The 111,692-nt window shown below is 62.9% G+C and carries 110 protein-coding genes, 3 tRNA genes and 1 pseudogene (1 of these 114 running past the window's edge); 50 read left to right on the top strand and 64 right to left on the bottom strand.

What is annotated here, in order from left to right:
- A protein-coding gene (gene pyk / locus ABIB57_RS19695; RefSeq protein WP_299722406.1) for a pyruvate kinase crosses the window boundary here: on the top strand, positions 1-87 show its 3' end. It extends 1,353 nt beyond the left edge of the window; the window shows 87 of its 1,440 coding nt (coding positions 1,354-1,440); its start codon lies beyond the left edge, outside the window; the stop codon is at positions 85-87.
- A 67-nt stretch (positions 88-154) separates the two neighbouring features.
- On the opposite strand, the gene ABIB57_RS19690 is transcribed toward pyk, so the two are convergent.
- The 3 genes from ABIB57_RS19690 to ykgO form a co-directional block, all read right to left on the bottom strand.
- On the bottom strand, positions 155-463 hold the full coding sequence (locus tag ABIB57_RS19690) for a TM2 domain-containing protein (protein WP_354042950.1): 309 nt from the start codon (positions 461-463) through the stop codon (positions 155-157).
- A gap of 68 nt (positions 464-531) precedes the next feature.
- The gene (locus ABIB57_RS19685; RefSeq protein WP_354042949.1) at positions 532-927 is read right to left on the bottom strand and encodes an SRPBCC family protein; all 396 of its coding nucleotides are present in this window, start codon (positions 925-927) and stop codon (positions 532-534) included.
- Positions 928-1,055: 128 nt separating this feature from the next.
- On the bottom strand, positions 1,056-1,181 hold the full coding sequence (ykgO, locus tag ABIB57_RS19680) for a type B 50S ribosomal protein L36 (protein ID WP_046136523.1): 126 nt from the start codon (positions 1,179-1,181) through the stop codon (positions 1,056-1,058).
- Between the two features lie 218 nt (positions 1,182-1,399).
- Here ykgO and ABIB57_RS19675 point away from each other — a divergent pair, with 218 nt between their 5' ends.
- A complete protein-coding gene (locus ABIB57_RS19675; protein WP_354042947.1) occupies positions 1,400-1,915 on the top strand; it encodes a response regulator in 516 nt (171 codons plus the stop codon).
- On the opposite strand, the gene ABIB57_RS19670 is transcribed toward ABIB57_RS19675, so the two are convergent.
- From ABIB57_RS19670 to ABIB57_RS19615, 12 genes and pseudogenes are all read right to left on the bottom strand, one after another.
- The gene (locus tag ABIB57_RS19670; protein ID WP_354042946.1) at positions 1,912-2,934 is read right to left on the bottom strand and encodes an ABC transporter ATP-binding protein; all 1,023 of its coding nucleotides are present in this window, start codon (positions 2,932-2,934) and stop codon (positions 1,912-1,914) included. The genes ABIB57_RS19675 and ABIB57_RS19670 overlap by 4 nt on opposite strands.
- Positions 2,931-3,914: an ABC transporter ATP-binding protein gene (locus ABIB57_RS19665; RefSeq protein ID WP_354042945.1), complete on the bottom strand. Its 984-nt coding sequence runs from the start codon at positions 3,912-3,914 to the stop codon at positions 2,931-2,933. Before ABIB57_RS19665 ends, ABIB57_RS19670 begins: the two co-directional genes overlap by 4 nt.
- Before the next feature lie 3 nt (positions 3,915-3,917).
- Positions 3,918-4,835 (bottom strand): ABC transporter permease, encoded by a 918-nt coding sequence (locus tag ABIB57_RS19660; protein ID WP_354042943.1) that lies wholly within the window; start codon positions 4,833-4,835, stop codon positions 3,918-3,920.
- Entirely contained in the window at positions 4,835-5,758 is a 924-nt protein-coding gene (locus ABIB57_RS19655) for an ABC transporter permease subunit (RefSeq protein ID WP_354042942.1), read from the bottom strand. The genes ABIB57_RS19660 and ABIB57_RS19655 overlap by 1 nt, the downstream gene beginning before the upstream one ends.
- Before the next feature lie 91 nt (positions 5,759-5,849).
- The gene (locus ABIB57_RS19650; protein WP_502914435.1) at positions 5,850-7,466 is read right to left on the bottom strand and encodes a peptide ABC transporter substrate-binding protein; all 1,617 of its coding nucleotides are present in this window, start codon (positions 7,464-7,466) and stop codon (positions 5,850-5,852) included.
- A gap of 183 nt (positions 7,467-7,649) precedes the next feature.
- Positions 7,650-7,787 (bottom strand): type II toxin-antitoxin system RelE/ParE family toxin, encoded by a 138-nt coding sequence (locus ABIB57_RS19645; protein ID WP_354043151.1) that lies wholly within the window; start codon positions 7,785-7,787, stop codon positions 7,650-7,652.
- 17 nt (positions 7,788-7,804) lie between these two features.
- Positions 7,805-7,927 (bottom strand): annotated as a pseudogene (locus tag ABIB57_RS19640) (hypothetical protein); the annotation flags it as partial.
- Positions 7,927-8,112, bottom strand: coding sequence for a type II toxin-antitoxin system RelB family antitoxin (gene relB, locus ABIB57_RS19635; protein WP_354042941.1), 186 nt, complete (start codon positions 8,110-8,112; stop codon positions 7,927-7,929). The gene relB and the pseudogene ABIB57_RS19640, both read right to left, overlap by 1 nt.
- 42 nt (positions 8,113-8,154) lie before the next feature.
- Complete coding sequence (locus tag ABIB57_RS19630; protein ID WP_354042940.1) at positions 8,155-8,325, bottom strand: hypothetical protein; 171 nt, start codon at positions 8,323-8,325, stop codon at positions 8,155-8,157.
- The gene (locus ABIB57_RS19625) at positions 8,322-9,605 is read right to left on the bottom strand and encodes an acetyl-CoA C-acetyltransferase (protein WP_354042939.1); all 1,284 of its coding nucleotides are present in this window, start codon (positions 9,603-9,605) and stop codon (positions 8,322-8,324) included. The genes ABIB57_RS19630 and ABIB57_RS19625 overlap by 4 nt, the downstream gene beginning before the upstream one ends.
- Positions 9,606-9,756: 151 nt before the next feature.
- On the bottom strand, positions 9,757-11,718 hold the full coding sequence (locus ABIB57_RS19620) for a 3-hydroxyacyl-CoA dehydrogenase NAD-binding domain-containing protein (protein ID WP_354042937.1): 1,962 nt from the start codon (positions 11,716-11,718) through the stop codon (positions 9,757-9,759).
- A gap of 182 nt (positions 11,719-11,900) precedes the next feature.
- Positions 11,901-14,372, bottom strand: coding sequence for an acyl-CoA dehydrogenase (locus ABIB57_RS19615; protein WP_354042936.1), 2,472 nt, complete (start codon positions 14,370-14,372; stop codon positions 11,901-11,903).
- A gap of 309 nt (positions 14,373-14,681) precedes the next feature.
- Here ABIB57_RS19615 and ABIB57_RS19610 point away from each other — a divergent pair, with 309 nt between their 5' ends.
- On the top strand, positions 14,682-16,403 hold the full coding sequence (locus tag ABIB57_RS19610; protein WP_354042934.1) for a long-chain-fatty-acid--CoA ligase: 1,722 nt from the start codon (positions 14,682-14,684) through the stop codon (positions 16,401-16,403).
- Positions 16,400-16,792, top strand: coding sequence for a MerR family DNA-binding protein (locus tag ABIB57_RS19605; RefSeq protein WP_299745732.1), 393 nt, complete (start codon positions 16,400-16,402; stop codon positions 16,790-16,792). Before ABIB57_RS19610 ends, ABIB57_RS19605 begins: the two co-directional genes overlap by 4 nt.
- Here ABIB57_RS19605 and ABIB57_RS19600 read toward each other — a convergent pair.
- From ABIB57_RS19600 to ABIB57_RS19590, 3 genes are read right to left on the bottom strand one after another with little or no spacing between them, the layout of a single operon-like run.
- Positions 16,789-17,094, bottom strand: a complete 306-nt coding sequence (locus ABIB57_RS19600) for a UvrB/UvrC motif-containing protein (protein ID WP_354042933.1) — start codon at positions 17,092-17,094, stop codon at positions 16,789-16,791. The genes ABIB57_RS19605 and ABIB57_RS19600 overlap by 4 nt on opposite strands.
- Positions 17,095-17,104: 10 nt before the next feature.
- Positions 17,105-18,682, bottom strand: coding sequence for a cisplatin damage response ATP-dependent DNA ligase (locus tag ABIB57_RS19595; protein ID WP_354042931.1), 1,578 nt, complete (start codon positions 18,680-18,682; stop codon positions 17,105-17,107).
- The gene (locus ABIB57_RS19590; protein ID WP_354042930.1) at positions 18,679-19,674 is read right to left on the bottom strand and encodes a ligase-associated DNA damage response exonuclease; all 996 of its coding nucleotides are present in this window, start codon (positions 19,672-19,674) and stop codon (positions 18,679-18,681) included. Before ABIB57_RS19590 ends, ABIB57_RS19595 begins: the two co-directional genes overlap by 4 nt.
- Before the next feature lie 83 nt (positions 19,675-19,757).
- On the opposite strand from ABIB57_RS19590, the gene ABIB57_RS19585 reads away from it, so the two are divergent.
- Positions 19,758-20,594, top strand: a complete 837-nt coding sequence (locus ABIB57_RS19585) for an aldo/keto reductase (RefSeq protein ID WP_354042929.1) — start codon at positions 19,758-19,760, stop codon at positions 20,592-20,594.
- Here the strand turns inward: ABIB57_RS19585 and ABIB57_RS19580 are convergent, their stop codons facing one another.
- The 4 genes from ABIB57_RS19580 to ABIB57_RS19565 all read right to left on the bottom strand — a co-directional run bounded on the left by ABIB57_RS19580 (position 20,595) and on the right by ABIB57_RS19565 (position 25,814).
- Positions 20,595-20,888, bottom strand: a complete 294-nt coding sequence (locus tag ABIB57_RS19580) for a putative quinol monooxygenase (RefSeq protein ID WP_354042928.1) — start codon at positions 20,886-20,888, stop codon at positions 20,595-20,597.
- A gap of 112 nt (positions 20,889-21,000) precedes the next feature.
- Positions 21,001-23,910 (bottom strand): insulinase family protein, encoded by a 2,910-nt coding sequence (locus ABIB57_RS19575; RefSeq protein WP_354042926.1) that lies wholly within the window; start codon positions 23,908-23,910, stop codon positions 21,001-21,003.
- 117 nt (positions 23,911-24,027) lie between these two features.
- Entirely contained in the window at positions 24,028-25,002 is a 975-nt protein-coding gene (locus tag ABIB57_RS19570) for an aldo/keto reductase (protein ID WP_354042925.1), read from the bottom strand.
- A 128-nt stretch (positions 25,003-25,130) separates the two neighbouring features.
- Positions 25,131-25,814 (bottom strand): GntR family transcriptional regulator, encoded by a 684-nt coding sequence (locus ABIB57_RS19565; RefSeq protein WP_354042924.1) that lies wholly within the window; start codon positions 25,812-25,814, stop codon positions 25,131-25,133.
- Positions 25,815-26,012: 198 nt separating this feature from the next.
- On the opposite strand from ABIB57_RS19565, the gene ABIB57_RS19560 reads away from it, so the two are divergent.
- Positions 26,013-27,293, top strand: coding sequence for a Gfo/Idh/MocA family protein (locus ABIB57_RS19560; RefSeq protein ID WP_354042922.1), 1,281 nt, complete (start codon positions 26,013-26,015; stop codon positions 27,291-27,293).
- Between the two features lie 172 nt (positions 27,294-27,465).
- Complete coding sequence (locus ABIB57_RS19555; protein WP_354042921.1) at positions 27,466-28,974, top strand: helicase HerA domain-containing protein; 1,509 nt, start codon at positions 27,466-27,468, stop codon at positions 28,972-28,974.
- Between the two features lie 130 nt (positions 28,975-29,104).
- Here the strand turns inward: ABIB57_RS19555 and ABIB57_RS19550 are convergent, their stop codons facing one another.
- Positions 29,105-29,974, bottom strand: coding sequence for an aldose 1-epimerase family protein (locus ABIB57_RS19550; RefSeq protein WP_354042919.1), 870 nt, complete (start codon positions 29,972-29,974; stop codon positions 29,105-29,107).
- 158 nt (positions 29,975-30,132) lie between these two features.
- Between ABIB57_RS19550 and hrpB the strand changes: the two genes are divergently transcribed.
- Positions 30,133-32,583 carry an ATP-dependent helicase HrpB gene (gene hrpB / locus ABIB57_RS19545; RefSeq protein WP_354042918.1) on the top strand — a complete coding sequence of 817 codons (2,451 nt, stop codon included), beginning with the start codon at positions 30,133-30,135 and terminating at the stop codon, positions 32,581-32,583.
- Positions 32,584-32,791: 208 nt separating this feature from the next.
- Here the strand turns inward: hrpB and msrB are convergent, their stop codons facing one another.
- Entirely contained in the window at positions 32,792-33,193 is a 402-nt protein-coding gene (msrB, locus tag ABIB57_RS19540; RefSeq protein WP_354042917.1) for a peptide-methionine (R)-S-oxide reductase MsrB, read from the bottom strand.
- Between the two features lie 174 nt (positions 33,194-33,367).
- Here msrB and ABIB57_RS19535 point away from each other — a divergent pair, with 174 nt between their 5' ends.
- Positions 33,368-34,198, top strand: a complete 831-nt coding sequence (locus tag ABIB57_RS19535; RefSeq protein ID WP_354042915.1) for a metallophosphoesterase — start codon at positions 33,368-33,370, stop codon at positions 34,196-34,198.
- A gap of 214 nt (positions 34,199-34,412) precedes the next feature.
- Here the strand turns inward: ABIB57_RS19535 and ABIB57_RS19530 are convergent.
- The 3 genes from ABIB57_RS19530 to cpdR all read right to left on the bottom strand — a co-directional run bounded on the left by ABIB57_RS19530 (position 34,413) and on the right by cpdR (position 35,065).
- A tRNA-Val gene (locus ABIB57_RS19530) sits at positions 34,413-34,487 on the bottom strand.
- A gap of 28 nt (positions 34,488-34,515) precedes the next feature.
- Positions 34,516-34,590: transfer RNA gene (locus ABIB57_RS19525), tRNA-Val, on the bottom strand.
- Between the two features lie 115 nt (positions 34,591-34,705).
- Entirely contained in the window at positions 34,706-35,065 is a 360-nt protein-coding gene (gene cpdR, locus ABIB57_RS19520) for a cell cycle two-component system response regulator CpdR (protein ID WP_284393747.1), read from the bottom strand.
- A gap of 226 nt (positions 35,066-35,291) precedes the next feature.
- Here cpdR and ABIB57_RS19515 point away from each other — a divergent pair, with 226 nt between their 5' ends.
- Both ABIB57_RS19515 and hisN read left to right on the top strand, forming a co-directional pair.
- On the top strand, positions 35,292-36,188 hold the full coding sequence (locus ABIB57_RS19515; protein WP_354042914.1) for an N-formylglutamate amidohydrolase: 897 nt from the start codon (positions 35,292-35,294) through the stop codon (positions 36,186-36,188).
- A gap of 265 nt (positions 36,189-36,453) precedes the next feature.
- The gene (hisN, locus tag ABIB57_RS19510; RefSeq protein WP_354042912.1) at positions 36,454-37,251 is read left to right on the top strand and encodes a histidinol-phosphatase; all 798 of its coding nucleotides are present in this window, start codon (positions 36,454-36,456) and stop codon (positions 37,249-37,251) included.
- Here hisN and ABIB57_RS19505 read toward each other — a convergent pair.
- The 4 genes from ABIB57_RS19505 to ABIB57_RS19490 form a co-directional block, all read right to left on the bottom strand.
- Positions 37,248-37,793: a TadE/TadG family type IV pilus assembly protein gene (locus ABIB57_RS19505; protein ID WP_354042911.1), complete on the bottom strand. Its 546-nt coding sequence runs from the start codon at positions 37,791-37,793 to the stop codon at positions 37,248-37,250. The genes hisN and ABIB57_RS19505 overlap by 4 nt on opposite strands.
- Positions 37,790-38,317, bottom strand: coding sequence for a TadE/TadG family type IV pilus assembly protein (locus ABIB57_RS19500; protein ID WP_354042910.1), 528 nt, complete (start codon positions 38,315-38,317; stop codon positions 37,790-37,792). The genes ABIB57_RS19505 and ABIB57_RS19500 overlap by 4 nt, the downstream gene beginning before the upstream one ends.
- A complete protein-coding gene (locus ABIB57_RS19495; RefSeq protein WP_354042908.1) occupies positions 38,314-39,603 on the bottom strand; it encodes a pilus assembly protein TadG-related protein in 1,290 nt (429 codons plus the stop codon). The genes ABIB57_RS19500 and ABIB57_RS19495 overlap by 4 nt, the downstream gene beginning before the upstream one ends.
- Before the next feature lie 164 nt (positions 39,604-39,767).
- Complete coding sequence (locus ABIB57_RS19490) at positions 39,768-40,739, bottom strand: alpha/beta hydrolase (RefSeq protein ID WP_354042907.1); 972 nt, start codon at positions 40,737-40,739, stop codon at positions 39,768-39,770.
- Positions 40,740-41,147: 408 nt separating this feature from the next.
- On the opposite strand from ABIB57_RS19490, the gene ABIB57_RS19485 reads away from it, so the two are divergent.
- From ABIB57_RS19485 to hpt, 9 genes are all read left to right on the top strand, one after another.
- On the top strand, positions 41,148-41,603 hold the full coding sequence (locus ABIB57_RS19485) for an Hsp20 family protein (protein WP_299745787.1): 456 nt from the start codon (positions 41,148-41,150) through the stop codon (positions 41,601-41,603).
- A 130-nt stretch (positions 41,604-41,733) separates the two neighbouring features.
- Complete coding sequence (gene dps / locus ABIB57_RS19480) at positions 41,734-42,207, top strand: DNA starvation/stationary phase protection protein Dps (RefSeq protein WP_354042905.1); 474 nt, start codon at positions 41,734-41,736, stop codon at positions 42,205-42,207.
- 65 nt (positions 42,208-42,272) lie between these two features.
- Complete coding sequence (locus tag ABIB57_RS19475) at positions 42,273-42,869, top strand: class I SAM-dependent methyltransferase (protein ID WP_354042904.1); 597 nt, start codon at positions 42,273-42,275, stop codon at positions 42,867-42,869.
- 448 nt (positions 42,870-43,317) lie between these two features.
- On the top strand, positions 43,318-48,057 hold the full coding sequence (gene gltB, locus ABIB57_RS19470; RefSeq protein ID WP_354042903.1) for a glutamate synthase large subunit: 4,740 nt from the start codon (positions 43,318-43,320) through the stop codon (positions 48,055-48,057).
- 11 nt (positions 48,058-48,068) lie between these two features.
- Positions 48,069-48,374 (top strand): hypothetical protein, encoded by a 306-nt coding sequence (locus tag ABIB57_RS19465; RefSeq protein ID WP_354042901.1) that lies wholly within the window; start codon positions 48,069-48,071, stop codon positions 48,372-48,374.
- A complete protein-coding gene (locus ABIB57_RS19460; RefSeq protein ID WP_354042900.1) occupies positions 48,375-48,983 on the top strand; it encodes a glutathione S-transferase family protein in 609 nt (202 codons plus the stop codon).
- Positions 48,984-48,985: 2 nt separating this feature from the next.
- Positions 48,986-49,270, top strand: coding sequence for a hypothetical protein (locus tag ABIB57_RS19455; RefSeq protein ID WP_354042899.1), 285 nt, complete (start codon positions 48,986-48,988; stop codon positions 49,268-49,270).
- Between the two features lies 1 nt (position 49,271).
- On the top strand, positions 49,272-50,699 hold the full coding sequence (locus tag ABIB57_RS19450) for a glutamate synthase subunit beta (protein WP_354042897.1): 1,428 nt from the start codon (positions 49,272-49,274) through the stop codon (positions 50,697-50,699).
- Between the two features lie 153 nt (positions 50,700-50,852).
- Positions 50,853-51,392: a hypoxanthine phosphoribosyltransferase gene (gene hpt / locus ABIB57_RS19445; protein ID WP_354042896.1), complete on the top strand. Its 540-nt coding sequence runs from the start codon at positions 50,853-50,855 to the stop codon at positions 51,390-51,392.
- Here hpt and ABIB57_RS19440 read toward each other — a convergent pair whose 3' ends face one another.
- The 3 genes from ABIB57_RS19440 to galE all read right to left on the bottom strand — a co-directional run bounded on the left by ABIB57_RS19440 (position 51,393) and on the right by galE (position 54,870).
- On the bottom strand, positions 51,393-52,556 hold the full coding sequence (locus ABIB57_RS19440; protein ID WP_354042895.1) for an SGNH/GDSL hydrolase family protein: 1,164 nt from the start codon (positions 52,554-52,556) through the stop codon (positions 51,393-51,395).
- Between the two features lie 92 nt (positions 52,557-52,648).
- The gene (locus ABIB57_RS19435; protein ID WP_354042893.1) at positions 52,649-53,860 is read right to left on the bottom strand and encodes a lytic murein transglycosylase; all 1,212 of its coding nucleotides are present in this window, start codon (positions 53,858-53,860) and stop codon (positions 52,649-52,651) included.
- Positions 53,861-53,883: 23 nt separating this feature from the next.
- On the bottom strand, positions 53,884-54,870 hold the full coding sequence (gene galE / locus ABIB57_RS19430) for a UDP-glucose 4-epimerase GalE (protein WP_354042892.1): 987 nt from the start codon (positions 54,868-54,870) through the stop codon (positions 53,884-53,886).
- 96 nt (positions 54,871-54,966) lie between these two features.
- On the opposite strand from galE, the gene galU reads away from it, so the two are divergent.
- Complete coding sequence (galU, locus tag ABIB57_RS19425) at positions 54,967-55,851, top strand: UTP--glucose-1-phosphate uridylyltransferase GalU (RefSeq protein WP_354042890.1); 885 nt, start codon at positions 54,967-54,969, stop codon at positions 55,849-55,851.
- Between the two features lie 270 nt (positions 55,852-56,121).
- On the opposite strand, the gene ABIB57_RS19420 is transcribed toward galU, so the two are convergent.
- Complete coding sequence (locus tag ABIB57_RS19420; RefSeq protein ID WP_354042889.1) at positions 56,122-57,420, bottom strand: outer membrane beta-barrel protein; 1,299 nt, start codon at positions 57,418-57,420, stop codon at positions 56,122-56,124.
- 227 nt (positions 57,421-57,647) lie between these two features.
- Between ABIB57_RS19420 and ABIB57_RS19415 the strand changes: the two genes are divergently transcribed.
- Together ABIB57_RS19415 and ABIB57_RS19410 are read left to right on the top strand one after the other, a co-directional pair.
- A complete protein-coding gene (locus ABIB57_RS19415) occupies positions 57,648-58,412 on the top strand; it encodes a MotA/TolQ/ExbB proton channel family protein (RefSeq protein ID WP_354042888.1) in 765 nt (254 codons plus the stop codon).
- A 3-nt stretch (positions 58,413-58,415) separates the two neighbouring features.
- Positions 58,416-59,279, top strand: coding sequence for an OmpA/MotB family protein (locus tag ABIB57_RS19410; RefSeq protein ID WP_354042887.1), 864 nt, complete (start codon positions 58,416-58,418; stop codon positions 59,277-59,279).
- 254 nt (positions 59,280-59,533) lie between these two features.
- On the opposite strand, the gene ABIB57_RS19405 is transcribed toward ABIB57_RS19410, so the two are convergent.
- Both ABIB57_RS19405 and ABIB57_RS19400 read right to left on the bottom strand, forming a co-directional pair.
- Positions 59,534-59,983 carry an NfeD family protein gene (locus ABIB57_RS19405; RefSeq protein WP_354042886.1) on the bottom strand — a complete coding sequence of 150 codons (450 nt, stop codon included), beginning with the start codon at positions 59,981-59,983 and terminating at the stop codon, positions 59,534-59,536.
- A gap of 12 nt (positions 59,984-59,995) precedes the next feature.
- Positions 59,996-60,985, bottom strand: coding sequence for an SPFH domain-containing protein (locus tag ABIB57_RS19400; protein ID WP_299722203.1), 990 nt, complete (start codon positions 60,983-60,985; stop codon positions 59,996-59,998).
- Between the two features lie 144 nt (positions 60,986-61,129).
- Here ABIB57_RS19400 and ku point away from each other — a divergent pair, with 144 nt between their 5' ends.
- Positions 61,130-61,987 (top strand): non-homologous end joining protein Ku, encoded by an 858-nt coding sequence (gene ku, locus ABIB57_RS19395; RefSeq protein WP_354042885.1) that lies wholly within the window; start codon positions 61,130-61,132, stop codon positions 61,985-61,987.
- 138 nt (positions 61,988-62,125) lie between these two features.
- Entirely contained in the window at positions 62,126-64,711 is a 2,586-nt protein-coding gene (gene ligD / locus ABIB57_RS19390) for a DNA ligase D (protein WP_354042884.1), read from the top strand.
- On the opposite strand, the gene modB is transcribed toward ligD, so the two are convergent.
- From modB to eda, 4 genes are all read right to left on the bottom strand, one after another.
- Positions 64,708-65,388, bottom strand: coding sequence for a molybdate ABC transporter permease subunit (gene modB, locus ABIB57_RS19385; RefSeq protein WP_354042883.1), 681 nt, complete (start codon positions 65,386-65,388; stop codon positions 64,708-64,710). The two genes, ligD and modB, sit on opposite strands and share 4 nt — an antisense overlap.
- A 13-nt stretch (positions 65,389-65,401) precedes the next feature.
- The gene (gene modA / locus ABIB57_RS19380; protein WP_354042882.1) at positions 65,402-66,136 is read right to left on the bottom strand and encodes a molybdate ABC transporter substrate-binding protein; all 735 of its coding nucleotides are present in this window, start codon (positions 66,134-66,136) and stop codon (positions 65,402-65,404) included.
- 66 nt (positions 66,137-66,202) lie between these two features.
- Positions 66,203-66,571, bottom strand: a complete 369-nt coding sequence (locus tag ABIB57_RS19375) for a winged helix-turn-helix domain-containing protein (RefSeq protein ID WP_354042880.1) — start codon at positions 66,569-66,571, stop codon at positions 66,203-66,205.
- A gap of 4 nt (positions 66,572-66,575) precedes the next feature.
- Positions 66,576-67,211: a bifunctional 4-hydroxy-2-oxoglutarate aldolase/2-dehydro-3-deoxy-phosphogluconate aldolase gene (gene eda / locus ABIB57_RS19370; protein WP_354042879.1), complete on the bottom strand. Its 636-nt coding sequence runs from the start codon at positions 67,209-67,211 to the stop codon at positions 66,576-66,578.
- 135 nt (positions 67,212-67,346) lie between these two features.
- Here eda and nadA point away from each other — a divergent pair, with 135 nt between their 5' ends.
- On the top strand, positions 67,347-68,414 hold the full coding sequence (gene nadA, locus ABIB57_RS19365) for a quinolinate synthase NadA (RefSeq protein ID WP_354042878.1): 1,068 nt from the start codon (positions 67,347-67,349) through the stop codon (positions 68,412-68,414).
- Here nadA and ABIB57_RS19360 read toward each other — a convergent pair.
- Entirely contained in the window at positions 68,411-68,854 is a 444-nt protein-coding gene (locus ABIB57_RS19360) for a hypothetical protein (protein WP_354042876.1), read from the bottom strand. The genes nadA and ABIB57_RS19360 overlap by 4 nt on opposite strands.
- Before the next feature lie 74 nt (positions 68,855-68,928).
- Between ABIB57_RS19360 and ABIB57_RS19355 the strand changes: the two genes are divergently transcribed.
- The 3 genes from ABIB57_RS19355 to ABIB57_RS19345 are packed head-to-tail and all read left to right on the top strand — an operon-like array spanning position 68,929 to position 71,134.
- A complete protein-coding gene (locus ABIB57_RS19355; RefSeq protein WP_354042875.1) occupies positions 68,929-70,518 on the top strand; it encodes an L-aspartate oxidase in 1,590 nt (529 codons plus the stop codon).
- A 54-nt stretch (positions 70,519-70,572) separates the two neighbouring features.
- Positions 70,573-70,845 carry a type II toxin-antitoxin system ParD family antitoxin gene (locus tag ABIB57_RS19350; RefSeq protein WP_354042873.1) on the top strand — a complete coding sequence of 91 codons (273 nt, stop codon included), beginning with the start codon at positions 70,573-70,575 and terminating at the stop codon, positions 70,843-70,845.
- On the top strand, positions 70,835-71,134 hold the full coding sequence (locus ABIB57_RS19345; protein ID WP_354042872.1) for a type II toxin-antitoxin system RelE/ParE family toxin: 300 nt from the start codon (positions 70,835-70,837) through the stop codon (positions 71,132-71,134). Before ABIB57_RS19350 ends, ABIB57_RS19345 begins: the two co-directional genes overlap by 11 nt.
- Before the next feature lie 12 nt (positions 71,135-71,146).
- On the opposite strand, the gene ABIB57_RS19340 is transcribed toward ABIB57_RS19345, so the two are convergent.
- Positions 71,147-72,124, bottom strand: coding sequence for a PfkB family carbohydrate kinase (locus tag ABIB57_RS19340; RefSeq protein WP_354042870.1), 978 nt, complete (start codon positions 72,122-72,124; stop codon positions 71,147-71,149).
- A 212-nt stretch (positions 72,125-72,336) separates the two neighbouring features.
- Between ABIB57_RS19340 and ABIB57_RS19335 the strand changes: the two genes are divergently transcribed.
- Genes ABIB57_RS19335 through ABIB57_RS19325 form a run of 3 tightly spaced genes read left to right on the top strand, consistent with a single transcriptional unit; the run spans position 72,337 to position 74,050 of the window.
- The gene (locus tag ABIB57_RS19335) at positions 72,337-72,729 is read left to right on the top strand and encodes a COG4315 family predicted lipoprotein (protein WP_354042869.1); all 393 of its coding nucleotides are present in this window, start codon (positions 72,337-72,339) and stop codon (positions 72,727-72,729) included.
- A 23-nt stretch (positions 72,730-72,752) separates the two neighbouring features.
- Positions 72,753-73,259: a sigma-70 family RNA polymerase sigma factor gene (locus ABIB57_RS19330; RefSeq protein ID WP_354042868.1), complete on the top strand. Its 507-nt coding sequence runs from the start codon at positions 72,753-72,755 to the stop codon at positions 73,257-73,259.
- Positions 73,256-74,050 (top strand): anti-sigma factor family protein, encoded by a 795-nt coding sequence (locus ABIB57_RS19325; protein ID WP_354042867.1) that lies wholly within the window; start codon positions 73,256-73,258, stop codon positions 74,048-74,050. The genes ABIB57_RS19330 and ABIB57_RS19325 overlap by 4 nt, the downstream gene beginning before the upstream one ends.
- Positions 74,051-74,195: 145 nt before the next feature.
- Here ABIB57_RS19325 and ABIB57_RS19320 read toward each other — a convergent pair whose 3' ends face one another.
- Entirely contained in the window at positions 74,196-75,383 is a 1,188-nt protein-coding gene (locus ABIB57_RS19320; protein WP_354042866.1) for an alpha-hydroxy acid oxidase, read from the bottom strand.
- Positions 75,384-76,338: 955 nt separating this feature from the next.
- Here ABIB57_RS19320 and ABIB57_RS19315 point away from each other — a divergent pair.
- Both ABIB57_RS19315 and ABIB57_RS19310 read left to right on the top strand, forming a co-directional pair.
- A complete protein-coding gene (locus tag ABIB57_RS19315) occupies positions 76,339-77,259 on the top strand; it encodes an SMP-30/gluconolactonase/LRE family protein (protein WP_354042864.1) in 921 nt (306 codons plus the stop codon).
- Between the two features lie 69 nt (positions 77,260-77,328).
- On the top strand, positions 77,329-78,414 hold the full coding sequence (locus tag ABIB57_RS19310) for a sensor histidine kinase (protein ID WP_354042863.1): 1,086 nt from the start codon (positions 77,329-77,331) through the stop codon (positions 78,412-78,414).
- An 8-nt stretch (positions 78,415-78,422) separates the two neighbouring features.
- Here the strand turns inward: ABIB57_RS19310 and rnk are convergent, their stop codons facing one another.
- The gene (rnk, locus tag ABIB57_RS19305; protein ID WP_354042861.1) at positions 78,423-78,821 is read right to left on the bottom strand and encodes a nucleoside diphosphate kinase regulator; all 399 of its coding nucleotides are present in this window, start codon (positions 78,819-78,821) and stop codon (positions 78,423-78,425) included.
- Between the two features lie 288 nt (positions 78,822-79,109).
- On the bottom strand, positions 79,110-80,660 hold the full coding sequence (locus ABIB57_RS19300) for a UxaA family hydrolase (RefSeq protein WP_502914433.1): 1,551 nt from the start codon (positions 80,658-80,660) through the stop codon (positions 79,110-79,112).
- Between the two features lie 136 nt (positions 80,661-80,796).
- Here ABIB57_RS19300 and ABIB57_RS19295 point away from each other — a divergent pair, with 136 nt between their 5' ends.
- The 3 genes from ABIB57_RS19295 to ABIB57_RS19285 all read left to right on the top strand — a co-directional run bounded on the left by ABIB57_RS19295 (position 80,797) and on the right by ABIB57_RS19285 (position 82,945).
- Positions 80,797-81,546, top strand: coding sequence for a GntR family transcriptional regulator (locus tag ABIB57_RS19295; RefSeq protein ID WP_354042860.1), 750 nt, complete (start codon positions 80,797-80,799; stop codon positions 81,544-81,546).
- Positions 81,547-81,569: 23 nt separating this feature from the next.
- Positions 81,570-82,001 carry an RbsD/FucU family protein gene (locus ABIB57_RS19290; protein ID WP_354042858.1) on the top strand — a complete coding sequence of 144 codons (432 nt, stop codon included), beginning with the start codon at positions 81,570-81,572 and terminating at the stop codon, positions 81,999-82,001.
- A gap of 92 nt (positions 82,002-82,093) precedes the next feature.
- Complete coding sequence (locus ABIB57_RS19285) at positions 82,094-82,945, top strand: fumarylacetoacetate hydrolase family protein (RefSeq protein WP_354042857.1); 852 nt, start codon at positions 82,094-82,096, stop codon at positions 82,943-82,945.
- A gap of 166 nt (positions 82,946-83,111) precedes the next feature.
- On the opposite strand, the gene ABIB57_RS19280 is transcribed toward ABIB57_RS19285, so the two are convergent.
- Positions 83,112-83,507: a RidA family protein gene (locus ABIB57_RS19280; RefSeq protein ID WP_354042856.1), complete on the bottom strand. Its 396-nt coding sequence runs from the start codon at positions 83,505-83,507 to the stop codon at positions 83,112-83,114.
- Positions 83,508-83,631: 124 nt separating this feature from the next.
- Here ABIB57_RS19280 and ABIB57_RS19275 point away from each other — a divergent pair, with 124 nt between their 5' ends.
- The 4 genes from ABIB57_RS19275 (at position 83,632) to ABIB57_RS19260 (ending at position 86,064) form a co-directional block, all read left to right on the top strand.
- On the top strand, positions 83,632-84,333 hold the full coding sequence (locus ABIB57_RS19275; protein ID WP_354042855.1) for a DedA family protein: 702 nt from the start codon (positions 83,632-83,634) through the stop codon (positions 84,331-84,333).
- Between the two features lie 26 nt (positions 84,334-84,359).
- Entirely contained in the window at positions 84,360-85,061 is a 702-nt protein-coding gene (locus tag ABIB57_RS19270) for a DedA family protein (RefSeq protein WP_354042854.1), read from the top strand.
- A 60-nt stretch (positions 85,062-85,121) separates the two neighbouring features.
- Positions 85,122-85,694: a tetratricopeptide repeat protein gene (locus ABIB57_RS19265; RefSeq protein WP_354042853.1), complete on the top strand. Its 573-nt coding sequence runs from the start codon at positions 85,122-85,124 to the stop codon at positions 85,692-85,694.
- Between the two features lie 73 nt (positions 85,695-85,767).
- Positions 85,768-86,064, top strand: a complete 297-nt coding sequence (locus ABIB57_RS19260) for a GNAT family N-acetyltransferase (protein WP_354042852.1) — start codon at positions 85,768-85,770, stop codon at positions 86,062-86,064.
- Here ABIB57_RS19260 and ABIB57_RS19255 read toward each other — a convergent pair.
- The 4 genes from ABIB57_RS19255 to ABIB57_RS19240 form a co-directional block, all read right to left on the bottom strand.
- Entirely contained in the window at positions 86,061-87,107 is a 1,047-nt protein-coding gene (locus ABIB57_RS19255) for a DUF3298 domain-containing protein (RefSeq protein WP_354042851.1), read from the bottom strand. The genes ABIB57_RS19260 and ABIB57_RS19255 overlap by 4 nt on opposite strands.
- A gap of 42 nt (positions 87,108-87,149) precedes the next feature.
- Positions 87,150-88,154: a lysozyme inhibitor LprI family protein gene (locus ABIB57_RS19250; protein WP_354042850.1), complete on the bottom strand. Its 1,005-nt coding sequence runs from the start codon at positions 88,152-88,154 to the stop codon at positions 87,150-87,152.
- Between the two features lie 67 nt (positions 88,155-88,221).
- Complete coding sequence (locus tag ABIB57_RS19245; RefSeq protein ID WP_354042849.1) at positions 88,222-89,940, bottom strand: GGDEF domain-containing protein; 1,719 nt, start codon at positions 89,938-89,940, stop codon at positions 88,222-88,224.
- A gap of 166 nt (positions 89,941-90,106) precedes the next feature.
- Complete coding sequence (locus tag ABIB57_RS19240; RefSeq protein WP_354042848.1) at positions 90,107-90,721, bottom strand: alpha/beta hydrolase; 615 nt, start codon at positions 90,719-90,721, stop codon at positions 90,107-90,109.
- Positions 90,722-90,869: 148 nt separating this feature from the next.
- Here ABIB57_RS19240 and ABIB57_RS19235 point away from each other — a divergent pair, with 148 nt between their 5' ends.
- Positions 90,870-92,264 carry an L-serine ammonia-lyase gene (locus ABIB57_RS19235; protein ID WP_354042847.1) on the top strand — a complete coding sequence of 465 codons (1,395 nt, stop codon included), beginning with the start codon at positions 90,870-90,872 and terminating at the stop codon, positions 92,262-92,264.
- On the opposite strand, the gene ABIB57_RS19230 is transcribed toward ABIB57_RS19235, so the two are convergent.
- From ABIB57_RS19230 to ABIB57_RS19210, 5 genes are all read right to left on the bottom strand, one after another.
- Positions 92,245-93,465: an O-antigen ligase family protein gene (locus tag ABIB57_RS19230; RefSeq protein WP_354042846.1), complete on the bottom strand. Its 1,221-nt coding sequence runs from the start codon at positions 93,463-93,465 to the stop codon at positions 92,245-92,247. The genes ABIB57_RS19235 and ABIB57_RS19230 overlap by 20 nt on opposite strands.
- Positions 93,466-93,471: 6 nt before the next feature.
- Complete coding sequence (locus tag ABIB57_RS19225; protein ID WP_354042845.1) at positions 93,472-94,224, bottom strand: 2-keto-4-pentenoate hydratase; 753 nt, start codon at positions 94,222-94,224, stop codon at positions 93,472-93,474.
- Between the two features lie 94 nt (positions 94,225-94,318).
- The gene (locus ABIB57_RS19220) at positions 94,319-94,999 is read right to left on the bottom strand and encodes a GntR family transcriptional regulator (protein WP_354042844.1); all 681 of its coding nucleotides are present in this window, start codon (positions 94,997-94,999) and stop codon (positions 94,319-94,321) included.
- Positions 94,999-96,012: an Ldh family oxidoreductase gene (locus tag ABIB57_RS19215; RefSeq protein ID WP_354042842.1), complete on the bottom strand. Its 1,014-nt coding sequence runs from the start codon at positions 96,010-96,012 to the stop codon at positions 94,999-95,001. The genes ABIB57_RS19220 and ABIB57_RS19215 overlap by 1 nt, the downstream gene beginning before the upstream one ends.
- Before the next feature lie 144 nt (positions 96,013-96,156).
- Positions 96,157-96,233, bottom strand: a tRNA-Met gene (locus ABIB57_RS19210).
- A gap of 257 nt (positions 96,234-96,490) precedes the next feature.
- On the opposite strand from ABIB57_RS19210, the gene ABIB57_RS19205 reads away from it, so the two are divergent.
- Complete coding sequence (locus ABIB57_RS19205; RefSeq protein ID WP_354042841.1) at positions 96,491-97,528, top strand: aldo/keto reductase; 1,038 nt, start codon at positions 96,491-96,493, stop codon at positions 97,526-97,528.
- 63 nt (positions 97,529-97,591) lie between these two features.
- On the top strand, positions 97,592-98,281 hold the full coding sequence (locus tag ABIB57_RS19200) for a DUF599 domain-containing protein (protein ID WP_354042840.1): 690 nt from the start codon (positions 97,592-97,594) through the stop codon (positions 98,279-98,281).
- 204 nt (positions 98,282-98,485) lie between these two features.
- Here ABIB57_RS19200 and ABIB57_RS19195 read toward each other — a convergent pair whose 3' ends face one another.
- Complete coding sequence (locus tag ABIB57_RS19195) at positions 98,486-99,748, bottom strand: SEL1-like repeat protein (protein ID WP_354042839.1); 1,263 nt, start codon at positions 99,746-99,748, stop codon at positions 98,486-98,488.
- 104 nt (positions 99,749-99,852) lie between these two features.
- Complete coding sequence (locus ABIB57_RS19190; protein WP_354042837.1) at positions 99,853-100,662, bottom strand: alpha/beta hydrolase; 810 nt, start codon at positions 100,660-100,662, stop codon at positions 99,853-99,855.
- A 208-nt stretch (positions 100,663-100,870) separates the two neighbouring features.
- Between ABIB57_RS19190 and ABIB57_RS19185 the strand changes: the two genes are divergently transcribed.
- The gene (locus ABIB57_RS19185; protein WP_299746625.1) at positions 100,871-101,182 is read left to right on the top strand and encodes a (2Fe-2S)-binding protein; all 312 of its coding nucleotides are present in this window, start codon (positions 100,871-100,873) and stop codon (positions 101,180-101,182) included.
- On the top strand, positions 101,148-101,633 hold the full coding sequence (bfr, locus tag ABIB57_RS19180; RefSeq protein ID WP_299727436.1) for a bacterioferritin: 486 nt from the start codon (positions 101,148-101,150) through the stop codon (positions 101,631-101,633). The genes ABIB57_RS19185 and bfr overlap by 35 nt, the downstream gene beginning before the upstream one ends.
- A gap of 144 nt (positions 101,634-101,777) precedes the next feature.
- Here the strand turns inward: bfr and ABIB57_RS19175 are convergent, their stop codons facing one another.
- On the bottom strand, positions 101,778-102,155 hold the full coding sequence (locus ABIB57_RS19175) for a VOC family protein (protein WP_354042836.1): 378 nt from the start codon (positions 102,153-102,155) through the stop codon (positions 101,778-101,780).
- 299 nt (positions 102,156-102,454) lie between these two features.
- Here ABIB57_RS19175 and ABIB57_RS19170 point away from each other — a divergent pair, with 299 nt between their 5' ends.
- Entirely contained in the window at positions 102,455-102,865 is a 411-nt protein-coding gene (locus ABIB57_RS19170; protein ID WP_354042835.1) for a VOC family protein, read from the top strand.
- Here the strand turns inward: ABIB57_RS19170 and ABIB57_RS19165 are convergent.
- The 4 genes from ABIB57_RS19165 to ABIB57_RS19150 form a co-directional block, all read right to left on the bottom strand.
- Positions 102,862-103,482: a nucleotidyltransferase family protein gene (locus ABIB57_RS19165; protein WP_354042834.1), complete on the bottom strand. Its 621-nt coding sequence runs from the start codon at positions 103,480-103,482 to the stop codon at positions 102,862-102,864. The two genes, ABIB57_RS19170 and ABIB57_RS19165, sit on opposite strands and share 4 nt — an antisense overlap.
- 35 nt (positions 103,483-103,517) lie before the next feature.
- Positions 103,518-104,519: an alpha/beta hydrolase gene (locus ABIB57_RS19160; protein ID WP_354042833.1), complete on the bottom strand. Its 1,002-nt coding sequence runs from the start codon at positions 104,517-104,519 to the stop codon at positions 103,518-103,520.
- A 355-nt stretch (positions 104,520-104,874) separates the two neighbouring features.
- On the bottom strand, positions 104,875-106,092 hold the full coding sequence (locus ABIB57_RS19155; RefSeq protein WP_354042831.1) for a lytic murein transglycosylase: 1,218 nt from the start codon (positions 106,090-106,092) through the stop codon (positions 104,875-104,877).
- A 198-nt stretch (positions 106,093-106,290) separates the two neighbouring features.
- Positions 106,291-108,462, bottom strand: coding sequence for a mechanosensitive ion channel domain-containing protein (locus ABIB57_RS19150; RefSeq protein WP_354042830.1), 2,172 nt, complete (start codon positions 108,460-108,462; stop codon positions 106,291-106,293).
- Positions 108,463-108,555: 93 nt separating this feature from the next.
- Here ABIB57_RS19150 and ABIB57_RS19145 point away from each other — a divergent pair, with 93 nt between their 5' ends.
- Positions 108,556-108,915, top strand: coding sequence for a hypothetical protein (locus ABIB57_RS19145; RefSeq protein ID WP_354042829.1), 360 nt, complete (start codon positions 108,556-108,558; stop codon positions 108,913-108,915).
- A gap of 150 nt (positions 108,916-109,065) precedes the next feature.
- Entirely contained in the window at positions 109,066-109,563 is a 498-nt protein-coding gene (locus ABIB57_RS19140) for a tetratricopeptide repeat protein (protein ID WP_354042827.1), read from the top strand.
- Here the strand turns inward: ABIB57_RS19140 and ABIB57_RS19135 are convergent.
- A complete protein-coding gene (locus tag ABIB57_RS19135; RefSeq protein ID WP_354043149.1) occupies positions 109,536-110,300 on the bottom strand; it encodes a carbon-nitrogen hydrolase family protein in 765 nt (254 codons plus the stop codon). The two genes, ABIB57_RS19140 and ABIB57_RS19135, sit on opposite strands and share 28 nt — an antisense overlap.
- Positions 110,301-110,630: 330 nt before the next feature.
- Here ABIB57_RS19135 and ABIB57_RS19130 point away from each other — a divergent pair, with 330 nt between their 5' ends.
- On the top strand, positions 110,631-111,287 hold the full coding sequence (locus tag ABIB57_RS19130) for an acyl-homoserine-lactone synthase (protein WP_354042826.1): 657 nt from the start codon (positions 110,631-110,633) through the stop codon (positions 111,285-111,287).
- Positions 111,288-111,692: the final 405 nt, after the last annotated feature.

Genomic DNA, 111,692 nt, shown 5'->3' with positions numbered 1-111,692 from the left:
ACCGCAGGCGTTCCCCTGGGCACCCCAGGCGCGACCAACATGCTGCGTATCGCCTTCGTGCGCCAGGACGGCGCCGGCTCAAGCTGACACGCTTCGCATCAGACAGCAAAAAGGCCCGCGCAAGCGGGCCTTTTCTTTTTAGAGGTAACCTGCTTTAGCGCCGCGACGAGAAAACGCGATCGGCAATACGGCTATTGCGACCCGCCACAATTCCGGGGATCAGCAGCGCGTCGATAAGCCACCACAGGCCGACGACGAACCACAGGAAGCTGAGGAACCCGAACGACACCAGCGTGAGCACCAGCGTCACCGCCGATAGCGCCAGCATCACAAAGCCACTGATAGTCCGGCCCAAATAGAACCGGTGCGCGCCCACATAGCCGAGGAAAAACCAGAGCAAATAGGCGACGAGCAGAGACTTCTTTTCGATATCGTATTGGGCCGAGGTCCGATCCATAGTCATGGCGTTTTCTCCGTTTGCTCGAAGATGGGACGAATTCGCCCGGGTTCAAGTCCTGCGGGTTTTGCCGCCTAGGCCTCCAGCACGCTCTTGAGCGTCAGGAAATCGGTGGTGATCCACTCGATCGTGGAATCGAATTCCGCGTCGCTCATACCGGCGCGCCGAAAAAAGGTGAACATCAGGTCGGTTCCCCCTTCATTGGCGACGACGCGCATTGGCGTGAACAGGGGCGTCTCGCCCGGCACGAACTGGGCGTGGTCGAGCACGCCGAATTCATTGGGCGGGGTGAACCGATAGTGCCGCAGGCCGCCCGGCGTCATGGCAGACCAATCGCCGCTCTCGAGCGGCACGAACGTCGCCTCGTCCACCGCGGCCCATTGCGAAAAATTGCGCGGATCGGCCAGGAAGCGGTACACCACCGCATAGGGGCGTTCGATTTGCAGCGTGATGGTGTGGGATCGGCGCATCTTGGGTTCCGCAACTGCACCAGCATCGCACAGTTCGCGACAAACAAAAGCCCGCTTGCGCGGGCTTTCAAATTCGTACCAAAAGCCCGCTTGCGCGGGCTTTCAAATTCGTACGGTACGAACCAAGCTTAGCCCTGGCGGGCCTTGTAGCGCTTGTCGACCTTGTTGATGATGTAAACGCGACCGCGACGGCGGACGAGCTTGTTCGCGCGGTGGCGAGTCATCAGCGCCTTCAGCGAGTTGCGGACTTTCATCGTATATCCTCGATTAAACAAAAGGGGCGCCTGAGCGCCCGAAGAATTGGCCGGAACATAGGGAAATCGTGGAGGTCTGTCAACGCGCCCGAGCGCGTTTTCCGCCATGCTCGACAAGTGTGGATTTGGGGCACCGCCAAGCCGGGCATTAACCCCGTGGATAGAATGCTAAGCTATTGTCTCATCACTTAAAATTAACCCACGGTCCGGCATTCGTCATGGCACAAGAGTCCATTCCCAACCATGGCGTACTGATCGCTGACCCCAGTGCGAACATGGTTTCCCTGATCGGTGGCATGCTGCGCGGCATCGGTCGGCGTGATTACCGCGAAGCCAATGACGCCCAGTCCGCCATGGACGAACTTGCCAACCGGCAATTCGACGTTCTCGTCATCGATGATGGGTTGGACGGCCTCGACGGTGTCGAACTGGTCCGCCAGTTGCGTGCCTCCGTCGATAGCCCGAACCGCTACGTGCCCGTGGTCATGATCTCTGCAGCCCCCGATGCCAGACGTATCGCCGAAGCCCGTGACGCCGGCGTCACCGAATTCCTGCGCAAACCCTTTGCCGCCGCCCATCTACAGTCGCGCCTGGTCTCCATCGCGGCCAATCCTCGCGGCTTCGTCGAGGCGGCAACCTACAAAGGCCCCGACCGGCGTCGCAAAACCGTCGCTATCGGCGACCAGGATCGGCGTGACGAGGCCCCGCTGATCCTGGTGCCCAAGGCGAGCTAAACCCCCAGCACCGCGTCCTCCGGGACGCCGATCTCGCGCCAACGGATGCAGGCCACCAGTCGTCCATTCTCGATGGTTTCGAGCGGGGGCCGTACTTCGGCACACCGTGGCTTGGCGAAGCGGCAGCGCGTGCGGAAGGTGCACCCCGACGGCGGGTTGATCGGCGAGGGGATTTCCCCTCGCAGCGCATCGATGTTGCGTTGTCGCGCCAGCTTTGGATCGGGGATCGGCACGGCCGTCAGCAGCGCCCGCGTATAGGGGTGGCGCGGCTCCTCGTAGATTTCGTCGCCGGTCGCCAGCTCGACGATACGGCCGAGATAGAGCACCAGAATGCGATCCGACACGTGCCGCACCACGCTCAGATTGTGCGAGATGAAGATCAGCGTCAGCCCGAACTCATCCTTGAGCTCACTGAGCAAGTTCAAAATCTGCGCCTGGATCGACACATCGAGCGCCGAGACCGGTTCATCGCAGACGATCAGCTTGGGCTCGGTGATCAGCGCGCGGGCAATGCCGATGCGCTGCGCCTGCCCGCCCGAGAATTCGTGCGGATAGCGGTTGATCATCTCGGGCAGGAGACCGACGGCCTCCATGGTCTTGAGCACGCGGGCGCGCCGCTCGTCCTTGTTGAGCTCCGGGCGCAGCGTGCGCAGCGGATCGGCAATGATCTCGCCCACCGTCATGCGCGGATTGAGCGAGGCCAGCGGGTCCTGGAAGATGATCTGCAGGTCGGCGCGATGCTTGCGCATCTCTTCGGCCGGCAGCTTGGTCAGGTCCTGGCCCAGCCACAGCACCTGACCCTCATCGGGCGCCAGCAATTGCAGGATGCAGCGGCCAAGCGTGGACTTGCCGCAGCCGCTTTCACCGACAATGCCCAGCGTCTCGCCCTTGCGGATGGTGAAGTTGATATCGCTGAGCGCGGTCAGCACCAACGGGCGGGCCAGGAAACCGCCGGAGATGGAAAAGGTCTTCTTGAGATCGCGGATTTCCAGCAGGTTGATCGGGGTCTGATCCATCATGCCACCTGCCCATAGGCCATCGGGCCTTCATAGAAACACGCCTTCTCCCGGCCGTCGCCGGCATCGCCCAGCGGCGGCCGCTCGACGAGGCATCGATCGAACGCGAACGCACAACGCGGATTGAACGAGCAGCCCTTGGGCAGATGCTCGAGGCTCGGCGGCAGGCCCTGGATCGGATCGAGCCGCGCCGCCCGCTTGGCGATATGCGGCGTCGAATGCAGCAGGCCCAGCGTATAGGGATGGCGCGGATCGTAGAACAGATCGTCGACGCCGCCCTTCTCCACGGCGCGGCCGCCATACATGACCATCATGCGGTCGGCAACGCCCGCGACGACACCCAGATCGTGTGTGATCAGCACCAGCGAGGTGCCAAAGTCGTCGGTCAGGGTCTTGAACAGGTCGAGCATCTGCGCCTGCACCGTCACGTCCAGCGCCGTGGTCGGCTCGTCCGCGATCAGGATTTTCGGCTGGCACAGCAGCGCCATGGCGATCATGACGCGCTGGCGCATCCCGCCCGAGAGCTGATGCGGATAGGCATTGGCGCGCTTTACAGGCTCGGGGATACCGACCCGCTCGAGCATCTCGACGGCCGACTTGGTTGCCTTGTCCCGATCGAACCCGCGATGCTTGACCAGCACTTCGCTGAGTTGCGTTTTGACCTTGAGGCTGGGATTGAGCGATGTCATCGGATCCTGGAAGATCATCGCGATATCCTTGCCGCGATAGCGATCCAACTGGTCCGGCGCCATGCCGATCAGGTTGACATCCCCCATCATGGCGCGACCACCGGTGCGCCCATTGCGCGCCAATAGGCCCATGATGGCGAGGAAGGCCTGGCTTTTGCCCGAGCCGCTTTCGCCCACCACGGCAAGGGTTTCGCCCTCGCCCAGGGTGAAATTCATCTCGCGCACGGCATGCACTTCGCTGTTATGCAGCGCGAAAGTCACCGACATGTCTTGGACGGAAAGTACTTGTTTCATGGCTCAGCGATCCTTTGGATCGAGGGCATCGCGCAGGCCATCCCCGATATAGGAAAAACATACCAGCATCAGCACCAGAAACAGTGCCGGGCCGAACAACATCCAGGGCAGAGCCTCTGCCACTGGTGCGCCGAAGGAAATCAGCGTGCCCAGCGAGGTCTGCGGCTCCTGCACGCCGAGGCCAAGATAACTCAGGAAACTCTCGGTTAGAATAATCTCGGGCACGGTCAGCGTGGCGTAGATCACCACGGGACCGGTCAGGTTGGGCACGATATGGCGGAAGATGATGGTGAATGGCTTGGCGCCGCCGGCTCGCGCCGCTTCGATGAACTCGCGTTCCTTGATCGACAGGGTCTGCCCGCGCACGATGCGCGCCATGGTCAGCCATTCCAGGCACCCGATGCCAACGAATAGCAGCACCGGTGAGCGCCCAAAGATCACCACGAGAATGATGACGAACAGGATATAGGGCAGCGCATACATGATATCGACGAACCGCATCATGGCGGCATCGATGCGGCCACCGAAGTAGCCGGCGATCGCCCCATAGGCGATGCCAATGACCACCGACACCACCGTGGCCACGCCCGCCACCGTGAGCGACATCTGCGTGCCCTGCAGGATGCGGGCGGCCATGTCGCGGCCATTCTGGTCGGTACCGAGGAAATGGCCCTTGGCAAAATCGGGTGGCTTGCGGATCGAGGTCCAATCGATCTTGTCATAGCTCCAGGGCAGGAAATATGGCCCGAAGATCGCGATCAGGATCACTGCCGCGAGGAGGAAAATCGAGACCACCGCCGCCTTATTGGCGAACAGGCGCCGCAACGCGTCCTGCGTCAGCGAGCGCCCCTTGGGGGCTTCTTGTTCGAGCGCAACCGCATAGGCGGTCAGCACCGTGTCTTTGCCCGTAATACCGGCCATCAGTTCAGCCTCACTTTTGGATCAAGCCAGGCATAAAGCACGTCGACGATGAGATTCAGGGCCAGGATGATGAAGACGTACAAAATGGTGGTGCCCAGCACGAGACCGTAGTCCCGATTGAGCGCCGCAGTGATGAAGTACTTGCCGATGCCGGGCAGCGCAAAAATCTGCTCCACTACGAGCGAACCGGTCAGAAGATAGCTAAGGCCAGGCCCCAGATAAGACACCACCGGCAACAGCGCCGGCTTGATCGCATGCCGCGTCAGGATCAGCGCCGCCCCCAGCCCCTTGGAGCGGGCGGTGCGGATATAATTGGTGCCCAGCACCTCTATCATCGAGCCACGCACCAGCCGCGCCACGCGCGCGCCATGCGGCATGGCCAAGATGATGATGGGCATCACCAAGTTGATATAACTGCCTGGGCGATAGCCCCCCACCGGCAGCCAGCCTAGATAGACCCCAAAAATCAGTTGAGCCAGATTGGCCATCAGGAAATTGGGAATAATCAGCGGGATCAGCACCACGAAAACCAGCAGGTAGTCTGGCCACCTGTTCTGGTTCACCGCCGCCAGCGCACCGGCAACCAGGCCCGCCAAAGTGCCGACGATGAAGGCCGTAAAGCCCAGCATCAGCGTGAACGGCAGGCCGATCGACAGCAGCCGCGAGACGGTAAAATCTTCCATCACCATGGATGGGCCGAAATCGCCGCGCAGCACCCCGCCGACGTAGATGAAGAACTGCGTCAGGATCGGCTGATCCAGATTATAATGGGCCCGCAGATTCTTGAGCACGTTGGCCGGCAGCGCACGTTCGCCGTCGAACGGGCCGCCCGGCGCCAAGCGCAGAATAAAAAAACACACCGTAATGGTGAGGAAAACTATCGGGATCGCCGACAGGACGCGACGAAACGCGTAGGAAATCATGAGGTGACCTTTCCCGTCATACGGCCGCCAGCAGCCGGAGGGAACAAGGCTGGATCGCGTGCGTCCACACGCGATCCAGCGGTTTGCAGGACTATTCCGACTTAGTCATCCAGCGGACACGATTGATGTCCTTGGCATTGTCTTCAAAGCCCGTGATCTTGGGCGAAACAACGTTCTTGGACACGTACCAGTAGATCGGAATGCTGGCGAAATCGTCCATCGCCAGGGCTTCTGCCTGATGCATCAGGCCAGCGCGCTTGACCAGATCGAGTTCGCTCGAGGCCTGGGTCATCAGCTCATCATATTTGGGGTTGGAATAACGACCATAGTTATTGCCCCAATTGACCACGCCGTCAGTGCCTTTGACGCCGGTCTTGAGCAGGTCGAGCGTATTGCTGGGATCGTTGTAGTCGAGCAACCAGCCGGCGCGGCCGACCTGGAAGTCGCCGGCGTTGAGCGCATCGTAGTGCACGGCGGTCTCGGCATTGAACAGTTCAACTTCGACGCCGATCTGCTTCCACATGTCGGAGATGGCGACGGCAATGCGCTGATGGTTGTCATTGGTATTGTAGCGTAGCTGCAGCTTCAGCGGCTTTTCCGGGGTATAACCGGCTGCGGCCATCAAGGCCTTGGCTTCTTCCACGCGCTGCTCATAGGGCTCGGTGGACCATGCCGGAGCGTAAGCTGCGCCATCGTAATTTCCGGTGCCGGGCGGTACCCAGCCATAGGCCGGCAGTTCGCCGGTGCCCAAAACGTCCGGTCCGATCACGTCGCGCATCACCGAAATCGACAGCGCCTTGCGGATGTTGACGTCGTTCAGCGGGGGCTTGGACTGGTTCATCACGTAGTAATAGACGCCCAGGAACGGGGCGACATGGGCCTGACCGGGATACTGGTCCTTGAGCAGCTGATACTGATCGGACGGGAAGTCAGTCAGAATATCGAGTTCGCCGGCGCGGTAGCGGTTGAGCGCGGCGGTCAGGTCTTCCGTGTTTTCGAACATGATCTCGTCGATCTTGAGATCAGCCGCACCGTAATAGGTGTCCGACTTGACAGCCTTGACGTAGGAGCCCGGGACCCATTCGGTGATATTATAGGGGCCATTGCCGACGATATTGCCGGGCTGCGTCCACTGGTCACCGAATTTTTCGATGATGTCCTTGCGGATCGGATAGGCCGTGTAATGCGTCAGCGCCTGCAGGAAATAAGGGGTTGAGGCCTCGAGCGTGATCTCGAGGGTCTTGTCATCGATGGCCTTGACGCCGAGTTGGCTGAAATCGGTGATTTCGCCGGCCGCGATCTTGGTCGAATTCTTGATCGGGAACTGCAGATAAGCGTATTCGGCAGCGGTCTTGGGATCGAACAGGCGCTGGAAGGCGTCGACGAAATTCTGCGCAGTCACGTCTACGCCATCAGACCACTTGGCATCGGCCCGCAGCTTGAAGGTATACACGGTGCCGTCATCGGAAATCGTCCAGGACTCGGCCTGGCCAGGAATCGGATCGGCTTTGATATCCTCGGCAACCAGGCCTTCGAGATATTCACCAACGATGCGATTTTCCCAATCGCCGGAAACCTTGTGCGGGTCCAGCGAACCGGGTTCGCCACCATTGCCTAGGTTGAGGGTAACGGCCGATGCCGACCCCACCATCATCAGCGCCAAGGCGCCTGCGGTCGCGACCGCTTTGAAAACCTGGGTGAATTTCATGCTCGTGCCATCTCCTGTGGACTATTTCCTGATGCTATTATGTGCCCCAGACTCTGCGGCCCGGATGCCCTCGTCTATGCCAGCGGATTTGACCCGCTGGTCAAGAAGATTGGACGGTATCCTGCCTTTTCGTCCACTGACAAGTAAAACCTTGACCTAAACGTCAACTGCTCAACGATTTTTTCAAGGGTATTCCTGGCGGGCGTGCAGGACGGAGACGATATCAATCTGATCGGTTAAGACTCGATAGACGACAATGTAATTTGGATGGACGACCAGTTCTCTGGTCCCACATCTTCCCGGCCCGGGCGTCCCAGATATGGATGCCGCGACAAGGGCAATACGGCGTCCTCAACGCGGGCGTGAAGTGCCGTGGCGGCACGCTCGTCGAATTGACCGATATAGCGGACTATGGCTTCAAGTTTTTCGAGGGACCTTTCGCTCCAGATAATTTGGAGCATCAGGCCGACTTCTTCGCGGCTTCCCGAATAGCTTTGCGAATCCTCGCCATCGCTTCGTCGTGTGGAACGCCAGGACGTTTGTCGGCGATCGACGCCCGAACTTGTTCCCTGAACCACTTGTCGTAGCTGTCGGCCTGTTCCTGGGTCTCGAATTCGGAAATGATCGGATCGAGCTTTTTAGTCATCGCGGACCTCCTGCCCCTAGCTTGGCACGATGGGGACCGCTGTCAAGCCGGCGGGCCGCCCATCATGCCCAGTTGCTGCCAGGCCACGATGCCGACCGCCACCGCGACCAGCACGACCCACGGCAGCCAGCCCGGCATTTTAGGCGGCACCTTGTTCGGCGGCTTTTCCGGCTTCTTCTCGATGCGCCGGAACTTTACGACATTATCACTCAAGCCGCGCTCTCCACCAATGCCGTCACACCCTGCCCGCCGGCGGTGCATACCGAAATCAGCGCGCGCTTGCCAGCACCCGTTGCCAGCAGCTTCGCCGTCAGCCCCAAAATACGCGCCCCGGTTGCGGCAAATGGATGGCCATAGGCTAGGCTGGAGCCCTTTACGTTGATCTTGGCCGGATCGATGGTGCCCATCACCTGGTCGCGCCCGAGCACATCTTTGCAATATTGCGGATCGTTCCACGCCGCCAGCGTGCACAGCACCTGCGCGGCGAACGCCTCGTGCAGCTCGAAATAATCGATATCGGCAAACGTTAGCTTCGCCCGCGCCAGCAATTCCGACACCGCGATCGTCGGCGCCATCAGCAGTCCCTCGCCATGGGCGAAGTCGTTGCCGGCGACGCGGCCCATGGTGAGATAGGCCAGCACCGGCAGGCCGCGCGCCTTGGCCCAGTCTTCGCTGGCTAACAGCACCGAGGATGCACCATCGGTCAGTGGCGTGGAATTGGCGGCCGTCAGAGTGCCATGGCCGGAGGTTTTGTCGAAGGCCGGCTTCATCGTCGCCATCTTTTCCAGCGTCGTATCGGCACGCACATTATTGTCGCGCACGAGGCCCGCGCATTGCACCAAGAGGTCATCGTGAAAACCCTCGTCATAGGCCTTGGCCGCATTCTGGTGGCTGCGATAGGCCAACTCGTCCTGCGCCTGGCGGGTAATGCCCCATTGCCGCGCCATCAGCTCGCAATGCTGACCCATTGACATGCCAGTGCGCGGCTCGTTGACCGACGGTGCCACCGGCGTCAGTTCGCCAAACGAAAACCCCTTGAACGTCTTGAACTTCTCCCCCGTCGTCCGCGCGCGCGACAATTCGATCATCCGGTGCTGAAATTTGGTGCCGAACACGATCGGACTATCGCTCACCGTATCCGAACCGGCGGCGATACCGCTTTCGATCTCGCCCGAGGCAATCTTGGCGCCGAGCACCAATGCCGCCTGCAAACTGGTGCCGCAGGCGATCTGAATCGTCGTTCCCGGCGTGCGTGGCGACAGCCCAGCGTCGAGGCTCGCCTCGCGCGCCAGATTGAAATCGCGGCTATGGCCGATGACGGCGCCCGCCATCACTTCGTCGATCTTTTCGCCCTTGAGGCCGTACTTGTCCGACAGCCCGCCCAGCACCGTGGACAGCATGGAAAGATTGGTCTCGTCCTGATAGGCGGTGTGCCCGCGCGCAAAGGGAATTCGCGCCGAGCCGATAATGGCAATCCTGCGAAGTTCGGTCATTTCGTTCCTCGAAATTGGTTCTCAAAGGCGTCAGGCCGAGGCGAGACGGGGGTTCGGCGAGCACCGGAGCGGAGCGTACGTTCGGTACGTGAGCACCGGAGAGCAGGCGAACGCCCGTCGCAGACCGGCATCACGTCTTTGGGGACCAATTTCAAGCTTTCCCATCTCTACGCGCGCGCATCGGCCCGCCGAGGAACGGCGCGAAGCCCGTTCCCATGATTACCCCGATATCGGCAAGGTCAGCGTTGGCGACGACGCCTTCGGCCACCACGATCTCGGTCATATCGATCAGCGGCTTGACCAGCTCGCGGCCCAGCGCCGCCATGTCGCGCCCCTCCGGCACCGGTCCCTTGACCGCCTTGCCGTCAACCCACTTGTAAAAGCCCTCGCCACTCTTGCGACCGAGCTTGTTGGCCGCCACCAGATCGGCGAATTGCGTATTGTCGCCTACCGCATGGCCCAGTTCCCTGGCCACCGACTTGCCGACATCCAGCCCCACCGTGTCCATCAGCTCGATGGGTCCCATCGGCATGCCGAAGGCCACGGCGGCCGCATCCAGTAATTCCTTGCTTTCGCCGCGTTGCACCCGCTCGACGGCGGCCAGCATGTAGGGCATCAGCACCCGGTTCACGAGGAACCCCGGCGCCGATTTGACCACCACCGGACTCTTGCCAATGGCCAGTGCGAAGGCCGCCCCCTTGCCGATCTCGGCATCGGTATTGAAGGTCGAACGAATGACCTCGACCAGCGGCAATTGCGCCACCGGATTGAAGAAATGCAGCCCGATCAGCCGCGCCGGATCCTTAAGCTTTTCGGCAATCCGCTCCAGCTCGATGGAGGAGGTGTTGGTGGCCAGGATCGCGCCCGGCTTGAGCTTGTCTTCCAGCCCGCCAAAAATGGCCTGCTTGACCTCGAGCTTTTCGACCACCGCCTCGATGATCACATCTGCCCGGCTGACGCCCTTGCCGGTGGGGTCGGCCTCGAGCCGCATCACCGCCGCGTCGACTTCGTATTTCTTGCGCAGGCGCTTCTTGAACAGCGCCTTGCCGCGATCCAGCGCCGGCTTGATGCGCTCCATATCCAGATCCTGCAGCGTCACGCTCATGCCGCGCAACGCGCACCAGGCCGCAATATCGCCGCCCATCACGCCAGCGCCGATCACATGCACCCGGGCGAACTTAGCGCCCTTGAGGCCCTGCTTCTTGAGGCTCTCCGACAAGAAGAACACCCGGCGCAGATTGGCCGCCGTATCGGTGCCCATCAGCGGCACGAAGGGCTCGATTTCGCGGCGGCTCATCGCCTGCCAGTCATTGCCGTGCTTTTCGAACAGGTCGATCAGCGCATAGGGCGCCGGATAATGTTCTTTTCGCGCTTTTTTAGCGACTTGCTCACGCATCTTGCCGGCGGCATAGCCGCGCAACGGCCCCATGCCCATGATGCGCTTGGTGAAGCCGGCAACACCCGACTTGCGCTTCTGCAGCACCGCCTTGCGGGCTTCCCAGCCCAGCATGTCGCGATGGCGCACCAGCTTGTCGACCAGCCCCATGCCCCGCGCCGCGCCGGCCTTGAGCATCCGCCCGGTCAGCATGATCCCCATCGCATCGATTGGCCCGGCCTGCCGGATCGAGCGGCCGGTGCCGCCGAAGCCGGGGAAAATCCCAAGCCCGACTTCAGGAAAGCCGATCCGCGTCTTGTCGTCATTGACGGCGATCCGGTAGTGGCAGGCCAGTGCCAGTTCAAGCCCACCGCCGAGGCAGAAGCCGTGGATGCCGGCGACCACCGGAATTTTCAAATTCTCGATCCGCTGGAACAGCGCATGCGTGCGTTTCAGCGCCTCCGGCAGCACCGAAAAATCGCTCATCGCGTCGAATTCGGACACATCGGCACCAGCGATGAAGCCGCTATCCTTGCCCGATAGCAGGATGACGCCGACCAACTGCTTGGCGTTCGCCAGTTCCTCGATCTGCGCCACCAGAGCCTCAAGCTCGGTGATGGCCTCGCGGCTGAGCGTATTGACCGGCGCGCCTTGCGTATTGATGGTCAGCCAGCCGAGCTGCTCCACATCGATCGCGAAGTGCCAGTGCTTGGTCCGCGTCACCTTAGGCTGAAACATCTTTGCTCCTCGACAATCATTGCGGTTTTAGCCGCTTATCTTCGACATCCACCGGCGGGCTCCTCCCCCTCCCGGGGGAGGCGGGGTGGGGGTATTAGCACCGACCGATATTGAGGCGACCAACCCCCGCCTTGATCCTCCCCTGTCAGGGGGAGGTGTCGACTGAATCACCAAGTCCAAATTTATTCCGCCGCCGCCTTGCGATGATGCTCTGCAGCCAGCTCCTCCGGCGCAAAATCATCCACCTTCACCACGCGATCGGTCGCCTCGTCGGCGGCCCGCATGATGCCGGCCTCATTGTCGTTGAGCACGCCCGCCGCTACGGCATCGGCAATCGCATCGCGATCCAACCGCCGCTCGAACACGCCCTTGCGCGCCGCCTTGGAGAACTTAGCCTCGATCTCCTCGGCCTCCGTCACCTTGATCAGCGCGTCTTCCAACACGCCGGTCACGTCATCGGGGTCCATTGACACATAGGTTCCCGTCGTCAGCCGATCGCGGAACGTGCCGGGCCGCAGCACGGCCCGCACGAAGCGGTAGTTGATCCGGTCGGTCGCGGGCTTGGCATGCCGCCCCAGCGGGAAGCAAAGGAAGCGCATCGCATTGGCCATCAGTCCATTGGGGAAATTGGCGAAAATCTCGCCAAAACTCTTCTCCATCGCCGCGATCCGGTCGGCCATGATCGCATCGACGACGATCTTGTCCTCGGCAATCCGCCCCTCCTCGTCATAGCGCTTGAGCGTGGCCGACATCAGGTAGAGATCGCCCAAAATATCGGCCATCCGCCCCGAGATCATCTGCTTGCGCTTCAGCGCGCCGCCCAGGAACACCGTGGTCCAATCCGCCACCAGCGCGAACACCTGGCTGTAGCGATGCAGTTGGCGATACCAGTGCGCCATTTCACCGTCATTGGGCGTCGAGGCAAAAGCGCCGCCGGACACGCCATGCAGGAAGGTCGCAAAAATGTTGCGCAGCATGAAGCTGGTATGGCCGCCAAACGCCTTGTCGAAGGCGTCGAGCCCGGCCTTTTTGTCGAGGTTCTGCACCGACTCGATTTCGCGATAGAGGAACGGATGCGCCCGCAGCACGCCCTGCGCGAAGGTCATCAGCGTGCGCGTCAAAATATTGGCGCCTTCCACGGTGATCGCCACCGGCGTAGCCATATAGGCGCCGAACAGATAATTGGTCGGTCCGTCCTGGATGGCGCGGCCACCATGAATGTCGAAAGCATCATCGAGGCTTTCGCGCATCGCCTCGGTGGCGCGGTACTTCAGCAGTGCCGAAATCACTGCCGGCCGCTGGCCTTCATCGACCATCGACGCCGTCAGCCGCCGCGCCGCTTCGAATGTGTAGGCGTTCTTGACCATCCGGCCCAGCGGCTCGGCCACGCCCTCCATGATGCCGACCGGGATGCCGAACTGTCGCCGCACCCGCGCATAGGCCGAGCTGACCCGCAGGCTCTGCTTGATCGAGATCGAGCCGATGGCCGGCAGCGAAATCGCCCGTCCGGTCGACAGGCACTCCATCAGCATGCGCCAACCCTGTCCGGCATAATCGGTGCCGCCGATCAGGAACTCCATCGGCACAAACACGTCGGTGCCCTTGGTCGGCCCATTCATAAAGGCCTGCCGCGATGGATAATGCCGGCGCCCGATTTCTACCCCGGGATGGGTTGACGGCACCAGTGCCAGCGTGATGCCGATCTTCTCGCCACGGCCCAGCAGGTTATCCGGATCGTGCATGATGAAGGCCAGGCCCACCAGCGTCGCCACTGGCGCCAACGTTATGTAGCGCTTGTCCCAGGATAGGCGCACGCCGAGCACTTCCTTGCCCTCGTGCATCCCCTTGGTGACGATACCGATATCGCGCATGCCACCCGCATCCGAGCCCGAATGTACCCCGGTCAGCGCGAAACATGGCACTTCCAGCCCCTTGGCCAGTCGATGCAGATACTTCGCCTTCTGCTCGGCTGTGCCGTATTTTTCCAGCAATTCGCCAGGCCCAAGCGAGTTGGGCACCATCACCGTAATGCCCGCGGCCACCGAGCGGCTCGACACTTTGGAGACGATCATCGACTGCGCCTGCGCGGTGAAGCCCAGCCCGCCATGCTCCTTGCCGATCAGCATGCCCAAAAAGCCATTGTCCTTGAGGAACTGCCAGACTTCCGGCGACAGGTCGCTGCGGTTATGGCGCGTATCCCAATCGTCGATCATCTTGCAGACGATATTGACGGGGCCATCCAAGAACGCCTGCTCTTCGGCGCTCAACGTCAGTGGCCGGATCGAAGTCAGCTTGGTCCAATCGGGGCGACCGGAAAACAGCTCGGCATCCCAGCCGACCGTGCCGGCATCCAGCGCTTCCTGTTCCGTGCGGCTCACCCGTGGCAGAATGGATTTGACCATGCCATAGACCGGCCGCGTCACCACGCTCTTGCGGATCGCCTCGACCGACAGCAACAGCAGAATAACCGCCGGCAGCAGCACCAGGATCAGCCCGCCGATATCGGTCGCGAACATCGCCCCCGCACCGGTGAAGTCCACCCGCGTCAGCAGCCCGATCACCAGCGCCGCCACGCCCCATTGCCACAGCGGCGACTGGCGCACCGCCAGAACCGCAGCCGCGACCAGACTGATCACGATAAGTGCGAGTGTCATGTCGTCCCCTCCTCGGCGCCGCATCCGTTGCCCCGGATGACGTCGCATTCCCCAAACCCAGGCGAAGAGCCGACTGACGCCAGCATAGTCACGCAAGGCCGCACCATCATAGCGCGATGTCTCTTAACGATTGACCGACAGTTTATTCTAATTGACGTTTACGTCAACCAACGATCCATAACGTCGTCATCGAAGAATGTCCGTCCAGAAGTTCGGGCATCTGTTTGACGCTAACGTAAAGCCGTGGGATAGTTCGCTCAATTCGATCCGCACCAAGCGGACGCCGGCAGCGCCCCTGGAGGATATCTGATGGATACCGCAATCGACACGTCCGTGCCGGCACCCATGCGGCCATGGATCGGCAGCTATCCTGACGGCATTCGCTGGGACGTATCGATCGATACCCGTCCTGTGCACGAACAGGTGCTGGCCGCCTGCGCCAAGGACCCCTTCGCCCCCGCCATGGACTTCCTCGGCGGTATCACCAGCTTCGGCGACCTGGCCCGCAAGATCATCGCTTTCGCCGGCGCCCTGCAACACCAGTTCGGCGTGACCAAGGGCAGCCGTGTCATGCTGATGCTGCCCAACACGCCGTTCTATCCCATCGCCTATTACGGCGTGCTGCGGGCCGGCGGCATCGTGGTCAATTGCAATCCGCTCTACACCATCAAGGAACTCAGCCACATCGCCGAAAACGCCGATGCGGAGGTGCTGATTACCCTCGATCTCAAGATGATCTTCGAAAAGGCCGAGGCCCTGGTCGAGCAGGGCCATGTCAAGTCGGTGGTGGTATGCCACTTTCCCGATGCCCTGCCACTGGTCAAGAAGGTCCTCTACTCCGTGGCCAAGCGCAAGGACCTGTCCCGCCCCAGCAGGTCGCGCATTGCCCGCAGCATCACCTATTTCGACGAGATGATCTCGCGCCACGAAACCCCCGACGCCGTGGTCATCGACGCCACCAAGGACATCGCCGTCCAGCAATATACCGGCGGCACCACCGGCGTTCCGCGCGGGGCCCTGCTGACCCACGCCAATATCGCGGCCAATATGAGCCAGATCGACAAATGGGGCGGCGGCATTTTTTATCCGCCCTCCAAGGTCGTCGCCGTCCTGCCGTTTTTCCATATCTTCGCCATGACGGTCTGCATGAACGTGCCGCTGTGCAATGGCACCCAGATCGTCATGCTGCCGCGCTTCGATCTCAAGGACCTGCTGGCGCTGCTGGTGCGCACCCGCGCCAATATCTTGCCCGCAGTGCCCACGCTGCTCACCGCCATCGCCCGCGCCGATAGCGCCACCAGCGACAGCCTCAGGAGCATCGAGGTTGCCATTTCCGGCGGCGCCGCACTGTCCGACGAAATCCGCGCCGAATACGTCAAGAAATCAAGCGCCCTCCTGGCCGAAGGCTATGGGCTAACCGAGGCCTCCCCGGTGGTCTGCTGCGCCGCCCTGCGCGTCCCATCCAAGCCCATGTCCATCGGCATGCCGTTGCCGGGCACCGATATCCGCTTCGTCGATCCGGACACCGGAAAAGTCGTCGGCATCGGTGAAAATGGCGAGTTGCAGGTCAAGGGCCCCCAGGTCATGGCCGGCTATTACAAGGACGAGGAAGCCTCGAAAACTGCCTTCCAGGATGGCTGGCTGCGCACCGGCGACGTCGGCCACATGGACGACGAAGGCTATGTGTTCCTCGTCGACCGCATAAAAGACCTCATCATTTCCTCCGGCTTCAAGATTTATCCGCGCATCATCGAGGAAGCGCTGATGACCCATCCGGCGGTCGATGAAACCAACGTCATCGGCGTGCCCGACAGCTATCGCGGCGAAGCGCCAATCGCCTTCGTCAAGCTCAAGCCCGGCCAGAGCGTCACCGAGGCCGATCTCAAGACCTTCCTCGCCAAGACCATCAGCAAAATCGAAATGCCACGCGAGTTCATCTTCAAGGACACGCTGCCCAAAACCCTGATCGGCAAGCTGTCCAAGAAGGAGCTGCGCACCGAATACCAGGCCATGAAGGCGGCCAAGCCATGAACCGCCTGGAGCCTGAAAACCGCGACCTTTTCGCCATTGCCGACCTTGCGCGCGAATTCGGCATCTCGACCCGTGCGCTGCGCTTCTACGAGGCAAAGGGCCTGCTCGCCCCCGAACGCGTCGGCGCCACCCGCATCTTCCGCCGCCGCGACCGCGCCCGGCTGATCCTGATCCTGCGCGGCAAACGCCTCGGCTTCTCGCTGCGCGATATTTCCGACTATCTCAGCCTCTACGACGCCGACCGCAACCAGCAGGTCCACCTCCTCGCTGGCATGGTCCAAGAGCGACTGACCTCGCTTGAGGGCCAGTTGGAGGATTTGCAAACCACCATCGCCGAACTGCGCGAGATCAAGAAGCTGGCCGACGAACGGATGGCCAAGGCGGGTTAGCGCCCGCCCCTTGGCTTCGTCCCCTTTGTCATGAAATCCGGCTTCTTCGGCTTGACCCAGCCCTTGGGCGGCTGCCGCACCGGCACATTGGTGCCCAGCCCCATGGCCCCCGGCGGCGGCTGGCTGACCGTGGTGGTGAACCCACCTTCGTCATCCACTTTCGGCACTTCAGGCATTTCGCCACGCAGATGGGCGATCTCGTCGCGCAACCGGGTGGCCAATTCAAAGTCCATCGCCTCCGCCGCTTGCGCCATCTGCTTTTCCAGCGCCACAAGGCGAAGATGGTTTGATCGTGATGACATGAAACCCCTCCTAACTGGCGGCCACGAACACGGCCATATCCTCCAGCGTGCCGGCCTCGCTCGCCGGCTTATCCCACCGTATCCGATTGATCCGCGGAAACCTTAGCGCCACCCCGGATTTGTGCCGCGCGCTCTGCTGCGCCGAGTCGAACGCTACCTCGAATACCAGTTCCTTTTTCACTTCCCGCACCGGCCCGAAACTCTGGATCGTATTGGCCCGCACCCACTTGTCCAAGAGCTTCAACTCCTCATCGGTGAACCCGAAATACGCCTTGCCGATCGGCACGATCTCATTGCCCTTCCACACGCCAAACGTGTAGTCCGAATAAAACGAACTGCGCTTGCCATGCCCGCGCTGCGCATACATCAGCACCGCATCCACGACGTTCGGGTCGCGTTTCCACTTGAACCAGAACCCCTTGGGCCGCCCCGGCACATAGGGCGAGGTCCGCAGCTTGACCATGACACCCTCGTGCCCATGCTCGTCCGCGCCCTGACGCCGCAACTTCGCCAGATCGTCCCAATCGCCGAACGGCAGCACTTCACTCAAATCCAGCCGCGTCTGCGGATTGGCCGCCATCCAGGCCTCCAGCCGCGCGCGCCTTTGCGTCCAGTCCAGCGGCCGCACATCCTCGCGCCCATCGAACAGCATGTCATAGACGCGGATAAACGCCGGGCTGTCCTTGAGGTGCTTCGCGCTCGCCACCTTTTTGTTCAGCCGCTGCTGGAGGTCATTGAAACTGCCTGGCTCGAAATCCTTGCCGACCAGCAATTCCCCATCCAGCACAGCCATGCCCTGCACATTCCCGACGATATCGGGAAATGCCGTCGCGATATCGTCGCCGGTCCGCGAAAACAGCGACACCGTGCCACCGCCAAGCACCAATTGCACGCGAATGCCGTCCCACTTCCACTCGGCCGAAAAATCCTTCGGATCGAGCTTGGCGAGGTCCTTCTCTTCATCGATCGGATTGGACAGCATCAGCGGATGAAACCGCGCCGACTGGTCGATATCGGGCCGCTCGGCCTTTCCGTCGAGCCAGGCGAACAGATCGAGATAAGGCAACTTCAGCCCGTGCCACACCTCCTCGATTTCTTGCAAATCCTTGCCACTCATCTCGGCCAAAGCCGTCTTGGCCAGCCGCGCCGAGAGCCCGATCCGCAATGCCCCGGTCGCCAGCTTCACCAGCGCCCACCGCTCATTGATCCCCGCCCGCGTCAGCAGCGCGGCGATCAGCTTGGGCAATTCGCTCTTGCTGGTCGTATTGAACAGCTCGATCAGGTCGGTCAGCGACGGCAGGTCGCTCTGCTCACCGTGATGCGGCCAGATCAGCGCAATGGTCTCGCCGAGGTCCCCCACATAATCATAACTCATCGCGAATAGCGTCGGATCGACCTCCGCCAGCACGATATCCTTGAGCAGCGCTGGTTTCACATTGCGAAACGTCAGCGCCCCGGTCAAAACCGCCAGCGCAAAACCGCGATCGGGGTCCGGTGTCTCCGCAAAATACTGGGTCAACGCCGTGATCTTGCGATTGCGCGACGGCGTCAGCGCCAGCAGTTCCAGCAATTGGGCAAAGCGCTTCACTCCTCGCCCTCCCCGCCATCGTCCTCGAACCCCTGGATATTGAGCGGCTCGGCGTTCAGGCCCTGCTGCTGGCACCAATAGACCAGCGCATCCTCGCGCCCATGCGTCACCCACACGGTTTCCGCCCTGGTCTCGCGAATTGTCTGCCCCAACTCGCCCCAATCGCAATGGTCCGAAATCACCAGCGGCAATTCTACCAGCGCCTGCCTGGCCCGCTGCTTGACGCTCATCCACCCGGATGCCTGGCACGTCACCGGATCGGGAAACCGCCGGCTCCAGCGATCGCGAATGGCTGATGGCGGCGCGATCACAATCTGCCCCGCAAACGCCGCCTTGGGCACATCCAGCGCTGGCCGCAAATCGCCGAGCGGCACGCCCATCCCTTCATAGAGCGCACAGAGCCGCAGCATCGCGCCATGCAGATAGATCGGCGCGTCATACCCGGCGTCCCGCAGCAGCGCGATGACCCGCTGCGCCTTGCCCAGCGCATAACACCCCACCAGATGCGCCCGGTCAGGATTGGCCGTGACCGAAGCCAGCAAGCGCCCAATCTCCACTTTTGGATGCGGATGCTGGAACACCGGCAGCCCGAACGTCGCCTCGGTCACCAGCAGGTCGCATTCGACCAGTTCGAACGTCTGCGCTGTCCGGTCCGGCAATCTTTTATAGTCGCCGGTCACCACGACGCGCTCGCCCTTGTGCTCCACCAGCACCTGCGCCGAGCCCAGAATGTGCCCGGCTGGATAGAGGGTGATCGTCACCTCATCGACCTGCAGCGGCACGCCGAAATCCAGCGGCTCGAACCTTTCCGCGCAATCCTCCCCATAACGCGTCTTCATGATGGCGATCGTGTCTGGCGTCGCCAGCACCGCACCATGCCCGCTACGCGCATGATCGGCATGCCCATGCGTCACGATCGCGCGCGCCTTGGGTGTCGATGGATCGATGAACGCGTCGATGGCGCGGATATGCAGATTTCGGTCCAGCAACATGGCGATTTTCATTTCCCGCTTGCGCAATGGAACGAGGCATAGTCGCATCAGGTTGCCCCCTCGACAATCAAGGTGAGCCGATCATGCGCGAAATTCCCACCACGCCCCTGCCCGATGGCACGCTAATTCCGGTCTTTGGCCTCGGCACCTGGAAAATGGGCGAACGCAGTTCCGATATTCCCGCCGAAATCGCCGCCCTGCGGGCAGGTCTCGATGAGGGCGTGACCCTGTTCGACACCGCCGAAATGTACGGCTCCGGTGGCGCCGAGCGCGTGCTGGGCGAGGCCATTGCGGGCCGCCGCGACGACACGTTCCTGGTCAGCAAGGTGTTGCCTTCCAATGCCGGGCGCGCCAAGGCCATCACCGCCTGCGAGGCGAGCCTGCGTCGGCTCAACACCGATCGACTGGATCTCTATCTTCTGCATTGGCGCGGCTCGGTGCCGCTGTCCGAAACCGTCCGCGCCTTCGACGACCTCGTCACCGCGGGCAAAATTCTGCGCTGGGGCGTTTCCAATTTTGACCCCGCCGACATGGTCGAGCTCGACGCCCTATCCAAGCGCTGCGCCGCCAACCAAGTGCTCTACAACCTCACCCGCCGTGGCATCGAATTCGACCTGCTGCCGCAGGCCCAGCGCCGCTCCATGCCGATCATGGCCTATTCACCCATCGAGCAGGGCGCGCTCCTCGATCACCCTACGCTGGCCGAAATTGCCCGCAACCACGCCGCTACCCCGGCCCAGATCGCCTTGGCCTGGGTGCTACGCCAACCCGGCGCCGTTGCCATACCCAAAACCAGCAATGCCGAACGCGTGTCCGAAAATCTCGGCGCACTCGATATCGAGCTCACCGAAACCGACATCGCCAAGCTCGACAAGGCCTTCCCGCCACCGCGACGGAAGGCCTCGCTGGAGATGATCTGACTATTTGTCGGCCAGGATATCGATCTTGCTGATGCTGGGCGCCTCGGCGAACAATTCGTCCGCTTTGGCCATGAGCGCAGCCGCGACCTTGCCGTTGAGATGAGCATCCCGGCCGCCATCATCCTCGAAAGTATCGAAGATCGAATACCGGCCGTCACCTTCTTTGAGCGCGTACCAAGTGACGGTGCCGGGTTCGGCCTGCACCAGCGGCAGTGCCCCCTTCAGGAATGCCTCAACTTCGGCTTCCTTGCCCGGCTTGGCTTTCATGCTGGCGTAAATTGCCTTGGTGACCATGATCGTTTCTCCTGTGTGGGAGACACAACGCGGCCGGCTCGTATCGGTTCGTTTCGGGTGCCCGGCCTAGATGACCAGCACGAGCCAGACCAACGCCGTTACCCAGATCATCTTACAACACCTTGGTAACCTCGAGCAGTCCCGGACGCTTCTCGTTGGCCGCGGTGATCGCAGCTTCGCCGCCCAGCACCACGACATGGCCTTTGTCCCGGACGGCATCGACCGCCTCGGCCAGCGCCTTGAAATCGGCAACCGAGGTGTTCAGCACCTCGTCCCGCCGCTGCTGCCGCAGGGCCTCGGTCGTGCCGGTCAATTGCCGCCACATCGAGGAATAGCCCTTGGCATCGGGGAATTCATAGCCGTCCATGTCCCCGATCACGCCGATGATCGAGCGCGTCAGGTCATTGTCGCCAATCCCGGCATTGAGCGCCTTGCTGGCCCCGTCATAGGCATCCAACGTCTTGAGCAGGTTGGGATCGCGATAGGAGAGGAACGAGAAATTGCCGCTCGTCAGATCGAACCGGCTCGACCCCCCATAGGCGCCGCCCTGCACCCGCACCTTGTCCCACAAATAGGTGGTGTTGAGGAACTTGATCGCCACGCTTGATGCCGCCGTCAGGTCGAACCCGAGTGCCTTGAGATTGGCCCCCTTGCCCACGTAATTGACCTGCGCCGGAATGATCAGCCCTTCCGAACGCGGCTTGAAGTCCACGCTCCAGTCGGCCAGCGCCAGATTGCCGCTGGGCAGGCGATCGAGGAACGAAGCGACCTCGCCCTGTGCCCGGCTCCAGATCGACGCATCCGCCGTGGCATTGACCACAGCCCGTCCGCGGTTGAACAGCGTATCGCGAATACGCTCCAGCGCCGCCTGCACGCTGCCCCAGTCGCTATCGATACGCTTGACCAGGTCGCGCACGAAATTGAGGTAGCTGATGCCCCCCATTTGCTCGGCAATCCAGCTCGCTTCCGTCAGGCCCGATTTCAACCGCGTATCGACGATCGAATTGCCCGCCGGCACCAGCCGCGCTTCGAACCCGGCTTTTTCCTCCAGCGCCATCTGCTTGAAGCGCTCGCGATTATCCAGTCGCGCATCGAGCAGCACATCGCCCATGATGGCGAGCATTTCCTCGACTTTGTCCGGCACGGCCTTGCCCGAGAGGAAAAACCACGCCGCGCTGCCATTGTCGTTCTGTCGCGCCGAAAGGCCCCGATGTTGCGCAATACCACCAGTCGAGCGCCCGATGCGCTGCGTCAGCGATACAAAGTCTTCCTTGCTCGTGCCGGTCTGCATCAGCGCCCGCCCGAAAAGCGGCAGATAGGGCAGCAAGCCCTTGTCCAGCACATGCAGGTCGAACCCCAGGTCGAGGTACAAAATCCCCAGCGTCGGCAGGTCGTGATAGAACAGCTTGGTGCCCGCCAGCGTGCCGATATCAATGGACACAGTGCGGATTGTCCGCTCCAGATCAGCCAGCCCCAGCGTCGGGATCTTGGCCAATTGCGCCGGATCGTCGACCGCTTCCTGCAATGCCTTGAGCTTTTCGGTATCGGCAATCACCGCCTTGATGGCCTCGACATCAAGCTGCTCGCGTACCTTGGCCAGCCGCGCCTCTTCGGCTGCCACGTCACGCGCGCCCTGCTTGTCGTCGGCGCTCAGCGTCACCGTGGTCCGGTGCATATTGTCGAGGAACAGTCGACGGATTTCGCGCTCGAAATGGCCGTCGGCGGCTTTTTCCTTGAGCTCGGTCAGCGCCTCTTCGAAATGCAGCGGCGCCAGCGGGTCGCCGCCATGGAGCCACGTGCCCAGAGACGAAAACATCATCGACATGCCGCGCGGGTAGGAGCCGGTATTGTTCTCGCGCAGCGAGAATTCAAAGGTGTTGAGCGCCGCTTCCACGGTCTGCTTGTCGATGCCATCAGTGGCGATCTGCTCTAGGCTCGACAGGATCAGTGCCTCGACCTTGCCGGCATCGGCCGCATCGATCCCCTTCATCCCGAAGCTTGCCATTGGCTGGCGCAGGCCCGAGCCGATACCGCCTCCGGTCATGCCCTCACCCAGCCCCGAATCCGTCAGCGACTTGCGCAACGGCGCCGCCGGATTGCCGGCCAGCATGTAGCTCAGCAGGCCATTCGACAGCGTCTCGGTCTTGTCCGCAGGCGGGTCGATCATCCAGTTGACCGACACCATGCCGTCGCGCGCCTTGCCGTCTTCCTTGGTGCCCGCATAGGTAGCGACGATATTGCGCGGCTGGTTGAAGCGCGGCTGCAACTGCACCTCGGCATCGACCGGCGCGCGATCGAATTCCGAAAAATACGCGTCCAGAATGATCAGCCGCTCATCGGCATTATCATCGCCCGAAAAGAACGCGCGCGCATTGGAGGGGTGGTAGAACTTCTCGTGGAAGCGCTTGAACTGCTGGTAGCTCAGGTCGGGAATCGCCTTGGGATCACCGCCCGAACTCTTGCCATAGGTGATGTCCGGATAAAGCGAGCGCTGCGAAATATCGCGCATCACACTGTCGGGGGAGGAGAACACCCCCTTCATTTCGTTGAACACCACGCCCTTGTAGACCAGCGGCGCTGCCGTATCTTCCAGCTCGTAATGCCAGCCTTCCTGGCGGAAAGTATCCTCGGAAATCAGCGGGAAAAACACCGCGTCAAGATACACGTCCACCAAGCTGTAGAAGTCCTGCAGGTTCTGGCTGGCCACCGGATAGGCGGTCTTGTCCGGAAACGTCATGGCGTTGAGGAAGGTATTGAGGCTCCCCTTGATCAGTTCCACGAACGGCTTTTTGACCGGATATTTCCGGCTTCCGCACAGCACCGAATGCTCCAGGATATGCGCAATCCCCGTCGAATCCTCGGGCGGCGTCTTGAAGGTGATGCCGAACACCTTGTTCTCGTCGTCATTGACGAGGCTCAGCACCTCCGCCCCGGTCTTCTTGTGACGATACAGTTTCGCCTGCGAATTGACCTCGGCAATATGCTCGTCACGAACGAGTTCGAAGGCATCATGAGTGGACATGGGAAGGTCTTTTCTTGGAATGCGTTGCGCACAAGGTAGGGAGGCGCAAGAGGATGCGCTAGGGGGCAACGATGACGAAGGCGTAAGGTTCGCGTCTGGCGCAAAGCGCTCCGCTGACTAGACCCCGCCCCGGATCGCCGGCTTCACTTCCCGCTCATACCACTCCGCCATCTGCCGCATCAGCGCCGGGAACAGGCTTCCCCGCTCGCTCGCCGCGACATTGTCCGCCAGCTGCTCGGGCTTGCTCACCCCGGCGATGACCGTGCTCACCTGGGGATGATCCAGCACCCAGCGCAGCGCCACCTGCGCCAGCGGCACATTCTCGGGCGCCAGCCCTTTCAGTTCCTGCACCAGTTCCACGCCGCGCTCGAACGGAATGCCCGAGAAGGTTTCGCCCACCGAAAATGCCGCGCCGTCGGCATTGTAATTGCGGTGGTCGCTGGCATCGAACCGCGTGTCCTTGGCATATTTGCCGGTCAGCAATCCGCTCGCCAGCGGCAGCCGCACGATGATGCCCACATTCTGCGCTGCCGCCTGCGGCAGCAGGTCCTTGGCGGCGTCCTGGCGCAAGATATTGAAGATGATCTGCAGCGTCGCGACGCCCTCATGCTGCAGGCAGATCAGCCCTTCCTCGACCGTCTCGACGCTGGCGCCATAATGGCGCATCAGCCCCTCGGCCTTGAACTCGTCCATCCAGCCAAAAATCTGGCCGTCGCGCAGCACTTCGGTGGGCACGCAATGCAATTGCGCCAGATCGAGCGTCTCCACGCCAAGCCGCTTGGCCGAGCCGAGCAGGCTCTCGCGCACGCCACCCTTGCTGAACTTGTCCGGGAACATCGTCCCCGACCGGCCCACCTTTGTCGCCACATGCGTGCCAAAACCCTTGGCATGCGCGCCGATCCGGCTCTCGCTCAGCCCGCCGCCATAGACGTCGGCGGTATCCCAGAAATTGACGCCCTGGGCATTGGCGGCATCCAGAATGGCCGCAGCCACGGCGTCATCGACCGGCCCGAAGTCTCCACCCAATTGCCAGGTGCCAAGACCAATTTCGGAGACCGAATAGCCGGTTTTGCCAAGGATGCGCTGTTTCATAGATGGGGCTCCAGTCTGTGTTCAACCGCAGTTACCCCCACCCCGGCTTTCCCCTCAAGGGGGGAAAGGACGATTTAGCTGCAAGCTCAGCGGCCAGTAGTGATGTGATGTCTAGGGCTTAAGGGCGATCAATGCACCGGTTCAAAATAATCCGGATGGTCGGCAATCGTCTGGCTCAACAGCACCTCGGCCCGCGCCAGGTGGGCGCGCATCGCCGCTTCTGCGCCCGCTGAATCCCCCGCCGCCACCGCCGCCGCGATCTCCTTGTGCTCGGCGATGGCGCGCTGGCTCGATGACACGCCCAGCGTCAAAAACCGTACCCGGTCGAGCTGCATCTTGTGGTCGTCGATTAACTGCCACGCATATTCCACGCCCGCCAGCCGCGCCAGCGTGCGGTGGAACAGCTCGTCCAGCGTGTGAAACCCCAGATTATCGTCCGCCGCCGAGGCCGTCTCTTGCCCCGCGATCAGGTCGGCCAGCACCGCCTCGGCGTCACCCGGCCGCGCCGCGACCCGACGGATGATCTCAACCTCGATCGATTCGCGAATAAACCGGCTCTGCCGCACCCCATCGGGCGAAATTTTCTTGACGATAGTGGCCCGCTTTGGCCGGATCAGCAGCAGGCCCTGCTGCGCCAGCCGGATGAACGCCTCGCGCACCGGCTGCCGCGACACCCCGTAGCGCCCGGCGATATCGCTTTCCGAAATCACGTCGCCCGGCTTGAGCGCCATGGTGACGATTTCGTCGCGCAGGGCTCCCACCACGCGCAGCGCCATGGTTTCTTCGCTCGCTTCGAGTTCGCCAACCGTCATTGCCTGATTCCCCTCACCGACCATGTGCGCATACACCGGCGCCCGTCACTGCTCGATGCATCATTACCCACAGCCTCGTTCGCCGAGATCAATACCGCGCAGGCGAGCAAAACAACTAGTGCTTCCTCAATCTTGTATGGTAGATGCGTGCGAAGCGCCATCCATGGCGCACGATTATGTCGATGCGGGAGAATTCGAATGGCAAAGACCTACGCGCTTGTTGGGACCGGCGGCCGTGCCCGTATGTTTTATGAGGCGATTTTCGGACCGCACCGCGAGCACTCCCGGCTCGTCGCGCTCTGCGATACCAACCAGGTCCGCGTGGATTATACCAACCGGGTGATCGAGCAGGAACTGTCCGGCAAGGCCGTCCCAACCTATAAGGCCGCCGATTTCGCCAGGATGATCGCGGAAAACAAGCCCGACACCATCATCGTCACCTCGATCGACCGCACGCACCACAAATACATCATCGCCGCGCTCGAAGCCGGCTGCGACGTGATCACCGAAAAGCCGATGACTACGGACCCGGAAAAGTGCCAGGCCATCCTCGACACAGTCGAGCGCACCGGCAAGCAGGTGCGCGTCACCTTCAATTACCGCTACGCGCCCCACAATTCGGCACTGCGCGAACTCGTTGCCTCCGGCGCCATCGGCACCCCGACCTCGGTGCATTTCGAGTGGCTGCTCGATACCCGCCATGGCGCCGATTACTTCCGCCGCTGGCACCGCGACAAGCGCAATAGCGGCGGCCTGATGGTGCACAAGTCGACCCACCATTTCGACCTGGTCAATTTCTGGCTCGGTTCGCAGCCTGACACCGTGTTCGCCATGGGCGACCTGAAGTTCTACGGACGCGCCAATGCCGAGGAACGCGGCGTCTTCACGCCCTATACCCGCACCACCGGTGTCGAGGCCGCCAAGGATGACCGCTTCGCCATCGACCTGACCGACAACCCGGCCCAGAAAGGTCTCTATTGGGATGCCGAGAAGGAAGACGGTTATCTCCGCGACCAGAACGTGTTCGGCGATGGCATTTCCATCGAAGACACCATGAACGTCATGGTCCGCTATCGCAACAGGGCGGTGATGACCTACTCGCTTTATGCCTACGCGCCCTGGGAAGGCTTTAACGTCGCCATCAACGGCACCGGCGGTCGCGTGGAGCTTACCGTGCACGAGACCAGCTACATCAATGCCGGCGGCTCGTCTGACGCGGAAGGCGCAGCCAAGGGCGTCCACCTCTACCACTTCCCCCTGCATGGCGAATCCCGCCAGGTCCCCATTGTCGCCGGCGAAGGCGGCCATGGCGGCGGCGACAAGATCATGCTGGAGGAGATCTTCGGCAATGCGACGCCCCGGCCCGGCTACGGCGCCAATCACCGCGACGGCGCGCTGTCCATCCTGACCGGCATTGCCGCCAACCAGTCTTTCGCCACCGGCCTGCCGGTGGACGTGCGCACCCTGGTTCGCCTCTGACACAGCACGACCCGGTGCGCCCAGCACCGGGTCGTCGCGGCAACAGCTCGTAACATCTGTGTTCTGGGCGTGCTCTGCTGTCCCGAATCGGCGTCGCTGCGTGTAACATGGCGCGATGAGCTTGCCGTGCCTCCCGATCGACTGGGATGTTGCAGCCCGATCCGGAGACCGAATGAACGTAGCCATCGACATGGGAGCAACGACCGGCAGTGCCCACGCCATGCTCGATCTCGAAGAGCTGCTGGCCACGCGTCTCCTGGTCCAGGGCAATTCCGGCTCGGGCAAATCCCATCTGTTGCGCCGCCTGCTCGAACAGAGCGCGCCCTGGGTGCAGCAATGCATCATCGATCCCGAGGGCGATTTCGTCACTCTGGCCGACAAGTTCGGTCACGTCGTTGTCGATGCCGCCCGTACCGAAAACGAACTGACCCGCATTGCGGGCCGCATCCGTCAGCACCGTGTCTCGGTCGTGCTCAATCTCGAAGGCCTCGATGTCGAGCAGCAGATGCGCGCAGCCGCCGCCTTCCTCGGCGGCATGTTCGATGCCGACCGCGATTACTGGTATCCGGTCTTGGTCGTCGTCGATGAGGCCCAACTCTTCGCCCCCTCGGTTGCGGGCGAGGTTTCCGACGAAGCGCGAAAGCTGTCGCTCGGCGCCATGACCAACCTGATGTGCCGTGGCCGCAAGCGCGGCCTCGCTGGCGTCATCGCCACCCAGCGCCTCGCCAAGCTGGCGAAAAACGTCGCCGCCGAAGCCAGTAATTTTTTGATGGGCCGCACTTTTCTCGATATCGACATGGCCCGCGCCGCCGATCTGCTGGGCATGGAAAAGCGCCAGGCCGAACAGTTCCGCGACCTCGCGCGCGGCCATTTCATTGCGCTGGGCCCCGCGCTCAGCCGCCGGCCGCTCCCCGTCACCATCGGCGATGTGGAAACCTCGGCCCGCTCCACCAGCCCAAAATTGACCCCGCTGCCCGAGGCCAGCGCCGACGCCCACGACCTGATTTTTACCGCGACGCCAGAAGAGGCCCGCACCCCGATCCGCCGGCCACAGGCGCCGGCCCCGACGCCGACTGCCGATATCCTTGCCCAGCTCGCGCGCCCCAAGCCCGAAATCGAGGCGCCCCCGCGGTCGCTGTTCCCCGAAATCGACGAAGCCGAGCGCGAGGCCCAGATCGACGCCATCATGGTCGAACTGCTGGGCGATCCCGACGCCAGTTTCCGCAGCGTCGCCGTGCTCTATCAGGACTTTCTGGTCCGCTGCCGCATTCGTCGCGTCCCCGGCGAAGCGCCGGCTTTGCCCGCCTTCAAGCGCAAACTCGCCGTAGCGCGCGTCGGCCTCGACCGCGCCACGGCCGACAGCACCGCCTGGCAACAGGCCCTCGCGCTGTCTGAAACCCTCGCCGATGACATTCAGGGCGTCTTCCTTGTCCTGGCGCAAGCCGCCGTCACCGCCGCGCCTTGCCCCTCCGACGCCACGCTGGCCCGCCTCTACGGCACCCACTCCGCCACCCGCGCGCGCCGCCTCCTCACCTATTTCGAAGAACGCGGACTTTTGGTGGTCCGCCTGGATTTCCGCAACAACCGCGTCGTCGCGTTTCCCGATTTGGGCTGCGAAACGGGCCCCGGCGATCCTTCTGGGCCGGACGCCATGGTCGAAGAACGACCTGCGGCGGAATGAGTCGCCATGGCCCGGGCACTATGCCGCCCCACGCACCGTTCTTCCCGCGGACTTGATCCGCGGGCCTCTTGCCGCTGGTGCGATGTTGATAGTGGCCCGCGGGTCAAGCCCGCGGGAAGGAAGATCGGGACTAAACCCTCACCTCGATCCGCATCACAAACCGCGCCGTCGCCCCCGGCCCCAGTACTTCGCTATACGGCCGCTTTTCCAGATCGTCGGAGCCGCCCACTTCGGCTGCCGTGCCGTGCCAGGGCTCGATGCAGATGAACGGCGCGTCCGGTTTGCTCCACAGCGCCAGGTTCGGCAAATTCGTCCAGTCGATCTTGATCGAGGGCCCGCCCGGGCAACCATAACTGAGCCCTGCGCCCGCCCCCTCGGGGAACAGCATCGCGTCCGCCTCGAACAAACCATGCTCCAGCACCAGCATCCCCGCCTGGAACGGCGACGGCAGTTCCTCGGGCACCACCAGCCCATGATCCAGCCGGATCAGCGCCGGCTCCGCCCCATTGTCCAGGCTCACGCCATGCGTATCGGCCGGCGAGCCCGGCAGTGGCCACACGAAGGCGGGGTGAAAGCCGATGCCGAATGGCATCAGCTTGTGGTCACGATTGCTCACCTCGGCCGTGATGGTGATCGCCTTGCCCTCGATCTCGTAGGACAGGGCCAGCAGGAAATCGAACGGAAAGACCTGCCAGCTCGCCTCCGTCGCCATCAGCTCAAAGCGGCATGACATGGCGCCTGCCGCCACCAACTCAAACTCGCTGCTCCGCGCAAAGCCGTGTTGGCCCATGGCATAGCTCTTGCCCTCAATGCTGATCGTGTCGTTCGGCGCTTTCCCCACCATCGGAAACAGGATTGGCGACCGCCCACCCCAATATTTGGCATCGCCATTCCACAACCACTGCGCCCCATCCGTCGTGGTAATCGACTGCATTTCCGCTCCCAGCGCGGCGATGTCGACAGTGATCTGGTCGTTCCCGATACGGGTCGTTCCTGACATGAGTGTGGTTCCTTGTTTCGGCAGTATCTTAACTGCTCCGCGACCGACAAGAACCCCCACCCTTGACCCCTCCCCACAAAGCGAGCCGGAAGGGATATGTCGCCGCGGACTCGATCCCAAAGCTTGCCCCGTTTCCCCCAATCGGCCACAACCGCCTCATGCTCCTTCCGCCCCTCCCCATCGATGACGCTCTCCCGGCCCTGCTCGCCGCGCTGGCGCAAGGCCCCTACGCCGTGCTGGTGGCCCCGCCCGGCGCCGGCAAGACTACGCGCGTTCCCCTCGCGCTGCTGGACGCGCCCTGGCGTGGCGATGCCCGCATCATCATGCTCGAACCGCGCCGCCTCGCCGCCCGCGCCGCCGCCCACCGCATGGCGGAGACGCTTGGCGAGGAGGTTGGCCAAACGGTCGGCTACCGCGTCCGCATGGATGCCAAAATCTCCGGCAACACCCGCATCGAAGTCGTCACCGAGGGCGTTTTTACGCGCATGCTGCTCGACGACCCCGAACTGAGCGGTGTCGCCGCCGTGCTGTTCGACGAGTTCCACGAGCGCAGTCTCGATGGCGATCTTGGCCTGGCGTTGACCCTCGACGCTGCCGCGCTGCGCCCGGACCTGCGTGTCCTGGTCATGTCGGCGACGATCGACGGTGCGCGCGTGGCAAAACTGCTGGCCGATGCCCCGGTTATTACCAGCGAGGGCCGGGCTTTTCCGGTCGAGACGGTCTATGTCGAGCCCGATCCGCTGGCGCGCATTGAGGACCAGATTACTGCCGCCGTTCTCACCGCCTTGCGCGAGCATGCGGGTTCGGCGCTGGTCTTCCTGCCCGGCCAGGGCGAAATTATCCGGGTCGCAGAACGGCTTGGCTCCCGAGTGCCGGCCAATACCGATATCGCGCCGCTGTACGGCCAACTCACCACCGCCGAGCAGGACCGCGCCATCCGTCCCGCCGAGGCTGGCCGCCGCAAGATCGTGCTGGCGACCTCGATCGCCGAAACGTCGTTGACGATCAACGGGATACGCATCGTAATCGATGCCGGCTTCCGCCGCATTCCGGCCTATGAGCCGGCCACCGGCCTGACCACACTGGAGACCCGCCGCGTCTCGCGCGCCAGTGCCGACCAGCGCCGGGGGCGTGCTGGACGGACGGCGCCGGGGGTTTGTATCCGGCTGTGGAATGAGGGACAAACGGCTGGGTTGGAGCCCTTCGATACCCCCGAAATCCTCGCCGCGGACCTCTCCGGTTTTGCCCTCGATCTGGCCGCGTGGGGCATTACGGATTCCAGCATGCTGGATTTCTTGGACCCACCGCCGCGCCCCGCCTGGAGCGAGGCCGTCGCCTTGCTGCAGAGCCTCGACGCACTCGATGCGCAAGGCCGTCTCACAGCAGCCGGAAAAGCGCTGGCTCGTTTGCCGTTGCATCCGCGTCTGGCTCACATGATCGTCGCCGCGGCCGCCGAGGATGATGCACAGACCGCGACCGACCTCGCCGTGCTGATCGGCGAGCGGGGACTGGGCGGTGATAGTACCGACCTCGCCACACGCCTTGCCCGCTTTCGCACCGACCGCAGTCCGCGCGGCAATGATGCTCGCGCTCTGGCGCGGCGCTGGGCGGGTCTGGCGGGTGGTGGCAAAGGGGGCAATCTCGATGTCGGTCATCACCTCGCCCGCGCTTATCCCGACCGTGTTGCGCAGGCGGCGGGGGCACGAGGGCGCTTTCGGCTCGCCAATGGGCGGCAGGCGAGCCTCGACAGCACCGATGCGCTGGCCGCCGCGCCGTTTCTTGTGGTCACCGATATTACGGGTGCGGCCGCGAGCGGCAAGATTCGCGCCGCCGCTGCGATCGAGCGGGCCGATCTCGAGCGTCTTTTCGCCTCCCACATCATCGACGAAACCGTGCTGGCCTTCGACGAGCCGTCCGCCAGCGTCCGCGCGCGAAAAACCCGCCGCCTCGGCGCGCTGCGCCTGGCCGATGAGCCGGTTGCCGTTGAAGATCCCGAGGCTGCGGCGCGTCTGTTGGCGGACGCCGCCGCGCGCCGCGGGCTCGATATTCTGCCCTGGAGCCGCGACCAGAAGGCCTGGCGAGCCCGCGCCAATTTCCTGCGCGGCACGCTGGGCGATGATTGGCCAGATTTGAGCGCCGAGGCTCTCGCGCCCAGCGTGGCCGAATGGCTGGCGCCGGCCCTGTTCGGCCTGACCAAACTGAGCGACATCACCGGCGAGCAGTTGCGCACCGCGCTTGACCTGCTGCTACCCTATCAACGCCGCCAGGACATCGAGGCTTTGCTGCCCAGCCATTTCACTGCCCCCACCGGCAACGCCGTGCCCATCGACTATTCGGCCGAAGGTGGGCCGGCGATCGAAATCCGGGTGCAGGAACTGTTCGGGCTGACCCGCCACCCCACCATTGCCAATGGCCGCATTCGCCTGCTGCTGGTGCTGCTATCGCCGGCCCATCGGCCCATCCAGACCACGCGCGACCTCGTCGGGTTCTGGAGTGGCTCCTGGGTGGACGTCGCCAAGGACCTCAAGGGCCGCTACCCGCGCCACCCCTGGCCCGACGACCCCGCCAAGGCCGCCCCCACCGCAAGGGCGAAGCCTAGAGGGACTTAGATTTTGCAGTCGTCTGCCTCCCCCTTTGCGGGGAGGGATCAAGGGTGGGGGGATGTTTGGCCCCGATCGACATCGTGGCTCCGAACACCCCCACCCCGCCTCCCCCGTCAAGGGAGGAGTTAGGCCGGCGTCCAAACGCACCCTGTGCGCACAAACAAACACCCCCGGGCGAAGCCCGAGGGTGCTGAGTGATTGGAAGCGAGCGGCGTTACGCCGGAATGAAATTCAGTGCCACGCCATTGATGCAATAGCGCAGGCCCGTCGGCGGTGGGCCGTCGGGGAACACATGCCCCAGATGCGAGCCGCAGCGTGAGCAGTGGCATTCGGTGCGCGTCATGCCATGGCTGCGATCCACCGTGTTTTCCACCGAACCGGGAACCGGGTCGTTGAAGCTGGGCCAGCCGGTGCCGCTTTCGAACTTCAGGTCGGCCTTGAACAGTTCCTGATCGCAACCGGCGCAGGAGAACGATCCGGCGCGGTGCTCATGCAGCAGTGCGCAGGAGCCGGGACGTTCGGTGCCATGCTCGCGCATGACCGCATATTGCTCGGGCGTCAGCTTGGCCTTCCATTCGGCATCCGTGCGTGTCACCGGATAGGTATGGGCATCCATGGGCGTCTCCCGATTTTTCCAGAATTTGAACATGGCCCAGATATAGGCGCGAACGCCCCCGATTTCGAGCCCCGCAATCGATCAAGCCGCGGTGAGTAGTCCGCTCTTTCGGCCCTGTCACGGCCAAGTCATCTGCAGCCGCTAGGAGGCCACGAGCAAATCCAAGAGGCGAACATGACTTTGAAATTCGTGGTGATGAGTGACCTGCACCTGATGCCACAGGGCGAACTGTCGATGACCCTCGATACCGGCGCCCGGCTCGAACAGGCGATCGATGCGGTGATCGAGCGCTATGGCGATGCCGATTTCTGCATCCTGGCGGGGGACCTCGCGGATATGGGCCAACCGGCCGCCTATGAGTATCTCAAGACCATCATCGCGCGCATGCCGATCCCGGTCCACATCACCTTGGGCAATCACGACCGCCGCCCCGCCTTCCTCGACGTCTTCGGCGCCGATTTCGCCGATGCCGAAACCGGCAAGGTCGACAAGGTCATCGACATCAAGGGCTACCGCATCATCATGCTTGATTCGTCCGAGCCCGGCCGCGTCGATGGCGTGCTCGAGGACGACCAGATCGACTGGCTGCATGCCCGCCTCGCCGAAGCGCTGGACCGCCCGGTGATCGTGGTGCTGCACCACAATGCCAATGCGCTCCATATCCGCTCCGACGATATCCGCCTGCTCGAACCCGACGCCTTCATCGGCGCGCTCAAGACCCATCCGGATATCCGCCAGGTGATCGCCGGCCACGTCCACATCACCTCGACGGCAACCTGGCGCGGCCTGCCCTTCACCACCCTGGCCGGTGGGCATTATTCGGTCAGCTTCGTCGTCGACGAACCCGAAGCCGCCATCCGCCGCATCGACGGTCCCGGCCAGATGGCCGTCGTCATCGGCACCCCCGACCGCACCACCGTGCTGTTCGACGATTTCATCGACGGCAATACCAGCTTCGGCATCATCGAAGGCCCCCGCGTCCACAAAACAGCTGCCGCGGCATAAGGCTAGCGACGACTAACTGCGCCCTCGGGTTACGCCCGAGGGTGATTCCTGACGAGCAAATGATCCAATCGGCCACCATTTGCCTTCCAGCCGGTCAAGGCGAGGCGAAAATGCCGGATTGCGAGAACCGGAGCGCAACGTGCATGAGCACGTGAGCACCGGAAGCGCAGCAATTTGATATTTGCAGGCCGCCTTCACCGGAGTGGAAGGCAAATGGTGGGAGTAACAAGGATTGAACTTGTGACCCTTCGCGTGTGAAGCGAATGCTCTCCCGCTGAGCTATACTCCCGTCGCCAGAGGCGAAAAGTCTAGAGAGATGGTGGGCGTAACAAGGATCGAACTTGTGACCCCCTCGATGTCAACGAGGTGCTCTCCCGCTGAGCTATACGCCCATCTCTCCGGGAAGGATCGGCTAAGCCGCTCCAGTGGCGCGGATAGACCATAAAACCCCAGATGGGGTCAAGAGCCTGCGCCGGGTTTGTGCAACAAAGAAATCGATGTGGAAAATCAGGCGGCCAGGAGCCGCTCGACCTCGTTGACGAGATCCTTGAGATGGAAAGGCTTGCTGAGCACCGAAGCATCCTTGGGGGCGTCGCTATCGGGATTGAGGGCCACGGCCGCAAAGCCGGTGATGAACATCACCTTGAGGTCCGGATCGAGTTCGGTGGCGCGGCGCGCCAATTCGATTCCGTCCATTTCGGGCATCACGATATCGCTGAGCAGCAGCGCGAAGGGCTCCTCGCGCAGGCGCTCATACGCCGAAAGCCCGTTATCGAAGGACACGACTTCATAGCCCGCGTTCTTGAGCGCACGCGTCAGAAACTGGCGCATGTCGTTATCGTCTTCGGCGAGCAAAATTCGCTTCATCATGTCTCCAGCCGTCGCGACCTGCGCGCAACACAATGCGCTGTCTTCCAGCGCCCTGAGTCGCACCATAGAGGTGGATGTTTAAGCCAGTTTTACGGAAGGGCAACCACAAGACCATTTCATGACGATTTTTTGCGATAAACTGGACAATGGCCGCGACGCACGCCATGCTGGTTTATCAATAATGCTTCGCCCTGATCGCAAAGCAAAAATACTGGGAGGCAGCGTGCGGTCCGACTATTGGGATCAGCCGGCATTCGAAACCATCCGGCCCCGCCGGCTCGTGGCGCCGGTCGTGTTCAATTCGGGCCATTCCGGCCGGGTCTATCCCGAACGTTTCCTCGCCATGACGCGGCTCGATCACCTGTCGATCCGCCAGTCCGAAGATGCCTTCGTGGATGAACTGTTCGGCCGCGCGCCCCATTTGGGCGCTCCCATGCTGCGCGCACATTTCCCCCGCGCCTATCTGGATGTGAACCGCGAACCCTGGGAACTCGATCCCACCATGTTCGTCGAGCCGCTGTCGGATCGCTTCAACACCACCTCGCCGCGCGTTGCTGCCGGGCTCGGCACGCTGGCGCGCATCGTGGCCGAAAACAAACCCATCTATCGCGACCGGCTGACGCTGGACGATGCCCGCACCCGCATCGAGGGAATTTATCACCCCTATCACACCGCGCTGCAGGGCCTGCTCAGCGACGCTATTTCGGCCTTCGGCGTGGCGCTGTTGATCGATTGCCACTCCATGCCGCGCATTGCCCGCAGCGGCGACCGGGCCGCACCCGACGTGGTGCTGGGTGATCGTTATGGCACCACCTGCGCCCCCGCTCTGGTCGACCTGGTGGAAACCATGTTCGCCGGCGCCGGCCTCAAGGTGGCGCGCAACCGGCCCTATGCCGGGGGCTTTGCCACCCGCACCTATGGCCGCCCCCAGCATGGCGTGCACGCACTGCAGATCGAAATCAGCCGCCATCTCTATATGAACGAGGCGACACTGACCAAGAACGATGGCTTCGAGGCCATGCAGTCGCTGATCGAGCGGCTGATTTTCGCGCTGATCGGGCTGGACCTGATGGCACTGGCCAGCACACCGGCTGCTGCGGAGAAAGCTGCGGCGGAGTAAGGCGCCATTTCCGCTGCATCAATGGACTCATTCGCCTTCCTCACCTCGCCCCTCCGGGGAGAGGTCGGCGCGCAGCGACGGGTGAGGGGACTTTCGCGCGCACTTCCCCCAGCAAAGGCCCCTCACCCGACCCAAGTGGGTCGACCTCTCCCCGGAGGGGCGAGGTAAGGGAGCGCGTCTACCACCCCGATAGCGCCTTGGGAGTGGAGCTTTTGCCGCCAACGCTTTAAGCTCTTTGCACTCGCCTCACGCGCCCGGATTTCCCATGCCCTCCCTCCCCATCGATCTCGACCTTGTCACCCAGACCCTGCTTGAAGCCGCCGAGGCTGCGTCGGACAAAACCCTGCCGCTGTTCCGCACCCATCTGGCGATCGACAACAAGCTGAGCGTAGGGTTCGACCCGGTCACCGAGGCTGACCGCGCCGCTGAAACCGCCATCCGCGCCGTGATCGCAGCGCGCTTTCCCGACCACGCGGTGATCGGGGAGGAATGGGGCAATAGCGGGGATAGCGATTTCACCTGGATCATCGATCCCGTCGACGGCACCCGCTCCTTCATCAGCGGCGCGCCGGTCTGGGGCACGCTGATTGCACTGGCCTATCAGGGCGTCGCTATGGCCGGCCTGATGGCGCAGCCCTTTATCGGCGAGATTTTCCTGGGCCTGCCCGGCCGCGCCAGCTATCGGCGGGGCGCCATCGACCAGACCATTCGCACCAGCGGACAAACCGAACTCGGCGCCGCGCGCGTCTTCACCACGACGCCGGCTTTGTTTCGCACGCCCGAACTGGCGAGCAAGTGGCGCGCCGTCGAAGGCGCCACCCGCCTGCAACGCTTCGGCATGGATTGCTACGGCTATGCGCTATTGGCCGCCGGCCACGCGGACCTGGTGATCGAGCCATCCCTGCAAACCTACGACATCGCCGCGCTTGTGCCCATCATCCGTCAAGCCGGCGGCGCCATCGCCTGCTGGGACGGCAGCGAGCCCACCGGTGGCGGCAACGTGGTGGCCGCGGCGACGCCCGAACTGCTGGAGCAGGCGCTGGCACTGGTGAATGCGGCTTAGTTTACGTAGGCGATGGAACTGGTGAAGCGCGGCCGATAGGCCGACATGCTATTGAAGGTAATGGCGTTGAACCCGGCGATCGAGAAGATCGCGCTATGGGGTACGAAGGTGTCGATGACCAGGACCGAATCGCCATCGGCAATGTCGGGGATACGGCCGGTGGGGATGGTCGATGTCGTCAGCAGCGGAACCGCCTTGCCCGTCACCTTGGACCAGTCGACCGAATAGGTGCTGAGCGTGCGCTTGATGCTGCTCACACGCATGGATATCTGCGTCGCGTCGCCGCCCACCAGTGTCGTGACCGTGCTGAACGTCGATTGCAGATAGGCCGCGTTGATGGTGCTCTGGCGCGAGAGTATGTCGCCGGCCGTAAAGGTAGCCTTTTCCACATTCTGGGACGCCCGGAACAGATCGAACAACGTCACCGTGCCCATCAGCAGCGCCAGCAGCAAAGGCGCCAGCAGCGCAAATTCGATGGCGGCGACGCCTTCGCGGTCGTGCAGCAGCCGCCTGATTGCCACGCCCAGCCCCATCATCGTCATGGCTCGTTCGCAAACGCGGATCGGGAGACGATGCGATAGGCGCCGGTAGCGTCCTTGGGCAGGCCAAGCCCGACCCCCAGGAATGGCGTGATCGCGCTGACCACGAAGCAGGCGCGCACGAAGACCTGTTCCGAGCGCGCCCCGGCGGTGTAGCGCACCACCGGCGCGATCGGAACGGCCCGGTCGATGCAGCGCGCATCATCGGTAGGGTAATCGGCGGCAGTGCGGATCGGGATCATCTCCAGCGTCAGCGAGCTCTCGCAATTGATCAGCACCACCGCCCCATTGCAGATGCTGGTCTTGACCGTCGCGCTCGATGCCCCGTCCAATCGTCCGGTGCGCAATTCGCGCACGGTGCGGTCCAGCGCATGATCCAGCATGATGGTCTGCGTCATCAGCCAGCCCGCCTCGAAGGTAGAAAAGATGATGGCGAACAGCATGGGCACCACCAGCGCGAACTCCACCGCCGAAGCGCCACCGGAAGCGCGCAGGAATTCTGCCAGTCGCTGCCGCCAGATTATCATTGCGTCAGCTTGATCTTCTGGATCGCCGTGGCGATCGAGCGGAAAGCGGAGGCGATATCCAGGCCCGTCACCGAATAGAAATGGCTCGGGCTCGATGCACAATTGCGCATTTGCGTCATCGCGTCGGTATTGCTGCCGATGTCGAAGCCGATGGTGAACACGATCACCCGATTGGCTTTGGCGCTCGTACACACCTTGGCGAGCAGCGCTGCTGTTTCCGTAGCATTCTGATCTTTGTTGGTGATCGGGTCCCGGTAGAGCTTGGAATTGCTTTCGGTGCGCACCGGCTTGCTGGGATCTTTGGCGACATATTGCTCGGTAATATTGCCGTCGGTCATCAGCACGATGAATTTGATCGTATTGGGATCGGTATAGTCGGCCGGCCGATTGGCGAACTGGGATTGCGTCTTGCCAAGGGCCACGGCCTGGGCAATCAGCGGGCGCGCGCTCGGGTCCAGCAGCATCAGGCCCCAGTTCATCGCGACCGCCGTGCCCGTGCCGTCATACATTTTGTAGCCGTCGATTTGCGCCTTGAGATAGGCCGCATCGTTGGACAAAAACGAGATCGCGGTATCGTCGCCCGGGCACCATGCCGGATTGAGGTCGGTGGAATAATTGGTGGCGTTCCAGACCGTGAAATTGTCGACTTGCGCCCGCCCGCTGAAACTGATCAGCCCTGCGGCGTAGTCAGGGCTTTTGAGCATGAAGCACGACGAATTGTTATGCACCCGTACCCCGCCCAGGGCATTGAACATGGCCGCGCCCACGCTGACCTGCCCGGCATAGGGCACGATGCTGATGGTCGTATAGGGCTTGGTGGCGTCGGTCAGCAGCGTGCTGACAAAGTCTCGGGCAGCCGGCTTCAGGCGAGCGAAGCGGCTACCGACCATCGAGCCGGAAAAATCCAGCATCAACGAGATTTCCACGTTCTGCCGCCGCTCTTCGGCGCTGGCCTGGGCAACCACGGTCATCGTGTCGATGCCGATCAGCGGCAAGAATGCGGTGGGCATGGTGTAGTCGGCGCGAACGGTGACGACTTTGCTCGTGGAGCTTTTGACGTCCTTCAGCACGGTGACGCTAACCTCGTCGTTGAACGACACCGATTTGAGGTAGTTGACCACCGTGTCTTCGACAGTCTTGGTCTGGGCCAACGACGTAGCTGCCAGCACGCCGCGATCGACCCCGTCCTGCAATTGCGCCCGGAACGATTCGTAGCGCGCAATATCGGTCGCCCCGCCGGCGATGACCGCCAGCGGTACGAACAAAAAGCCCACAATAATGGCCACGTTGCCTCGCGTTTCCTTCGCGAAAGCCCCGAGCAGCCCCCCCAACCGCACTACGATGTCCTATCGTCAGTGTTTCAACCGATCGGTCGAGTACATACGAGATGGCTTAACAACGCGAAAATTTAGCCGCTATTGGTCTGCTAGCGAACAAAAACGTGATCGTGCTAATGCGTCTGCTCGGTAATGAACGCATCGAACGCGGCAAACACCTGGCTGCGGATGGCGTCCTTTTCCATGAACAACTCGTGCCGGGCGCCGGCGAGGACCATGTGGTGGCCGGTGCGCATCCGCAGGCCCAATTGCTCGATTGTGCCGGTCGACACCACCTGGTCCAGCGCCGCCGCCAGCATCAGCACCGGCACGCGGATCTTGCCGGGAAAACTGTCGCGGCCAACTTGTGCCATCGTGGTCATCGCCGCCGCCGCCCAACTGATCGTCGGCGCACCGACGCCGAGCGCGGGCCGGGCCTTGATCACATCGACTGTCCGCATATAGCGCGTCCGGTCCGAGGTCAGCGGATTGTCGGGGAAGCTCTGCTCGGCGGCGAGCCGGTCGCCCTTGCGGCCGATCGGCAGCTTGCCCAGCCCCACGAAATTGAGCGCTCCGGCAACCCTGGCCATGCCCGCAAAGCTCAGCGGCTGGCGGTCCAGCCCAACCATGGGCGCGGACAGGAACACCCGGTCGAACATCAGCCGGTCGTTGATGCCGGCGAACAGGCTCACCAGCCCCCCCATCGAATGGCCCACCAGGTAAAACGGCGGCGGGCAGTCGGGCAGCAGGATTTCAGTGTGGAAGCTCTGCAGGTCGCACCAATAGTCGTCGAAGGTATCCACATAGCCCAGATCGCCGGAGATCAGCCGGTCCGAGCCACCCTGGCCGCGCCAGTCGAAGGTCGCCACGGCGAAACCGCGTTTGCGGAAATCGGCGATGGTCTCGAAATATTTCTCGATGAATTCGGTCCGCCCCTGCACGAGGCAGACCGTTCCCCGATGCTTTTCCCCGGTCCGCGGCCAGATCGCGTAGCGGATGCGCACTTTGTCGGTCGTCAGGAAATACCCCACCCGCGCGCCCTCGGGCACGGGATTGCTGGCGATGTTGACGAGGTCCGGTCCGGCAGCAGCGGCAGCAGCGATCATGATGGGTTTCCGAATGGTCATCTGACTTAGACCAAACAGATAAAAGAAAACCAGCATCTCCGAAAAGATGCTGGCTTCCTTGCGTGCGGCCCGTGCGGGGGGCGGGTGACGGGACCGCATTTGGGTCGTGAATTAGAACGAATGCCCTCCGTTCTTCTTCACCTGACCCGTTCTACGCCAGCCAGGCTGAATTGAACTGGACCAACGCGTTCATGTTCGGTTCATCTTGGCGGTCCCGGTGAATGGGCGACCGCGCCTCCCGCCTCTTGAACACCGAAATCGGTCACCTACATCTGTTGCGTTCGCCGCTTATCGCGGGAACCCCGACCTCGCCGAACCGACGCTTGCCTATTGCAGGGAGCGCTTTTGAGGACCGGGACATCCACGTTGCTCATGGAGAATGTGACTATGCAGACCATCGATTTTACCCCGTTTTACCGCTCCACCGTCGGCTATGACCGGCTGTTCAATCGCCTCGATACCCTTGGCGGGCAGGAAGCCAAAACCTACCCTCCCTATAATATCGAGCGCACCGGCGAAGATGCCTACCGCATTTCCATCGCCGTAGCCGGCTTCTCCAATGGCGATATCGCCATCGAGACCAAGGAGAACAGCCTCGTGGTCAAGGGCGCCAAGCCCGCCGAGACTGCCGACAAGACCCGCGAGTTCCTGCATCGCGGCATTGCCGAGCGCGCTTTCGAGCTGCGCTTCCAGCTTGCCGACTATGTCGAGGTCTCCGGCGCCACTCTCGAAAACGGCCTGCTCCACCTCGAACTGAAACGCGAATTGCCCGAAAGCAAGAAGCCGCGCCAGATCGAGATCAAGGGCGGCACCGCCGTCATCGAGGACAAGTCGGTCAACTAATCTCGGTCTCCCCTCCCGGCCGATGATCGCAGGGCGCAGCTGGCAACAGCTGCGCCTTTTTGCGAAACGGGGGAACCTGCGACGCTGCCATTGGTTCTTCCGGCACGTAAAGCGTCAAAGGACTTTTTCCATGAAAACCCCCTCCATCACTCTCAAATCCAATTCCAAAACCGCGGTCATCGATATTCTCAATGCCCGGCTGGCCGATGCCATCGATCTGGCGCTGATCACCAAGCAGGCGCACTGGAATCTCAAGGGTCCCACGTTCATCGCCGTGCATGAAATGCTGGATCCGATGCGCGCCGCTATCGACGAGCACGTCGACATCATTGCCGAGCGCGTCGCCCAGCTCGATGGCGTCGCCTTGGGCACCAGCCAGATCGTCGCCAAATCGAGCAAGCTGGCGCCCTACCCGACCGATATCCGCAAGGTTTCCGACCATCTGGCGGCCCTGGCCGAGCGCTATGCCGCTTTGGCCAATCAGGTACGCGAGGATATCGACGCGACCGATGAGGCCGGCGATGCCGACGCCACCGATATCCTGACAGCGTTTTCGCGTGAGCTGGACAAGGACCTGTGGTTCATCAAGTCGCATTTGGAATAGGCCGCGGGCTTCCCTAAGATAACGGGCGCCGGAACAGCTCCGGCGCTTTTTTTCGGGAGGGCTGCATGGCAAGTTTCAGCGAAAGCTTCCAAGGCTGGGACAAATATGTGGAGAATTCCAGGGGCCAGCCGCCGCGCGAGTTGCTGGGCCGCGCGTTGCAGTTCGTCCCAGTGCGGGGCAGCGCTATCGATGTGGGCTCCGGAGCGCTGAACGACACCCGCTTCCTGCTCGATGAAGGCTTCGCTTCGGTCACCGCGCTTGATTCGGCGCCGATCGCCCAGGACATTGCAGACACAATGCCGGCCGATCGCTTCCGCTACGTCATTTCGACTTTCGAGGCTTTCGATTTCCCCGTGGCGGCCTATGACCTCGTCAATGCCCAATATGCCCTGCCCTATATTCACCCCGATCATTTCGACGCGGTCTTTGCCCGCATTTGCGCCTCGCTCAAGCCGGGCGGCATTCTGACCGGACAGCTTTTCGGTAATTTTGACGATTGGGCCGCAACGCCCGGCATGAGCTTTCACACGCTGGCCCAGGCCCGCGCCTTGCTAAGCGACCTGCGCCCGCTCGAATTTGAGGAACACGACGAGCCCGACAGCCAGACGCTCAGCGGCAAGGCCAAGCACTGGCACTATTATGACTTCATCGTCCGGCGCTGATAGGTGCTGGGCGCGCGTTTCCTACGCTTTCCTATAGGGAAGTTGGCAATCTCCTATTTTCTGTGTCCGAACCGTGGCCAAACCCCTTGCCCATAGTTTGGAATTGTGACAATGTGCAGAGGTTAGGGCAGCACGACTGTCCTATCTGAAGCGTCGCCCCGCTCTCCGCGGCCAGCACGCACGCCGGTCCGGCTGGCCCGCTCTTGATGAGCGGAAACGGATAGGCGGAGCTTTGAAGCTCGAATTCGAGTGGCCATTTGGATGCAGTGCCACTCCCCACGCATGGACGCATTTTGCTCTTCCGGGGCGTACAGTGTACGAACCGTTTGAACAGCGCGCCCACCTGAGGACGAAACGCATCCTGCCCGCCGGTTGACCGGCACCCCAAGGATGCACACGACATAGCGACAGAGCCCGCAAGGGCGACCAACGAACGAGGAACAGCGACATGGCACACGAGCGGAACGGATCCCTTTCTCCCGTCACGACGAGCAAAGCCAATCGTAAAACCCTGATCGAGAACGGTCGTCGCGTCGTCCCCGTTTCCGGCCGTCCCGCCGCGCAGGGTCTTTATGACCCCGCCAACGAGCACGACGCCTGCGGCATCGGCATGATCGCCAACATCAAGAACCGCCCCAGCCACGAAGTGGTCGAAAAGGGTCTCGAAATCCTCGAGAACCTGGAACACCGCGGCGCCGTGGGCGCCGATCCGCTGATGGGCGACGGCGCCGGTATCCTGGTGCAGACTCCGCACGCTTTCCTCGCCAAGTCGGTGGACTTCGCGCTGCCCGAAAAGCACGCCTATGCGGCGGTGATGATCTTTTATCCCAACGACGTCGCCCTGCGCGACCGTTGTGCCACGGCTGTGCGCGAATGCCTGCTGGCCGAGCAGTTGACGCTGCTGGGCGAGCGCGTCGTGCCCACCGACAATTCGGCTTTGTCCGAAGGCGTCATCGCCACCCAGCCGATCATCGAGCAGATGTTCATCGCCCGCCCCGAGGGCCTGACGCTGGACGAGTTCGAGCGCAAGCTGTTGATCGTGCGCAAGGTCATCTCCAACACCGTCTATGCGCGCGTACCCGAGTCCAATGGCGATAACGGCTTTTACGTTGTCTCCATGTCGGCCCGCACCGTCGTCTATAAGGGCATGTTCCTTGCCTACCAGCTCAAGGCGTTTTACCCCGATCTCTCGGACGAGAGCTTCGAGAGCGCCATCGCCTTGGTGCATCAGCGCTTTTCCACCAACACCTTCCCCTCTTGGAAGCTCGCGCACCCCTACCGCATGACCACCCACAATGGTGAAATCAACACCATTCGCGGCAACGTCAACTGGATGGCCGCGCGGCAGGCCTCAGTCTCCTCACCCCTGTTCGGCGACGACATCAACAAGATCTGGCCGATTTCCTATGAGGGCCAGTCCGATACGGCGTGCTTTGACAACGCGCTCGAATTCCTCGTGCGCGGCGGTTACTCCCTGCCCCACGCCGCGATGATGCTGATCCCCGAAGCCTGGGCCGGCAATCCGCTGATGGATGACACGCGCCGCGCATTTTATGAATATCACGCTGCTCTGATGGAGCCGTGGGACGGCCCCGCCGCCATGTCGCTCAGCGACGGCCGCTATGTGGTGGCTACGCTCGACCGGAACGGGCTGCGCCCCGCCCGCTATCTGGTGACACGCGAGGGCCATGTCGTGTTGGCGTCGGAATCAGGCGTGCTGACCATTCCCGACGAGGATATCGTCGAGCGGTGGCGCCTGCAGCCGGGCCGCATGCTGCTGATCGACCTCGAAGAAGGCCGCATCATCTCGGACGACGAGATCAAGCGCACCCTGGCCACCAAAAACCCCTATGCCGAATGGCTGGCGCGCACCCAGATCGTGCTCGAAGACCTGCCCGAAACCGCGCCCCAGGCGCCGGTGACCTCGGAGTCGCTACTCGATCGCATGCAGGCGTTTGGCTATACGCAGGAAGACATCAAGCTGTTGATGGCCCCCATGGCCACCACCGGCCAGGAAGCCGTCGGCTCGATGGGCACCGACACGCCGATTTCCGCGCTCAGCGAGAAGTCCAAGCTCCTCTATACCTATTTCAAGCAGAACTTCGCCCAGGTCACCAACCCGCCGATCGATCCGATCCGCGAGGAATCGGTGATGAGCCTCGTGTCCTTCATCGGGCCGCGGCCGAACCTGTTCGACCTCGAAGGCGCCAGCAAGCACAAGCGGCTCGAGGTGCGCCAGCCCATCCTGACCAACGAGGATCTCGAAAAGATCCGCGCCATCGGTGACATGGCTGACAACGAATTCCGCACCCAGACCATCGACATCACCTACGCTGCCGATAGTGGCGCGGCGGGCATGGAAGTGGCCATCGAGGCCATTTGCGCCCAGGCCGAAATCGCCATCGCGGGCGAATACAACATCATCGTGCTGAGCGATCGCCGCGTCGCCTCCGACCGGATCGCCATCCCGGCGCTGCTGGCGACGGCGGCCGTGCACCACCACCTGATCCGCAAGGGCCTCCGCACCTCCTCGGGTCTGGTCGTCGAAACCGGCGAAGCCCGCGAAATGCACCATTTCGCCATGCTGGCCGGCTACGGCGCCGAAGCCATCAACCCCTATCTGGCATTCGAAACGCTCTCGGCGCTGCATGCCGAAGGCGAATATCCCGCCGAAGTCGATGCCCACGAAGTGGTCTATCGCTATATCAAGAGCGTCGGTAAAGGCCTGCTCAAGGTCATGTCCAAGATGGGCATTTCCACCTACCAGTCCTATTGCGGCGCCCAGATTTTCGACGCCGTGGGCCTCAAGACAGAGTTCGTGCAGCGCTTCTTCTTCGGCACCGCCACCACGATCGAAGGCGTGGGCCTGGCCGATATCGCCGAGGAAACCGTCCGCCGCCACCGCGACGCCTTCGGCGACGATGTCGTGCTGCGCAAGTCGCTCGATGTCGGTGGCGAGTACATGTACCGCATCCGCGGCGAAAAGCATGCCTGGAGCCCCGACGTGGTGTCGGACCTGCAACACGCCGTGCGCACCCGCGACGAAAGCCCTGAATCGGCCCAGGCGCGCTATGACAGCTTCGCCGAACGCGTCAACAGCGGCGAAAACGGCTATCTCGCCATCCGCAACCTGTTCGAAGTTCGCCCGATCGGCGCGCCCGTTGCGCTGGACGAGGTTGAACCGGCCGTCGATATCGTCAAGCGCTTCGTCACCGGGGCGATGAGCTTCGGCTCAATCAGCCGCGAAGCCCACACCACGCTGGCCATCGCCATGAACCGCATTGGCGGCAAGTCCAATACCGGCGAGGGCGGCGAGGAAGTCGACCGCTACCAGCCGCTGCCCAATGGCGACCAGAACCCGCTCCGCTCGGCCATCAAGCAGATCGCCTCGGGCCGCTTTGGCGTGACCACCGATTATCTGGTCAATGCCGATATGCTGCAGATCAAGGTCGCGCAGGGTGCCAAGCCCGGCGAAGGCGGCCAATTGCCCGGCCACAAGGTCGACTGGATCGTCGCCAAGACGCGCCATTCCACCCCCGGCGTCGGCCTGATTTCACCCCCGCCGCACCACGATATCTATTCGATCGAAGATCTGGCGCAGCTGATCTACGACCTCAAGAACGTCAACGAACAGGCCGATATCTCGGTCAAGCTGGTGTCCGAAGTGGGCGTGGGCACGGTTGCGGCCGGCGTCGCCAAGGCCCGCGCCGACCACATCACTGTCTCGGGCTATGATGGCGGCACTGGCGCTTCGCCGCTGACTTCGCTCAAGCATGCCGGCGGCCCCTGGGAAATCGGCCTGGCGGAGACGCACCAGACGCTGGTGCTCAACCGCCTGCGCAGCCGCGTCGTCCTCCAGGTCGATGGCGGTCTCAAGACCGGCCGCGACGTCTTGATCGGCGCGCTGCTGGGCGCCGACGAGTTCGGCTTCTCCACGGCGCCCCTGATCGCGGCAGGCTGCATCATGATGCGCAAGTGCCATCTCAACACCTGCCCGGTTGGCGTCGCCACCCAGGACCCGGTGCTGCGCAAGCGCTTCAAGGGCACGCCCGAGCACGTCATCAACTACTTCTTCTTCATCGCCGAAGAGCTGCGGGGCCTCTTGGCCGGCATGGGCGCCAAGACCCTCAACGAACTGGTCGGCCGCTCCGACCTGCTCGACCAGCGCAAGCTGGCCGATCACTGGAAGTCCGAGGGCATCGACTTCACCAAGCTGTTCTACAAGCCCGAAGCGATTGGCGAGGACACGATCTATCACTCCGAATTCCAGGATCACCACCTGGAAGCTGTGCTCGATCGCAAGCTGATCGAACTGGCCCAGCCAGCGCTGGACAATGGCACGGCCGTGCATATCGAACTGCCGATCCGCTCGCGCGATCGCTCGGCCGGCGCCATGCTCAGTGGCGCCCTGGCCAAGAAGTACGGCCACGAAGGGCTTCTGGAAGACACCATCGCCATCAAGCTGACCGGCACGGCCGGGCAGAGCTTTGGCGCCTTCCTCGCCAAGGGCATTTCCATCGATATGGTGGGCGATGCCAATGACTATGTGGGCAAGGGTCTGTCAGGCGGGCGCATCGTGGTGCGGCCATCCGAAAAGGCCGGGTTCGATCCCGACAAGTCGATCATCGTTGGCAATACGGTGCTCTACGGCGCCATCGAGGGCGAGGCCTATTTCCGCGGCATCGCGGGCGAACGCTTCGCCGTGCGCAATTCGGGCGCCATCGCGGTGGTCGAAGGCACCGGCGATCACGGCTGCGAATATATGACCGGCGGCGTCGTCGTGGTCATCGGCCAGACCGGGCGCAACTTCGCGGCCGGCATGAGCGGCGGCGTCGCCTATGTGCTCGACGAGGACCAGACCTTCCGCAGCCGATGCAACCTGGCCATGGTTGATCTGGAACCGGTGACCGAGGAAGAAAACCTCATGCAGTCCCTCCACCATCATGGCGGGGATTTGGAATGGCATGGCCGCGTCGACATTTCGGGCGACATGACCAAGCACGACAATGAGCGCCTGCATCAGCTCATCGCCAACCACCTGCACTATACCGGCTCGACGCGCGCCAAATATATCCTCGACAACTGGGCCGAGATGCGCCCGAAATTCGTCAAGGTGATGCCAGTCGAATACCGCCGCGCCATCCGCGAGATGGAAAAGAAGCGCGGCGTCATGGCGGCGGCGGAATGATGGGGAACACGATGAAGGCTCTACTTATTCTGTTCGCAATGGCTGCCATGGCCATGCCGGCCCCGGCCCAGCAGTTCAGCGGCGCGGTCATCGTCATGCGCTACGAGGCGCCGGACGGCTCGATCAAGACGCTGCCGTCGCCCACCTTGGGGAAGACCCTGACCATGGCAGAATGCCAGAGGGACGCGCGCCAGCAGGTACGCATTCTGAAGCGCCAACTGGCCAATACCAGGAACTTCCCTGAATTCACCGGCTGGAAGTTCATCAGTGGTCAGTGCGAGATGTACAGCGACGACCTCATCACGACGGTCAAATAGATGCTGCACATCTACGGTGACCTTGGGTCGGGCAACTGCCTCAAGGTGAAGTATATCGCCGACGCCACCGGCACGCCCTATGTCTGGAATACCGTGCGCGCCCGCTCGGGCGACACCAAGACGCCACAATATCTGGCGCTCAATCCGGCGGGCGAAATGCCCGTCGTCGTGCTCGACGATGGCCGCCCGCTGGCGCAATCGAACGCCATCCTGCGCTATCTGGCGCGGGGCAGCCGGTTCATTCCGCAGGACGCCTATGAAGAGGCCAAGGTGGACGAGTGGCTGTTCTGGGAACAGTATAGCCATGAGCCAACGGTGGCTGTGGCCCGCGCGCGGGTCCACTACGACAAGGTGGCTATCCCCGACCTCGACCCGGCTTTGATGGCTCGCGCCAACAGGGCGCTGGATCGCCTTGAGCAGGCATTGACGGGCAAGACGTTCCTTGTCGGCGACACCATGTCGATCGCCGATATTGCACTGATGCCCTATACACGCTCCGCCCCCGAGGGCGGGCTGGACTTGACTGGGCGGCCCGCGATAACCCGCTGGATAGCCGCCTGCGAACACGAACTGGGTTTGCCGACGCTGCAAAGCACGGCGGGGGAATGACGATGAAGAAATTAGTTTTGTTCGCAGGCGCGCTCCTCGCCTGTATTCCGACCTTGGCAATTGCCGATGATCAGTATGACATGGAATGGACGATAGTTTCTGAGACTGGACAGCAGGGCGAAATGCCATTTCCGGCAGGGGATGGCACATATTCGTCCTGTCTCCAGGAAAAGAGGAACTACGTCCTGCCCAAGAAACTGCCAAGGGGAACAATAGTGAGCCCCGACGGTAACTCCTACGAATGGACGATCACTGCAGTTGCGTGCAAGCGCAGGGAGAGCAGATAAGATGGGTAAAGTAACAGGCTTTCTCGAAATCGAGCGCGAAGAGCCCCGCTATGAGCCGGCCTCCGACCGCATTCGCCATTTCGGTGAATTCACCATCCCGATGTCGGAAAGTCGCATCGTCGATCAGGCGGCGCGCTGCATGGATTGCGGCATTCCGTTCTGCCACGGCGATACCGGCTGCCCGGTCAACAACCAGATTCCGGACTGGAACGACCTGGTGTTCAACGGCGATTGGGAAGAGGCGGCGCGCAACCTGCACTCGACCAATAACTTCCCCGAATTCACCGGTCGCATCTGCCCCGCACCCTGCGAGGAAGCGTGCACGCTGAACCTGGAAGACACCCCGGTCGCCATCAAGACCGTCGAACAGGCCATCGCCGACCGCGCCATCCGCAATGGCTGGGTCAAGCCGCAGATCAATGACAACAAGACCGGCAAGTCGGTCGCCATTGTGGGCTCCGGCCCCGCCGGCATGGCGGCCGCCCAGCAGTTGGCCCGCGCGGGTCACGACGTGCACCTCTATGAGCGCGAGCCCAAGGCCGGTGGCCTGATGCGTTATGGCATTCCCGACTTCAAGATGGAAAAGGACCATATCGACTTCCGCGTCGAGCAGATGACCGCCGAAGGCGTCACCTTCCACTATAACGAGAATATCGGCGTTACCCGAACGCTAGCCGATCTGCAGCAGAAGCACGACGCGGTGCTGCTCTCTGGCGGCTCCGAGCATCCGCGCGATGTCGATGCCGAAGGCGTCCACCTGGCGGGCGTGCATTTTGCCATGCCCTTCCTCGTGCAGCAGAATCGTCGCCTTGGCGGCGAGGATGTTTCGAGCGAACAGCTCCTGTCGGCGGCGGGCAAGCATGTCGTCGTCGTGGGGGGTGGCGATACGGCGAGCGACTGTGTTGGCACCTCGTTCCGCCAGGGCGCCATCGCGGTGACCCAGCTCGACGTTCGTGCGCAACCGCCCGAGCTCGAGAACAAGTTGACCAACTGGCCCAACTGGGCAGTCAAAATGCGCACGTCCTCGAGCCAGGCCGAAGGCGCGATCCGCGAATTCGCCGCCGGAACCATGAAGATCATCGGCAACGCCAAGGGCCAGGTCACCGGCGTTGAATGCGCTCGCGTCGACCGCAAGCGCCAGCCGATTCCGGGCACCGAATTCATCATCAAGGCTGACCTGGTGCTGCTGGCCATCGGCTTCGCCCACCCCATCCACGAGGGCATGCTGGCCGAACTCGGCGCCAAGCTGGATGCGCGCGGCAACCTGTTCGCCGATACGTTCAGCTACAAGACGACGGTGGACAAGGTCTATGCCGCCGGTGACATGCGGCGCGGGCAATCGCTGGTGGTTTGGGCGATCCGCGAAGGTCGGCAGGCCGCGCGGGCGATCGACAAGGACTTGATGGGCAAGACGGATTTGCCGCGGTAGGGCGAGGACCCCCACCTAACCTCCCCCTGGAAGGGGGAGGAACCGGCTGGCGGCGAGGCAACCACGTGCCACAAGCACAATTCTGTCCCTCCCCCTTCCAGGGGGAGGCTAGGTGGGGGTACTAAAGGCCCCGCCACCATCGGGAATCGCCGCATGACCCAGCCTCCCTACACCGTCGATGAACTGATCTCCGCCAAGGCCATTGCGGCACGGGTGGAAGCCTTGGCCAAGGAAATCGCCACCTTCTACGCCGATACCGACAAGCTGGTGGTTGTCGGCCTCTTGCGCGGCTCGTTCATCTTCATCGCCGATCTGGTGCGCGAACTCGACCTGCCGGTCGAGGTCGATTTCCTCGAGGCCTCCTCCTATGGCAATGCCATGGAATCGAGCCGCGAAGTGCGCATCCTCAAGGATCTGCGCGGCGAAATCGGCGGGCGCGACGTGCTGGTGGTCGAGGACATTGTCGACACCGGCTACACCCTCAAGCACGTGCTCGAAATCCTCGAAACGCGCCATCCGCGCCGCATGGAAGTGTGCGCGCTGCTCAATAAGCCGAGCCGGCGCGAAACCGACGTGCAGGCCAAATGGGTGGGCTTCGATATCCCCGACAAGTTCGTCGTCGGCTACGGCATCGACTATGGCCAACGCAATCGCAACCTGCCCCATATCGGGGCCGTTCGCTTCCTCGAATAGTCAGCGCCCGGCGGCATTCTCCACGGCGCCCGGATCGACACCAACCCCGAACGCATCGACGCGGCCCTTGGGCGCGGTCATCAATTGCTCGAGCGTGAAGGCCGGCACCGGCGCCGCTTGGCCTGAGGCCGTCACCAGGTCGCCGGCCCGGTTGGGCGAGCGGCTCAGGGGGATCACCGCGCCGGCAACCTCGAGCAGGCGGACCTGTCCCAGCCCCTGATAGGGCAGCCGCACCATCGCGCCCGCATCGGTGCCCACCAGCGGGTCGGCAACCGCCACGCTCACCCCGCCGCCGCGATAGAAATTGCGGATCGACTGGTTGAGGTAGAAGGCCAGCTTATCCGAGCCGGCAGTGGAAAAATGGATGCCGTCATCCTTGCGCATGCGCGCGCTCTGCCCGTTCACATCGGGGCCATAGGCGGAAAACTTGCCGTCCTCGCCCAGGAACCGCTCGTAGATATCCACGAATTCGGCGCCGCCCGAGAAGCTTGCCAGCCGCTGGATGGCGCTGATCTGGGCCAGGGCCGCGGAATATTCGCTCTTGCTCATCGGCGGCAGGCCAACCCAGATCACCGGCTTGTTGGCCGCGCGCAACTGGTTGAGGAACGCGGTCAACCGCTGCTGGTAGATGGCCTTCCACGGATCGGTCAGGGACTTGTAGCTCTGTCCGTCGGCATCGATTTCCTGCCGGTCATTGACGCCGATCATGACGATCGCCAGATCGAAGCTGTTGGCGGCGATCTGCTCGCCCACAGCCCGGTCCCAATCGAAGAAATCCTCGCGCACGAACCCCGAGTCCCCCACGCCCTGGTCGATGACCACCAGGTTCGGATCATCGGCATAAAACCGTTCCAGCGCCTTGCTGAGATCGATCGCCATGGAATCCCCGAACACGGCCAGCCGCGTTGCGCCCTCGGCCTTGGTGACGATCGGCTTGGCCGGCGGCAGCGCGGCCGTGGGCGTGCGCGGCGCGGTGCTGCGTGGTTGCTGTTGCTGCTGCACGGGGGGCGGCGGCGCTGGCTCCTCGCCAAACAGCAGGTCGAACAGCGTCCGCCGCTTCTGCGCCTGCGCCACCACGATCGTGCCCTGGTCCTGCGCAAACACCGGCGCAATATCGACCATGACGAAGCAGCACAGGACGATGGCGGATAGGACGCGGATCATGTCAGCCCTTGGTAAACTCGCCCATTCTCTAGCAAAACAGCCTCGACAAGACCAGTTCGGTCACGCCGAACTGAGAGATTGCAAGCAATCTCCTATCGCGTCGCGGCCGCCAGTTCCTCATAGGATGCCTTGGTGATGAAGCCATCGGCCACCTCGCCGCGCGAGGCCTGGAACTGCGCATAGGCTTGCTGGCTGATCGGCCCGATCCGGCCATCCACATCGCCCTTGAGAAAACCCAGCTTGATCAACGCCGCCTGGATCGCCTTGCGCTCGGCGATATTGGGGAATTGCGTGTCGCGCGGCCAATCGTCCGCAAAGGCACCTGCGCCATTGAGCCGGTCGGCCAGGTGCGCCACCGCCATGGCGTAGCTGTCGGACAGATTATAGCCCTTGAGGACCATATAGTTCTGCGTCATGAGGAATTTCGGGCCGTCCTTGCCTGCCGGCACGTAGAGAAAGACCGGCAAATTGGGATCGGCAAAGGCCTCGCCCCGCACTCGTGCAATGCCCTTCGCGGCAAAGAACGACACCGGCCGCATCTGGGTCCGGTCCGCCAAAAGGTAGTCGAAACCATCCGGCACCGCGACCTCGATACTGCAGGGCACGCCCGGCTGATAGCCCAATCCGCGCAGATAGACCGCGCTGGTCGCCAGCGCATCGGCCAGCGAATTCTGCAGGTCCACCGCGCCGTCGCCATCCCCATCGGTGCCATATTTGACGACATTGGACGGATTGACCTGCAAATGCCCGATCGCCCCGGCCCAAGAGCCGACCAGGTGTTGCGCGTCGAGCGGCCCCCGCTGCACCAGTTGCAACGCGGCGATCAAATCGGCCTCGTCGCCTTCGAGGCGGCTGCGGCGCTGATGCACCAGCGTTGCCAGCGAGCGCACGATCGGCCGGATGATGCTGGTATCGCCCAGTACCGAACCGTAATTGGTCTCGATGCCCCAGATTGCCCCCAGCAGATGGGGTTCGACGCCATAGCGCCGGCCGATGTCGGCGAACAGGGCCGCATTGCGCTCCATCGCCGCCTTGCCGTTGGTAATGCGACGCGGCGAAGCGCGCAGGTCGATATAATCCCACATCGGGGTGGTGAATTCGGGCTGCGCGCTCACCAGGTCCGGCGTGCCGGCGTCCGGGGTCAGGCCAATCATCGCTGCCTGATAGGTTTCGCGGGTGATCCCCGCCGCCAGCGCCTTGGCCTCGAAATTGGCAATGAAGCTGTCGAAGCTTTCGATTGGCTGGGCAGATGCCGGCAAACTGAGCAGCGCCAACAGCAGGCCGACAACGATAGTCTTGATCACACCCAACCTCCTTTATCGCAAGCCTAGCGATTGCGCACCATCAGGTGCTTCTCCCAAGCGTATGCGGATTCGACGATTTCTTGCAGATCGTCATGCTGGGGTACCCAGCCCAAAATCGAGCGCACCTTTTCGCCGGTGGCGGTGATCGATGCCGGATCGCCAGGCCGGCGCGGGCCTTCATCCACGCGAAAATCGACGCCCGACACCGCCTTCACCGTATCGACCACCTGCCGCACCGAATAGCCCTGCCCATAGGCGCAATTGAGCGTCGTGCTCTCGCCACCACTGCGCAAATGCCCCAGCAGCAGCGCATGGGCGGCGATCAGGTCGGTGACGTGGATATAGTCGCGCACGCAGGTGCCGTCCGGCGTCTCGTAGTCGGTGCCGAAAATGTCCATCTTTTCGCGCTGGCCCAGCGCCGTCTGCGCCGCCACCTTGATCAGGTGGGTCGCGAAGGGCGTCGACTGGCCGCTACGCTTGCCGGGATCGGCGCCCGCTACGTTGAAATAGCGCAGCACCCCATAGGTGATCGGATGCGCCGCGGCCACATCGGCCAGCATCCACTCGGTCATCAGCTTGGAACGGCCATAGGGCGACATCGGATTGAGCGGGGTTTCCTCCACTACGGGGGCGAGCCCGGTCATGCCATAGACTGCGGCGGTCGAGGAGAAGATGAAATGCTTCACCCCGGCCTTGACCGCAGCCTCCAGCAGGTTGCGCGAGATGGCGGTGTTATTGCCGTAATATTTGAGCGGATCGACCACCGACTCGGGCACTACGATGGAGCCGGCGAAGTGGATGATCTCGGTAATGCCGTGCTCTTTGACGATCGCCTGCACCAGTTCGATATCGCCTGCCGAACCTTGCACGAACGTGGCGCGCCCATCGATGGCCCAATCGAAGCCGGTGACCAGGTTATCGAGCACGACGACGCTCTCGCCCGCGTCCGTCAGGTTCAGCACCATATGGCTGCCAATATATCCGGCGCCGCCGGTGACCAGGACTGCCATGCTGTTAACTCCAACCGCTAAGACGCTATTTTGCCGTGATGTTATGTGCCAGATGTTGAGATAGCTTTACGGCGAAAATCCAGATTGGGGTGAACAGTGGGCAAGCGCGTCAGGACAGCAGTATTTCCCGTAGCGGGGTTGGGAACGCGGTTCCTGCCAGCCACCAAGGCCCTGCCCAAGGAGATGCTGACGGTCGTCGATCGGCCGTTGATCCAGTATGCGGTCGATGAGGCGCGCGAAGCCGGCATCGAGCATTTCGTCTTCGTCACCGGCCGCAACAAGGGCGTCATCGAGGATCATTTCGACCGCCAGTTCGAACTCGAAACCACGCTGGAAATGCGCGGCAAGACCAAGGCGCTCGATGAGCTGCGCAAGGACCTGCCCTCGGCCGGCCGCACCAGCTTCACCCGCCAGCAGGAGCCGCTGGGCCTGGGCCATGCCGTATGGTGTGCGCGCCACATCGTGGGCACCGAGCCGTTCGCGCTGCTGCTGCCCGATATGCTGTTCAAGGGTGATCCGGGCGTGCTCAAGCAGATGATGGACACTTATGAGGAAACCGGCGGCAATGTGATCGCCGTCGAGGAAGTGCCCCCGGCCGAAGTGTCATCCTATGGCATCATTGCGCGCGGCGATGGCCCCGACAACAATTTCGCCATCACCCAGATGGTGGAAAAGCCCAAGCAAGAGGAAGCTCCCTCCAACCTGATCATTTCGGGTCGCTATATCCTGCAGCCGGAAATCTTCACACTGCTGGCCGACCAGCCCAAAGGCGCGGGCGGGGAAATCCAGCTCACCGACGCGATGCAGACACTGATGAAGTCGCAGGCCTTCACCGGGGTGAAATACCAGGGACAGTCGTTCGACTGCGGCTCCAAGATCGGCTTCCTGACCGCCAATGTGGTCTATGCGCTCGACCGCGACGACATCCGCGACGGTTTTGTGGCGGAGCTGCGCAAGCTTGATCTCGGCGAACATTTCTAGGACGAATGTGCCGCGTATTTGCCTCCCTCCCCTCGATGGAACGGAGAAGAAAGCCGTCTCCCCAGCACTGGTCTTCCCGCGGACTTGATCCGCGGGCCTTTTGCAACACGGTGTGAGCGGAGAGTGGCCCGCGGATCAAGTCCGCGGGAAGGCCGGTGGTGGGGTTAGCCAAGCGAATGGCTGGAATCGCACGTTTTCCCACCGTCACCACCCGGACAAGCCGGGCAATGACGACAACCTGAATTTGAAACCACTCAAACACGCCACGCTCTAGCGCTTGACCGTCACTCCGACCGTCACCCGATGGTTGTCCTCGGGGCTGTCATTGGTCTTATCGGCGTGCGCGTAGCCATAGTCGGCGGTGAGCGCGGTGTGGGCATTGACGCTGTAGTCGGCGCCGACGCCGTAGCCATAGCCGGTTTCGGTGTCGCTGCTGCCATCGAACGTGCTGGTATTCCAGTCGGCCAGCGCCCGCAGCACCAGCCAGGAATTGACCGTGTAATTGACATCCGCATTGGCGGCGTATTCGACCTTGGTCAGCCCGCCATTGTCCGGCCCCGGAGGCGCCACCGTAGTGGTCAGACCTGCCGTAAAGCGCCAAGTCGGATCGGGGCTGAACACCAGTCGGGCGTCATAGAGGTTCGACTTGACCTCGCCCAGGCTCGCTTCGTCGAACCGGCGCAGGCCCAGCCCCACCGAGGCTTCGGCGCTCAACACCTCGCTCCATTTGCCCGACACACCAGCCTTGATCGACGAATTGGTGGCATCCGGCTTGATCAGCAGCACCGATGAGGGCCTGTCAAACATTTCGCGGCCGAGATTGGCTTCGGTGAAAATCTCGAAGATCGGCGTCGCCTGGAAGCCCAGCCGCAGCCCCCCGCCCGCCGTCCACAAATCCTGCTCGCTGTTGTCGACCGCAGAGCCATCGGCATAGGTCGTATTGCCATAGAGCGAGCGGGTCACCTCGCCCGTCACCCCGACATTGAAGCGGCCGAACTGGCGCGTCACGCCGCCATCGATGCTGCCCACAATGGTCTGGGGCGCCTGGGTGATGCCGTTCGCCAGTCCCGGGGTATCGGGCCGGTCCCGGCTGATCGACAGATTGGCATTGGCGTCGAGCGTAGTGACGCTATCCAGCGCGTAGCTGGTGCTGAGGTCGAGCCGCAAGGCGCTGACATCGATCTGGCCGTCGACCGGCTGGTCGACTTCGGCACTGGCATCGAACTTGATCTGCGAGCGCGAGCCGGTGTGCTCGAAGCTGGCGCTGGGCGCCAAAACCACATCAAACTGTTCACCATCATTGGTTTTCGTGTAGCTGCCGCGCAGCGCCATCGACCAATCGATGTTGAAAAATGGATCGTAAGGCTCCCGCAGGCCCGGAAAATCCAGCGGCAGCGCATCAACGGGCGCCGCAGGGTAAACGCCGGGCAGCAGCCGTTGATTGTCAGCATCGGAGCCGTCGCCATTGCCAAGCTGGGCCTGTGCCAGCGCCGAGCCCGCCATGGCGAGCACGCACAATGCCGACGCCGCGCCGACTTGCCCGATATGCCGGAACGACCGCAAGGGCAAAGGCTTGGCTCCCGTCAGGACAATGCTGATAGCGACGAGCCTGCCCAAACGGCAGCCGACGCCCGCTAATCCTTACAGCTTATAGTTAACGAAGCCTTGCAACGCCGCATTTGGCGACTCATGGAGCGTTAACTGCACCGCTTAAGCGCCAATTATTTGTTGCGCGCCAATAGTGTGGCCATATTCAAGCGTCCCAGAACGGGGCGTCTACGGGGCCTATACATAAAATGGATATCGCAACCCTGATCGGCTTGTTCGGTGGCATTTGCCTGCTGTTCATCGCCATCCTGCTCGAGGGATCCAACCCTATGAGCTTCTTCAGCCTGCTGGCCGTCGTGGTCGTGGTCGGCGGCGCCACCATGGCCGTCATGGGACGCTATACGCTGGGCGGTTTCATCGCCGCCATGGCCACGTTCAAGAGCGCCATCTACTTCAAGCACGTCACGCCCACCACCCTGATCGACCAGATCGCCGACATCGCCGACCGCATGCGCAAGAAGGGTCCGATCGCGCTCGAAACGGTCAAGCTGGACGACCCATTCTTCCAGCGCGGCGTGCGCATGATCGCCGATGGCTATACGGGCGAGGCGATGCGCTATTCGCTGGAGCGCGAGCGCGACCTCGACTACGAGCGCCTCGAAGACGGCAGCCGGATTTTCCGCGCCCTTGGCGAAGCCGCGCCCGGCATGGGCATGGTGGGCACGCTGATTGGCCTGGTCTCGATGTTCGGGCACATGGACGATCCCAAAAAGATCGGCCCCGGCATGGCCATCGCCTTGCTGACCACGCTTTATGGCGCCGTCGTCGCCAACGTCATCATGCTGCCGATTGCCGACAAACTGGCCAATCGCGCCACTGAGGAGGGCACCAATCGCAGCCTCATCATCGAGGCGCTGGTGATGATCCGCGATGGCAAGAACCCGCTGGCAATCCGGGACGAGCTGGCGAGCTACCTGCCGCTGCACAGCCGCCCCATGCTTCAGGCGGCTTGATCCATGGCCGCTCTCAAGAAAAGACACCCCGCCGGCGGCGCGCATGGTGGCACCTGGATCGTTTCCTTCGCCGACCTGATGGCCCTGCTGATGGCGTTCTTCGTCATGCTGCTGAGCTTCTCCACCCAGGAGCAGGAAAAGCTGACCCAAGCCACCGGCTCGCTGCAGCATGCCTTCGGGATCACACCCGACAGCCTGCTGGCCGGGGTGATCGAACGCAACGGCCAGCCCGACCGCAATTTCATGAAATCGGTGACGCAGGAACGCACCGACGCCACCACCGAGTTCTCCACCGTGCAGGCGAACAACCTCAATGCCCGGGGCGAGCAGACCGATACGGCGATCAAGGAGCCCAACGACGTCCAGCGCGCCGCCAATTTTTCCCTCGCTGCCGCAAGCCTGAAGCAGGCCTGGCAGGACCAGCCCGACATCACGGCGCTAGCCGACAATCTGATTGTCGAGGAGACCCAGGACGGCATCAACATCATCATCGCCGACCAGACCGGTCGCGCCATGTTCTCCCCGGGTTCGAAATATCCCAACGAAATGACGCGCAAGGCACTCGCCGCCATGGCGCCGGCTCTGGCCAAAATGCCCAACCAGATCGCCATTTCGGGCCATACAGCGGCCGGCGGCAGCTTTCCCAATCCCAATTACGGGCCTTGGGAATTGTCTTTTGACCGCGCCAATATGGTGCGCCAGATTCTGGGTGAATTCGGCGTGCCCGACCAGCGCATCGCCGATGTCTCGGGCCGGTCCGACAGCGATCCGTTCTTTACCAATGATCCCTATCTGCCGTCCAACGAGCGCGTCATCATCGTGCTGAAATACGACGCGCCGCCACTGCCGGCCAATATGGGGTTTTGACAGTATCGCCTCTTCCCAAACACACCGGACCGCCTCCCTCCCCCTTGAGGGGCTTGCGAGCGGCCCGAAGGGCCAAATCGCTCCGGTGGAGCGATTTGAGCGATCAAGGCCATGAGAGCTGTGCTCGAATGGCTGGATCGAGGGTGGGGGTGTCCAGGGTCGAGCAAGCTCGGCGCTACCGTATTGCGGAACCGCCGACACCCCCACCCTCCCCTCAAGGGGGAGGGGATGATAGAGCCGAGGAACTGGTTCCTCTAAGCCGCCACCACATGCAGCACGGCCCCATTATTGCCGGTGATGCGCACTTTCACTCCAGCCGGCAGGTTGGGGCCCGCCACACGCCAGACCGTATCGTCCAGCACCAGCCGCCCGAAGCCGTCGACGATCGGCTCCTCAAGCATTGCTTCCTGCCCGGTGAAGCGGTCGGCACGGCGATTGAGATAGGGCCGGTCGCTTTGCACCACCTTGCCGCGCTGCCAGCGCAGCCACAGTGCGATCGCCACTAGCGACAGCACCCCGAACACCAGCCATTGCAGCGGCCAGTCGATGGGGTGAACCAGGACGATCAGCCCGGTGACGATCCCCGCCACGCCCATCCACAGCAGGAACCCGCCCGAGCCCACCACTTCGAGCGCCAGCAGCACGATCCCGGCGACGATCCATGACCATGGACCATAGGCAGCGATAAAATCGATGACCTGCATCGCGGCCTCCGATCAGCCCTGGCTGCCCGGGGTGACCGATGGCGGCCGCCCGCTGCGTGGCGTGCTCGGCGATGAGCCGCCAAAGGTTTCGCGGGCGATTTCGGCAATGCCGCCGATCGCTCCGATGACGCTGGAGGCTTCCAGCGGCAGCATCAGGATTTTCTGGTTGGGCGACGTGGCGATCGCCTCCAGCGCCTTGATGTAATTATTGGCGACGAAATAGTTGATTGCCTGCACGCTGCCGCTGGCTATCGCCTCGGACACCATGGTGGTCGCCTTGGCTTCGGCTTCAGCGGCGCGCTCGCGCGCCTCGGCATCGCGGAACGCGGCTTCCCTGCGCCCTTCAGCCTCCAGCACCTGCGCCTGCTTGGCGCCTTCGGCTTGCAGGATTGCCGACTGCCGGCGGCCTTCGGCCTCCAGGATCGCGGCGCGTTTTTCGCGTTCCGCCTTCATCTGCCGCCCCATCGACTCCACCACGTCCTTGGGCGGATCGATGTCCTTGATTTCGATACGGGTGATCTTGACGCCCCAGGGCGAGACCGCCGCATCCACCACCTTGAGCAGGCGATGGTTGATCTCGTCGCGGTTGGACAGTAGCTCGTCCATGTCCATCGAGCCCATCACGGTGCGGATATTGGTCATGGTCAGGTTGAGGATGGCGTTTTCCAGCCCCGAGACCTCGTAGGCCGCCGCCGCTGCATCGAGGATTTGATAGAATGTCACGCCGTTGGCGGTGATCGAGGCGTTGTCGCGGGTGATGACCTCCTGGTGGGGCACCTCGAGCACCTGCTCCATGACGTTGATCTTCTTGCCGATGTTATCGATGAACGGCACGATGATGTTGAGGCCCGGCTTGAGCGTACGGGTGTATTTGCCGAACCGCTCGACGGTATAATTGTAGCCCTGCGGAATGGTCTTGGCGCCGGCGAACAACACCAAGAGCGCCAGAATGCCCAACCCGATCAGCGTGATGCTCAGCCCGTCGAGCCGAATTCCGTCCATAAATTCCATATCGATTCTCCCAACCGCGCCTCGCGCCGCGACTTTACGGTTGGCACAGGGTCCGCGCAATCGAATCCCACCGCGCAACCAAGCGCGCGGCGCAACCGTTGAGGCCCTGGTCCAAATCAACTCTGCGAGCCCGCAATGCCAGCGTCACGCCCGATCTGGAAAGGTCAGCTCCGCCTCTCGCTCGTCTCCATCGGGGTCGAGCTGTATTCGGCGACCAAACCCAATGCCAAGCCCGCCTTCCGGCAAATTCACGAGCCCACCGGCAAGCCCATCAACTACGAAAAAGTGGTTGCCGGCGTCGGTCCCGTCGACAAGGACGAGATCATGAAGGGGTTCGAATACGAAAAGGGCGACTATGTGCTGCTGACCGACGATGAGATCGACGCGGTGAAGCTGGAGACCCGCAAGACACTGGAACTGACCCAGTTCGTCGGCGCCGCCGAGATCGATCCGATCTATTACGACAAACCCTATTTCGTCGTCCCCTCCGACGAGCTGGCCGAGGACGCCTTCCGGGTCATCCGCGATGCACTGCGGCAAAGCCAGAAGGTGGGGCTCGGGCAATTGGCGCTGCGCGGCAAGGAATACCTCGTTGCCATCAAGCCCACCGGCACCGGGCTATTGCTGGAGACCCTCCATTACGAAGCCGAAATCCGCAAATCCGATCCGTTCTTCTCCGAGATTTCCGCCAAGAAGGCCGATCCCGACCTGCTCGAAGTTGCCACCGCGCTGATCGACAAGAAGACCGCCAAGTTCGACGCGGGGGTATTCAAGGATCACTACCAGGCTGCGCTGCGCGAGCTGATCGCCCGCAAGCTCAAGGCCAAGGGCCGCAAGATCTCCACCAAGGACGAGCCGCCCGAACACAAACCCACCGGCTCCAACGTAGTAGACCTGATGGCGGCGCTGAAATCGAGCCTGGAGGGTGGGGCTTCCAAGAAGTCCGAACCCGCGTCGGCGAAAAAGGCCGCCCCGCGCAAGAAGGCAAGCTGATGATGGCCCCAAGTACCCCCACCCTCACTCCCTCCCCACAAGGGGGAGTGAAGTCTGCTCCGTATTCAGCCTTGGCGCTGAACCAAGCTCCATCGTCTCCCTCCCCCTTGTGGGCAGGGATCAAGGGTGGGGGTTTGAATGGCCACTAAAGCGCAGACCCTCCTCAAGGAATACAAGGCCAAGCGCGACTTCGCCAAGACGCAGGAGCCGTCGGGCGACTCCAGTGTCGACCGGCAGGGCCAGTTGACCTTCGTCGTGCAGAAGCACGACGCCACGCGTCTGCATTACGATTTCCGCATCGAACTCGATGGCGTGCTGAAAAGCTGGGCGGTGACCAAGGGGCCATCCGATAATCCCGCCGACAAGCGCCTCGCCGTGCGGGTCGAGGACCATCCGCTCGATTACGGCACGTTCGAGGGCACCATCCCCGAGGGCGAATATGGCGGCGGCACCGTCATGCTGTGGGACGAGGGCACCTGGGAGCCCGTACAGGGCGACCCGCATGATGGTCTGGCCGACGGCGACCTCAAGATGCGCCTCCACGGTCATCGCATGAAGGGCGAATGGGTTTTGGTCCATATGAAGGGGCGCGACAGCAAGCGCAAATCCGGCCCGCCGCGCGAAAACTGGCTGCTGATCAAGCATCACGACGACTATGCCAAGGACGCGGAGACCCTGGTGCCCAAGTTCACCACCTCGGTGTCCACCGGCCGCGACATGCCTGGTATCGCCAACGGATTGAAGCCGAAAAAGTCGACCGAAACGCCTGCGGAGGCCGTCTGGCATTCCGACAAGGACAAGGCGGTCGACAATCCCGTCGTCGCCAAGGCCACGCCCAAAAAAACCGGCAAAGCTGTGGCGATGCCGGTTTTCCGCGACCCCCAGTTGGCGACCCTCGTCACCGCCGTGCCGCAGGGCAGCGAGTGGGTGTTTGAAATGAAATATGACGGCTATCGCTGTCTTGCGGCCGTGGCCGGCGACCAGGTGACCCTCTATACGCGCACCGGCAAGGACTGGTCCGAGCAGTTCAAGGCCATCGCCCCACCCCTGCGCAAGCTGACCAAGGGCAGTGCGCTGATCGATGGTGAACTATGCGCCTTCGACGCCAAGGGGCGCACCGATTTTGCCACCCTCAAGGATCACCTTTCCGATGGTGGTTCGCTGACCTATTTTGCCTTCGACCTGCTGGAGCAGGATGGTGAGGATCTCACCAAACTACCTCTGGTCGAACGCAAGGCGCGGCTGGAGAAGCTGCTGGGCCCGATCGATAAATCCTCCCTCGTGCAATATTCCGCCCACGTCACCGGCAACGGCCAAAAGGTGTTCGACGCTGTCGCCGCCGAGGGCCACGAAGGCATTATCGCCAAGCTGGCCAATGCGCCCTATCGCGGGGAGCGCACCAAGAGCTGGCTCAAGATCAAGGCCGCCAAACGACAGGAATTCATCATTGCCGGCTGGTCGCCATCGGAGAAAAAGAAGACCTTCGCCTCGCTGCTGATCGGCACCCTGGAAGACGGCAAGCTGGTCTATCGCGGTCGTGTCGGCACCGGCTTTACCGTCGATAGCGCCGAGGCCTTGCAAGCCAAGCTCGATGCCCGTGCCCGCAAGACCAGCCCCTTTGCCGAGGTGCCCAAGCTGATCGCGCGGACGGCCCATTGGGTGGCTCCTGAATTGGTTGCCGAAATCGGCTTTGCCGAGTTCACGCCGGACGGGGTATTGCGCCACCCCTCTTTCCTCGCCTTGCGCGAGGACAAACCGGCCGGCGAGGTTGCTTTGGAGACCCCTGCCCCCACCGATACCGCAAGTTCGCCGCTGCACAGCCAGGCCGGTATAATCGCCGCCGAAGCCGCCGGCATCCACTTCACCAGCCCCGACCGCATCATCTATCCGGGCCAGGGCGTCACCAAGGGCGACCTTGCGGCCTACTACGCCGCGGTCGCCGATGTCATGCTGCCCTATATCGAAAACCGCCCGCTCAGCCTGCTGCGGTGTCCGCAGGGGCGCACAAAATATTGCTTCTTCCAGAAGCACGATACCGGCGGCTTCCCCGACGTGATGAAGTCCATCCTGATCGAGGAAAAGGACGGCCACAAGGAAGACTATTTCTATATCGACACCCTCGCGGGCCTGCTCGGGGGAACCCAGATGAACGTGCTGGAATGGCACCTGTGGGGATCGCGCACCAAGAATATCGAAAAGCCCGAGCGCATCATCTTCGACATCGACCCCGACGAGGGCCTTGGCTTCGAACACGTCCGCGACGCTGCCCGCGACATTGCCAAGCTGCTCGAGGAGTTCGACCTGCAAACCTATTCGCTGGTTAGCGGCGGCAAGGGTGTGCATGTCATCGCCCCACTGGTGCCCAAGCTGGAATGGCCCGATATCAAGGCCTTCTGCAAGGGCATCGCCAAGCGGCTGGAGGAACGCGAGCCAGATCGTTTCGTCGCCAATATGAGCAAGGCCAAGCGCAAGGGGCGCATGTTTGTCGACTACCTGCGCAATGAGCGCGGCTCCACCGCCATCGCCCCCTGGTCTAGCCGCTCACGCCAGGGCGCCCCCGCCGCCGTGCCGGTGAGCTGGGACGAGTTGAAGGACATCAAAGCCGCCAACCAGTTCAGCCTCGCCGCCGCCGCCGAACGGGCCAAGAAACCAGACCCATGGAAGGGCTATTTCTCGACCACGCAAACCATCACCAAGGCGATGCTGGACAAGGTTGCGGGCTAAGGCAGCGGCAGTGTCGAGCGGCGATCCATAGTCATCGTCACCGCGATGACAACGAAGGCAAACACCACCATGCCCAGCGCCAGCACATGCGCCGTGCCCCATTGCAGCCGTTCGACATAGTCGTAGATCGAGATCGACAGCACCTTGGTCTGGCCCGGAATATTGCCGCCGATCATCAGCACCACGCCGAATTCGCCCACCGTATGGGCAAAGGTCATCACCGCGCCGGTGATATAGCCCGGCCGCGCCAGTGGTAGCGCCACGCGAACAAAACGCTGCCAGTTGCTGGCGCCGAGGCACGACGCTGCCTCCAGCGGCTCATCGCCGATGGCGACGAAGGCGTTGCGCAGCGGCTGCACCATGAAGGGCATGGAATAAAACACCGAGCCGATGACGAGGCCCGCAAACGAGAAGGCCAGCGTCCGCCCGCCCCAGAACCCCGCAATCCAGCCGCCCGGCCCATAGGGACCGAGCGCCAGCAGCAGATAAAACCCCAGCACTGTCGGCGGCAACACCAGCGGCAGCGCCACCACGGCGCCCACCAGTTCGCGGCCGGCCCACTGGCTGCGCGCCAGCCACCAGGCGATCGGCGTGCCGACCAGCAGCAGAATGAGCGTATTGATCCCGGCCAGCATCAGCGTCAGGCTGATCGGTGGCCAGAGTTCTGCTACGCTCATCCAGTTGTTCCGATTACTTCGTGGTGTAACCCGAGGCTTCTATCACGGCCACGGCCGCATCGCTCTTGAGGAAATCGAGGAAGCCGGTTGCGGCCTTGTTCTCGGCGCCGGTCTTGAGCAATACGGCGTCCTGCTTGATCGGCTCGTGCAGTTCGGCAGGGACGATCCAGACGTGATCCTTGCCGAGCACTTGGCTCGCAGCAACAAGACCGAGCTCGGCATTGCCGCTATCGACGAACTGCAGCGTCTGGGTGATGTTCTCGCCAGTCACGAATTTGGGCGTAACCGCATCGAGCAGGCCCAGCTTGGTCAGCGATTCGATCGCCGCCTGGCCATAGGGCGCGGTCTTGGGATCGGCGATCGCGATCTTGGAAAACGCATCCGCCTTGAGCACGGCTTCGCCATCGGTCACGTCGATCGAGGTGCTGTAGAGCGCCAGCGAACCGATCGCATAGGTGAACACCGAACCATCGACACCGAGCCCATCGGCCACCGCCTTGGCGGGACGCGTATCGTCAGCCGACAGCAGGATATCGAACGGCGCGCCCTGGGTGATCTGGGTATAGAGCGCCCCCGTAGCGCCAAAGCTCAGTGTGACGTCATCGCCGGTCGCCGTCTTGAACGCCTCGGCCAGCTTTTCGGCCACCGCTGTAAAATTGGCCGCCACTGCAACGCTCGCCGTCTCAGCATAGGCCTGCGGCACGAACGATACGCCCAGCAGCAGCGCGCCGATTAGAATCTTGTTCATTGTCTCGTTCCGATATGTTTGATGAACCCTATCGGTTCTGGCAAACGCCGGAGCGGCCCGCAAGCGTTATTTCTTGCCGGACATATCGAGCAGCTGCCGCAGCGCACTCACATCTTCGGCAATCGCCGCGCGCGTCCGCTCCTGCATGGAGCGATAGTGGGTCAGCACCAGTTGGCCTGCCTCGCTCAATTGCGCGCCGCCCTGCCCGCTGCCGCCGCGGCTGGTTTCCACCAGCACCATGCCAAAGCCCTCATTGAGCGCCTGCACCAGCCCCCAGGCCCGCTTGTAGCTCATGCCCATGGCTTTGCCCGCCGCCGAAATCGATCCGGTCTGGCCGATCTGCTCCAGCAGGTCGGCACGGCCAGGCCCCAGATAGGCGGTTTCGGTCAGGGTGATCCGTAGATGCGTCAAGCCGCTATCGGGAACGCCGGCCATGGCCTTAGCCGCGCAGTGCCGAGGCCTCGCGCGCCAGTGCCTCGATGCGCGCCCAATCGCCCGAGGCCAGCGCATCGGCCGGCATCATCCAGGAGCCGCCGACGCAGATCACATTGGGCAGCGCCAGATAGGTCTTGGCCTTGACCGGATCGAGCCCGCCCGTGGGGCAGAACTTGATATCGGACAGCGGCGAGGCAAAGGCCTTCAGCACCGGCGCGCCGCCGAGCGCTTCGGCCGGGAAAAACTTGAGGAACGAATAGCCGCGCTCGCTGGCGGTCATCGCCTCGCTGGGGGTGCCGATGCCCGGCAGCAGCGGAATGCCAATATCGTCGGCTGCATCCAGAATGCGGGGCGAAATGCCCGGCGACACCATGAACCGGCAGCCGGCATCCACCGATTGCTGCATATGAGTGGCGTTGCGCACGGTGCCCGAACCAACGATGGCGCCCGTGACCTTGGCCATTTCTTCCATGACCTTGAGCGCGTTTGGCGTGCGCAACGTCACTTCCAAGATCGGCAACCCGCCCGCCACCAGCGCTTCGGCCAACGGGCGCGCCTGGCTGACATCGTCCAGGATGATCACCGGAATGACCGGGGCCAGCGACAGGATGGAACGGATCGCTTCGACATCTTGGGGCATTTTGGACTCCCGCTAGTGGGTTGCTATGCACGAACGGTTAGGGGCTCGGAAAAATTCTCGCAACCCTCTTCATTGAAATGCGGCGCGAAAATACCTAGGTTCCGCCCGCGCACTTGGCTCGCCAGAGGTCCAACGATGGTTCAGACGATCAACGCCCTCACGCCGCTGGACGATGCCCGCGCCAATCTGGCGGAAAGCTACGATCTGCACTTCTCCAAGGCGATCGAGCGCGCCACCGAGAGTGTCTATGAGCGGGTCAAGGACAAGATCCCGCAGATCGAGTGGAGCTTTTATGCGCCGCTGATCTTCGCGATCAACCAGCTCAAAAAGGAAAAAGACGCGGTCATCCTGGCGCACAATTACCAGACCCCGCAAATCTATCACGGCGTCGCCGATATCGTCGGCGATAGCCTGCAGCTGGCTATCGAGGCCACCAAGGTCAAGCAATCGGTGATCGTGCAGTGCGGCGTGCACTTCATGGCCGAAACCTCAAAGCTGCTGAACCCGCAAAAGACCGTGCTGATCCCCGATAGCCGCGCCGGCTGTTCGCTGGCTTCCTCGATCACCGTCGAGGATGTGTTGGCGATGAAGGCCATGTATCCGGGCGTGCCGGTGGTGACCTATGTCAACACCTCTGCCGCCGTCAAAGCCGTCACCGATGTGTGCTGCACCTCGTCCAACGCCGCCGATATCGTCAACCGGATCGAGGGCAACACCGTCATCATGATCCCCGACCAGTTCCTGGCGCAGAACACCGCCAAGAAGACCCACAAGAAGATCATCACCTGGGCCGGCGCCTGCGAGGTGCATGAAACCTTCACCGCCGAGGACATTGCCGAACTGCGCCACGCCTATCCGACGGCCAAGATCATCGCCCATCCCGAATGCCCGCCAGAGGTCATCGACGCGGTGGATTTCGCCGGTTCGACCGCCGCCATGATCGACTGGGTCAAGACCGAAAGGCCGGCCCGCGTGGTCATGGTCACCGAATGCTCGATGTCCGACAATGTGGCATCCGAAACCACCGGCGTCGACTTCCTGCGCGGCTGCAACATCTGCCCGCACATGAAGCGCATCAACCTCGAAAACATCCTGTGGTCGCTGCACACCATGACCGAGGAAGTCACCGTCGATCCCGCCATCATCCCCGCCGCGCGGCTGGCCGTGGAACGCATGATCGAAATGAGCCGGAAGGGCGACTAACGGCTCAGAGCGTACCGACGGTGATGTGCCAGAAATTCCGGACCGGGCCGGAACAGCACATCGTCGGGCACGATCAAACTTGTGCGCAGCGCCGCCAGCATGGTGCGGCCGAGCAGGTCCGGATGCGGCACGACGATTCGATAATCATCTTCGATGGCAATGAGGCCATCCCGGAACGGGCGCGCCAGCGAGGCTATCATCGGCAGATAATTGGTGACGGAGAGCGGCCCGCCCTGGTCGCGCGGCTGGATCGCCTCGACATCGAGATCGCCATGCAAGGCCAGCACGGGCGGCCCAAAACGCGCGCCCGTCAACGCGCAGCGATTGCCGTAGCTGAGCAGCACCAATCGATAGAGACCCGTATAGACATCCAGCGTATGATCGGCCTCAAAGCCACGTTGGGGCTCTTCACCAAAGCCGTCGTCATCGCCACTGGCCACAAACGCTCTCCGCCTTCCAGACGGAAAAGACCTTACGCACAACCACCTATCTTGCAAGCAGGACCGAGCGCGCCATGACCACCTTCGACAACACCCTCAATGCCGATGGCGCCCTGATCGTCGGCGCCGGTCTGGCCGGCCTGTTCTGCGCGCTCAAGCTGGCGCCGCGTCCGGTCACTGTCCTCTCACCCAAGCCCCTCGGCTTCGGGGCGTCATCGGCCTGGGCGCAGGGCGGCGTCGCGGCGGCGGTGGGCGAAGGCGACAGCAGTCACGCCCATGCAATCGACACCGAAATGGCCGGCGCCGGCATTGTCGATCACGGCATCGCCGAGTCGGTGACGGCGGAGGCCGCCGCCCGCATCGAAGACCTGGCCCGCTGGGGCACGCCCTTCGACCGCGACGATTTCGGCCATTATGAACTCGGCCGCGAGGCCGCCCATTCGGCCAACCGCATCGTCAAGGTCGAGGGCGACCGCGCCGGCTGGGCCATCATGCAGGCCATCATCGCGCAGGTGCGCCGCACCCCCTCGATCCGCGTCGTCGAAGGCATTACCGCGCTGAGCCTCGCTCGTGACAACGGCCGCATCGTCGGCGTCTTCTGCCGCAAGCTGGGCGACCGCTATTCCGAGCCGGTCTTCATCCGGGCTCGCGCCACAGTGCTCGCCGCTGGCGGGCTGGGCGGGCTCTTTGCCGTCACCACCAATCCACCCGGCGTGCGCGGCCACGCCATGGGCATGGCGGCCCGCGCCGGGGCGCTGATTGCCGACGCCGAATTCGTGCAATTCCACCCCACGGCCATCGCCACCGGTGCCGATCCGGCCCCCCTCGCCACCGAGGCGCTGCGCGGCGAAGGCGCGATCCTCGTCAACGAGCTCGGCGAGCGCTTCATGCCCGCCATCCATCCCGATGCCGAATTGGCCCCCCGCGACGTCGTCGCCCGTGCCAATTTCCGCCAGATCCAGGCGGGGCACAGGGTGTTTCTCGATACCCGCGAAGTCCTGGGCGAGGCCATCCTCACCCGCTTCCCCACGGTGGCAAAATACTGCCTCGATGCCGGCATCGACCCGGTTGCCGGCATGATCCCGGTGACACCGGCCGCCCATTTCCACATGGGCGGCGTCAAGGTCGACGAGCGCGGTCGATCGTCCCTGCCGGGCCTCTGGGTCTGCGGCGAAGCCAGCTGCACGGGCCTGCACGGCGCCAATCGCCTGGCGTCCAATTCACTGCTCGAAGCCACCGTCTATGGCGCCCGCATCGCCGAGGACATCGGCGGGTTGGAGCCGGTTCGGAACCTGGCGCCGTTCAAGGGCATCGAGTGGAACGAGGCCGAGGGCGAAAAGGCCGAACAGGTATTGCGCGACCTGCCCGCGGTGCAGAACCTGCGCCACATCATGACAGATCTCGTGGGCGTCGAGCGCGACGCCACCGGGCTCAAGCAGGCGCTGCGCCAGATCGCGGCGCTCGAATCCAGCGCCGAGCACGTCACCAGCGCTTACCTCAACATGACCACCTCGGCCACGCTCGTCGTCGCCGCAGCCCTCAAGCGCACCGAAAGCCGCGGCGGTCACTTCCGTACCGATTTTCCCGAAACCGACGACAAGAACTGGGAGCATCACACCACGATGACGCTGGAGGAAGCCCTCGCCATCCGCGCCGGGGCTTGAAGCCCAGACCCTCCGATACTATCATAAAATGATAATCTGGACCGGAGACCCGCAATGCCCTCAAGCTATTCTCTCGGCGAACATTACGAGACCTTCGCTCGCGACCTGGTCAAATCCGGCCGCTATGCCAGCGTTAGCGAGGTGCTTCGCGATGGCATGCGGCTGATGGAAGAACGCGAGGCGCTACGGGAATGGAAGCTGGCGGAGCTGAAAAAGGCAATCCAGGAAGGGCTGGAAGGCCCGTTCGAGGACTATACCGACAGCGAAGATGTCAAACGCGAGGGCCGCCGCATTCTAGCCGAGCGGCGGCGCAGCAATGCCGCTTAGAATAAGGCGTAGCGCCAAGGCACGTGCGGACCAGGACGCCATATGGCTCTATATCGCCACCGAAAATCTCGATGCTGCCGACCAGCAAATAGACCATTTTCATCGGACCATCAGCATGCTGGCGGACTATCCTGACGCTGGCAGACAACGTCTGGAGTTTGACGCCGCCCTGCGCGCATTTCCGATCGATCAATATGTCCTGTTCTACCGTGTCTCGTCCGAAATCCTAGATATAGTCCGCATCCTCCACGCTGCCCGCGATATCACACCGGACATGCTCGCCGACTAACGGTCACGTCGATCAGGCGTTGAGCACCGCATCGACTTGCGCCCGGGTCGGTGGCTTGCAGCCCTTCTCGCCGCAATTGAGGCCGGCGACGACGGCGCCGAACCGCAGCATGTCGGCGAGCGCGCCGCTTCCCAGGCTATCGAGCTTGCCGGGCTTGAGCAGATGCCGCTCGTTGAGCCAGGACAGCACGCCGGCCATCAGGCTGTCGCCGGCACCCACGGTGTCGCCAAACACGGGCGGTGCATAAATATCGGCTTGCGCCTTGCCTGCCGCGGTGAAGGCCCGCGAACCCTTCTCGCCCAGCGTCACCACCACAAGCTGGCAATTGGGTCGGGCCAGCAGGTCTGCCGCGTGCTGCTCGATGCTCTTGCCTGCATCGAGTTCGGCCAGGTCCTCCTCGGACACCTTGACCACATGGGCCAGGTCGAGGAATGCCGACAGGCGCTGCTTGTAGCCTTCGAAATCATCGACCAGGCTGGGGCGCACATTGGGGTCGATCGAAATGGTCGCGCCTTTGGCGATCGCCGCCTGCACGATCTGCAACCAAACCGCCGCCTCATTCGCCTTCATCGGGCAGAAGCCGCCGATTTGATAGAGATTGAGATCATCCGGCAGCGCCGCGATTGCCTTGGCGGCGTCGATCACCCCATCGGCCTGGCGATAAAAGCCATAGCGCGCATTGTGGTTGTCATCGAAATTCACCACCGCCAGAGTAGTATATTCGGGCACCCGCTCGGGCAGCAGCGTGGTGACGCCAGCGGCATCGAGCGGCCCCAGCAGATAATCGCCGAACGCGTCGGCCGAGATCGGGCAGAGGAAGCCGGTGTCATTGCCCAGCTTGGCCAGCGCGATGGCGCAATTATAGGGCGAACCGCCCGGATGCGCCGTCATCACGATCTGGCCAGCGCCATCCCGGTTAATCAGCGTGCCATCCGCCAGCTCGACTTCGGCCTTCAGATCGATCAGGCTTTCTCCACCAACGACAAACATTATTCCGCTCTCCCGACAGATGCCGCGCCGCCTCGGCACAGCGCCAGCCCATAGCATTTTTGCCCGCCCTGTCACCAGCGAGGTGAGTATCTGCTCGCCGCTTGAGCACAGAAGTTTAAGTTTATTCCGGCGGCCGGGGATTAATTGTTTCGCACCGGTGTTGATCCCTATGCAGGGCGCCATGACGGCCCCTGAACACGGAGGAAAAATCCATGAATATCCGTATGCTCCTGGCCGGCGCCGCTGCGCTGGCGCTGTTTTCCGCCCCAGCCTTCGCCGAAGATTATGCCGCCGGCGCCGTCAAGACCTCTGAAATTGGTGGCAAGGCAGTGCTGACCGACGCCAAAGGCATGACCCTTTATACTTTCGACAAGGACACTGCCGGCGTCACCAATTGCTACGATGATTGCGCCACCAAATGGCCGCCCGCGATGGCCGCTGCCGATGCCAAGGCCGATGGCGATTTCACCCTGGTCGACCGCAAGGACGGCTCCAAGATGTGGGCCCATAAGGGCATGCCGCTCTATCTGTGGTTCAAGGACACCAAGGCTGGCGATACCACCGGCGACGGCGTCGGTGGCGTCTGGCATACTGCGGTCGAATGAACTGCGTAAACCGGGCATAGAGCTTGAGTGATTTTCTCGACCAGGTCGAAACCTGCGTGCCGGCGCTACGGCGTTATGCGCGGGCGCTGACACGCAATATCGATCTGGCCGACGACCTCGTGCAGGATTGCCTGGAGCGTGCGATTTCGAGGCGCGGACTGTTTCGCCCCACGGGGCCGGTCCGCGCCTGGCTGTTCACCATTTTGCTGAACCTTTATCGCAACAGCCTGCGTTCCTCCCAGAGACGGGGCCAGATGGTGGATATCGACACCATCCCCGAACCCTCCACCCCGGCGACGCAGCCGGGCCATATTGCGCTGGCTGAAATGGCCCGCGCCATCGAAACCCTACCGCTCGACCAGAAGGAAGCATTGCTCTTGATCGCCCTCGAAGGCCTCTCATATTCCGAGGCCGCGACCATTCTCGGTATTCCCCAGGGCACGCTGATGTCCCGGCTGGGCCGCGCCCGCGCGGCCCTGCGCGTGGCCACGGGCAACAGTGCCGAGCCGCATTTGAGGACCGTCAAATGAGCGTCGTGACCCGCGACATGCTGATGGCCTATGTGGATGGCCAACTCGAGGCGGCCGATCGGCCGGCGGTCGAGGCCCATCTGGCGGCCAATCCTGAAGCCGCCGCCGAAGTGCTGCTGTGGCAGCGCCAGTCCAACGCCCTGCGCGCGCTGTTCGCCCCCGTTGGCTCCGAGCCGGTTCCGGCGCGCCTGCGGGCGCATCGCATTGCGGCGGCGAGCGGTTCGCGCCGCATGCGCTCCTGGCGCTGGGCCGCCGCGGCGGTCGTGCTGGTGGGCCTGGGTCTGGGCGCCGGCTGGTTTGCCCGGCCATTGCTGAATGGCGCACCCGCGGCCAGCGCCACCCTGATCGCCGACGCGGTCAACGCCCACACGGTCTTCGTTGCCGAAAACCGCCACGCCGTCGAAGTGCCAGCCACCGATCAGGACCATCTGGTAACCTGGCTTTCCAATCGGCTCGCCACGCCGCTGGATACGCCGGATTTGACAGCCGAAGGGTTCACTTTGGTGGGCGGCCGGCTGCTGCCCGGCGAGCCCGATGCCGGCGGCCGCGCCGCGCAACTCATGTACGAGAATGCCGCCAAGGATCGGGTGACCGTCTATGTAACCGCCGCCCTGCCCGACCGTGCGCCGGCCTACCAGTTCGCCAATGCCGGCGGCGCCGAGGCGTTCTACTGGGCCAATGCGCGCATTACCTGCACGGTAGTGGGCACCTTGCCCGAAGCGCAGATGAAAACCGTTTCCCAAGCCGTGTACCGCCAGATGACCGAAGGCGATGTTCCCTATCGGGGATAAGACTTGCTTCACCTCTCCCTTCGCGGGAGAGGTCTGGTCGCTCTTGCGAGCCGGGTGAGGGGGCCTTTGCTGGGTTCGGTGCGTGGAAGGCCCCCTCACCCGACCCAAGAGGGTCGACCTCTCCCCAAAGGGAGAGGTGAAGAACCTAGGCCTGCGCCCCCAGTGGGCTATTTCGCTTCGGAATATCATTGGAATAAATATTGTGCAGCCCGACATTGAGGATGTCGCGCTCGCCGCACAGCGCCATGGTGGTGTCGAGTTCCTTGCGGATGATGTCGAGCACGCGGGTAACGCCAGCCTCGCCACCGGCGCCCAGGCCATAGAGCATGGGACGACCGATAAAAGTCCCCTTGGCGCCGTAAGCCATTGCCTTGAGCACGTCCTGGCCCGAGCGGATGCCGCTATCGAGAAACACTTCGGTCTTGTTGCCGATGGCGTCGATGATCTCGGGCAGCACGCGGATGGTCGAGGGGGCGCCGTCGAGTTGGCGACCCCCGTGATTGGAGACGATCACCGCGTCGGCGCCATTGTTCACCGCAGCCAGCGCATCGTCCGGATCGAGCACGCCCTTGACGATGACCGGCCCGCCAAAGCGCTTCTTGACCCAGGCGATATCGCCCCAGTTGAGCGTAAGATCGAACTGGCTGGCCGTCCAAGCCGACAGCGACGCCAGGTCGTGATCACCGCTCACATGGCCCACGATATTGCGGAAGGTGTGCCGATTGGTGCCCAGCATGCGCATGCACCACAGGGGATGCTGCATCATCTGCCAGATCGAATAGGCATTGAACTTGGGCGGGGTCGAGAGCCCATTGTGGATATCCTTGTGGCGTTGACCCAGGATTTGCAGGTCCATGGTCAGCACCAGCGCCGAACACTTGGCCGCCTTGGCGCGGTCGATCATGCGCTCGATGAAGCCGCGGTCGCGCATCACATAGAGCTGGAACCAGAACGGCGCCGTGGTGTTTTCCGCAATGTCCTCGATCGAGCAGACGGCCATCGTGGAGAGCGCGAAGGGAATGCCGTATTTCTCGGCCGCCTTGGCGGCCTTGATCTCGCCATCGGCCACCTGCATGCCGCCCGTAGCGGCCGGCGCGATGGCTACCGGCATGGTGATGGACTTGCCCAGCATCGTGGTCTTCAGGTTGCGCCCTTCGAGGTTCACCGCCACCTTCTGCTTCAACTTGATCTTGGCGAAGTCGCTCTCGTTTTCCCGGTAGGTGCTTTCCGTATAACTGCCGCTATCGGCATATTCGAAAAACATCTTGGGCACGCGCCGATGAGCGGCCGTTTTCATTTCGGCGACGGTGAGGATTTTGTCGAGTGCGGCCATGCTGGGCTCCCAAAGTTGCCCTGCCCTAGCAACTAACATGTTAGTCGTCAATGCAGCAGTGGACATGGCTGCGTGCCGCTCAAGCCAAAGCCCTGCGGTTGGCAGACTGCGGCATGCGGCGAGACGTGCCTCATGGGTTTGGTAGATAAGCGAGACAGCGCCTCGCCGCATGCGATGGGGTTTCTGGCCGCCCGAACGTGGTCATCCTTTGACTCGGATGACGAACGTCGCGCTGGCCCAGGGATCGCGCGACCGCGTCCCCTCCCACGCTGCCATTCGAGCATAGCTCTCAGGGCCTTCTCGCCTCAAATCAATCCACCGGATCGATTTGCCCTTCGGGACGGCTCAAAGCCCCACAGCCGTTCGTCGCGAACCCGCAGCCATTGTGGGGATATCGGGGGTGAGGATACGCCGGGAATTGGGGGTGGGGATAAGAGGGATAACGGGAAGAAATTCGGGGGCAAGGGATGCACACCGCACTCGGTCTTCCCGCGGGCTTGACCCGCGGGGCGCTGTCCGGTCGCACTGAATTCGGTGGGGTGGCAAGAGGCCCGCGGGTCAAGCCCGCGGGAAGGGCGGTGGGGGACCAGATCGAGGCCAGTTATGTGGCGCGGAGTGGAGTTGGTTTCGGCTGGCTCCACTCTTTTCGGCTAGTTCCACTCTTGCGGATAGTTCCCCCCACCCTGGCCCTCCCCTCAAGGGGAGGGGACGATGGAGCGGGTGGATTGGGGAGGCGATAGGGAGATGGCTTCATCACCGCGCTCACACCCACCGGTCTTCCCGCGGGCTTGACCCGCGGGGCGCTGTCCGGTCGCACTGAATTCGGTGGGGTGGCAAGAGGCCCGCGGGTCAAGCCCGCGGGAAGGACCGTGGGTGGCCACAAAATTCCGCGCCCACCCACCTTGCGCCACCCCGGTCTCTTGCCTCAAATGCCGCCCAAAGGGAGACTACGAACATGGCATTGCTGGCGGGCGAAAACCTCGAATATATCGACAAGAAATTCTATGCGCTGGTGCAAGGCAATGCGCCCATGGAGACGCTTTATGACGGCTGCCGCTGGGCCGAGGGGCCGGTCTGGTTCAACGATGGTGGCTATCTGCTGTGGTCCGACATTCCCAATAACCGCATCCTGCGCTGGACCCCCGACCTGGGGGTGTCTACCTTCCGCAGCCCGGCCAATTACACCAATGGGCACACGCGCGATCTGCAGGGCCGCTTGATTTCGTGCTCGCACGGTGCTCGTGCGGTGCTGCGCACCGAGCCCGATGGCACGGTGACCACCCTGGTCGACAGCTACCAGGGCAAGCGCCTCAACTCCCCCAATGACGTGGTGGTCAAATCCGATGGCACCATCTGGTTTACCGATCCGCCGTATGGAATCCTCAGCGACTACGAAGGCTATAAATCTGACCAGGAACAGGAACGCTGCAACGTCTTCCGCTTCGATCCAGCCGATGGTTCGCTGAGCGTCGTCGTCGACGACTTCGCCAAGCCCAACGGGCTGGCTTTCTCGGCCGACGAAAGCATCCTCTACATCGCCGACACCGGCCGCAGCCACGATCCCGACTGGCCGGCCCATATTCGGCAATTCGATGTCGCCGGCGGCAGGACGCTCACCAATGGGCGCACCTATGTCGATGTCGACACCGGCCTGCCCGACGGCTTCCGGCTCGATACAGAAGGCAATATCTGGACCAGCGCCGGCCCTTGCGTGAACGTCTATAACCCGGCGGGCGCCTTGCTGGGCCGCATCAAGACCGGGCAATCGACCTCAAACCTCACCTTTGGCGGGGCGCGGCGCAACCGGCTGTTCATTACCTCGAGCCAATTCGTCTATTCGCTCTATGTCGGGACGACGGGCTTGCAGCGGCCATGATTGTGTTGCCCCAGAACGGCGCCATAGTGTGCTAGGGATCGTCCCTCGTAACCCGGAACAGGACACGCATTGGCAACTCAAGACAGCAACGGCAACTCCGTCGACGAGTTGCTGGACACCGCGAACCTATCGGATGCGCTCGAGAGTGATCGCTTCAAGCAATTTCTCGACCACGTGCCGTTCGGCATCGCGGTCGCCGAATTGCGTCCCACGGAGCGGCTGACCTACGCCAATGTGGAGTTCGAACGGCTGATCGGCCGCACCGCATCCCAATTGCAGGGCAAGGGCTGGGATGCCCTGCCGGTCACCGCGATCAGCACGGTCGATGGGCACCCCCTCAATCGCGCGGTCACCGAGCAGGACGATTATCTCGGCACCTTCACCATCGCGCTGGACGCGGGGTCCCATAGCGCCGATGCCTGGTCCAATATCATCGAGAACGATGACGGCACGCCCATGTTCCGCCTGGTGGCACTGGCCCAAACGCTGGCGTCCTCGCCCGACACTACCGACATCAAGCGCCAGCTGGGCGAGAAGGACACGCTGCTGCGCGAGCTGCAGCACCGGGTCAAAAACAATTTGCAGATGATCACCGCGCTGATCCGCCTGGAAGCGCGCAACATGCCCGAAGGCGCCACCGGCGAGGCCTTCGGGCGCCTCGCCGGGCGGGTCAGCTCGCTCGGTCTGCTGTACCAATCGCTGACCGAGGAAAACCTGGGCGATAGTGTCGACCTGGGGGTTTACCTCAGCCAGGTGGCCTCTGCCGTGATGGCGGCCCACGCGGTCGAAGGCATCAGGCTCAACCTGCAGGTGGATACCTGGCCGGTCTCGGTCAATGTCGCCATGCCGACCGGGCTGGTGGTGAACGAACTGCTGACCAATGCGCTGAAATACGCCTTCGTGGGCAGCGACGGCGGCACCATCAAGCTACACAGCCTGGTCGATGAGACCGGCTGCTTGGTGACCATATCGGACGACGGCGTGGGCTTGGCCGAAGGGGTCCACTGGCCCAAGCCGGGCAAGCTCAGCGCGCTGATCGTGCATTCCCTGGAGCAAAATGCCCACGCCAAGATCGATGTCACCTCGGCTCCCGGACTGGGCATGAAGGTGTCGATTTTCTTCGCCCGCGCTGATGCGGCGCCCAAACCCGCATAGGCTCAAGCTTAGCCCTCCACCTCCAGCACGGTCAGCACATGGCGCTGGCCGTTGCGGGCGTTCCAGGTGATCGATTGGCCCTTGGTCAGCCCGATCAGGGCGGTTCCCACGGGGGTAAGCACGGAAATCCGGCCGGCCGAAATATCGGCATCGACGGGATAGACCAGCGTGACCGTGCGATCTTCGCCGTTATCGGGACGATAGGTGACGCTCGAGCCCATGCGCACGACGGCGCCGCTCAGCTTGGCGTCGCTGACGACGCGGGCGCGATCGAGTTCATAAAGCAGGTCGTCCGCTGCATCGGAAGTGTGGCCGATACCGGCCAATGCAAGCGCGATGAGCTTGCGGTGATCACCCTCGCCGACCACGAGTTTGGGGCGCAGGGTGACAGAGTTCATGCTTGGCATGATGATAGTCCTTAGATGGCAAGCCGCAGCGGTCTTGGCCGCGCTGGCGTGCAGAATGTTGATTGTTGTGAATTCGTCTGAGCGGACAAACCGCTATGGGCAGCGTTCAAAACGCTGCAGAACCACCCTAAACCCGGCTTGACGTCAGCTCAGGTCTAGGGACGTGCGCCTGCGACCGGGTGTTCCCGGCGTGCAAAATCCTGCAGGTGCATCGCAAAAGCGTTCATGGCTTTAAAATAGGGAGCCCGGCCGCCTTGTCAAGCGGCGGCCGGTTTGGGCGTCAAAAGCCTACATTGTCGCGCCGACTTGCCACGGCACGAATTCGTTGTCGCCATAGCCCAAAGCTTCCGACTTGGTCGGCTCGCCCGAGGCAACGCGCAGCAGCAGATCGAAGATTTCTTGGCCCTTGTCCTCGATCGAAACGCCCTCGACGATGTCGCCGCAATTGATGTCCATGTCGCCGGTCATGCGGGTATACATGTCCGAATTGGTCGCCAGCTTGATCGAGGGCACGGGCTTGCAGCCATAGGCCGAGCCGCGCCCGGTGGTGAAGGCCAGAATGTTGGCGCCGCCCGCCACCTGCCCCGTCGCCGAAACCGGATCGAAGCCGGGCGTGTCCATGAACACGAAGCCCTTTTCGCGCACCTTCTCGGCATATTCGTAAACCGCCGTCAGCGGCGTCGTGCCGCCCTTGGCGGTGGCGCCGAGCGATTTCTCGAGGATCGTCGTCAACCCGCCCAGCTTGTTGCCCGGCGAGGGATTGTTGTTCATCTCGCCATGATTGCGCTGGGTATAGTCTTCCCACCAATGGATGCGGCTGAGGAGCTTTTCGCCCACTTCGCGCGACACGGCACGCCGCGTCAGCAGATGTTCGGCACCGTAGATTTCCGGCGTCTCTGACAGGATCGCCGTGCCGCCATTGCGCACCAGGATATCGGCCGCATAACCCAAAGCCGGATTGGCGGTGATGCCCGAATAGCCGTCCGAGCCGCCGCATTGCAGCGCCAGTGTCAGCTCCGATGCGTCGATGGTTTCGCGCCGCGCCTTGGCGGCCACCGGCAGCATTTCCTTCATGCGCTCGATGCCCCACTCGATGATCTTCCTGGTGCCACCGCTTTCCTGGATCGTCATGGTCTGGAACGTGTCGCTCTCGGTGATGCCATACATTTCCTTCATGCGCCCGATCTGGAACACTTCGCAGCCCAGGCCCACCAGCATGGCAGCGCCGAGGTTCGGATTGGAGGTGTAGCCCCACTGCGTGCGCTTGAGGATGTCAAAACCCTCGCCGCGCGATTCCATGCCGCAACCGGTGCCATGCACGAACGGCACGACGCCGTCGATCTCGGGATAATCATCCAGGATGCCCGAGCGGTTGATGCCTTCGGCGATGAACTTGGCGACGGTTGCCGAGCAATTCACCGAGGTCAGGATGCCCACATAATTGCGCGTCCCCACCGAGCCATTGGCCCGCCGATAGCCCTCGAAGGTCGCGCGCTGTTCAGCGGGGATCATCTCCGGCGCCACCGCGCCTTCGGAGAAGGCATAATCATGCTTGAGGCTGCCATCGGCGCCGCCCATGCCGCAATTGTGCTCATGCACCCACTCGCCCGCCCCAATGTCCACGCTGGCAAAGCCGATGATCTGCCCGAACTTGACGATGGCCTCGCCCGCCCGCACCGGCCGCACGGTGAATTTGTGGCCCTTGGGCACCCGCTTGGCGACGATACGGCCCTGCGGCGTCTCGGTGCCGGCATCGAGATTGGCCAAAGCCACGGCGATATTGTCGGCCGGATTCAGCACCAGGGTTCTGGTTTCGGGGCGGATCATGGTTTGCGACATGGGGTGTGAACTTTCGGATGCTGCTGCTGCCAAGGCTTTACCGCACGCTCAATACCGGCCACATAGGCACCCTGGAGTGCGGGCCGCCGGCTTCAATCGTGTTGTAAATCGCCACGGGTCTGACTAACATGTTAGCATGACTATGGAAGCAAGTCCCTATCGTTTTCTCGCCCGCCCCACGGCTTTGTCGCGCGGCAGCGTCACGCTCGACGTGACCGCGGCGCTGCGCCAGGCCATCGTCACCCTGGCGCTGGCGCCGGGTCAGTCCATCGACAAGACCGCCATCTGCGAACAGCTCGGCGTCTCCCGCTTTCCGGTCAGCGAAGCGCTGGCGCGGCTGCAGGCGGAGGGGCTCGTCGATATCGCACCCCAGCGCGGCTCCACGGTGTCGCTGGTGCGCATTGCCGACGTGCGCGAATATATGCTGATCCGCAAAGGCATCGAAAGCGAGGCCCTGCGCGTGCTGATCGGCAAGCACGACGCCGACGTCATCGAGGCGCTGCATGCCAATATGGCCGCCCAGCGCGAGGCCGCGAGCCGCGACGATGCCGAGGCGTTTCACCAGATCGATCTGGAATTCCACGACATCATTTTCCGCTCGATGAAATTCACCAAGATCAAGAACATCATCGACAGCGCCCGCGCCAATCTCGATCGCGCGCGCCGCCTGATCATCACGCCGCGCCGGCTGGCCATCACTATCGCCGAGCATCAGGCAATTTTCGACGGCATCCTGGCGGCGGACCAGGCCCAGGCCACCAGGGCCATCCGCGCCCATATCGATGCCGTCATGGTCGAGCTGTTCGCCTTCGCGCGCGATGACCCGTCGGTATTCGCCGATGGCGCCACCCTGGGCAGCGACAGCGACAGTTTTCCGTTTGGCTAAATCCCTGGGAGGGGACCCAAAAAATGCTCAAGAATATTCCGCCACTGCTCGGCCCCGACCTGCTCGGCATTCTGCGCGCCATGGGTCATGGCGACGAGATCGCCATCGTCGATGCCAACTATCCCGCCGATGCGGCCGGGCCCGCCTTGGTGCGCCTCGATGGCATCAGCGCCACCGATGTCCTTGAGGCCGTCCTGACGCTGATGCCGCTCGACGATTTCGTGGATGAGGCCGCCATCACCATGCAGGTCGTCGGCGACGCCGGTGCGCGCCCGCCCATCGTGGATGAGTTCGACGCCATCGTCAAAAAGCACGAACCCAAGATGGGCGTGTCGTCACTGGAACGCTTCGCTTTCTACGACCGGGTCAAGACCGGCTACGCCATCGTGCAGAGCGGCGAGCGCCGGCTCTATGGCAATATCCTGCTCAAGAAGGGCATTATTCGCCCGCAATAATCCGTCCAGCCGAACCGATTGGCCTTTGGTCGGCCTCGACAGGCTAACATGTTAGCTTTATTGCCTCATCACCCTCAACTGGATCTGACCCCATGAAACTCCTCCGCGTTGGCGCCAAGGGCGCTGAGAAGCCCGCCATTCTGGATGCCGATGGCACCATCCGCGACCTCACCGGCATCGTGGGCGATATAGGCGGCGATACGCTGACGCCCGAGGGCCTGGCCAAGATTCGCGCCGTGGACATCGGCGTGCTGCCCAAGCTCGATGCCAATGATCGCATCGGCCCTTGCGTTGCCAATGTGGGCAAGTTCATCTGCATCGGCCTCAACTATGCCGACCATGCCGCCGAAACCGGCGCCGCCATCCCCGAAGAGCCGATCATCTTCATGAAGGCCACCAGCGCCATTATCGGCCCCAATGACGATGTGATCATCCCCAAGAACTCCATCAAGCCCGATTGGGAAGTCGAACTCGGCATCATCATCGGCACGGAAGCCCGCTACGTCGAGGAAGCCGACGCCATGAACCATGTCGCCGGCTATTGCGTCATCAACGACGTTTCCGAGCGCCATTTCCAGACCGAGCGCGGCGGCACCTGGGACAAGGGCAAAGGCAGCGATACCTTTGGCCCTATCGGTCCATGGATGGTGACGCGCGACGAAGTCGCCGACCCGCAGAACCTGTCCATGTGGCTCGAGGTCGACGGTCACCGCTATCAGAACGGCTCCACCAAGACGATGATCTTCGGCGTGGCCACGGTCGTGGCCTATGTCAGCCAGTTCATGAGCCTGCAGCCCGGCGACATCATCTCCACCGGCACCCCTCCGGGCGTCGGCATGGGGATCAAGCCGAACCCGGTCTGGCTCAAGCCCGGCAACGTCATGCGCCTGGGCATCGAAGGCCTGGGCGAACAGCAGCAGAACGTGAAGGCCTATTCGGCTTAAGCTCTCTCAGTCGACACCCTCTCCCCTTGCGGGAGAGGGACAGAAATTATGCGCACAGCAGAATTTCTGGGTGGGGGGTGACTTCGTGCCAGAAGACTGCAATCCAAATTGCAGCCCCCTCATCCGCCCTTCGTGCAGCTTCTCCCGCGGGGAGAAGGTGAGAGGTTCACGGCCGCTTGGCCACCATATCGATCTCCACCAGCGCCCCCACCGCCAGCGCCGTCACCCCGATCGTGGTGCGCGCCGGCAGCTTGCCCGCCTCAAAGAAGCTCGGCCACAGCCCATTGAGCCCCGCATAGTCGCGCTCGAATGCGGTCAGGTAAATCCGCGCCATCGTCACATGCTCGAACCCCAGCCCGATGCCGGCCAGCACGACCCGCAAGTTCTCCATTACCCGCTGGGTCTGCGCCACGATTCCCTCGGGCAATGGCGCGTCGGGCGCCGCCGGGTCGGTCGGCATCTGGCCGGTGATAAAGATCCAGCCATCCGCCTCCACCGCGTGGGAAAAAGGCGCCACCGGTCGTGGACCTGACGCAATCATGTGATGAATAGGCAGCGACATAGTGACGACCTCCAACTGGCAACCCTTGCCAGCGCCATGATGCTAAAGCAATGTGCCGCCATGGGTGAATGACCGGCACGCGCTGTCGATAACCCGGATCGGCTCATAAGGGGAACCACCGGGCATGTTAGACTGGCTACACGCTATCACCGACTTGATCAGCACAATCATGCTCTCGGTTTCGAGCAATTACTGGCTGTTCGTGTTTCTGGTTTTTCTCGTCTGCGTCGGCGAGGCGGTGTTTATCCTGGGCCTGCTGGTGCCCTCGCTCCCCATCCTGCTGCTGGTCGGCGGCCTGATCACCACGCAAAATCTCAATTTCTGGCCGATTTTTCTCGCAGCCTCCTTGGGCGGCATTGTGGGCGACGCCATCAGCTACTGGATCGGCTTCCTGCTGAAAGACAAAATCAAGACGGCCTGGCCGTTCCGAAGTTATCTGCCGCTGATCGCCCGCGGCGAGACGTTCTTTGCCCAGCATGGCGGCAAGGCAATCTTCATCGGCCGCTTTATCACCGGGCTCAAGGCTGTCATCCCGGGCATCGCCGGCATGCTCGGCATGAAGTGGAGCTACTTCACCATCATCAACGTGATCTCCGCCTTCATCTGGGCGGCGTCTCACATTTTGCCGGGCATGTTCCTGACCCAATGGCTCCAGTCCATCGGCCTGAGCCTGGAACTGGTCATCCTGTTCGGTGCGGTGATCCTGGCGATCGTGTTTGCGCTGATCCACTATCATCGCCGCATTCTGCTGGCTTTGGCCCCCTATCTGGGTGGTTTCGGCCGTTCCATTGAAAGCCGGTGGGGCAAGCCCGATATTCCGCACTAACGACGAGCGGAGAGTGAGGTCGCCCCATGCTTGATTTCTTTCATGCGATCTCGGTCTATTTTGAGACCTTTCTCGATACGATTTCGGGCAATTTCTGGCTGACCTTTATCTTCATCTTCCTGGTCGCCATTGGTGAGGCAGTCTTCGTACTCGGCCTGTTCGTGCCATCGACGCCCGTGCTGCTGCTGGTCGGCGGCATCATCGCCGAAGGCCGCCTGCCATTCTGGGAGGTCTACTTCGCGGCGGTGATCGGCGCCGTCATCGGCGATGCCCTCTCCTACGGTATCGGCCATCTGCTCAAGGACAGCATCCGCACCGTCTGGCCGTTCAAATATCACACCGAACTCATCACCAAGGGCGAGGCCTTTTTCGCCCGGCATGGCGGCAAGAGCGTGTTCATCGGCCGCTTCATCCCCGGCGTCAAAGCCGTGATTCCCGGCGTCGCCGGCATCATGGGCATGGATTACCGCAGGTTCTCCATCATCAATATCAGCTCCGCCTTCATCTGGGCCGCCGCCCATATCCTGCCCGGCATGCTGCTGACCGCCTGGCTCAAGTCCATCGGCCTGTCGCTGGAACTGGTCATCGTCGTCGGCACGCTGATCCTGGCGGCGCTGTTCCTGCTGATCCACTCCTACCGCGCCATCCTCCTGGCGCTCGCCCCCTGGCTCGGCGGCTTCGGCAAATCCATCCAGGCCCGCTGGGGCAAGACCGATATCGCCCACTAGGCTGGCCGGTTCACGAACTGCTGTCTTGCCGCCGGCCGCAATCGGCGGCAAGCTCAGGTCATGCGCATCTGGATCGCCCGCTATCCGGCCGTCATCGCAGCCCTGCTGGGGCCGCTGCTGCTTCTTTTGTTCCTCTTGGCGCCGGCCAGTGCCCAGAGCGCCCACAATCCCATTCTCGACAATCTGTTCGCCCAGCTTCGCGTTGCGCCCGATGAGGCCAGCGCCAAGGCCATCAGCCTGCAGATCTGGACCCAGTGGATGACCCCGGCCGATCCGGCTCTCGCCACCCGCATGCAGCAGGCGGTGCGCAAACTGGCGATCGATCCTGCGGGCGCGCTCGATGAATTCGAGGCCATCGCCAAGGATTATCCGGACTACGCGGAAGCCTGGAACCAGCTCGCCACCGCCCATTACCTGCAGGGCGATTACACGACCTCGCTGAGCGATATCGACAAGGTCCTGGCGCTTGAACCGCGCCACTTTGGGGCCCTGTCGGGACGCGCCATGATTTATCTCAAGCAGGGCAAGCGGGCCCTTGCGCTCAAGGACATATCCACCGCGTCGGCGCTGCATCCGTTCCTGGCCGAGCGCGCGCTGTTCCCCGAGCTGCTGCAAGGCGTAACGCATATCTAGTCGCGGCCGGGGGTTGCGCAGCGCCCCGTGCAGACCGACATTGTGCTCAGTCGAACGCCCGAGACCATGCATCATGACCACTGCCGATATCACCGTCATCCGCCAGGATAATGCCACGCGCGGCCGCTACATGGTCAATCTGGCGCCCGGCGTCGAAGCCGAAATGACCTACCGCAAAACCCCGGCCGGCGTGATGAGCATCGACCATACCGGCGTGCCGTCCGAATTCGGCGGCCGCGGCATCGCGGCGAAACTAGTTAACGCCGCCATCGCTGACGCCCGCGCCGAAGGCTTCAAGATCGAACCGATCTGCTCCTATGTCGAAGCCCAGTTCCGCCGTCACCCCGAATGGGCGGACCTGCGCGCCTAGCTGCCGTAGCGCACCGAGTCCGAGCTTTCCGACATGATATCGCCGAGGCTCTCCCACGGCACCACGATGGTGGGGGCGCCATACGCATAGGCGGCGACCTCATAGGGCTCGAACTGGATGGTCAGCCCATAGTCGCTGCCAAAGCTCCAGCGGCTGGGATCGGTGATGATGGCGCCAAGGTCCTCGACACCGTCGAGTTGCAGATTGTCGCCATGCTCGCGCTTGAGTTCAGCGGTGGCAATATCGGTCAGCGTCTTTTTCCAGCCGTCGCCGGCAAAAATATCGCTCGCCTCCATCGCGCGCTGCCGGCTGAGCAGGTAGTGCGCGTAGGTGATGCCCCAATTGCTGTGCGCCGCGCCATGGCCGAACCAGTTAGTCATCACCTTGAGCGTCACCCGCGTGCCCACCACTTCGGACAGCGTGATGTCCACCGTCGTATCGCTCTGCGCATCGCTCATTGCATCGCCACCCTCGTCGGTGATCGAGCCGGAGACGCTCGCGACGGTGTCGCTGATGAAGCTGTCGAAGCCCTCCGCATCAGCTTTGTCCGCGTCCAGCGTAGGATAGGTGAGCTGATGGGTCGCCACTTTCCAATAGGACGTCGGGTCATCCACCGCGTCCGGATCGGGTAGTGCGCTATAGCTGCTGGATACGGCAAAGCGGTGCCCGCCCAGCATTCGGCTCTGCTCCAGCACACCCGTGCGGGTGGAAAAAGCCAGCCCCAGGCACTCGATCTGGTTGTCCGTATAGGTATCCACGTCCGATAGCGGTTCGGCATTGTCGGTGCAGGACTTGGCGGCAAAATCGAGCCAGGCGCGCTGCTCGGCCCGCATCGCGATGACCGCCGGCTTGCTCAGCCCGCCGATAGCGGTGGCAAAGGCCACGGCCAGCGTATCGTCATCCGTCGACAGTTTTGGATTGTCGCAGATCGCCTTCTCGAAGGCCGTCGTCGCCTTGCTGCAATCAAAGCTCGCCGCGCTCGCCGGCCCCGCCACGGCCAAGGCCAACAACAGCAGCATCGCGCCCAATATCGTCCGCATCATTGCCCGTCTCCTCGTCGGCGATAGTATCCAGATTACCCCGCCTCAGGGCCGCGCGATAGCGTTCGCATCGGCGGCCAGATAATCACGCAGCCGCCCCCAGGCAACGCTGACCGCCGGGCTGCCGGGCGTGACGTCCTGGTCCTCGAACTGCACCATCAGCCCCGCGCGGGTAAAACTCCAGCGCTGCGGATCGGTGGCAAAGCCCATCATCGTGTCGGCATCGTAGGTCATTTCGCCATCCCGCAGGTCGACACTGGCGCGCTCGGCCACGAGGGCGGACAGCGCCGTGCTCCAGTTTTTGTCCTCGAACATGTCGGTGACCGCTAGCGGCCGTTCTTCCTTGGTCAGGAAGTGAAAATTGCCCAGGCCGGAATTGGCGTGGACGGCGCCGTGGCCATACCACATCAGACCCAACTCCACGCTGATGCGCCTGGCATTGACGCCGCCCAGCACCATCAGGAAATCATTGTCCTCATTGGCCACGCTGTCGTCGATCGTGGTTCCGGCAAAATCGGTATAGTCGCCCGTATAGTCATCGGTGACCTGCCGCATATAGGCGTTGAAGGCATTGGCGAGGCTGTCATTGCCGTCCATGCGCAGGCTCGATACCACCTTGAGACCTGCCTTGAATCGCCCGCCATCGGGATCGGGCAGTGCCCTATAGGTGTCGGCGGTGAAAAACCGCATGCCGCCCACCATGCGACTCTGCTCCAGCACCTTGAGCCGCGCAGCGTAGAGGGGCTGCAGGCATTGTGGCCGTTCCACCGCCGCACTGTCCTCGCCAGGCAGATACTGGTCCGAACAGACCATGTCGGCAAAATCGAGCCAGTCGCGCTGCCCCTTGCGCATGACGATCTCGGCCTCTTCGGTCAGCCCCGAAATCGCCCCCACATAGGCCAGCGCCATCACGTCGTCGGCGCGCGACAAAGCGGGATCGGCGCAGATCGCCTTTTCAATGGGCGTTCTGGCGTCGCTGCACGAAAAACTCGCCCCCTGTGCGCCCGGCAACAGCGTCACAAAGGCCAGCAGGGCAATGACGTAGCGCATCGGCAAACTCCCAGGATCGCCCAGCCTCTAGCCGGAGATTTCTGAATACCGTCTGAACGCCCCCAGCCTAGCCGATTCCCAGCCTGGGCTTGCCGGTAGAAGCCGTATCGGCATCGAAGATCACGACCTTGTTGCGCCCCTGCTCCTTGGCGATATAGAGCGCCGCATCGGCCATGTCGGTGGTGGTTTCCAGCGTCTCGCCCGCTTCGGCTATGCAGGCGCCGACGCTGATCGTGACCATGACCGGACGCCCATCGGGCAACGTTACCGGCGCCTCGCACACCTGGGCGGTCAGGCCATACGCCATGGCGCGCAACGCGACCGGTGCACTGTCGACCAGCACCACGACGAACTCGTCACCGCCCCAGCGCGCGCAGTGATTGCCCAGCCCTGCGGCCAGTTGAATACGCCGGGCGATTTCCTGCACCACCACATCGCCAGCGGCATGCCCATAAGTGTCGTTGATGGTCTTGAAGCGATCGATATCGACCAGCAGCAGGCCGTGTACCCGGTCGGGCGGCAGCTGCTGATAAATCGCCATGAAGCCGCGCCGATTGGCGATGCCGGTCTGTCCGTCCATGAACGCCAGCCGTTCGAGTTCCTGGGTACGCGCCCGCACCCGCGCTTCCAGCTCCTGGGTATGCTGGTCGACGGCCTTGGCCATCTGCACGAACGCCGTCGACAGCCGCCCGATTTCGTCCTGGCGATCGTCGGCCAGCGCCGCGGCGGCCGCATAATCGCCGTCCCGCGCCAGATCGACCGCCGCCTCCAGGCGTCCGACCCGATCCACTACCTGCCGCTTGAACACCAGCGTGATCAGCACCGCCACCAGCGCCATCATCGCCGCCAGCAACAGGCCTACCGGCAGGAACAGGCGCTTATCGATGATGGTGTCGATATCCATCAGCGTCACATTGTACCAGCCCAGCTTGTCGAGATAGCCAACCCCGACCAGCACCGACTTGCCCCCGATCTGCATGAACCGCGATTTGACCAGCACGTCGCCCGCCGAAACCTCGTTCATCATGGTCTGCAACACGATGGCGTCGTCTGGCCGGTCGAGCATGGCGAACACCGTCTTGCGATCGGTCATCTCGCGCGTCAGGCTGTGATAATCCACCAGGTTCTGGTCGCGATGCGCCTGCACCGCCCCATTGTGATCGACGAACATCGCCACCACGCCGACCTGGGGCACATTGACGACTTCGCGGATAAAGGCAGAGAGATCAATGCCGGTCCCCAGAATACCCAGCACCTTGCGACCCTCGCGGATCACGCAGTTCATCCACACCTTGGTGACGCGCAGCTTGTCGTCATTGTCGACATTGAGGTGACAGCCCTGGCCCAGCGCCGCCGTATTGTAATACCAGCCGTCGCGCGGGTTATTGGGGTCCAGCGTGTAGCGATACTGGTTGCCCGCATAGGCATTGCCGGCATCGTTGAAATAGTAATGGCCCGAAGCGCCGATGACGAAGAAATAGCTCTTGTCGGCAAACGACTGTCGGTAATGCTCCAGCTCCGCAATGGCACGGACGCGCTTGTCGGCATCGGCTTCGTCCACCGCCCAGTCGCGGATCGCCTGCGTACCGGCCAGGGTTTCGGCCAGCGATACTTCGCGCGTCAGCGCTTCGAGCCCGCGAAAACGGTCGTAGAGAATCTGTTTTTCGGCAAACAGGGTGCCCAGCTGGATCACCGTCGAATTGACGATCCAGGAAAATGCCGCATAGGCCGGCACCGCCACCGCCGCAAAACCGAGCAGCACCAGCACCAGCACGCGTGTCCGCAAGCTCGCGGAAATTCGCCCCCTCAGGCCGTCGATTTTCGCGCTCCATCAATGGGTAAGGTCAGCGCAACCCAGGTGACACCTGCCCGCCATTGTTAGCGAGCACCCCTCTAAAGATCATTAACAAAGTGCTGCCATGTCCGGATCGCCTATGTGGAGGCGCCGACCATCAACCCGCCTTCACCACCGCGGCTATGAATCGCTGTGTCTCGCGCAGTTCTTCCGGCCGCAATTCATGCCCGCCATCGTGCCAGAACACATTCGCCTTGGCGCCCTGGCCAGTGAAATAGTCCACCAATTGCTGCGTCGCAGCTGCCGGCGCAATTGGATCGCGCCTGCCGGCGGTGACCAGCACGCTGCGCCCTCCAAGACCCGGCGACGGAGCCGGCTGGAACGGGATCAGCGGATGCATCAGCACCGAGGCATCGAAGAGTTCCGGCGCTGCGAATTGCACCGAAGCCAGAATATTGGCGCCATTGGAATAGCCCAGCCCGATCACCCGAGAGGGCTGGCTCTCGGCAATCCGGGCCTTGATGAACGCCACCATCGTGCCGGTGCGCAACGCCAGATCGGCCATGTCGTAGCGCCCCTCGCCGGTGCGGCGGAAATAGCGCAGCGCCCCGCCTTCGGACACGTCGCCTCGCGCCGCCACGATCCGCCCGCCGGGCAGAAGTTCACCGCCCAGATCGAAGAACTGGTTCTCGTCCCCGCCGGTGCCATGGAACACGAACAATAGCGGCGCACCCACCGCGCCTTTGGCTTCGCGATAAACATAATCAGACATGGCGGCCTCCTGCATTGCGATGAATGTGATATCGGGCAAACCCGCATCCGCCGCAATCGGCCGCTGCGCCACGCACTGTTGCCGATTGCTGGACAATAGCGCGGCCACGCGCGTTGTCTTGCCGCATGATCCGTGCATTGATGGCACCATGTTCCTGTCCATCTTCGACGTCTTCAAGATCGGTATCGGCCCATCGAGTTCCCACACCATGGGGCCGATGACCGCTGCCAACCGGTTCCTCGATGAGCTCAAATCAGGCGACTGGCCCCGCGCCGCCCGTGCCCGCCCGGCGGCGCTGACGGCCAGCCTGCACGGCTCGCTGGCCTTCACCGGCATCGGCCACGGCACCGGCCGCGCGGTCATCCTGGGGCTGTGTGGAGAAAACCCGCGCCAGATCGATCCCGACACGATGGATGCCAAGATCGCGCAGGTCGAGGCCACCGGCATGGTCCACCCGCCCGGCCACGCCGCCTATCGGTTCCTGCCCACCCGCGACCTGGTGTTCGACAAGCGCAATCCCCTGCCCGGCCATCCCAATGGCCTGCAATTCACCGCGCTCGACACCGACGGCCAATTGCTGCTGCGGCGCATTTATTATTCCATCGGCGGCGGCTTCGTCGTCACCGATGCCGAACTGGAAGCCGTCAAGGTCGCCTCCCCGGCCCAGGCCGACGTGCCCTATCCGTTCGCCCATGCCAAGGACATGCTGGCCATGGCCGCCTCTTCAGGCCTGTCCATTGCCGCCATGAAGCGCGCCAACGAGGAAGCCAGCCGCTCGCGCAAGACGCTGGATGACGGCATCGACGAAATCTGGTCGGTCATGGCGGCCTGCATCGACCGCGGCCTTGGCCAAGCCGGCATCATGCCCGGCGGCCTCAACGTCAAGCGCCGCGCCAAGGCCATCGTGGCCCAGCTCGACGCCCAATGGCAGCGCAACGAGATCACCCCACTGATGGCCAATGACTGGCTCAGCGTTTATGCCATGGCGGTCAACGAGGAGAACGCCGCCGGCGGCCGCGTCGTCACCGCGCCCACCAATGGGGCCGCCGGGGTCATCCCCGCCGTGCTGCGCTATTTCATCAAGTTCGATGCCCGCGCCAACAGCTCGACCATTCGCGACTATCTGCTGACCGCCGCCGCCATTGGCGGCATCATCAAGCACAATGCCTCGATTTCGGGCGCCGAAGTCGGCTGCCAGGGCGAGGTGGGCTCCGCCTCCGCCATGGCCGCCGCTGGTCTTTGCGCCGTCATGGGCGGCACCCCGACCCAGGTGGAAAACGCTGCCGAAATCGCGCTGGAGCACCATCTGGGCATGACCTGCGATCCGGTCGCCGGCCTCGTGCAAATTCCCTGCATCGAGCGCAACGCCTTTGGCGCCGTCAAGGCCGTCACCGCCGCCTCGCTCGCCCTCAAGGGCGACGGCACCCATGCGGTGCCGCTCGACGCCTGTATCGAAACCATGCGCCAGACCGGCATGGACATGTCGGAACGCTACAAGGAAACCAGCCTTGCGGGTCTCGCCGTCAACGTGGTGGCGTGCTGACACTATCGGTGTTGCGACGCAGCGCGATCAGGTAACCGAGCAGCAGGGCGAACAGCACCGTCTGGGGAAGGACCCCGAACATCGCATTGGTGAGGCCGAGGAAGAGGTAGCCCGTGGCCAACAGCGCACTGCCCAAGGCGACGACGCGGTCCGTGGGCTTGGCCTTGCCGAAGCGCAAATTCGCCAGCGGAGCCGCGATGATCAGCCCATAGGCCAGCAGGCCCAATAACCCGCCCAGCGCCGCGAAATCGGCGATATCGCTGTGCATGTGCTCGAGCGTTACGAGTTCGGGCAAGTCGGGATGGGCCGCTCGGACCGTTGCCATGATCTGCCCGAATCCCTGCCCAAAAATCGGGGAGGCCAGAAACTGTTGCAGGGCGGATTGATACATCGCGGTGCGATACACATCCGGGGTCGGCGATGCCCCCCCGGCCCCCAGCGCTTGCGTCATCTCGCCGAACACCGACAGCGCCCGCATCGAGGACCCCGATGTCAGGCCAAAGGCCAAGGCGCCCACCGCCAGAACCACAACGGTCAGCACCAATGCCAGATCGCGGCGATACCAGAACAACAGGATCGGCATGCCGACCACCGCCATCGCTACGCCGCCCAGCAGCGGCCCGCGCGACCCCGAAAGGATCGCGGCCAGCATTCCGGCCATCGGTCCCAGCAAGAACAGCACCCGCCACGGCGAGCGCCCGACACAGATGCCCGTCAGCGCCATGAAGCCCAGCACGATCGCGATGCCGCCATAATGGATGGGATTGTTTCCCACCTCGACACGCGCGATCCCGGTGGCGAGATATTCCGACAGGCCGAGCAGCGCCGCCGCGATGGCCCCGAACAGGCACAGCAGCGGCAGTGCAAACGGCCGCAAAAGGGACTGGTTCTGCGCCAGCAGGAACGCGACGCCTGGCACGACGAGAAACGGCGCCAGCGCCAGGATCGGCACCAGATCGGTCGAACCGCGATAGACGAAGGGCAGGGTCAGCGCCAGGCAGGCCAGCGCCAGCAGCAGCATCCACCACGGCCGTGCCGCCAATGTCGCGTCGCGATGCACGATGGCGGCGACCAGGCCAGCCGCTCCGGCGATCAGCACGATATAGTCGGCCACATGCGGCGCGATATCGGCAAACACCAGCCCCGAAACCGCCAGCACGCCGGCAAGCAGCGCGAGAATACCGTAGTCCTGCCGTTCCATCGCAGATTACGCCAGCTTGACCGAAATCGTGCCAAGTGCGCCCAGGTTGGCGCTCATCGCCTCGCCCGCCTGCCCCAGCGTTTCCTTGAGGCGTGAGCCGGTGATGATGATCTGGCCCTTGCGCAGCCCGCCCTGGCGCAGGGACGCCTCATTGGCGAGCCAGACGATGGAATCGATGATCACGTCCAGCGTGGCGCCGGTATCTGTTTCCAGCACCTTGCCGCCGATCGTCAGGCTCATCTTGAGATCGCCCAGGCTCAGGCCCTGCCAATCCGTCACCAGGGGGCCGCTGACTACGGCAGCATTGACCTGAAGGTCGCCGATATTCAGCATCTTGGGCAGCTGGTATTCGGGCGCGAAGCGCGTGCCGATGATTTCAAAGGCCGGCAGGAAGCCTTCGATCGCCGCGATCACCTCGTCGCGCGAATAGCCGCCGGGCCGCGCGGTGAGGTCGGCCCCAAGCTTGAGGCCCACTTCCACTTCGACCAGCGTAGCCATCAGGTCGGCGATGTTGAGCGTGGTGCCCGAATTGAAAAACGAATGCGCCAGGATTGGCGAGACGACCGGCACCGCCTCCATCCCCGAACCGATTTTCCAGCCGCCCACTTCGCCTTCGAGCGCGATGATTTCGTCCTGGATCGCATAGGCGGCGGCGCGATCCTGGGGGATCAGCGCTTCGGGAAAGGTCACGAGCTGTTCGCCGGTCCGGCGCACGCGCGACAGCAGGAGGGCGGCCTGGGCGGCGCTGGCATTGGTCATGGCATGTCCTTCTTGAATTCTGGCGGTCGGCTGACGCCGTTGTGACGCCATGCAGCCCTAAAGTCCACCCTGACGGATCGGGTGCACGCTTGCCCTATTGTCGATATCGCGCCGCAAAGCGCATCCGCGAAGCCTCGATATGGGCCGTCATCGCCGTCTGGGCGCCCAGGCTATCGCGCCGCCGGATCGCCGCGACGATGGTGTTATGCTCCTCGAGCGCGTCCGCGGTTACGCGCGCATTGAACACCAGCCGGAACAGATGCACGTGGGTATGCAGTCGCGCCAGCGCCTCCAATATCAGCCGATTGCCCGCGCTGGCGGCGATCTGGTCGTGAAACGCCATGTCGAGCTGGGCGAATTGCGCGTAGGCACCCAGACCCTCGTTGTGGGCCAGTGCGCTCATGTCCGCGCACAGGCCTGCCAGCTGGCCGATCACCGCTTCCGGCATCAGTTGAGCCGCCTTGGCCGCCGCGAACGGCTCCAACTGCATGCGCAATTCATAAAGATCGTTGAACTGGGCCGCGCTCAATTGGGGCGCCGCGCTATAGCCCACCAGATGCGTCTTGACCACGAGGCCTTCGCTCTCCAGCCGCGTCAGCGCCTCACGGATCGGGGTTTGCGACACGCCCAGTTCGCGCGCCAGCGCATCGACCGAAATGCGGGCACCCGGTGCGATTTCCAGCGCCATGATGCGCGAAAAGATCGCGCTATAGACCTCGTCGCCCAGCCGCGCCGGCCGCCGCAACAATCCCGCTACTGCGCTTGGAACCGCCATTATCGGGCCCCCGCCTGGTCGCGCAACCGGACCAGCGTGTCCCACACTTCATCGGCCAGCATCAGCCCGGACTGCCGCCGTTCCGCCTTGAGGGCCCGCCCCCGCTCGCCGGGGATCAGCACCGTGTCGAACCCGTCCGCGGGCGGCGTGTTGCGCAGCACGTCGAGATAGGCCGAGAGCGCCGCCCCCTGCCCGGACAGTGGATCGATGACGATAAACACATCGCCCTTGTTGCACAGCTTGCTGGCATTGAGCGTGCCGGTGACATCGCGTCCCAGCGCCGCCCCGGTCAGCGCCGTCACAAGCAGTTCGAACGCCAGCCCCAGCGCATAGCCCTTGGCGCCGCCGAACGGCGCAATCGCGCCGCTCTTGGCGGCGACGGCGTCGGTCGTCGGATTGCCTTGCGCGTCCACCGCCCAGCCCGGCTGCAACGCGGCGCCGCGATGGGCGTGATCGTGAATTTCTCCCATCGACACCACGCTGGTCGCCAGGTCGATGACGAACGGCCCCGTATCCGTGGGCACCCCGATGGCGATGGGATTGGTGCCCAGCAGGGCCGTGCGCCCACCAAACGGATGCACCAGCGCTTCACTGGTGGTCAGGATGATCGCCACCTGCCCCGCCGCGGCAATCGTCTCGGCATACCAGGCCAGCATGCCGATATGGTTGCTAGCCGAAATCGCCGCCACTGCGATCCCGGTCAGTTTTGCTCGCGCGGTAATTGCATCGACGGCATACTGCGCCACCACCGGGCCCAGGCCATTCTGCCCATCGACGCTCAAAAAAGCCTCGCCGCGCCATTGATGGATACCGCGCGTCTGTGCGTCGGCGAACCCATTGGCGATACGATCGAAAATCCGCTGAAACCGCAGCATGCCATGCGACGGCACGCCACGCAGTTCCGCGTCGATCAGCAGGTCGACCTGCATCTGCGCATGCTCCGGCGGCACGCCCGCGGCGGCCAAGACGCTCAGCGCGGCCTGCGTGCAGTCTTCGACGGAAACCAGAACCATGACAAATCCGATACGATATGGGATATCGGCTTGTTTCCCATCGCCCCGGGGCTGTCAATGCGGCGACTGCACGGCCAAAGAAAAACCCGCGCATCTTGCGATGCACGGGTTTTCACTACGCTGGCGCCCCGATCTGGGGAACATTGGTTGCGGGAGCAGGATTTGAACCTGCGACCTTCAGGTTATGAGCCTGACGAGCTACCGGGCTGCTCCATCCCGCGATAAGTCTTTGGAAACATTACCCTGGAGCGAAGCGCCGTCGCGGCATTGCCGCTGCGTTGAGGGGTATATAGGGGCTGCGCGCCGATACCTCAAGGCTAAAATGGGGGCTGCGTGACAGTTTTTTGACCAAGCCCGCAATGCGGGCCATTTATGCCAGCCATGCCCCTGATATCGCGCACAATTTTATCCGGCGCCCCCTGCCGTTTGTCATGCGCCTGCTCTAAAAGACCATGTCCCTCCCGCCGAAAGCATCATCATGAAACTCAAGCCCCTGGGCCGCACCGATCTGCGGGTCACCGAACTTTGCCTTGGCACCATGACATGGGGCAGCCAGAACACCGAAGCCGAGGGGCACGCCCAGATCGACCTGGCGCTCGAGGCCGGCCTCAACTTCATGGACACCGCCGAACTCTATGCGGTCCCCGGCAGCCCGCAGACCTCGGGTCGCACCGAGGAAATCATCGGCAACTGGTTCGCCAAAACCGGCAAGCGCGACAGCTGGATCCTGGCCAGCAAAATCGGCGGTGGCGGCACCAGTTTCCTGCGGGATGGCGGCCGCGCCGATGGCAAATCCCTGCGCGAAGCGGTCGAAGGCAGCCTGCGCCGGCTCAAGACCGATCGCATCGAGCTCTATCAAATCCATTGGGCCTCGCGCGGCAGCTATAATTTCGACAATGGCTGGACCTATGCGCCCCACACCCAGGACACCGCCGACAGCATTTCCAACATTCTCGAACTGCTGCACGCCTTCGAAGATCTGATCAAGGAAGGCAAGATCGGCCACGCCGCCGTCTCCAACGAAACCACCTGGGGCATCGCCCAGTGGCTCAAGCTCGCCGAGCAGCACAACCTGCCGCGTCTGGCATCGGTGCAGAACGAATACAACCTCATCCGCCGCCAGTTCGATCTCGACCTGGCCGAGCTCAGCCATCACGAGGATGTGGGCTTGTTGGCCTATTCGCCGCTCGCCTCGGGCATTCTCACCGGCAAATATCTGGACGGCACCATCCCGCCCGGCAGTCGCGCCGAATACCAGAAGGGCCTGTGGCGGCTCAACGAATTCTCCACTCCTGCGGTGCGGGAGTATGTGGCACTGGCTAGGGAGCACGGCCTCGATCCGGCGCAGATGGCCATCGCCTTCTGCCTGACCCGCCCTTTCATGACCTCGGTGATCGTCGGCGCCACCAGCGTGGCGCAATTGCGCAACGATCTGGGCGCGCTCGACATCACCCTCAGTCCCGAGGTTCTGGCTGGGATCGCGGCGATCCACCGCCGCTATCCGCGCCCGAACTAAAGCTGCTCTTTACACACCGCGCGCTATAACAGGACGGTTCACCAACCGTCCTGCCGGGGCCCCATGACGCTGCTGACGACGCTCTTCCCGCTGATCTGCTACTTCGCCTACAATATCGTCGTGCCGCAGATGGAAAAGCTGCGACCCTCGCTGTCGTCCATCATGAACCTGCAACGCCGCCGCTGGGTCGCCAATGCGGCCCGGCGCGAGAGCCCGTTCGACGCCATCCTGTCGGGCAATATCATGCAGTCCGTCAGCTTTTTGGCCTCGACTGCGGTGCTGATGGTGCTGGCCGTATTTGCGGTGTTCGGGCAAATTCCGGCGCTCATGGAATCGTTGTCCTCGCTGTCGCTCGATGCCCGCTATAGCGTCACCGAAGTGCAACTGCATCTAGTGGTCATGCTGGCCATGTTCGTGCTGGCCTTCTTTGCCTTCACGCTGTCGCTGCGCCAGTTCAATCACTTCTGCATCATGCTCGGGACCCTGAACCCCTCCATCCCGACCTCCGAGGAAGAGCTCGACGCCATCACCGAGATGAACATCCTGGGCGCGCGCAATTTCAACAGCGGTATCCGGGCCTACTATTTCTCGGTCTCCACCGTGGCCTGGTTCGTCTCCGAATGGGCGACCATCGTGGCGTGCCTGCTGACCATCCTGGTGCTCGCCCAGCGCGAATTCCTGTCCTCTGCGCATCGCACTTCCGCCTCTGCCGCCATCGTCGCGGCCCGCCGCCACAAGGATGCCAAGTCCTGAAACTGCGGCTTGCCGCCATGCTGGCCTGGCGCGTGCGCTGCTACCCCACCCCTGACCCTTCCCCATAAGGGGAGGGAGAGGCAGGAACAGCTTGCTCAGTTGATGAGGTTATGAAGATTGACCGGGAGGGTCTCCCTCCCCCTCGTGGGGAGGGGATAGGGGTGGGGGGACGTTTAGCCACCAACCTCACGACAATCCAAAACGCTACTTCCGCTTTGTCTTCCCGGTCCCGTCGCCCTGCGCGCCACGCAGTCGGGCCAGATTGTCGATCGCCAGTTGATAGCCCTGGTCCGCCGACTTCTGGTAATAGGAGATCGCGGTTTCCTTGTTGGCCGGAACGCCGAGACCTTCCTCGTAGATATGGCCCATATTGTTGAGCCCGATGACCTGGCCCGCATCGGCGGCGATCTGCGTCCATTTTAGCGCTTCGGCATTGTCCACCGGCGTGCCGTGGCCATCCATGTAGAGCAGGCCGAGATTGACCGCCGCCAGCATTTCGCCGCCTTCAGCCGCCTGCTTGTAGAGCGCCAGCGCCTTGGCATAATCCTGCTCCACGCCCCGCCCGTCCTCATAGAGCAGCGCCAGATTGTGCTGGGCCAGCGCCATGCCCTGATCCGCCGCCTCTTGATACAGCACTGCCGCCGCTTTGGGATCGGCCGTCTGCCCCAGCCCGTTTTCGATCAGGAAACCCAGATTGTTCTGGCCATATTGGTCGCCCTGCTCCGCCGCGGCCTCGTAGAGTTCGGCGGCGCGAACGTAGTCCACCGGCTGACCCAACCCGTCCGACAGCAGCTTGCCCAGATTGACCTGGCCCGAGGCATCGCCCTGCGCCACCGAGCGCTCGAACCATGCCGCCGCCGCCACGTAATCGCGCGGCACGCCCAGCCCGTCCTGATACATCAGCCCCAGATTGGATTGCGCCTTGGACAGGCCCTGCTCGGCCGCCGCCCGATACCATTTGGCCGCCTGCGCATAATCCTGCGTCAGCCCCTCGCCGAAATCATAGCTCAGCCCCAGACTGTTCTGCGCCGGCGCATATCCCGCCTCGGCGCCCTTGGTCAGCAGCGCGGCGCCGCGCGACATGTCCTTGCCGATGCCGTCGCCGGTCGTCAGCATGTCGCCGAACATCGACAGCGCCACCACATTGCCCGCCGCGCTCGCCGCCTCGAACAACGGCACCGCCTTGTCATAATCGCTGGCGACATAATAGGCCCGCGCCAACCAGGCCTTGAGCTGCACCGAATTCGGCTCGGCCTTGAGCGCCTTTTCGCAGGCCGCGACCGCGACCACTGCATCCACCGACACCATGTCCCGGCCGATATGCTCGAAGCCCGGCTCGAACTGGCTCGCCGCCGCCGCCGCGCAGGCATCGAACAGCGGCCCGGCAAAAGCCGTCGAGGCCGACAGCACCAAGAGGGCGGATCCGAGTACCGCGCCGCCCAGCATTATTTTGATCTGACTGCTCATTGTCGGCAACTCCCTCACCGGCCCCTCGCGGCATAGTCATAACCGGCCCGGCCCAACAGCGGCAAGACGTTCCAGTCCCACCGGCGGACAATTGAAGAACTGGGTTATCGGCCCAACCGCGCCCGAAGGAACGCCGTCGCTTCCGCCAGCACCGGCGCCATCTTCCGCAGCGGCCGCGACAGCGCCATCACCACATGGCCATGCCCCATACTGGGGTAATAGCTTTCGCTCACCCCCACGCCGACCGCCCGCAATTGACGCGCCAGCGCCCTGGCGTTCTTTGGCCCCACCAGCGTATCGCGCTCGCCATTGGCAAGGAACATCGGCGGCGCCTCCGCCGTAACATGGTTGATCGGCTGGGTCGCCTGCGGCCCCCGCACCGCCCCAAAGGTTCGCAGCGAAATCGGCCCATCGAAGGGCAGGAAATCGTAAGGCCCCGACAGCCCCACCACCGCCTTGACCCGCCCGAGCAATCCGCGGGCCTTGAGGTATGCCGGGTCCAGTGCCAGCATCACCGCATTATAGGCCCCCGCCGAATGCCCCATCAGCGCCATCCGCTCGGCGTCCCCGCCATACGCGCCGATATGCTCGACGCACCAGGCGAAGGCCGCGGCGCAATCCTGCAGAAACCCCGGATATTCCACCTGGGGGATCAGCCGGTAATCGGCGATCACGGTGACAAATCCCTGCGCCGCCAGGGCCCGCCCGGCGAAATCGTAATTGTACCGGCTCCCGTCCATCCATGAGCCGCCATAGATGAAGAACACTACCGGCCACGGCCCGCTCCCCCTGGGCGCATAAATATCCAGCCGCTGCCGCGGCTTGCTCCCATAGGCGACATCGCGTGCCAGTTTGATCGAGCCGCTATCCTTGGGCAGCAGCGCATTGACGACAGACAGGAGGGATAGGGCCATGCAGCACTCGGAGGGGGAGACGCTTTAGATACGGAACCCGACCTAAAACGGTTTCGTCGCCCCCGCAACGCACGACCGCGTTCCTGATTTCCCGCGTTTTAACCGCGTCGCGCATCGCGAGCGACGCGACAATATCTGACATTGACATTCAGGTATCCGCGCAGTTTTATGCGGCCGTGCTTTTAGTCCAATAGAACCACCCCGCGCCATGCTCGTCTGCCAGTGCAATATGATTACCTCCAAGCAGATCGAGGACATTGTCCTGGCTTTGCTCGAGGAGGACCCCTGGCAGTTGGTGGTTCCGGCCAAGGTCTATCGCGAGCTCGCGCGCCGCGCCAAATGCAGCGGCTGCGTGCCAAATGTGGTGGACATTATCGTTCGCGTCACCGAAAACTACCACCTCCAGCAGGCGCGCACGCCGGGAGAGCTCGTCGAGCTCGAAACCCGCCTTGCAAAGCTGAAGCAGCAACGGAGTGGAGATCGTCGTGAAAGGCGAAGCACAAGTCATCGAGCGGCTTAACGAGGCCCTCTTTCTCGAACTCGGCGCAGTCAACCAGTATTGGGTGCATTTTCGTCTGCTCGACGATTGGGGCTATAAGAAGCTTGCCGCCAAGGAACGCGCTGAATCCATTGAAGAAATGCATCATGCCGATCGCTTGATCGAGCGCATTATTTTCCTCGAAGGCCATCCCAACCTGCAGCGCGTCGCGCCCCTGCGAATCGGTCAGACCATCAAGGAAGTGCTCGAGGCCGATTTGGCCGGCGAATACGATGCCCGCGCTGCCTATAAGGCATCGCGCGAACTGTGCGAAAGCCTTGGCGACTATGTCTCCAAGAACCTGTTCGAGGCGCTGCTGACCGACGAGGAAGGCCATATCGACTTCCTCGAAACCCAGCTCGACCTGCTCTCCAAGATCGGCGTCGAAAAGTATGGCCAGCTGAATTCCGCTTCGGCCGACGAAGCCGAGTAGGCGCTTCCTTCACCTCTCCCTTTGGGGGAGAGAGCCTGCCCCGGACTTGATCCGGGGTCGACCCTCTTGGGTCGGGTGAGGGGGCCTTGTTAGGTCGGCATGTGGAAAAGGCGCCCTCACCAGTCGCTGTGCACAGACCTCCCCCTAGGAAGAGGCGAGGTTGGACGCCACTTCGATCAAGAACCCGCCCGGCGTCATGCAGTAGAAGCCAACGCTGCCCGTGGGCCCGCGATTGAACTTCTGCACCTCGCCCGGCGCCGCGCCGCCCGCCAGAAATTCGGCATGCCTGGCGCGCACCGCCTCTTCGCTGGCGACGAAAAACCCCAGATGGAAATTGCGCGAGTAGCTCACCGCTTCGCCCTTGCCGGCAACCATCAGGTTGAACACGAAGCCATGCCCGTCATCGAGCACCGCAAAGGCGTCGTTCTTGTTGACGAGCACGGTGAAGCCCAGGAACCGTTGGAAAAAATCCACGGTGGCGGCGACGTCGTCGACCGCCAGATTGGCGTGATTGAGTTGCATTTTGAAACCTGCAATTGGAAAATAGGACACTAACAGCGCCAAGCCCCACAGGCGGCGCACGCGCAAATCGTCCAACAATGGCAGGCAGCCAGGACATCGGGACCTCGACAAGCAAGACCACCCCGGAATGAACCAGGTTGGGACCTTGCCGTGGATCCTCGCGTCAAGGACGCTGGATATTTGCTTGTCGCCGGAGCGAAAGCGCGGGGCTCACCAAAAACCCGCTGATGTTTTTCGGCTTATGGTGCAAGTTTACGGCTCGCGGTATGGTGCGTCAACCACCGCCAAGGAGACCATGCATGACGTTCCACCGAGGCCGCCTGATCGATCATGTCCACCTGCGCGCCAAGGACCTGGCCGCCAGCAAGCGCTTTTATCAGGGCGCGATCGCCGTGCTGGGCCTCGACATCCAGGCGTCCAACGATGAATTTTTCTACCTCGACGAGCTGTTCGTCTCGACCGCTGATGCGGACACCCCACCCACTCATGTCCACCTGGCCTTCCAGGCCAAGGATCGCGCCACGGTCGATGCCTTCTATCATGCGGCCCTCGCCGCCGGCGGCACCGACAATGGCGCGCCGGGCGAACGCTTCTACCACCCCGGCTACTACGCCGCCTTCATCCTCGATCCCGATGGCAACAATATCGAGGCCGTTTTTCACGGCCCGTCCACCCGCTCGGCTGAATCCGTGCAGTTCGATCCGGCTTAGCCAACGTCGTCCGGCCATGGCACCACGGTGATTTCCGGCCATACGGTCTTCGCCCGCGCGCCCTTGGCGTCGTGGGCGGCGCGGTTGTCCAGCACGGCATTGGGCGTGATGCGGAACGCGAACAGATCCTCCAGCCCGAACGGCGTTTCGATGGTCAGCGTGTTATCGGCCTCGAGCCGCACCGCCACCGCATGGGTGCGCGAAGCATAGCGCTTCAGCGCCTCTGTCGAATGCGTCAGCGGCGTCACCACAATCCCGAATTTCTGCGGAAACCACAAATGCACCCGCGCCTGGTTGCGCACCTCGACGGGCAGCGGCAGGCCAGCAAACCGGGCCTCCGCCGCCTTGATGACGCGATCCTCCGCCTCGTAGGACAGGTCCGCAGGATCAAAATAGATCAGGTCCACATCCTTGATACCGGTCAGCGCCGGCCTTCCGGTGAGGTGGTTCCACACTACGTTATAGACCGCGCCCGACACCAGCCAGGCATCGGGCAACGCCATGTCGCGCAGCCCGGTCAGGACCGCCATCAGCACCGGCTGGGACCGAACAATGTCCTCCAGCGCCTGGCGCTGCCGCTCCGGGCTCGCCCCGGCATATCGCAAATGCTCGCTCATGCCGCAAGGCTAGACCGATTCTCCTGCCGCCCGCATCACTTGCTGACGGGCTGGAACAGCGCATCCATCTGCGCGATGATATCGTCCATCGGCTCAATGACCTCGTCGGGTGGCTGCGGCGCCACCGCGATATAGGGCACGCCGCTGGGAAAAGCCCCGAACTGGTTGAAAAACAGCGTCACATCGTCCAGCACCGGCATCCGCCAGCGCCACAGCGATCCCATCGCCATCACCACTTCCATGTGGCCAAAGCCCTCGTAGAACTTCGTCGTGACCCAGGTGCCCCGCGCCTGCAGGGCCCGCGCCAGATGCTCGGTGTTCTGCATCCGCACGATCGGGTCGCCGGTGCCCGTCGCCAGAAACATGGGCGGCGCATCGGAGGTCACAAGATTGATCGGCTGCGTACCTTCGGGATTGGACGCCGAACCGAAGGCATTGCGCACCTCGTCATATTCGAACGGATAGAAATCGAACGGCCCCGACAGGGCGGCAACCGCGCGGATCGGCATGGTGACCCCATAGTCCTTGAGGAAGGACGGATCGAGCGCCAGCATCACCGCATTATAGGCCCCGGCCGAATGCCCCGCGAGGAACAGCCGCTCCGGGTCGCCACCATAGCTGGCGATATTGTCCTGCACCCAGCGGAGTGCGTTGGCATTGTCATCGAGAAAATCGGGATACTTCACCTCGGGCACCAGCCGATAATCGGCGATCACCGCGACGAAGCCCCGCGCCGCCAGCGCCCGCCCGACAAACTGGTAGTCCCCGCGATCTCCATGGCTCCAGCCGCCGCCATAGATAAAAAACACCACCGGCGCCGGCGCCCCGCGCGCCTCGGGCGCATAGACATCGAGCTTGAACCGCGGCCCATCCGCATAGGCGATCCCGTCACCCACCTTGGCCGTTCCCCCATCCATCGCCCCCGGCAGATTGAACGGGTCCATGATGGACAGCGCCAACGCGGGCCCCGAGGCCAGCAACAGCGCCAGCATCACCACGACGCCGCGAAGGAAATTGAGCAAAGGAAATCGGAACATGGACATACGATTCGAACAGAGAGCGGGAGGATCATCGATTGCGGCACAAAGCCGAAGATTGTGTGACTGCCACATCCCTGTGCCAGCATTGTGAACGACACGTCTCTTAGGGTTACGCACGACCGATCGAAGAGATTTGTGTTGGGCCGAGTCGAAAACGGCGGACTTCGAGAACCGGAGCGCAACGTACGTTGGTACGTGAGCACCGGAAGCGCAGGAGACTGCCGTTTGCAGGCCGGCCCAGCACAAATATCGAGTATCGGGGGATTTGGGCGAGGGCAGGCGCCTCAATATCCGAAGCTGCCTGCCCTCTACTTAAGCCCCCCGATTTTGCCCCTCTAGGGTAAACGAAAGGTTAATTTTTGAGCCGATCCAACAGCCTTCCGGACACGAAGCCATCAGCCGGTAGGCCCGCCTGCTGCTGAAAGGCAATCACCGCCGCGCGTGTCTTGGGCCCGATGGCGCCGTCGGGCGTGCCCACATTGAAGCCGCGCCGGTTGAGCTGCGCCTGCAATTCCTGCCTCTGGCTGGCATTGAGTGCGTAGTCATTGGCCGGCCAGCCCGATACGAACGCGCCGCCGCCGATGATCCGATCCGCCAGATGCCCAACAGCCAGCGCATAGCTGTCCGAATTATTGTAGCGCTTGATGACATCGAAATTGTGCAACACGAGGAAAGTCGGCCCGCTGGCGCCCGCCGGCATATAGAGCCGCGCGACGTCGCTGCCGCGCGGAAAGCTCTTGTTATTGCTGCGGGTGATGCCCAATTGCTGCCACTGGCTGATCGGCGCACGATCCAGGCGCCGCGCCGCCGCATAGTCGAAGCCGCGCGGCAGATGCACCTCGTAGCCCCAGGTCTCGCCCGGCCGCCAGCCATGCTCCTTGAGATAATTGGCGGTCGATCCCAGGGCATCCTGCACCGAATTCCAGATATCCTTACGCCCGTCGCCATTGTAGTCGACCGCATAGCGCATGTAGCTGGACGGCATGAATTGGGTATGCCCCATCGCCCCGGCCCACGAACCCACCATATCGCGCGGCGCCACGTTGCCGTCCGAAATGATGCGCAGGGCCGTCAGCAGTTCGCCGCGGAAATAGTCCGGGCGATAGCCGCCCTCGGTCAGGCTCGCCAGCGCATAGATGGTATTTTCGCCGCCCATGAAGCCGCCAAAATTGGTTTCCATGCCCCAGATTGCCAGCACGACTTCGGGCTGCACGCCCCAGCGCTGCACCGCTCCGGTCAGCGTCTGGTTCCATTCGCTGCGCATGGCGCGGCCCTTTTGCGCCTGCGCATCGGTGACCCGCCTGGCGATATACTGCGCCACGGTCTGGGAGAATTCGGGTTGCTTCTTGGTCAGCTCCAGAATTTTGGGGCTGAGGCTATAGCCCGCAAAGGCCGCCTCGAACGCCTGCCGGCTCACACCGTGCTGCTCGGCCTGCGGCCACAAGGCGCGCACGAATTCGGCGCTGCTGGCGAGGGGCGCGCTGACAGCGCCAAAGCTCATCAACGCCCCCAGGGCAATCGCCGAAACAGTTTTCGCAAGGCCAAAGCGCTTGCCGGTCTTGTGCACCATGTTGGGCCTCGTGATTACGCATGAACCAGTCACGACCGCCGGCCCATCCCCGCCAGCGTCCGCGCCGGCTGTGTGCAACCGCGCGTATCCCTATTTTAACCCATCAAATTAAGATCGCCTTAAGGCAAACACCAGGCACGATCACAACCGCTTTAGTTGTCATCCTAAGCATTGGTGTTGGTCCCGCTATACGGCTGATTATGCTGGCTTATCGCCTGCATTGGGCAAGTCTGCCGCCGGCGGCAGCCCACGCATTGGGCCACGCCCTTCAACATAGCGCACACTCTGCGTCGGCACCTGGATGCCGCGTTCCGCAAATAGTCGCATCAGTTTCTCGCTGAAATAACGCCCGGCCCCCCATTGCTTGCCCGCCAGCGTCTTGATGCGGGCGCGCAACGACATCGAGGCAGGGGTAATCGCGATCAGCCCCTGCAGGTCAAGATCGTCCAGCACCACGTCCTTGTGCTCGCTGTCCATCACCATGGCGAAAGCATCGCGCATCGCCTGTTTGACCTCCTCTATATCGCTGTCATAGGCCACCTCGACCTCGGCGATATAGAACGAGAACCCCCGCACCATATTGCTGACCTGGTCGACCGACGAGAACGGGATCAGATGCACAGTGCCGGTCATGTCGCGAATGGTCACCGAGCGGATGGTGAGCTTTTCCACCACGCCCGATTTGCCCGCCGCCTCCACCACGTCGCCCTCGTTCATCACATTCTCGAACTGGATGAAAATGCCGGTGATGATGTCCTGCACCAGTTTTTGCGCGCCAAACCCGATCGCGAGGCCCAACACCCCGGCGCCTGCCAGCAGGGGCGCGATATTGACCCCGATCTGCGCCAGCGCCAGCATCAGCCCGAACACCACCAGCGCGATGGTGAAAGCGTTCTTGAACAGGTTCAGCAGCGTCTTCTCGCGATTGGTCGCCGCGATCCCCGTCGTGTTGTTGAGCCGATATTCCACCCAGGACGCCACCGCCACATAGAGCAGGATGCACACCACTATAATCAGCGCCGCGGAAATCACCGACACGGCCACCTGCTGCCCGCGATCGCTGGAGATCCAGCCCACGAAGTCGAACAGTGCCCAGGCCTGCGCCACGGCCAGCACCACGCCGGCAATGACGACCCAGCGCACAATGCCCATTACGCGCGGCACGAAAGCGTGCAGTCGCTTTTCCAGCAGCGGCAATTTCTGGCTGATATCCTTGGGCAAATGCAGCCCCGCATCGACGAAGCGCGAGATGAACATCACCACCAGCATGCCCACGAGGATGGCGATCGCGGTCTGCACCGTGGCGCCCAGCATGAAGGGCAGCGCCCGATCCGGATTGGCGAACCACACGATCAACAGCGCCACCAGGTACGTGATCGCCACGACGTGCCAGATCCTGCCGATCAGCAGCAGCACCTGCGCGGCTCCGGTGCTGCGCTTTTCCGCCATGCGGCCGAGCCACGCGCGCACCCCGTCTTTGCATTGCAGCACGATGACGATGCCGATGGTCACCGCCGTCGCCATCACCAGCACTTGCACCGCCGCCGCGATCCCCGCCGACAGATTGGCGGCAATCACCGGCGACACCAGCATGAACGTATAGCCGAGCAGCGACACGATCCGCGCCAACCAGAATAGCCAATAGGCCGCATTGGTATCGCTCACCGGCACCAGCCGCAGCGTTTCGAAGCGCGGCTGCAACACCGCGCGCAGCACGACCTTGCTCAATTCCACGAGGAGGAACGCATTGAGCAGCAGCGACTGGTTGATCCCCATGCTGCCCGGCGTGCCGGTCACGCTCAGCGCCAGCACATTGCCCAGCGCCCAGGCCAAAACCACCGATCCCACATCGATTGCCGCCGCGGCCAGCGCGCCGGCCAGCCGCATGTACCAGCGCCTGCCGGCGACCCGCGCCGCAATACGCCGCTGCAGCCAGATCACGATGACCCGCAATCCGAGGAAACTGGCCAATAGCGCCGCCCCGACGATCAGCACGCCGATGGCCACGTCGCCCAGCGCCGACAGATCGGCCCCCTCGCCGCCAAAGCCCTTGCCCAGATCGGTAAACACCTGCCCCACTGCCCGCAAAGTGCTGGAAACGCCCTCGGCCGACCGGCGCGTATATTCGGCCAATTGCCGCGCAATGCTCAAATCGGGCGCCGTCTCGACCGGCTTCGTCGTCTCGCCTGTCGCGGTCTGCCGCAGCCGCTCCAGCAGCACTGCCCGCGTATCGTCATTCTCGATGATGCGGATCAACTCGTCGATGCTCGCATCCGCCGGTGCGGCGGTCTCGGCGGGGACTGGCACTTGCGCCATGGCCACGCTCGGCAACGACAGCACGACCAGCAATAGGGCAATCAACAAACGCATGAATGGCTCGATATTTGGCAAAGGAACGGCGCGGCCCCCCTGTCGATCAGGTCGCCACGCCACCGTCAACGCCGCGAGCGGGCAAAATGTGGCATGATGGGCAATTCACCTGACAAGGCGCCAGATCATCTTGGCTGGAAAACCCGTCCCCACTATGGCAGCATCACTGCCATGTCTTCCCCCCTGCCTCCCGGCCACAATGGTGGCCCGCCGCTCGACGACCCCCACGCTCCCGAATGGGGCAGCAACGGCATTGGCAATTATTTCGAATGGAAGGCCGCCAAGCGGGCCGCCTTCAAGGACGTCCCCGCCGACATCGCCATCATGCGCGCCCGCCGCGCCGAGGCCCTTGGCCTGACCTATGACGAATACACGCTCGAAATTCTCGAACGCGGCCGCTATCTGCAAGCCAGCGACACCGATCGGATCATGGCGATCAAAGCCAAGCGGTAGGTTCGGTGATGAGCGGCAAGACAAGCGCCATGCGGTGCGGTAGTAGGCGCGTGGCCACGATCGTCCCCTGCCCGACGACAAGCTTCAAACTACGCCCGAGCCAATCCGCCCGGCGGCCCCCCTCAACCCACATCCGCGGAGACTATCCCGATGCCCCTCGCTTCCGCCGCCGATTGGCAATCCCGGGTCGACGCCCTCTGGGCGATTTTCGACACGCTCGATGCCAAGACATTTCTTGAGCATATGCGCGAACTAGTCGCCGAACGCCCGCAGGACGACCCGCTGGCCCTTTTCGAGCTGGCATCAGCCCACGATTCCACCGACCACGAGGCCGAAGCCGCGGCTCTCTATCGCCAGGCTCTTGCCATCGGCCTTCCCGACAGCCTCCGCCGACGCGTCAGCATCCAGCTCGCCAGTACCCTGCGCAATCTCGGCCAAGCCGAAGCCGGCGTCGCAATCCTGCGCGCGGAGCAGGCAAAAGCCTCCGACGACCTCGACGACGCCGTCGCCGCCTTCCTCGCGCTCTGTCTCTCCGACATGGGCCGCGACCGCGAAGCTTTGAGTGTCGCGCTCACGGCATTGTCGCCGCACCTGCCGCGATACAATCGGTCGCTGACCAATTATGCGAAGGCGTTGCTTGCCGATTGAGCCGTGACCGGAACGTCGAACACCAGCAGCCCCGCCTGCTCGAGCGGCAACTGTGCCACCACGTCGCCGTCCGGATTGAGTACGGCCGTCGGTCCCCAGGAAATTCGACCGTCCCGCTCGCCGGTGATATCGGACGAAATGAGCCAAAGCCCCGTCTCGCGGCAGCGCTCGCCACGGACTGCATTATGGACGGTCTTGAATCGTTCCGCGCTCTCGCGGCTCATCATGTTATTTGCCGGACAGACGATCAGTGACGCCCCAAGCTCTGCCACCCCTTGCGCCGCCGCGGCAAAGTTGGTGTCCGAGCAGATATTGATCCCGAAGCGCAGCCCGGCGATGTCGAACACCGCGCTATCCGTGCCGGCCGTGAAGACGCGCTCGCCCTCCAGCAGATGCACCTTACGGTAACGGCCAACCAGCAGGCCGCGATCGACAACCACGGCGGTGTTGAACAACAGCCGCTCGGCGAGCTCGATCAGCCCGAAAACGATCACCGGCCCGCTCCTGGACAATTGCGCAAGAATGTGGGCGAAAGCCGGCGATGCCAGATCCAGGGCGTGGCGCCGCGCCAGCGCCTCATCGAGCAGGTAGCCCTGTAGAAACCCCTCTGGAAAGACCAGCAGCCCCGCACCCTGGGCCTCCGCTTGTGCCGACATATCATGGATGCAGCGCAATGCCGCTGCTATGTCCTCGCGATATTCCGGCGGCTGCGCGGCGGCGATCCTGACAGTTTGCATGTCTGACACAGGCTCGTCCTGAAAACACGGTTGCAAGAACCTCAAGTGCCATTTGTTGGCCGATTTGCCCAGTCGTGCCGAAGGTGGCGCGTGGCGATAGTTGGGCTGCGCCAGCGCCAGGACCTCACTCACCGGAGCCCTTGCACGATCTAGAAGAGAGGTCGAGCAGTTGCCAGAATGCCCGGAGTCCGCGCATTCTGGTCATTTTCGCAAGGCGAGATCGCGCGCCCTCCCCGTCACAGTACTCTAGGGAGGCCATAAAATGCCGCCATTGCCGCCGCTGGTGCCCGCGTGACACGCTACCCAGACAATCATCTGGGAGCCGTATCAATGTCCATTACTCAGCCTCTGGCAGGCTCGGCACGCGAGCCGTCCCTGCAAGCTCTGGTCGTCGATCACACAAATGCTGCCAGGCACAGCCAGCAACTCGATCATTTCCATTATCAGCGCCACCGGGTTTACGCGGAAGAGCTTGGCTGGGTTCCCGCTACACAATCTCGCCGCGAGTTCGATGCATTTGATACCGAGGATGCCGTCTACATCCTCGTTTTGGACCACGGCGAATTTGTCGCCGGCTCCCGCCTTATACCGACGGATAAGCCGCATTTGGCTAGCACCGTCTTCCCCGACACATTTACCCTGGCGCCCATCATCAGGTCGGCAGAGGTTCTGGAATGGACTCGAGGCTTCATCATCCCGGAGCGACGCAGTCGCGGTAGCGTGAGGCTGCTGGCGGCATCTTGCGCCGCAGTGATGGAATACTGCCTGCGTCACGGCCACCGGCAGGTCGGCGGCATGCAAGACAAAAAGTGGTTGCCGCTTTGGGCGAAACTGGGATGGCGTGTCCACATCCACGGCGAGCCGAGAATGATTGAGGGCCAGCCCTGGTTGCCCGCCTACTTCGACGTCACTGAAGGTGCGCTCGACAACGCCAATATCTTGGCTGGGCTCGACGCATCGATCTTGCTCGACGATCGCCCCCTGTAATGAGTGTGTAACCGCAGTTTCGGATGGATGGTTTGCAGTCTACTCGATGCCTGATCGGCCCTTTTGTAGACCTCACGCTCGGCGAGTGTTCTCTCCACCGATGACGGTGCCAATGGCCGAGAGGCGCGCCTTGCGATCTTGGCCCGTAAGGCTTCTGCACGTGCCTCTCTTCTTTCCTCCGCGCGGCGGTCCTCTTCCAGCCCTGTCCTCCTCCTCCTTCGCCCGATGCCCGATGCCCGAGAGGGCGGAACCCGATCCTGAAACCCTTCCCCTCTCCTTCCGCGCCAAACGCAAAAACCCCCAGTCATTACTGACTGGGGGTTTTCTTGTTTCGACATTGTATTTGAGACTCATACGTTTTTGGCAGACCTTGCAGCGACCTACTCTCCCAAGCCTTGAGACTTA

Source organism: Devosia sp. UYZn731, assembly GCF_040546795.1.
GTDB lineage: Bacteria > Pseudomonadota > Alphaproteobacteria > Rhizobiales > Devosiaceae > Devosia.
Note: the sequence above shows the minus strand (reverse complement) of the source record. Positions and strands in the feature narration are given on the sequence as shown.

What these genes read in the sequence shown, in the direction of transcription:
- hpt (WP_354042896.1), top strand. Translation starts at nt 50,853, where the DNA reads ATGACCCAGCCTCCCTACACCGTCGATGAACTGATCTCCGCCAAGGCC.
- ABIB57_RS19220 (WP_354042844.1), bottom strand. Translation starts at nt 94,999, where the DNA reads ATGGCGGTTCCAAGCGCAGTAGCGGGATTGTTGCGGCGGCCGGCGCGG.
- ABIB57_RS19560 (WP_354042922.1), top strand. Translation starts at nt 26,013, where the DNA reads ATGGCAAAGACCTACGCGCTTGTTGGGACCGGCGGCCGTGCCCGTATG.
- ku (WP_354042885.1), top strand. Translation starts at nt 61,130, where the DNA reads ATGCCAGCGTCACGCCCGATCTGGAAAGGTCAGCTCCGCCTCTCGCTC.
- ABIB57_RS19555 (WP_354042921.1), top strand. Translation starts at nt 27,466, where the DNA reads ATGAACGTAGCCATCGACATGGGAGCAACGACCGGCAGTGCCCACGCC.
- cpdR (WP_284393747.1), bottom strand. Translation starts at nt 35,065, where the DNA reads ATGAAGCGAATTTTGCTCGCCGAAGACGATAACGACATGCGCCAGTTT.
- ABIB57_RS19270 (WP_354042854.1), top strand. Translation starts at nt 84,360, where the DNA reads ATGCTTGATTTCTTTCATGCGATCTCGGTCTATTTTGAGACCTTTCTC.
- ABIB57_RS19150 (WP_354042830.1), bottom strand. Translation starts at nt 108,462, where the DNA reads ATGCGTTTGTTGATTGCCCTATTGCTGGTCGTGCTGTCGTTGCCGAGC.
- modB (WP_354042883.1), bottom strand. Translation starts at nt 65,388, where the DNA reads ATGAGCGTAGCAGAACTCTGGCCACCGATCAGCCTGACGCTGATGCTG.
- ABIB57_RS19195 (WP_354042839.1), bottom strand. Translation starts at nt 99,748, where the DNA reads ATGAGCAGTCAGATCAAAATAATGCTGGGCGGCGCGGTACTCGGATCC.
- ABIB57_RS19415 (WP_354042888.1), top strand. Translation starts at nt 57,648, where the DNA reads ATGGATATCGCAACCCTGATCGGCTTGTTCGGTGGCATTTGCCTGCTG.
- ABIB57_RS19155 (WP_354042831.1), bottom strand. Translation starts at nt 106,092, where the DNA reads ATGGTGCACAAGACCGGCAAGCGCTTTGGCCTTGCGAAAACTGTTTCG.
- ABIB57_RS19660 (WP_354042943.1), bottom strand. Translation starts at nt 4,835, where the DNA reads ATGGCCGGTATTACGGGCAAAGACACGGTGCTGACCGCCTATGCGGTT.
- ABIB57_RS19260 (WP_354042852.1), top strand. Translation starts at nt 85,768, where the DNA reads ATGACCACTGCCGATATCACCGTCATCCGCCAGGATAATGCCACGCGC.
- ABIB57_RS19280 (WP_354042856.1), bottom strand. Translation starts at nt 83,507, where the DNA reads ATGTCGCTGCCTATTCATCACATGATTGCGTCAGGTCCACGACCGGTG.
- ABIB57_RS19350 (WP_354042873.1), top strand. Translation starts at nt 70,573, where the DNA reads ATGCCCTCAAGCTATTCTCTCGGCGAACATTACGAGACCTTCGCTCGC.
- ABIB57_RS19160 (WP_354042833.1), bottom strand. Translation starts at nt 104,519, where the DNA reads ATGTTCCGATTTCCTTTGCTCAATTTCCTTCGCGGCGTCGTGGTGATG.
- ABIB57_RS19135 (WP_354043149.1), bottom strand. Translation starts at nt 110,300, where the DNA reads ATGCAAACTGTCAGGATCGCCGCCGCGCAGCCGCCGGAATATCGCGAG.
- ABIB57_RS19665 (WP_354042945.1), bottom strand. Translation starts at nt 3,914, where the DNA reads ATGAAACAAGTACTTTCCGTCCAAGACATGTCGGTGACTTTCGCGCTG.
- ABIB57_RS19295 (WP_354042860.1), top strand. Translation starts at nt 80,797, where the DNA reads ATGACTATGGAAGCAAGTCCCTATCGTTTTCTCGCCCGCCCCACGGCT.
- ABIB57_RS19175 (WP_354042836.1), bottom strand. Translation starts at nt 102,155, where the DNA reads ATGCAACTCAATCACGCCAATCTGGCGGTCGACGACGTCGCCGCCACC.
- ABIB57_RS19340 (WP_354042870.1), bottom strand. Translation starts at nt 72,124, where the DNA reads ATGTTTGTCGTTGGTGGAGAAAGCCTGATCGATCTGAAGGCCGAAGTC.
- ABIB57_RS19320 (WP_354042866.1), bottom strand. Translation starts at nt 75,383, where the DNA reads ATGGCCGCACTCGACAAAATCCTCACCGTCGCCGAAATGAAAACGGCC.
- ABIB57_RS19625 (WP_354042939.1), bottom strand. Translation starts at nt 9,605, where the DNA reads ATGACCGAACTTCGCAGGATTGCCATTATCGGCTCGGCGCGAATTCCC.
- ABIB57_RS19185 (WP_299746625.1), top strand. Translation starts at nt 100,871, where the DNA reads ATGCTCGTCTGCCAGTGCAATATGATTACCTCCAAGCAGATCGAGGAC.
- ABIB57_RS19170 (WP_354042835.1), top strand. Translation starts at nt 102,455, where the DNA reads ATGACGTTCCACCGAGGCCGCCTGATCGATCATGTCCACCTGCGCGCC.
- hrpB (WP_354042918.1), top strand. Translation starts at nt 30,133, where the DNA reads ATGCTCCTTCCGCCCCTCCCCATCGATGACGCTCTCCCGGCCCTGCTC.
- dps (WP_354042905.1), top strand. Translation starts at nt 41,734, where the DNA reads ATGAAAACCCCCTCCATCACTCTCAAATCCAATTCCAAAACCGCGGTC.
- ABIB57_RS19475 (WP_354042904.1), top strand. Translation starts at nt 42,273, where the DNA reads ATGGCAAGTTTCAGCGAAAGCTTCCAAGGCTGGGACAAATATGTGGAG.
- ABIB57_RS19345 (WP_354042872.1), top strand. Translation starts at nt 70,835, where the DNA reads ATGCCGCTTAGAATAAGGCGTAGCGCCAAGGCACGTGCGGACCAGGAC.
- ABIB57_RS19575 (WP_354042926.1), bottom strand. Translation starts at nt 23,910, where the DNA reads ATGTCCACTCATGATGCCTTCGAACTCGTTCGTGACGAGCATATTGCC.
- ABIB57_RS19200 (WP_354042840.1), top strand. Translation starts at nt 97,592, where the DNA reads ATGACGCTGCTGACGACGCTCTTCCCGCTGATCTGCTACTTCGCCTAC.
- ABIB57_RS19250 (WP_354042850.1), bottom strand. Translation starts at nt 88,154, where the DNA reads ATGCGCTACGTCATTGCCCTGCTGGCCTTTGTGACGCTGTTGCCGGGC.
- ABIB57_RS19215 (WP_354042842.1), bottom strand. Translation starts at nt 96,012, where the DNA reads ATGGTTCTGGTTTCCGTCGAAGACTGCACGCAGGCCGCGCTGAGCGTC.
- ABIB57_RS19460 (WP_354042900.1), top strand. Translation starts at nt 48,375, where the DNA reads ATGCTGCACATCTACGGTGACCTTGGGTCGGGCAACTGCCTCAAGGTG.
- ABIB57_RS19500 (WP_354042910.1), bottom strand. Translation starts at nt 38,317, where the DNA reads ATGATAATCTGGCGGCAGCGACTGGCAGAATTCCTGCGCGCTTCCGGT.
- ABIB57_RS19145 (WP_354042829.1), top strand. Translation starts at nt 108,556, where the DNA reads ATGATGGGCAATTCACCTGACAAGGCGCCAGATCATCTTGGCTGGAAA.
- galE (WP_354042892.1), bottom strand. Translation starts at nt 54,870, where the DNA reads ATGGCAGTCCTGGTCACCGGCGGCGCCGGATATATTGGCAGCCATATG.
- ABIB57_RS19285 (WP_354042857.1), top strand. Translation starts at nt 82,094, where the DNA reads ATGAAACTCCTCCGCGTTGGCGCCAAGGGCGCTGAGAAGCCCGCCATT.
- ABIB57_RS19585 (WP_354042929.1), top strand. Translation starts at nt 19,758, where the DNA reads ATGCGCGAAATTCCCACCACGCCCCTGCCCGATGGCACGCTAATTCCG.
- ABIB57_RS19655 (WP_354042942.1), bottom strand. Translation starts at nt 5,758, where the DNA reads ATGATTTCCTACGCGTTTCGTCGCGTCCTGTCGGCGATCCCGATAGTT.
- ABIB57_RS19550 (WP_354042919.1), bottom strand. Translation starts at nt 29,974, where the DNA reads ATGTCAGGAACGACCCGTATCGGGAACGACCAGATCACTGTCGACATC.
- ABIB57_RS19675 (WP_354042947.1), top strand. Translation starts at nt 1,400, where the DNA reads ATGGCACAAGAGTCCATTCCCAACCATGGCGTACTGATCGCTGACCCC.
- modA (WP_354042882.1), bottom strand. Translation starts at nt 66,136, where the DNA reads ATGAACAAGATTCTAATCGGCGCGCTGCTGCTGGGCGTATCGTTCGTG.
- relB (WP_354042941.1), bottom strand. Translation starts at nt 8,112, where the DNA reads ATGACTAAAAAGCTCGATCCGATCATTTCCGAATTCGAGACCCAGGAA.
- ABIB57_RS19620 (WP_354042937.1), bottom strand. Translation starts at nt 11,718, where the DNA reads ATGTTTCAGCCTAAGGTGACGCGGACCAAGCACTGGCACTTCGCGATC.
- ABIB57_RS19130 (WP_354042826.1), top strand. Translation starts at nt 110,631, where the DNA reads ATGTCCATTACTCAGCCTCTGGCAGGCTCGGCACGCGAGCCGTCCCTG.
- ABIB57_RS19600 (WP_354042933.1), bottom strand. Translation starts at nt 17,094, where the DNA reads ATGTCATCACGATCAAACCATCTTCGCCTTGTGGCGCTGGAAAAGCAG.
- ABIB57_RS19230 (WP_354042846.1), bottom strand. Translation starts at nt 93,465, where the DNA reads ATGGAACGGCAGGACTACGGTATTCTCGCGCTGCTTGCCGGCGTGCTG.
- ABIB57_RS19580 (WP_354042928.1), bottom strand. Translation starts at nt 20,888, where the DNA reads ATGGTCACCAAGGCAATTTACGCCAGCATGAAAGCCAAGCCGGGCAAG.
- ABIB57_RS19190 (WP_354042837.1), bottom strand. Translation starts at nt 100,662, where the DNA reads ATGGCCCTATCCCTCCTGTCTGTCGTCAATGCGCTGCTGCCCAAGGAT.
- ABIB57_RS19685 (WP_354042949.1), bottom strand. Translation starts at nt 927, where the DNA reads ATGCGCCGATCCCACACCATCACGCTGCAAATCGAACGCCCCTATGCG.
- ABIB57_RS19440 (WP_354042895.1), bottom strand. Translation starts at nt 52,556, where the DNA reads ATGATCCGCGTCCTATCCGCCATCGTCCTGTGCTGCTTCGTCATGGTC.
- ABIB57_RS19605 (WP_299745732.1), top strand. Translation starts at nt 16,400, where the DNA reads ATGAACCGCCTGGAGCCTGAAAACCGCGACCTTTTCGCCATTGCCGAC.
- ABIB57_RS19610 (WP_354042934.1), top strand. Translation starts at nt 14,682, where the DNA reads ATGGATACCGCAATCGACACGTCCGTGCCGGCACCCATGCGGCCATGG.
- ABIB57_RS19290 (WP_354042858.1), top strand. Translation starts at nt 81,570, where the DNA reads ATGCTCAAGAATATTCCGCCACTGCTCGGCCCCGACCTGCTCGGCATT.
- hisN (WP_354042912.1), top strand. Translation starts at nt 36,454, where the DNA reads ATGCCCTCCCTCCCCATCGATCTCGACCTTGTCACCCAGACCCTGCTT.
- ABIB57_RS19300 (WP_502914433.1), bottom strand. Translation starts at nt 80,660, where the DNA reads ATGTCGCAAACCATGATCCGCCCCGAAACCAGAACCCTGGTGCTGAAT.
- ABIB57_RS19335 (WP_354042869.1), top strand. Translation starts at nt 72,337, where the DNA reads ATGAATATCCGTATGCTCCTGGCCGGCGCCGCTGCGCTGGCGCTGTTT.
- ABIB57_RS19205 (WP_354042841.1), top strand. Translation starts at nt 96,491, where the DNA reads ATGAAACTCAAGCCCCTGGGCCGCACCGATCTGCGGGTCACCGAACTT.
- ABIB57_RS19400 (WP_299722203.1), bottom strand. Translation starts at nt 60,985, where the DNA reads ATGGACGGAATTCGGCTCGACGGGCTGAGCATCACGCTGATCGGGTTG.
- ABIB57_RS19235 (WP_354042847.1), top strand. Translation starts at nt 90,870, where the DNA reads ATGTTCCTGTCCATCTTCGACGTCTTCAAGATCGGTATCGGCCCATCG.
- ABIB57_RS19570 (WP_354042925.1), bottom strand. Translation starts at nt 25,002, where the DNA reads ATGAAACAGCGCATCCTTGGCAAAACCGGCTATTCGGTCTCCGAAATT.
- ABIB57_RS19375 (WP_354042880.1), bottom strand. Translation starts at nt 66,571, where the DNA reads ATGGCCGGCGTTCCCGATAGCGGCTTGACGCATCTACGGATCACCCTG.
- ABIB57_RS19165 (WP_354042834.1), bottom strand. Translation starts at nt 103,482, where the DNA reads ATGAGCGAGCATTTGCGATATGCCGGGGCGAGCCCGGAGCGGCAGCGC.
- ABIB57_RS19650 (WP_502914435.1), bottom strand. Translation starts at nt 7,466, where the DNA reads ATGAAATTCACCCAGGTTTTCAAAGCGGTCGCGACCGCAGGCGCCTTG.
- ABIB57_RS19455 (WP_354042899.1), top strand. Translation starts at nt 48,986, where the DNA reads ATGAAGAAATTAGTTTTGTTCGCAGGCGCGCTCCTCGCCTGTATTCCG.
- ABIB57_RS19315 (WP_354042864.1), top strand. Translation starts at nt 76,339, where the DNA reads ATGGCATTGCTGGCGGGCGAAAACCTCGAATATATCGACAAGAAATTC.
- ABIB57_RS19535 (WP_354042915.1), top strand. Translation starts at nt 33,368, where the DNA reads ATGACTTTGAAATTCGTGGTGATGAGTGACCTGCACCTGATGCCACAG.
- ABIB57_RS19615 (WP_354042936.1), bottom strand. Translation starts at nt 14,372, where the DNA reads ATGACACTCGCACTTATCGTGATCAGTCTGGTCGCGGCTGCGGTTCTG.
- eda (WP_354042879.1), bottom strand. Translation starts at nt 67,211, where the DNA reads ATGCCCCAAGATGTCGAAGCGATCCGTTCCATCCTGTCGCTGGCCCCG.
- gltB (WP_354042903.1), top strand. Translation starts at nt 43,318, where the DNA reads ATGGCACACGAGCGGAACGGATCCCTTTCTCCCGTCACGACGAGCAAA.
- ykgO (WP_046136523.1), bottom strand. Translation starts at nt 1,181, where the DNA reads ATGAAAGTCCGCAACTCGCTGAAGGCGCTGATGACTCGCCACCGCGCG.
- msrB (WP_354042917.1), bottom strand. Translation starts at nt 33,193, where the DNA reads ATGGATGCCCATACCTATCCGGTGACACGCACGGATGCCGAATGGAAG.
- ABIB57_RS19325 (WP_354042867.1), top strand. Translation starts at nt 73,256, where the DNA reads ATGAGCGTCGTGACCCGCGACATGCTGATGGCCTATGTGGATGGCCAA.
- ABIB57_RS19690 (WP_354042950.1), bottom strand. Translation starts at nt 463, where the DNA reads ATGACTATGGATCGGACCTCGGCCCAATACGATATCGAAAAGAAGTCT.
- ABIB57_RS19275 (WP_354042855.1), top strand. Translation starts at nt 83,632, where the DNA reads ATGTTAGACTGGCTACACGCTATCACCGACTTGATCAGCACAATCATG.
- ABIB57_RS19355 (WP_354042875.1), top strand. Translation starts at nt 68,929, where the DNA reads ATGACCACCTTCGACAACACCCTCAATGCCGATGGCGCCCTGATCGTC.
- ABIB57_RS19565 (WP_354042924.1), bottom strand. Translation starts at nt 25,814, where the DNA reads ATGACGGTTGGCGAACTCGAAGCGAGCGAAGAAACCATGGCGCTGCGC.
- ABIB57_RS19485 (WP_299745787.1), top strand. Translation starts at nt 41,148, where the DNA reads ATGCAGACCATCGATTTTACCCCGTTTTACCGCTCCACCGTCGGCTAT.
- ABIB57_RS19240 (WP_354042848.1), bottom strand. Translation starts at nt 90,721, where the DNA reads ATGTCTGATTATGTTTATCGCGAAGCCAAAGGCGCGGTGGGTGCGCCG.
- ABIB57_RS19505 (WP_354042911.1), bottom strand. Translation starts at nt 37,793, where the DNA reads ATGACGATGATGGGGCTGGGCGTGGCAATCAGGCGGCTGCTGCACGAC.
- ABIB57_RS19450 (WP_354042897.1), top strand. Translation starts at nt 49,272, where the DNA reads ATGGGTAAAGTAACAGGCTTTCTCGAAATCGAGCGCGAAGAGCCCCGC.
- rnk (WP_354042861.1), bottom strand. Translation starts at nt 78,821, where the DNA reads ATGCCAAGCATGAACTCTGTCACCCTGCGCCCCAAACTCGTGGTCGGC.
- ABIB57_RS19265 (WP_354042853.1), top strand. Translation starts at nt 85,122, where the DNA reads ATGCGCATCTGGATCGCCCGCTATCCGGCCGTCATCGCAGCCCTGCTG.
- ABIB57_RS19590 (WP_354042930.1), bottom strand. Translation starts at nt 19,674, where the DNA reads ATGTTGCTGGACCGAAATCTGCATATCCGCGCCATCGACGCGTTCATC.
- ABIB57_RS19255 (WP_354042851.1), bottom strand. Translation starts at nt 87,107, where the DNA reads ATGATGCGGACGATATTGGGCGCGATGCTGCTGTTGTTGGCCTTGGCC.
- ABIB57_RS19405 (WP_354042886.1), bottom strand. Translation starts at nt 59,983, where the DNA reads ATGCAGGTCATCGATTTTATCGCTGCCTATGGTCCATGGTCATGGATC.
- nadA (WP_354042878.1), top strand. Translation starts at nt 67,347, where the DNA reads ATGGTTCAGACGATCAACGCCCTCACGCCGCTGGACGATGCCCGCGCC.
- ABIB57_RS19670 (WP_354042946.1), bottom strand. Translation starts at nt 2,934, where the DNA reads ATGATGGATCAGACCCCGATCAACCTGCTGGAAATCCGCGATCTCAAG.
- ABIB57_RS19225 (WP_354042845.1), bottom strand. Translation starts at nt 94,224, where the DNA reads ATGACCAATGCCAGCGCCGCCCAGGCCGCCCTCCTGCTGTCGCGCGTG.
- ABIB57_RS19490 (WP_354042907.1), bottom strand. Translation starts at nt 40,739, where the DNA reads ATGATCGCTGCTGCCGCTGCTGCCGGACCGGACCTCGTCAACATCGCC.
- ligD (WP_354042884.1), top strand. Translation starts at nt 62,126, where the DNA reads ATGGCCACTAAAGCGCAGACCCTCCTCAAGGAATACAAGGCCAAGCGC.
- ABIB57_RS19465 (WP_354042901.1), top strand. Translation starts at nt 48,069, where the DNA reads ATGAAGGCTCTACTTATTCTGTTCGCAATGGCTGCCATGGCCATGCCG.
- ABIB57_RS19140 (WP_354042827.1), top strand. Translation starts at nt 109,066, where the DNA reads ATGCCCCTCGCTTCCGCCGCCGATTGGCAATCCCGGGTCGACGCCCTC.
- ABIB57_RS19410 (WP_354042887.1), top strand. Translation starts at nt 58,416, where the DNA reads ATGGCCGCTCTCAAGAAAAGACACCCCGCCGGCGGCGCGCATGGTGGC.